Here is a 114912-nt window from a genome sequence, read left to right as displayed (position 1 = left end):
ATCCGAGAGCGCTGGCCACGGGCACTCGCACGAGTAATGCCCTGAAAACAAACAAGGCCGCAAATGCGGCCTTGTTTTCTATATTCACTCTTTACGCAACAACACCCTCGTCACACGACGCTCTTCGACCTCCACCACGGACATGCTCCAGCCCTCCCAATTTAGCTTATCTCCAATGATCGGGAGACGATTCAGCAAGCTCATGACCAACCCCGCGAGCGTCTGATATCTATCACCCCGTGTCCCTCATCACGTTGACGTCGACACAGCCTGGTGTAAATGCACCACGAAGCACACTAGCTGTCGCTTTTGACAATGGACGACTTCTTCCTCGTCCCCCAGGAACAGCAAATGGGGATTGGGATGGCGATGTCCTGCTAGCTCGTCACGGTAAGACACAGAAATCGATGTCCGATTGATAGCAGCGAATATGGACTAGCAGGTACATCGCCGATACCGGCGTCTTTCGGCTTACGGCAGAAATCATTTACCTTGCACCACTCGAACATGCGCATGGCTGATGGCTTTGTAGACGCGAATCAATCTTAAAAGCGGCCACCAGTCATATAGAAAAATCTGCAGCGGTTGCCACATCGCCACCCAGCCAACGATCACTAGGCTTTCGCGTGCCATGCCGACTACAGCGCCAGTGCCAAGTTGGCCGATGACATCCACGACAATCAGGCAAAGGGTAACAAAGGCGATGCCGATCACTAGGCTAATGCGGCCATCTCGAAGGAGGTGTTTTAGCTCACTGCGCGTGAGGCCTGCCTTATGATCAAAGTAATTGTGGATTGCCTCGATCATGATCGCACTTGGATCGCCCTCTGCTGGTAGGTGCTCAAGGTGGATTGTGATACGAAGCCGGCTGTCCGACGAAAATTCCGCCGCCCAAGTCTCAATGAACGCTTCAGCTTCGCGATCGAGATCCTTGTTAAGAAAAGGTGTCGGATCCATCGAGTTAAACAACTGCCCAAGCTCGCGTACTCGAAGTTGAAGGTGATGCTCTGGTCTTTTTCTCATGGCACTTACCGATTGTTATGCATTGGCAGTTTCGAGTTGCGCAACTCGCTTTCGCTGCGCCTTAATCCTTACGCAGCGCTCTGACCGCCGCTGGCATCACCGTCAAACCCTAGCTCCAATTTACCTACAGCGTGTCGATGAACAGCCGACGAGGATGACCTGTGTCCAAGAAAACTAAGTTTAGTTCCGCCGAAATAAACCGACTCCGAGAGATTGCACTCACGGAATCATGACCACAGCAACACCTGCTTGCCGCGAAACAGCCTTACTGTCCAAGCGTACCGAAAACCCACTTACTTGATTGAAGTCAACTCTGCGACGGCCTGGATGTCTACACTGGAACAATTAGGGACTAACAGGCCCGTGGAGCACGTCATGTACTGGTTCCGTCATCACTACCGCAATCTTTTGCGACTCACCCTCGGGGTGTGGGTGTTGGCTGTGATCGTGACGGTGTTTCACGGCTGCCTGGTGCAGCCGCAGCACAGCCTGAGTGCAACGCACGAGACGCCTTCCACGCTGCAACAGATGGATGAACATGCGCTGCATGCCAGCGGCTGCCTTAAGCATTGTGCCGATGCAGCAAAGGCGATCAGTCCCGCATCGCAGATCCCGACACTGGATCTCGCCAGTTTGGCGCTTGCCTTGCTGTTACCTGCGATGCTGCTGCTTATCCCCGCTCAAACATTAACCTTCGCTGCACTCGCACTGAAGCGCCCCGCGCCATCGGGGCCTCCAGCCCGCCTGATATTCGTCCGTTTCAACGATTAATCCAACTTTCAGGGCGGTCACACCGTGGCCGTCCTGCTTCATTGCGCCAATTAGGCGCGGCCTAGTAATTCCTACTTGTCTCTAAAACCCGGAGTTCACCATGCAAACACAATTGAAATTGGTTCTTGCCGCTATTTTAGCCAGCAGCATATTCATGGCTTATGCGGAAGATGAGCATCATCCTGCCGACGCACCTGGCGACGCACCTGCCAGTGCAACGGCTGCCAGCGCACCGTCCGAGTCAGCGATGAGCAAAGCGATGAGCGAGCAAATGCAGAAAATGCAGGCAGCTCATGACAAAGCTGCAGCTGCGAAAACCCCTGCCGAGCGGCAAGCAGCTATGCAAGAGGGCATGAAAACGATGAAGGACAGCTTGACCATGATGAGTAAGCAGCAAGGGGCTGCTGGTTGTACGGGCATGGAGATGGGCTCAGGCATGGGGATGTCTGGCTCCAAGGACGGTATGGGTATGGGCATGGGCATGGGTAAAGGAATGATGGAGATGATGATGAAGATGATGGATCAGCAGTCGTCGATGATGGACATGCCAATGAAGAAGTAACGACCGCTATCCACCCAGGATTGCGGCGCTTGCAATGCAACGGCGGTGTCACCATGGCCAGCATGGCTAGAGCGACACCGCCGTACTACTCGATAGAACTCCCTCAGGAGTACAAAACCATGATGAATTCAGCACATTCAGCTAAAACCTCTCCAGCATTTTGGAGGAGCAAACCCGGCATAGCGCTGGACATGCTGTTGGTGATCGCGCTGTTTTATCTGGCCAGAGAACACTACGGCCATATGCTGGGCTTACTGCCTTATATGATTTTGCTGCTGTGCCCGCTGATGCATTTTTTCGGGCACCACCACGGTGGACACAGTCATCACGGCGAAAGCTCAGACTCAACCAAGGATGCGAACAGGAGTTAGCCCATGCACGCCCCTGAGCTTCGTCAAGACGACCCAATACAAAAGCTTGAACCCACCGGTTCCCATGATCCGGTCTGTGGCATGGCCGTCAGTAGCGAAAGCCAGTTCAGTACGCAATATAAGGGGCAAACCTACCGGTTCTGCAGCCAGAAATGCCAAACGACCTTCAGGGCAGAGCCTGAGCGATATCAAATATCTCCGACTGAAATTGAACACATCCATCAGGCACCAGCAGAACCTTTGACCGTTGACACTGAATACACCTGCCCCATGCATCCGGAGATTCGCCAGATTGGCCCCGGCGTCTGCCCCAAGTGCGGCATGACCTTAGAGCCGGCGATCCCGGAATTGGAGGAAAAAGAGAACCCTGAACTCAAGAACTTCACCCAGCGCTTCTGGTGGACATTGCCACTGACAATAATCGTCACCGTTCTGGCCATGGGCGGCCATGCCTTAGTGCTGTTTCACGGCCCCACGCAAAACTGGATCGAGCTGGGACTGGCCGCACCGGTGGTGCTTTGGGCTGGTTGGCCATTTTATGTACGCGGCGTGCGCTCGGTGATTCAGCGAAGTCCGAACATGTGGACGCTGATCGGCCTTGGCACGGCGGCGGCCTTTCTTTACAGCGTTGTGGCGACCCTGGCCCCCGATGTATTCCCCAGCAACTTCCTGATGGACGGCCGTATCGGCGTCTACTTCGAAGCGGCGGCTGTGATCATCTCACTCACCCTCCTCGGCCAGATGCTTGAACTCAAGGCACGCTCGCAAACCTCGGCCGCCATCAAGTCGCTGCTTGGACTGGCCCCGAAAACTGCCCGACGGATCAATGCCAACGGCACGGAAGAAGACATCCCCCTGACGCACGTACACAGCGGCGACACGTTACGTGTGCGACCAGGCGAAAAAGTGCCTGTCGACGGTCAGGTGATGCAAGGCGAAAGCGCTGTGGATGAATCGATGCTCACTGGCGAACCGATACCGATCATGAAGAGGGCCGGCGACGCGCTGATCGGCGCCACTCTCAACATCCACGGCAGCCTGGTGATGCAGGCGCAGAAGATAGGGTCGGCCACCCTGCTCGCACAAATCGTGCAGATGGTTGTTCAGGCCCAGCGCTCAAAGGCGCCGATGCAACGCCTGGCTGATGTAATCGCCGGTTACTTCGTGATCGTGGTGATTACTATCGCCGCGCTGACTCTACTCGGCTGGGGACTGTGGGGGCCCGAGCCGAGCTGGGTGTTCGGACTGATCAACGCTGTCGCGGTCATGATCATCGCCTGTCCCTGTGCCCTTGGCCTGGCGACACCGATGTCAGTCATGGTCGCCACCGGCAAGGCTGCTGGCAGCGGCGTATTGTTTCGCGATGCCGCCGCCATCGAAAACCTGCGCAAAATAGACACCTTGATAGTCGACAAAACCGGCACCCTCACTGAAGGTCGTCCAGCGTTCCATAGCGTCGGGGCCGTACCCGGATTCACACAGGATGAGGTGCTGCGCCTGGCTGCGAGTCTTGATCAGGGCAGCGAGCACCCGTTGGCCCGCGCCATCGTCGATCAGGCACGCGCCGCAGGTCTGGCACTGAGCCCACCTGAAACCTTCGAGTCGGCTTCCGGTATTGGTGTAAGCGGTCAGGTTGAAGGTCGCCGCCTGCAATTGGGTAATACGGCGCTGATGCAGGAAGCCGGCGTCGCCACTGAGCGCTTGCAAGCGCAGGCCGAGAAGCTACGCGGCGACGGTACGAGCATCATGTACCTGGCAGTCAATGGCGCCCTGGCGGGTTTGCTGGCTGTAGCCGATCCCATCAAACCCACCTCGAAGCTGGCCGTCGAGCGTCTGCAGGCGGATGGCGTCAAGGTCATCATGGCCACTGGCGACGGCCTTACCACTGCGCGCTCGGTAGCTCGCCAATTGGGCATTGAGGAGGTGCATGGCGAGGTCAAACCGCAAGATAAAGAACGTCTGGTTGCATCTCTGCAGCAAGCCGGACACCGCGTGGCGATGGCCGGCGACGGCATTAATGATGCCCCCTCGCTGGCTCGCGCTGATGTCGGTATCGCCATGGGTACTGGCACTGACGTGGCGATGAACAGCGCTCAGATCACCCTGGTCAAAGGCGATCTGCTCGGTATCCTGCGTGCTCGCAGCCTGTCAGTAGCAACGGTGAGAAATATGCACCAGAACCTGACCTTCGCCTTCCTTTACAACGCCATGGGCATCCCGCTGGCAGCCGGCTTGCTCTACCCGCTTACCGGTCACCTTCTGTCACCGTTAATTGCCGCACTGGCCATGAGCGTGAGCTCGGCGTCGGTGGTATTCAACGCGTTACGCCTGCGTCAGGCGTCCATTAATTGAGTGATAAAGACCGCTTGACCTTGCCATGGCAGCAAGGTTGAAGATCAGCCAACGTCACAGAAAAGCCGAATGCCTCAGTCTTTGCATGATGCATTTTGTTATGAGGAATCACCGATGAAAACCCTTGAACTGCAAGTCCAAGGCATGAGCTGTGGCTCATGTATCAAGCACGTCACCGAAGCGTTGCGCCCACTTGAAGGCGTCAGCGACATAGCAGTGGATCTCCAAGCCGGACGGGTGAAGGTCAGCGGCGATTCGGACAGCCATGCGCTGCTTACAGCCCTGCAGGACGCTGGCTATCCAGCACAGCTGGCGACAATGGAAAGCGTAGCGAGTAAGAAAACCTCAGGTTGTGGTGGGAACGGCGGCGGTTGCTGCTGTCGGTAAGCGCTATTTTTAAACGGCAATTGACGACTACGTTAGGGCTGTCCAGACACGGCCTATCAAAACAAGACAAATCTATCGGTGCCGCTCAATCGCAGCCCAGCCAAATTGCCGTTGCCAACCTGACGGAAATGTAATCACGCGCCGCCTGATGATGTGACATCGTGCTCGAAAAATGGCGCCTGGAACCGACTCTCTGTAGCGAGCCATGGCCGTACTATGGCAGCGGTTCCGTATCTGCCTGGACTCAGACTTACTGGATACCCCCCGATGCATTCCAGAACATCAAGACGCACTTTCGTGAAAGCCTTGGCGGCAGGCGGGGTACTCGCAGGCTTTGGGCTGTGGCGCAGCCCGGTGTGGGCAATTACCAGTCAGGGGCAGCCGAATGTGCTCGCTGGCACTCATTTCGATCTGACTATCGGGGAGATGGGGGTGAACTTCACTGGCACGCCCCGCACCGCCATGACCATCAACGGTAGCCTCCCCGGCCCGATATTGCGCTGGCGTGAAGGCGATACGGTGACGTTGCGGGTCAGGAACCGGCTCAAGGAAGACACCTCGATCCATTGGCACGGCATCATTCTGCCGGTGAACATGGACGGTGTACCGGGTCTGAGTTTTCACGGCATCGAACCGGGCGGCCTGTACGTTTATTCGTTCAAGGTCAAACAGAACGGCACCTACTGGTATCACAGTCATTCCGGGTTCCAGGAGCAGGTCGGCGTCTACGGCCCGTTGGTCATCGATGCAAAGGATCCCGAACCCTTCAGCTATGACCGTGACTATGTGGTGATGCTGTCCGACTGGACGGATGAAGACCCCGAGCGGGTCATGAAGAAACTCAAGAAACAATCCAGTTACTACAACCTGCACAAGCGCACCGTCGGCGACTTCATTGATGACGTCGGTAAGAACGGTTGGTCTGCCACCGTCGCGGATCGGAAAATGTGGGCTGAAATGAAAATGAACCCCACCGATCTTGCTGACGTTAGCGGCGCCACCTACACCTACTTGCTTAACGGGCAGGCTCCCGATAGCAACTGGACAGGTATTTTTAGGCCCGGAGAACGGCTACGCCTGAGGTTCATCAACGGCTCGGCGATGAGCTACTTTGACGTGCGTATTCCTGGGCTGAAAATGACTGTCGTCGCCGCAGACGGGCAGTACGTGAAACCGGTGAGCGTTGATGAGTTCCGCATCGCCGTGGCCGAAACCTTTGATGTGATCGTCGAACCCACCGAAAACGCATACACCTTGTTCGCCCAGTCGATGGATCGTACCGGTTTCGCAAGAGGTACTCTGGCTGTACATGAAGGGCTCTCAGCTCCTGTGCCTCCCCTGGATCCACGTCCGTTGATCACGATGAGCGACATGGGCATGGGTGATATGGCCGGCATGGATCATGGCGATATGAAGGGTATGACCCAGGACTCGATGCAAGGCATGGAGGGTATGGATCACAGCCAAATGTCGGCCGGCGACGACAAAGGCATGCAGGGTATGACGGGCATGGACGGTGGATCGATGCAGAGCATGGATCACAGTCAGACGCCCGGCTCGGCAGACACGTCAGGTCACTCGATGTCGGGCATGAGCAGCATGGACTCGATGGAGCCTCACCCGGCCTCGGAAGCGAATAACCCGCTGGTCGACATGCAGGCGATGAGCCCCACACCGAAACTCAACGATCCTGGCATGGGATTGAGAAACAACGGTCGCCGGGTACTGACCTACTCAGACCTGAAGAGCACCTTCGAAGATCCCGATGGCCGCGAACCAAGCCGCACCATCACCCTGCACCTGACCGGACACATGGAAAAATTCTCGTGGTCTTTTGACGGCGTCAAATTTGCGGATGCCGAGCCACTTCATCTCAAATATGGAGAGCGCATCCGAGTAGTTCTAGTCAACGACACCATGATGATGCATCCCATTCATCTGCATGGCATGTGGAGTGATCTGGAGGATGAAAACGGTGACTTCATGGTTCGCAAGCACACCATCGACATGCCGCCTGGCACCAAACGCAGCTACCGCGTGACCGCCGATGCCCTGGGGCGATGGGCGTACCACTGCCACCTGATGTACCACATGGAAATGGGCATGTTTCGCGAAGTCCGTGTGCAAGAGTAGGAGCCAGACATGAACTTCGAAAGAACCGCTAAACCGCTACTCGCCGGCCTTGCCATCCTGGGGATGGGTGTCATGCCCTTTGCATATGGGCAGACCGAGCTGATGCAAGGTATGGACGGCAAGCAGATGCAGGAGATGGATCATTCCCAAATGCAGGGTATGGATCACTCTCAGATGCAGGGCATGGATGACAGCCAGATGCAGGGTATGAAACCCGCAGCGCCCCAGCAAAGCCGTACACCCATTCCGGCACTCACCGATGCAGATCGCGCGGCGGTGTTTGAAAGCCATGCCGGCCACCAGATGCACGACAGCTCGATCAACTCATTTTTCCTGATCGATCAACTCGAATGGCAAGACGCTGACAAGGGCAGTGCATTACGTTGGGAAGCCAACGGCTGGATTGGCGGTGACACGGATCGTCTCTGGCTGCGAACCGAAGGCGAACGAACCAATGGCGTGACAGAAAGCGCTGAGCTTCAGGCACTCTGGGGACACGCCGTGAGTCCCTGGTGGGACGTGGTCAGCGGTGTGCGACAAGACTTCAAACCAGGTGCACCCCAGACATGGGCGGCACTGGGGCTGCAAGGCATGGCGCTTTACGACTTCGAAACTCAAGCTACCGCTTACCTGGGCGAGGCTGGCCAGACCGCGATGCGGCTCAAGGGCGACTACGATATTTTGCTGACCAACCGTTTGATTCTGCAGCCCACTGCTGAAATCAACCTCTATGGCAAAAACGATCCACAACGGGTCACAGGCTCCGGGCTGTCGGACACCGAGGTTGGCCTGAGACTGCGCTATGAAGTACGCCGCGAGTTCGCACCTTACATCGGCGTGACCTGGAACCGCGCCTACGGCAAAACAGCGGACTACCGCCTTGAAGAAGGCGAAGACAAGAGCGATACGCGCTTTGTCGTCGGTGTGCGAATGTGGTTCTAAACCTGATCGATAGATACACCCCACATCCAGTCAATCAAAAACACCCCACCCACGGCCCAAGCCGTCAGGAGCCTTGCATGTCATCTTTTAAAGCCCTCGGTGTTGTCGCTGCACTCAGTATCGGTTTGTTGTTGAGCGCTGCTGCCCAGGCGCATCCAAAACTACTGTCCTCTACCCCGGTCAATGGCACCACCGTGGCTGCACCGGCAAAAATCGAACTGAATTTCTCAGAAAAGCTCACCACCCAGTTTTCCGGCGCGAAACTGATCATGACCGAAATGCCGGGCATGTCCGCCCACTCCCCTATGGGTGTCAAAGCGAGTGTCGCGGGTAGCGCCGATCCGAAAATGATGGTTATCACCCCGGCAGCACCGCTCACACCTGGCACATATCAGGTTGAGTGGAGGGCGGTTTCTTCCGATACCCACCCGATCACAGGCACCGTGACCTTTAAAGTCAAGTGATCCATGGACGACTCAATCTACATTAGCCTTCGCTTCGCGCTCTATATCGACCTGATGCTGCTCTTCGGGCTGGCACTGTTTGGCCTGTACAGTCTCAAAGGAAAGGAACGCGCAGACGGTGCCGTGTTGAATTTTGGGTCGTTACTGGGGGGAACTGCCCTTATCGGCATACTGCTATCGATGGCGGCCATGCTCCACATGGCCAAGACGATGAGCGGTATGTCCAGCGTCATGGAATTGCATCACCACATCCTGCAGATGATGCTGATGGACACTGACGTCGGGTTGACCTGGATGGCCCGAATAGCCTCGTTGACGGTGGCGGTCATCGCCGCGACTCTCAATCGACGAGCCCCGGCATTGAGCCTCTGGCTGGTCACATTGTGCGGGGCCATCGCCCTGGCGACGCTGGCCTGGACAGGGCATGGCGCTATGGATGAAGGCAGTCGACGCTACCTGCACTTCACCAGCGATATTGTCCATCTTCTGGGTGCAGGCAGCTGGTTGGGCGCTCTCGCCGCATTCGCGCTGTTATTGCGCTCAACCAACCTCACAGGCGATCTGCAGATGCGGTTGCTGGCTCGAACGCTGACTGGTTTCGAATCAGCGGGGACGCTTATCGTCGCAACCCTGGCTATCACCGGGATCGTCAACTATCTGATGGTTGTCGGGCCAGCATTCGAGACGCTGACATCCAGCAGGTACGGGGCCCTGCTGTCTTTGAAGGTATTCTTGTTTGCGGGGATGCTGGTATTTGCGGCGGTGAACCGCTTTCACCTGAGCCCGCTGCTTGAGCGATCCATTCAGGCAGATACTCACACCGTCGCCATCAACGCTTTACGGCGGAGCATGATTCTAGAGCTCTCGGTCGCAGTGGTCATTATGGGTCTGGTTGCCTGGCTCGGCACACTCAGCCCAGAGATAGAGATGTCAGCTGAGTAACCCGTGAAGTGAATGCAGGCAGTGCTTCCCAATATTCTATGTTGAGCCTGTGCGTCCGCGCTGAGTCGGCTGTAGAAACTACATCAGCTTGTATTGAGGCATCGGTTTTGGCCGCAAACTGCTGCAATACAAATCGTGGAACCTGCCAATATGAAACTCTTGGTAGCTGAAGATGAACTGAAAACTGGAATTTACCTGCAGAAAGGCCTCACCGAGGCCGGTTTTAGTGTTGACCGCGTCATAAATGGTAACGACGCTCTTCAACTCATTCTGGAAAGATCCTATGACTTGCTCATCTTGGATGTGATGTTGCCTGGTCTCAATGGTTGGGACGTCCTGAGAAAGATCCGTGCCGCAGGCGCAAGCGTGCCAGTGTTGTTCCTCTCAGCTCGGGATGGCGTAGAAGACCGAGTTAAAGGGTTGGATCTGGGTGCTGATGACTACATGGTCAAGCCTTTTGCGTTCTCCGAGCTACTTGCTAGAGTCCGAGTCTTGCTGCGTAGAGCAACCCCTCCTTCCAGTCAGACCCATTTAACAATTGGCGATCTTGAGCTTGATCTACTCAAACATCAGGCGTTTCGCGGAGGGAAACGGATTGACCTAACGGCGAAAGAGTTTTCGTTATTGAAATTTATGCTCCAGCACCGCGGTGAAGTTCTTCCGAAATCACTCATTGCATCACAGGTTTGGAATATCCAGCTTGAGAGTGGTACCAATGTCATCGAGGTTGCCATGCGTAGACTGCGAGCGAAAATTGATGACCGTTTTGAATCCAAATTGATTCACACCTCACGCGGCATGGGTTATGTAATCGACATATCGTAGAATAAATCTCGCGCCTGTTTTTCATTATGACGAAAAGCTTTGGCCCATCCACCTTCGGTGGACTCATCGATTCAATAAAGCCTGCCATGTATAAAAAAAAGACTGGTCACAGAATGTGGCCAAATATTGCTCTGCCCCTTCTGACCTGCACACTACAGCTGCTGACAGCGAGCGCCTGCATCGCACAATCGGCGCGCGAGACGCTGACAATCATGGTCGAAGATGCTGCTATACCATGGTCAAAGAGCGATGGCACAGGTTACGCCAATGACGTGGTTGTAGCTGCCTTCAAAGAGATGGGGATCGAGGTTCGACTAAGAGTAGTGCCGTATTCACGCTGTAAGTACATGGTGCTCAGTGGCCAGGTTGCCGCCTGCTTCAACATGAGCTGGCAACCCGAATTCGAGGGCAAGATCAAGCTGGCTGAACAGCCGATCTTCAAAGTACGTAATGACATCTTCGAACATATCAATGCTCCCCTGCCGAAGCCTCCAGATGGAAAATGTGTTTTGCCGCCCGACACTGTCGTTGGCATTACCAGAGATTACGAATACTCAGCCCAGGTGACGGCACTCCAGACCTCTGGCGTGGTGCTCGAAAATTCACTCTCGGATTTAACAAGCCTGCAAAAACTCGCCGCTCGGCGTTTTCAGGCGGCATTGGTCATGAGTAACGACCTTGAGGCCAGGAACCAGAAAGCCATACAGTCCGGCACAGAAGATGTGGTGCGCTTCGCCTTCAATTGCGGAGTGGAAAACTCGACGTTAGGCTTTAGCCTGGCTCATCCAGACGGATTGCGAGCGCTGGAAATGTATGACGAGGGCTATCGACGCATCAAGACCAACGGCGTCCTCAAGGATATTCACATGCGCTGGTTTCCTTAGCTTCATGATTGCCTTGACTAAGCGACTGCGATGTTCAAGAACAACGTAGCAAGAGTAAGCAGCTCAAGCTTCTGGGGACTCAGACATCGCAACTCCTTTGCGTCCCAGTTGTTTAACGCCATACATGGCCTGATACGCCGCTTTAAGCAGCGCTTCGCCACGCCATGGCGGCAGCCCTTGAAGAGCAGGCGCTCGAACAGTGTTGGCGCCAACACCGAATTGACCTACGTGCCGACGCAAGACTGACCCATCTCCAATCGGCAGAAATCCAGCACAGGAAATGGTTCGCGAGGAATCAGACTGAGTCAGTGGCATCTCGGTAACTGGATCAATTCGGCGCCGGCGCCAACAGGCTAGCGGTTTTTTCGCCCCCCCAAATAGGCCTTTCCATATTTGAAAATCGCCTGTCGCAATTAATCTGAGACTGTCGAACACCCCTAAAGTTTCATTGAAAAAACAGCAGCTTAGAGAATTTTGTCAAGCCGTGTTACTCGTCGGATTTCAATTGTAAGCCCCAGTCCAGAGCCTCAGGATCGCCTCGTCACCCCTTTGAGGCTTTCATAAATGAAGTACTCCTCGATTCTCTTGTTGTCACTTGGCCTGCTAAGCGGTGTTGCGTCGGCAGGCGGCAATACCGAAGCAGGCATAGGCGGCGCATTGGGAGGAGTATTGGGCTCGGTGGTCGGCCAGTCGATCGGCGGCAGCACCGGCTCGGCAATCGGCGCAGGCTTGGGTGGCGCGGCCGGTGGTGCGGTGGGCGCCAACAAACACAGCCGTGGCGAAGCGGCCATTGGCGGCGCACTGGGCGCAGCCGGCGGTAACGTGGTAGGTCGCAAGATGGGCGGCACCTCTGGCAGCCTGATCGGTGCGGCAGCCGGTGGTGGCTTGGGCAGTGCCCTGGGCAACAACATGGGCCGGGAATATGATGATGAAAGTGGTCATCGCTACCGTGATGGTTACTATGACGACGATCGCGGCTGGCGTCGCCACCACCACGACCGTGGCCATCACTATGGCTGGCGCAAACACCACTGGCGCGACGACGACTGATCCCCGCGTAACAGGCCCATTGGAAGGGCTGGCCGCAGCAGTCGCGGCCAGCCAGACTAACACCTCCAGCGCCCTCAGGCTTTCAGAACCATTTCTGCAAGCCTCAGCTTTCCCAAGCATAACAGCGGCGGTCTGGACAATGATCGTCCAAATGAAGCTGACTCCGATGGCCGCCAAGTAAAGCAACTTTCGGTCATGAGGGATTCAACGTGCGGGTTCGTCTATCCAACACTCTGAAAGTTAAGTTCACCGATGTTCCTCGGTTTTCACGGCTGCTCAGATTCGCTTCACCACCAAAGCTTTCCATAATTTGCTTTACCATGATGAACCCAATACCCAGATTACCTTGCTTGGTAGTGTAGAAAGACTTGCAAGCCATCATTTCTTTTTGTCGTGCCAATCCACTTCCGCTGTCGTCGATGGTTAGACAAAGCCACTGACGGGCTTCATCTAGCTTTGCTTGAATAGTTAACGTCCCTCCTGTTGGCATCGCATCTGTGGCATTGGCAACAACGTTATTAAGGATCTGGGGGGAAGTAAAAGCGGATTGCTGATGACCTTAGGTATGGGTTGAGCTTTGAACTCAACCTGAATGTTTGATTGACTGAGTTGCTCCCAGCGCGCCCCTTTAGATTAAACCTATAGCCGAAAGCGTTTAACCAAGCCATGCGACCGACTTAATAACATCGAGCACACCGCCGATTTTGTTGCTTTCCTCTCTCAGATTCCCCATGGCCGCAGTGGAGTTGCCGACTTCGATAGCCAGACGTTCGATTTGGGCCACGGCCTCTCCAACAACCTTGTCACCCTCTCGTGCTTGGTGATCTGAATCGCCCCTGATTTCGCAGATAGGTGTGAACGTCGGCTGGACTGCCCCCGGCACCGTAGACATCTCCAGCCTATGATTTGAGCATAGGAGGAAGTTTATGAGCACCCAACGATTCACGCCGGAATTCAAGGCAGAGGCCGTCAGGCAAGTCATTGAGCGCGGATACTCCGTTGCGGAAACAGCCGAGCGCCTCGGCGTTTCAACCCACAGCCTATACAAATGGGTCAAAGCCGTGACGCCTGACAAAACCGAGAACAGGCCAGCGAGTTGCTCGAAGCCAAAAGTGAGATTTTACGGCTGCGAGCCCAAATGCGACTCTTGGAAGAAGAGCGCGACATATTAAAAAAAGCAGCGCGGTACTTCGCCAGGGAACCCGAGTGAAATACCGCTTCATGAACGAGCACCGACATCAATACGCGATCACTACGCTGTGTCGGGTTTTGCAAGTTGCTCGTGCCGGGTTCTATCAATGGCTACACAAGCCTGTTTCTGATCGCGAAAAAGAGAATGGTCGGCTGTTAGGGCTGATCCGCGACTCCTATGCGGCCAGTCGAGGTGTGTATGGCGCACGGAGGGTGTTTGCTGACTTGCGCGAGGCTGGAGAAAGTTGCGGCAAGCACCGTGTCGCGGCATTGATGCGTACCAATAAAATCAAGGCGCTCAGAGGATATAAAGCCCCGCGCGCAATCAAAGGCAGACCATCGATCATTGCCCCCAATCGACTCAACCGGGCCTTCACTGTCGATGCCCCTAATAAGGCTTGGGTGACCGATATCACTTACATCCGAACGTGGCAGGGATGGCTATATCTGGCTGTCGTACTGGATCTCTACGCTCGCAAGGTGGTCGGCTGGTCAATGAAGCCAACGCTAGGCAAGGAGCTGGCGCTGGACGCGCTGCTCATGGCGGTATGGCGCCGTAAACCCAAAACCAGAGTCATCGTGCATTCGGATCAGGGTAGCCAATATGGTAGCGATGACTGGAAACGTTTTTGTCTGGCCAACCACCTCGAGCCGAGTATGAGCCGCCGAGGAAACTGTTGGGACAATGCGGTGGCGGAGTCTTTTTTCAGCAGCCTGAAAAAAGAGCGTATCCGTAAGCGGATCTACAAAACCCGGGACATGGCCCGGGCCGACGTATTCGATTACATTGAAGCGTTTTACAACCGAACGCGTCGTCACAGCCACCTGGGCGGCGTCAGTCCTGAAGCCTTTGAAAGAGCCTCACTTTGAGGCTGGAAAATGTCTATGGGGGCGGGGGCAGTCCAGGCTTTTGGTCGATTCTGTTGAAAAAGTCGGTTGGCCCAAAATGCTCGAATAAGGATGGGGGAAAACACTCTTCTATACGCGCTACTTAAAATCCGAGACTGGAAGCCTATGCTGAAAGCAAGGATTTGAATCTCAGGCGCGAACTTCTCTTCCGTGGAAACCAAGCCGGACTTTTCCAACAGAATCGGCCGTTCTATGCCGATCTTGGTTACGAAGCGTGCTGATCAAAAGGACTGCAAGCGTGTCGTCAAGTGAACTCCAATTTCGCATCTATGATGCCATCGGCATAGAGGCAGTCGCGTCTTCGCTGGAAGCGACTACCCCCTATAGAAGCTACGGAAAATGTACTTCCCAGATTACCGCCGTCCGTGACGGATACCACGCAATGAGAGACAGCAATCTTCAATTCAGCTCAATAACCGCACAAAAGTTACGAGAATAGCAGAGGCGATGGCACAATGGTCATACGTATGCCTATTGTAGAGAATTAACCTTGCGTGCAACTCAAACGATTACGTCTGTTGAGCAAACTTTTCCTGCCCAGCAGCGCTTGATCTCAGCTACTGATTCCAGCGGTAAAATTACCTACTGCAATGATGAATTCACGAAAATTAGCGGCTACTCCCGCGAGGAGCTAGTCGGAAGTCCACACAATTTGGTACGTCACCCTGACATGCCACCTGCTGTTTTTGGGATGATGTGGAGCTACCTGAAGGCTGGAAAAAGCTGGATGGGGGTCGTAAAAAATCGTTGTAAGAATGGCGACTTTTACTGGGTCAATGCGTACGTCACTCCCATTCTCGAAAATGGCCATCTAGTAGGCTACGAGTCCGTAAGGGTCAAACCGACTCGCGAACAAATTGAGCGTGCACAAACACTGTATCAGCGGCTTCGTGCCGGCAAAATGGCCGTACCGAAAAGGCGCCACTATGCCGCCTTTATGGGCAGGCTTATTTTCCCGGTCATGGCGGCACTGACGGCTATCGGAGTGGTAAACACTCTTCCGATTCTGCTGGCGCAAACAATAATCGCCATGCTCTTTCTAGCCATTGGATTGTGGGCTTATACGCGCGAGGCTAACCAACTCCATCGAATCATTAAAAGCGCTCCTGACGCTTTCAGCGATCCGATCAGCGCCCTCACCTACAGCGATACATACGGCCCTTCAGCGCAACTGGAAATGGTACTGATCAGCGAAGATGCCCGCCTTAAAACCGCCTTAACTCGGCTGAGCGATCTGGCTAACCAGGTGACTGAAGCCGCTGCACACTCCTCGTTGCTCTCTAATCAAACCGAGCATGCCTTACTGGAGCAGCGGGCCGAAACGGACATGACTGCAGCGGCCATGACTGAAATGGCGGCCTCAATCAGTGAGGTGGCGGGGCATGTTCAACAAACCGCAATTGAAGCCCAAACGGCGAATGAACTGGCCGAACAAGGCGACAAAGTCGCCGGCACCACCAGAGAGGCGATTCAGCTTCTGGCTAGCACGGTAACAAACATCAGCACTGCGGTGGATAACCTCGCCAATGAAACGCAGCAAATCATGACTGCTGCCGGGGTGATCCAATCTATCGCGGATCAAACCAACTTGCTGGCCCTCAATGCGGCAATTGAGGCGGCCAGGGCTGGTGAACAGGGCCGTGGTTTTGCTGTGGTTGCTGATGAAGTTCGCGCTTTAGCCAGTAAAACTCGCGTGTCTACCCAACAAATTCAGAGTGTTATTGAAACCCTTAAAAAGGGTGCCGATGAGGCGGTGAGCATCGCAAGACTCGGTATCCGCGAGGCAGATCACGGCGTGCAACAGGTCATAGAGACGCAGGGTGCCCTTCAAGGTATTCGCGAGACGGTTGAACGCATCAGTGGCATGAGTCAGCAAATGGCCGCCGCTTCAGAGGAACAGGCGCATGTCGCCGATGATATTGCTCGGCAGATCAACAACGTCGCAGGGACGGTTGATAGAACAGCTAAAAATGCTAATGCAGCAGTCGCTCGTGGCAGTGAGCTTGAAACTACTTCTCGTGGTTTACGGGCTCTGGTTGAACGCTTCAACAGGTAACTAGAGCTAAAGGAGAGGGTCGTTTTGATTATAAGTCTAATTAACGGAGCGACTTTGCTTTTGGCTTTGTGCTGGCTACACGCGTTTATTACGCGTCGCTGGGACAGACACAACACGGCCATACAATTGGTTTTGGGACTGCTATTCGGCGCTATTTGTGTGATTGCCATGTTAAATCCCATCTCGCCAGAGCCCGGAATATTCTTCGATGGCCGCAGCGTAGTTCTGAGCATGGCCGCGCTATTTAACGGGCCACTCGTGGCCGGCGTTGCTGGCCTAATCGCCGGTTTTTACCGAATATGGATAGGCGGCAGCGGTATGGCGTTTGGCCTGGTGGAGATCGGCCTATCCATAATGTTTGGCCTGCTTTACCGGCATTACTCCTTAATCGGTAAGCTTACTATCGGCCCTTGGCAGCTTTGGTTTTTAGGCCTGTTAATGCAGGTTTTGGATATGCTGTTGTTACCCGCAGCACAAGCAGCATCCAGCCAGGAACAGGCAGCTGTACCCTTACTGCTGGTCATGCCAGTTGCGACGGTCGTACTAGGTTTGATGCTCAAAGAGATCGAGCAACGCAAACGAACAGAGCTCGCCCTGCAACTGAGGAAGTCGCGCCTACGCGCAATCACCGAGGCGATTCCTGACACCCTATTGGTGTTGGATGAAGATGGACTCTATCTAGAGGTGACCCCTTCCAAGAAGGAGGCACACAGTGATGCCCTGAACGCACGTATTGGCCAAAGCGTGCACGATGTGTTGTCTCAAAGTGAAGCCGAGCGTTTTATGGACTTCATACGGAAGACCTTAGCCAGCGATAAACCGCAACTCATCGAATACACCCGGCAGAGTACAGACGGCATAAAGATACTTGAGGGTCATGCCCAACGTTTGGACATTCAACTCAATGGTAAGCAAGCGGTGGTCGTACTCGCCCGCGATGTAACCCAGCGGATCGATGACGAACATGAGTTGCGCATCGCAGCTGCCGCGTTTGAAACGCAGCAAGGCATGATTATCACCGACGAGCTCAACCGCATCCTGAGAGTCAATCAGGCCTTCAGCACCATCACCGGGTATAGCAGTGAGGAAGCTGTTGGTCAGCGAACTAGCATGCTTAGCTCTGGACGCCAGAGCCTGGCGTTTTATCAAAGCATGTGGCAACAGCTCAAGGCGGTAGATCGCTGGCAAGGCGAAATCTGGAATCGGCGTAAAAACGGAGAGATTTTTCCCCAATGGCTGTCGATCAGCGCGGTGCGAAACACCCAGGGCAAGGTTATCAATTACGTCGCATCGATTGACGACACCTCCGAGCGGAAGGCGGCCGAGGAGCGTATCCAGCGCCTTGCCTTTTTTGATGGACTGACCGACCTACCCAATCGAAGCCTTCTCCTCGATCGCCTTCAGCACGTGTTGGATGGTTGCGTGAGTAGCGGCGAATACGCAGCGCTGATGTTTCTCGACCTCGACGGATTCAAGAACATCAACGATCTGCATGGGCATCATATTGGTGACAAAGTCTTGTGTCTGGCTGCTGCGCGGCTCAATGGCGCAGTGCGGGTCAGTGACACAGTGGCACGACTTGGCGGCGATGAGTTCGTAGTGTTGCTTGAGCATCTCAACAAACAACCAGAACAGGCCGCCATGCAGGTCGAGCATGTCACCACATTACTGCTAGCGAAGCTGGCCGAAACTTACCAAATTGACGGACTAGAACTGCACAGCAGTGCGAGTATCGGCGTAACACTATTTAACGACGAGTCTTGCTCAATAGATGAACTCATGCAGCGCGCTGACCTGTCGATGTACGAAGCAAAAGCTGCGGGTAAGCATACTGTGCGGTTCTTCGATCCGCGCATGCAAGAAGCTGTTAGCGAACGCTTAAATCTAGAACAGGATATCCGCCGGGGGCTGATGTCTGAAGAGTTCATCCCCTACCTGCAGCCACAGCTTGACGACAAAGGTTGCCTGGTTGGCGCTGAAGTATTGGCACGCTGGCAACACCCTCAGCGTGGTCTACTGAGTCCAGCGGCCTTTGTTGAGGTGGCTGAGCTCGCCGGCTTGATTGAAACGCTGGATATGCAAATGCTGCAGAAGGCTTGCCATCAGCTAGCATTGTGGAGCCGCCAATCGGCGACGGCATCGCTCAGCTTATCCGTCAATCTAAGTGCACGCCTCCTCTATCAGCCAAACTTTGTCGAGCGAGTGTTCCAGACTTTGGAGCGAAGTGGCGCAGCCCCCCACAGACTAAAATTAGAGCTTACCGAGACGCTGCTGCTTGACGACTTACCAGGTGCGATTGCTCGCATATGTGAACTCAAGGCGCATGGCATTCGCTTCTCGATCGACGACTTTGGCACTGGTTACTCGTCGCTCGCCTACTTGCAGCAATTATCGCTAGATCAGTTGAAGATCGACCAGTCCTTTGTTCGCGAGCTGCCAGGCGATACAAACAGTCTTGCAATCATCAGTGCCATCTGTGCATTGGCCAGTAGTCTGCAGCTAGAGGTGATTGCCGAAGGGGTGGAGACTCATGAGCAATACATCGCTCTGCTGGAGCTCGGCTGCCGAAGTTTCCAGGGTTTCCTTTTTGGTCGACCAATGCCGCTGATCGAGTTCGAGCGCCAAATGCTTACAAATACTGAGAAAGTCGACAAGGAGGGCTCTGTGTTTTTAACCAAGCCAAACGCGATGGCCGCAGCCGAGGAAATCGCAAACACATTGATTACAAATGATGGTCAGAACATATTCTCAAATTAAAACATTTTCTATTGCTACCCGTGGCTGCTCGATGCGGGATGCGACACATTCTCTGAGCAAAGGCCCTGCTCTCCTTGGCCTCCAATCTTTTCTTCGTAGCTCAATTTTTTGGCGAGCCGATTTTCACCAACCGGCCAATCCCTCCATTCGATTACTTAGTACCTGGTTTACCAATAGGAGTAACAAATTGCTGACCCGCCCCGACAAAGACGCGTTACGTGCAATGCTCGAAACCCGAGTGCAAGAAAAGCTACGGCACGACCGTGACTCGGTAGTGACTTATGCAGCCAAGCCGGCACCAGACCGAAAACCCTACACCAGCAAACTCACGGTTCAGGACAAGGCTTTTCAAAAAGAACTTGAGCAAATGCGAGCATATGCTGAGGCCGTAGTGATACATACGCATAAGCACGAGCCGCACGATGCGGGGGCTCTTAACCTTAGGCTTGATGATTTTGCAGATCTGTAAAACCTGCCGCCGTGAGGCCACAGGTATTGGACAGCTTGCAGAATCTATCGAGACCACACGTGAGAAAGCCACCTATGAAAATCACCATCGAAGAGTGGGATGGTGACGGTGCAATCCGGATTCCCGATGAGGCACTGCAAGAGCTGGAGTTGGATGTCGGCGACGCTGTTTATCTGATTGAAGATTTTTTCGGCAACACGCGATGCCTAGTCCTATCAAAAACGCCTCAAATTGCTGATCGAATAGACGAGCTCACTGTAGCCTGGGATAGCGGATGGCTTGGTGACGCCCCGGGAAAATGAGGCAGCTGCAACACGCTTCTCGAATCAATCGTGGCAGGCTAACTGCGGAGTGACTCGCTCAGGTCATATGAAGACTTTGGGTCGAGCCGGGCTTAAGCCCGAATGAGCGATAGCCGATGTAGCTATAGCTCCGCAGCCCAGAAAATCGCCAATTGAATCAGAGATCAGAAATTTGCGGGCCGAAAATTATGTAAAGGCCTGGTTAAGCGGTAGCGGTACCCAAGGCGAGCATTTATCGTCCATAAAGCGCTCAAATCACGTAAGGCTCGAACAGCCTCCGAACATTCACCCGCGCCTTAAGCTTCGCGGCCAACAGGTACAAACCTCCCACCTTGCGATGCAGAAACAGTACATCCATAGGTGGCGTGTGCCAGAAGTCGCGGTCGGCACCTAGTTCCCAGCCGGTATCACGCAGGCGTACGGCCAGGTCTGACGTAGCAAAGTCATAGGCGCCTTGATGCCTAAGGGGCTCGCAGGCATGTGTAATAAGATCAGTGAGCACCTCTCGGTGTTTGGGCAGCGTTTCAGGCTGAAAGTAGCCGACGTCCAGCGCGGCATTGGTGATGGCGGCACGGTCTTCATGCAGGCCTGCAATCAGCAAGCGGCGATAAGCCTCGGTAGTGTTGCGGTCATAAAGTCGCGTGGCGCCGAAGTCCAACAACACCATCCGGCCGGAGCCTTGCTGATAACGGTAATTGGCAAAGTTAGGGTCGGTCTGCACGCACTGGAACTCGAACACCTCGCGCAGAAACAGGCCGAATAGCAACATGATGATCCGGTCGCGCTCTGCCTGGGGCGCGTGCTCTAGTGACTCCACCGCTACTCCGTCAACGAAGGACATCACCAAAATATTCGGTGTGCTGAACTGGACATACGCACGAGGAACCAGAAAGTCAGGACTGTCGGCCAACAGTTGATCAAAGCGCCGTAAGTGCTCGGTTTCTTTCATGTAGTCCGCTTCATCCTGCAGCTGACGCTTGGCATCTTGGAGCAATGGGCCGATGTCCATGCCCTTAGGCAGCATCCCGGACATGCGCAGCAAGGTAGCTACGTTATCCACATCGCTCGAAATACTCTCGCGCACGCCAGGGTATTGCACCTTGATCGCCAGACGCTGGCCGTCCTTTCCTTTCGCAACATGAACCTGGCCGATGGACGCTGCCGCCAATGGCGTGAAGGAAAACCGTTCGAAGCGCCCTTCCCAGCCCTTGCCCCAGCTTTCGTTGAGGACTGCCACCAACTGGCTCATGGGCATAGAATGAGCGTCACAACGCAGACGAGAAAGGATTTCGCTGAACTCGCGCGGCAACAAATCACCTACATCCATCGATAACAACTGCCCAACCTTCATGGCGGCGCCACGCAGTTGCGACAGTTGCTCGACCACCCGATGCACATTACCCGAGGTCAACAGCAGTTCGCTGAGCGCCGGACGTTTCCCCTGAACCCACTGCCGAGCGCCTTCGGCTAGCATGCCGCCCGCGACGCCCGAGGCCAAACTGCCAAAACGCATCAACCGCGAAAAGCGGCTGCCAGGCACGGGCAACGAGCCGGGCACACGAGGCTTCATGAATGAAGCGCCTCAACGATCGCGGCAAGCAACAAGCAGACGCTCGCCACGAGGGTAAGCCGTAATCGCATCGGCAGGTACCAGGCGGGCAAGCTCGTAACCCGCAACAGCTGCCTGTCCTGCCGGAGGTGGACAACTAAGCCGATGACCAACAGCAAGCAACCCAATGGCATTGGCAGTAACGTGGCAATCCAAGCAATAAGCGCAGGAATGACACTCCAAATGAACCGGTCGCTGCCCTGTTCGGCGCTCAAGTCTTGCACGGTCATGGCGAAGCCCCAGTGTAAGGCGCCGACGAAGCTCAGGATGACTGCGCCATAGTTAACAAGCGCAATCGCAAACAACGGCCGAAAGTCGAGAGAGAACGGGATCAGCAGCGCCAGAAAAATAAACGGCAACAGACCGCCATAACCCAGCAGGCTGACGTGCTTTGGCAGAGAGGTTGAAGGCAACGCGTTCATTTGTATTCCTTGCAGTGAGCGACACTCAAGACTGTAGGCCCAAAAGTCCCGCGTGGGCGAGATTGATGGCGATCCGAAGCTGAAGTCAGCGTAATGAGTCGCTTTGTAGAATTAGGTCATTGCCCATTCCTTTTCGGGCAAGCAGGCGACTGCATATCCGCTGAATTTGAACACTGCCTGCCGCGAGTGGTTCATTTCACGGTAAAGGAATGACCGTGATTGTCAGGTCGTTTTTTTGGGTCTATCTTATACAAATCTTATACAAGGCAATCACCAATGTACAACAAAGAGCCTTGGTCACTGACGCTGTACTTTGACGGCAACTGTCCGTTGTGTGCGCGTGAAATCACGATCCTGCGCCGACACGCTGCAGAGGCCCGACTGCTGTTTGTTGACATAGACAGTCCTGAGTTCGACGCCAAAGCACTTGGTTTCACGCTCGAGCAAATGCAAGCGACGCTTCATGCCTGTTTTGCCGATGGCCGCTGGGTTAAGGGCCTGGACGCCACCCTATGGAGCTGGCGTGCAGCCGGCGTGGCTGTGGTTATTGAGGCAAAGCACATGTGCATGATGATGCGAGGCGTGGAGAAGCAAAACGGTGATGCTGGGCGCCTTTCGCGATTCGTCTGCTACGCGTCACGAGTTAATACAACTGATAGGGCGACTCGCTTAGCGCCAATAGATCACGTCTGTCTGCAGAGAGGCTAAATGAACAGTTCCTTCAGGATGAACTCCCTTGGCGAGGGCTACCGTGCATTGGTGATAGGCGCCAGTGGAGCGCTCGGTGCGGCGTTTTGTGAGTTGCTCAACGAAGATCCAAGATGCTCGGTTGTTCGTGAGCTGGGGCGCAACAGTGCTCCAGGATTGGATCTGGAAAAGCCCGACAGTATAGCCAGGGCGGCCGCCGAATTAACTGAAGAAGCCCCGTACCAGTTGATTTTACATGCTGCCGGCCTGCTTCATCGCGAAGACATCAAGCCTGAAAAAAGTTACACCTCTATTGAAGCGGATGCGCTTCAGGCGATATTCCAAGTCAACACACTCGGGCCTGCACTGGTTTTGCGCCACTTCCTGCCCTTGCTTGACCCTCGTGGTGCAATGGCAGTGCTCTCCGCCAAGGTGGGCAGCATCGGTGATAACCGTTTGGGCGGCTGGTATGCCTATCGCGCCTCCAAGGCAGCGTTGAACATGTTGATTAAAACGGCTGCGATCGAACTAGCACGAACACGTCCTCAGACCCGCTTGCTGACTCTTCATCCAGGTACGGTCATCTCGGGCCTGTCCCAGCCCTTTAAAGGCGCTTCTGCCGCCAGGCCCGCAAGCCTCGCTGCCCGCGAATTGTTATCACTGATTGACCGTTTGGCGCATGCCGACAGCGGCAATTTCTTTGCTTATAACGGAGAGCGCCTACCGTGGTAGGCAGGGAGTGAACCTTGAATCTGCCAGCGTTGACCGAACGGGCCGCGAATGGCGAAGTACGAGAGTTGGAGCTGCTGTCTCTGGAAGGCGGTTTATATCTGGCACGAGTCGGGCTGGATCAAGACCAGTTCACACTGATGGACGACGAAGCGAAGCCTATACGCCTTCGCTCCATCAATCACCTGCATGACTTGTTGCAGTTTGTCCCGCCATTCCCCAGCGTGCTTGTGCAGCAGTGCGTCCATGACGAGATGTGCGGTTCACGTGATGGGCCCATTGGGTCGTTACGCATTCCTTTCTCGCTGACTGCGCCTTGGTGAGTAACCTTCCGTTGGACTCCGTCGAATGAATAAGGCTCACCGACTATGCCTGGTCTTGGGCGACCAGTTGTCTTTTGACCTGGCCTCATTGAAGGGGTTGAACAGCGAGCGCGATACGGTTTTACCTGGGCTGCAAGCCTGCGCCAGTGGCCAATATATAAAGCGCATGTCTGACTACTGCCGTCATTGCGCGTACAAAGTCAGCGAAAGCACGACCGACGACGCCTGCCCTTTCAATTCGCTTTACTGGCATTTCCTGATGCGTCACGTTGACCTATTGCGCAGCAATCAGCGCATGGGCATGGTCTACAAGAACCTCATCGGATGACTGAAGCCAAGCAGGAGGCGCTCTGGAAACGGGGCCAAAAACTGCTCGCCAAACTCGATGCAGGGGAGTCGTTTTGAAAAAGAGTGAACTGCCCGTAAAGGCGTGTGCGGTCTGCGGATTGCCTTTCGCCTGGCGCAAGAAATGGGCGCGCTGCTGGGCTGACGTGCGCTACTGCTCGGAGCGTTGCCAACGGCGCAGAAGCAGTGGATGCCATGTCATCCCCTCCCCAACTGCCGGACGTACTCGAAACCCTTCACGAAAACCAGCTCGCGCTTGCCGGCGCTATTTAGTCGATAGCAATGTGGATTGATCAGAGGGGATCCACTGGCGTTTCCAGTACCGCCCTTGGCGCTATAGCCACGCTCGACTTGAATGCCGAGTCCGACACTGTCCCCATTTCTCAAAGTCGCCAATTCGCCAGGAGGCAGCCGACTAGCGGCCGCCACCTTTTTTGATTTACTCCTGCGAGCCAGCAGAGGCTTGGTCGCGGGTTTTCCACAGCGACAGCAGCACACCGCCCAGCAGCAGACCCAAGGTCACGCTCAGTGAAATGACCGCCGGAATCTTGCCGATGATGCCGACCAGGAAGATCTTGCCCCCGATAAACACCAGCACCAGCGCCAGCGCGTACTTGAGGTAGGCGAAGCGGTGAATCATCGCCGCCAGGGCGAAATACAACGCACGCAGACCAAGGATGGCGAAGATGTTCGAGGTGTAGACGATGAAGGGGTCTTGGGTGATGGCGAAGATCGCCGGCACGCTGTCCACGGCGAACACCAGGTCGGCACACTCGATCAGCACCAAGGCTAAGAACAACGGCGTTGCCCAGACCACGGACTTGCCGCTGGCGTCTGCCTGACGGACAAAGAAGTGCCCTTCATGCAGTCGCTCGGTCACCCGCATGTGTTTGCGCAGGAACTTCACCAGCAGATTTTCGCTAAGGTTTGGATGGGCATCAACCTTGCTGAACAGCATCTTCACTCCGGTTAACAGCAGGATGAATCGCCCCGGGTTTCGTAGACACCTCTTTGCCTTAAACTGAGGTCAATTAGGAGGTGCCATGAGCAACCCGCGTTATCCCGAAGAATTCAAAATCCAAGCAGTCAATCAAGTGACCGAAAAGAAGCTGCCTGTCGCTGATGTAGCGGCGCGTCTCGGCGTATCGACGCATAGCCTCTATGCCTGGATAAAGCGCTACAGCAAACCTCAAGAAGAACGGCAGCAGGATGATGATCAGCACGCTGAACTGCGTCGTCTGCGAGCGGAACTCAAGCGCGTCACTGAAGAGCGAGACATATTAAAAAAGGCCGCCGCGTACTTTGCCAAGGAGTGCGGTTGAGGTACGCCTTTATCAAGCAGCGAGCCGGCGACTATTCCATTCGACGGCTATGCTTGACGCTGAAAGTCCATCCCAGCGGTTATTACGCTTGGTTGTCTGAGCCGCAATCTGCACGCGCTAAAGACGACCAGCGACTGCTGGGTTTGATCAAGCACTCATGGTTGGAGAGCGGAGGCGTTTATGGCTATCGTAAAATCCATGACGATCTGCGCGAGGTCGGTGAGGATTGTGGTCGTCATCGTGTGGCGAGGCTGATGCGTCTTGAAGGTCTCCGTTCTCAGACAGGTTATAGACGCCGCCCTGGAAAGTACGGCGGTAAGCCAGCGGTCGCCTCACCCAATTTGCTGAAGCGCCAGTTCGATGTCGTGGAACCCAACAAGGTTTGGGTCACCGACATCACCTACATTCGTACGTATGAAGGCTGGTTGTATTTGGCGGTGGTGCTAGATCTGTTTTCTCGTCAGGTCGTTGGCTGGTCAATGAAGTCGCAAATGACCAGTGATTTGGCCATTGATGCGTTATTGATGGCGGTTTGGAGGCGTAAACCGAAGCAAGAGGTGATGGTTCATTCCGACCAAGGCAGCCAGTACAGCAGCTCCGATTGGCGCAGCTTTTTGAAAGCGAACAATTTGGTTGCCAGTATGAGTCGCCGAGGCAACTGCCATGATAACGCCGTGGCCGAGAGCTTTTTCCAACTTCTGAAACGGGAACGGATCAAGCGAAAAATATATACCGTGCGGGAAGATGCTCGTAGTGATGTGTTCGATTACATCGAGATGTTCTACAACGTAAAACGCCGCCATGGTTTCAACAATCAGCTGTCACCGGTAGAGTTTGAAAAGCGTTACGCAATGAGCTTGCAAGGTGTCTAGAGAATCCGGGGCGATTCATACAGAATCCAGCTGAACTCGGCGATCAGCGCCGCCCCCAGGCCAATCATGATCGCGCGCAGCACGATTACACCGAGAATGCCCCAGAACAGCACCTCGTGCTGATACCTGCGCGGGATTGAGAGGAAGCTGAAGATCATCGCCATCAGGAACACGTTGTCCATCGACAACGATTTTTCGATCAGAAAACCGGTGTAGAAATCCATCCCGGCGTCACCGCCCTTGACCTGCCAGACCCAGAGGCCGAACAGCAAACCAGCAGTGATATAGCCAGCAGACAGCAGTAGACTTTCACTAACGCCGATCTCTCGATGCTCACGGTGTAGCACCCCGAGGTCGAAGACCAACAGGCACATCACGATGCTTATAAAGACTAGCCACAACCAAGTGGCGGTGCCGAGAAGCTCGGCCAAGAAGAACGGTTCTAGGGCAGTCATGAGCCCCTCCTCTCAGTGTCGAAGTTATAAAAACTGCAACTCCGACATGGCAGCGATTAGCTGTCAGAGGGGCCCGGCATTGCGAAATTAAATCTAGAGAGACGCGTGGGATTTCTCAATCACGCAAGGGTTGCAAGGTATTTCAAGCTGGTAGGCCGCATCGAAAGTCGGAATACCGATGTGCAGAAATAATATCTGCATCCAGAGAATCTTTAACAGAACCTGGGCTGGCTCCCCGGTTTTTTGTTGCCGAACTTAGCGATTAAATGAGCCTGAACATCCTAAACGTAAGACCGGTACCGAAGAAAGACCGCGAAAGGCAAAGCTCCTCTAAGTTAATAACGCAAAAGCGCAAAAAAACGGACACCTTGTCGGGCGCCCGTTTTGTTTAGGGGGGGCGTGCTGCGAGTTTAGATATGACGAAGGCTATCGCCGCATCGAGGCCAACGGCGCCCTCAGGGATATTCGCTGATTGGCCAAATCCTACGATTTACTGCCGCGTCGGCATGGTGCCGCCTGTGTCGTAGCTGCCATGATTCAGGTCGTATTTGGATGCACCCCAATCTTACCGGTCAGTATAGTCAACTCCGTCCCGATGCCGGAGTGCCTTAAATTGGACAATACCCGTGAGCGCTTGATTGACTCAGCGCTGAAGCTGTTTCTGTCACAAGGTATAAACATTACTGGTGTGATGGCCATCGCCGCGATGGCGGGTGTTACCAAGATGACGCTCTACAGCTATTTCCCCTCCAAGGATGCGCTGATAGTGGCTTGCCTTGAGGAGCGTGACCGACGCTGGCGTGAAGAGGTAGCGCGCACCTTGGCAGGGCATCCAGACCCGGTCAGTGGCATGCTTGCGTTTTTCGATTTGTATCAACGCTTTCTTTTGCAAGATAGCGGGCGCGGGTGCCTGTTCGTCAACAGTGCGGCTGAATTTCCACAGTTTAGCCACCCTGTGTATTTGGCAGTGAGCAGGCATAAGCAAGGGATACGCGAAAATCTTACTGCATTAGCCATTAGCGCCGGTATAAGCGACCCAGGCGTAGTTGCTGAGGGGCTGTTTATCTTGCTGGAGGGCAGCTTTGTCAGCGGCGCCATGGGCCAGAACGTGCGGGTATTCGACACTGCCCGACACGTGGCTCATTGCTGGATCCGGAAGCAGGGCCAGCAGGAGCAGAGCGTATGACCCTAGGCTTATTAGCGGCCATTGCTGCCACGTTTTTATGGTCGCTGCTCTACATCTTTCCGGGTTTGGTCGGCGATTACAGCCTATTTGATCTGGCTGTGGTGAGCTATGCCTTTGCCGGTTTAGGTAGCCTGCTCGTGCTGTTTTTTTACCGTAGCGAAGTGCGGCAATTGCGACTGAGCGACTGGGCCTGCGCCGCACTGCTGGGCTTCTTAGGATACATCGGCTACTTCTTCCTGATCACCACTGCGGTCTTGGCAGCTGGGCCGGTGATCCCTCCGGTGATGATGGGGTCAGTACCGATCGTGCTCGCGATTGCCGGCAACTTGCGAAGCTCCAGCGTTCCCTGGCGCGCTATTGCCGGGCCACTGTTGGTAGCGGCATTGGGCATAAGTTTGGTCAACCTGAGCGTGTTTGATTTTAGCAGCGCAACGGTGGGGCTCCCGACCGATTCGATGCTGCTTGGGCTGCTCGCATCGTTAATGGCAATTGGATTTTGGACTGGTTTTGGATTGTTAAATGAAAGTGCTTTAGCTCAACGCCCAAGCATTTCCCCCATGTTGTGGTCAGCCATGCTGATCTTCATGTGCAGCGTCGAAATGCTGGCCTTCATCCCCGCTGGTCTGCACTTGAACCTGTCCCACTTCGCTAGCCAGCCGAGCGGGTTAGCAGGTACTCAGGCGCTAATAGTTTGTGGGTTAATTCAGGGGTTAGGGGCCACCCTTGCAGGTGCCTGGGCATGGTCAATCGCAACTCGGCGTCTACCTCTGGCGCTCAGCGGGCAATTGATCGCCAGCGGTACCATTTATGCAACTACGATGGGCCTGCTCATCAACCACCGCTGGCCCTCTCCTATGGAAGCGATTGGGACAGGGTTGCTATTCGTTGGGGTGGTATGGGCAATTCATGCCTTTTATCGCAGGCAAACACGTATCGAGAGCATGGCTGGATAACTGGTCTTAGCCAAAATTGCCGGCATGGGCATTTCAGGTGTCCACCTTGGATTGATCTGACCCTTGAAAAGTTGGACACCTTCGCCCTTATCGCTGAGATCGGGTAGGTGACTTTGGCAGACGGTTACCAATTTCCGCCAGCTGCAGTTTGCCCAGCAAATTTGGCCATCCCGATCAAGCGCTTCTGCAGTCAGCGAAGGTCTGGACGGGATCACGACAACCCTATCGACCTGTTAAGTACCTCGGAGCGTGCACAACTCAAGCGTTGCTCCCTGCGCTCTGAGTCTTTACGCAAAAGCACGTTACCATCGCCCACTCAGAATCATTGGAGCCCGGCGCCCTGGCTGCCCTACTCCGACCAATGCATCATCGCAGCCTTCTTCCGCTAAGCGTTCCACTAGCTCGTCCAGGTCGCTCTCGCCAGACGTCAGTTCGTAATTGAGGGTGAAGGTAAACCATCTCGAACACTCCGCTTCAGCAAGGCTCTACCCGAAGATGCGATAGCCGGGCCCTGCTGGCCCGAAGCATCGACTGTAGGAAAATGGCTCAACACAGCACCTACTGCCGAATCGTGCTTCATGCAATGTGAGGCATGATGCACCGTCATAAATTGTCTCAGCCTAAGCTCACCCCGTTCTTGAAATCGTCTCCTTTTGCCGGTACTTGTAGAGCACCAATCTCATGCACGGAAAGCACATGCACCCAAGATTCAGAGTGATCGAGACCGCCACACTGGACGATGGCAGCAAGCGATATAGGGTCGTTGATCTTGTAGAGGGAGGATCAGCTAGCAAGCATGGAGTCTTCAAAGTCAGGACAGAGGCAGAGACTGTTTGCTCGACATTAATTGCTGAACATCCGACTCAGTTGGTGCATAAAGCGCGAAGTACCAGCTAAGCCGCTGCTAAATCTCACGCAGAAAGCGCGAAGTCGAATTTCCCCTCGCTCATTTCATCATTGATCCGAACCCTCTTGCCCCCCTTCACAGAGATAGGAGTCAATTCCCTCAATCACCACCTGAAGCTTCTGCCTGAGCGTCGGTAGTTCGGATGCAGTCAGTGCATGCGGCCTGTCGGCCATGCCAAGAAACGCTGCCAGCGCCAGATCTGAGTGTTTGATCAATGCCACCAGATGTTCACCTCGCGGGCCGCTACTTCCCGCCATCCAGTTCTTGACTGTCCTCTCATTTGCGTTCGTCCAGCGCATCAGCGTTTTGGTGGCTTGGTGTGTGTCTCCGAGTTCTAAATGCAGTGCTCGTGAGATGCCGGCTGCGTACTGTTTTTGAGCCAGAAAAGAATTGCCCGTTTTCGTGAACATTTTTCCCTCCCCGATCTTCTACCTTCTTTAGAGCTATATCAAAAAACGCGGTATCCGATGACGGCTCTGACGACCCCTTGGTGGGCGCAAGAAAGTTGAGGATGTTGTCGATGCAAAATCTCATTGGTGTGGGTAATACACTCAATGAACCGAGCACGGCCTTGGCAGCGGCGTACGTCCGGATGTCCACTGAGCATCAGCAATACTCGACCGAGAATCAGCTCGATACCATTCGCCTTTACGCAGTTACCCACGATCTTGAGATCAACAAGATTTATACCGACGCAGGTAAAAGCGGCCTTCGCTTAGAAGGCCGTGATGCCCTGAAGCAACTGTTCTTCGATGTGGAAAGCGGTCGTGCTGAGTACTCCACCATTCTGGTCTATGACGTCAGCCGCTGGGGACGTTTTCAGGATCCTGACGTGAGCGCGAGCTATGAGGTTCGATGCCGTCAAGCCGGGGTCTCCGTTCAATACTGTGCAGAGCAATTCACCAACGACGGATCGCCTGTCTCCAACATCGTTAAGAGCGTGAAGCGGATGATGGCAGGCGAGTACAGCCGTGAACTGTCAGTGAAAGTTTTTGCAGGGCAGTCGCGACTTATCGAATTGGGATACCGCCAAGGTGGCCCAGCAGGGTTTGGCCTCCGGCGGCAGTTGGTAGATAGTCACGGCTCACCCAAAAATGAACTGCAGATAGGCGAACACAAAAGCATCCAGACAGACCGGGTGATTCTGGTGCCCGGCCCGCCGGGCGAAGTTGAAATGGTGCAACACATCTATCGATTGTTCGTCGAGGAAGGCAGAAGTGAACGTGAAATTGCCGACTGGTTGAATGCCCAGGGAGTACTCAACGACCGCGCAAGAGCGTGGTCTCGGGGCACTGTGCATCAAGTGTTGATCAACGAAAAATATGTTGGCAATAACGTCTGGAACCATAGTTCTTTCAAGCTAAAACAGGAGCGTGTAGAGAACTCACCTGAAGAGTGGATTCGGGCGAATGGAGCCTTCCGCCCTATCGTGAATTCGATTTTATTCAAGGCCGCGCAGTCGATTATCGAAACGCGCTCCTATCGGATGCCCGATGACGAAATGCTGCAAGTACTCAAGACCATCTACCAACGCAGCGGATACCTATCGGGTCTGGTGATTGACGAAGCTGAAGGTTGCCCCTCTAGCAGTGCCTTCCAGCATAGGTTTGGAAGCCTGCTTCGCTGTTACTCCCTCATTGGGTACATGCCTGCACGCGACTACCAATACATCGAAGCCAACAAGCGCCTACGGCAGATGCACCCGCTGCTCCTTCAGCAAACCACGTCAAAAATAGCCGAGGTCGGTGGAAAGGTTTCGATCGACCCTCGCACTGATTTAATGCTGGTCAACGAAGAGGTAACCATCTCTCTCGTACTAAGCCGATGCCAGGTATCTCCAGCGGGCACCAAGCGCTGGAACATCCGCTTTGATTTCGGCTTAAGCCCCGACATAACCGTAGCGGTGCGGATGAAGGAGCAAGAAGAAGCAGCCCTGGACTACTACATCCTGCCGGCTATCGACATTGAGACCCCACGGCTTCGCCTTGCCGAAAGCAATCAGGCCAGCCTCGAAATCTATCGGTTTGAAACGCTTGACATCCTTTCTGAGCTGTCGCGACGCAGTGATTACAGGAGGGTGGCATGACCGCGATTCAAACCCACCGAAGAACTCTGATGCATATTGCGGAAGAGACGATAATTCAGCTCATTCCACTTGAAGATATTCGGGTGCTCAATCCACGTGCGCGCAATAAACAAGTATTTGCCAGGCTGGTGGAGAACATATCAGCGCTAGGTCTCAAGCGTCCCATTACCGTTGCACCGACGATTAGCGGCACCGAACCCTATGAAATTGTTTGTGGCCAGGGTCGCTTCGAAGCGTTTCAAGCGTTAGGGGAGAAAAAAATTCCCTGCATAGTGGTCAGCGCCAGCGAAGCAGATCGATACCTCATCGGCTTGGTTGAAAACTTAGCACGTCGGAAACATTCCAACCGTGAGCTTTTGACATCAATTCAAATCCTTTCCGATCGGGGATATACCTGCCCGCAGATAGCTGAAAAAACCTGTTTGGACTCAGGCTACATACACGGAATTCTTCTGCTATTGCGCCAAGGAGAAGAGCGTCTAATCGCTGCGGTCGAGAAGGGTTGGCTATCCATAAAATTGGCGATGGAAATTGCTCGATCTAAGGATGTTGATCTCCAAAAGGCCATGATGGAAGCCTACGAAAACGGAGTACTCAAAGGCGAGCAGTTAATGCGGGTTCGTCGTCTTATTGATAAAAGGAAAACCTTTGGCAAGCGCTACGGACAGCAAGCGCCACGCACCGAAAAGCCGACACCTCAAAAGCTTCTGCATGCCTATCAGGTAGAAGTTCGACGCCAAAAAGTGATGATCAAAAAGTCGGATATTAATGAGCAACGGCTGCTAATCATTGTCACGACAATGCGCAAACTGCTGGCCGATGATTACTTCAGGACGCTGCTTCGTAACGAAGAAATGCCGGACATGCCCAAACCGCTGGCTGACCGGATTATCGGAGAAACGCAGTGATGGCAGAGATCAAGCAGGCATTCGAGCAGCGTGTCGTTGCGATTCCTCTAGAGCGAATCCTTCCCTCGCGTAAAGTCGAGCAACTGATACCCGGAAGTAAAAAGTACGCCAGCATTTTGAGCTCAATAAGGGAGCTCGGAGTCGTTGAGCCCTTGGTCGTTCACCCCAAACCGATCATCGCGGATGGAATATCTTCGTTCATGCTTTTGGATGGACATTTTCGCCTAGAGGCGCTCAAGGAGTTGGGAGCGATTGAGGCGCTCTGCCTGATCTCTACCGACGATGAGGGCTTCACCTACAATCGGCAAATCAACCGACTGACACCGATTCAAGAACACAAAATGATCATTTCCGCTCTGAAAAAGGGTATTGAAGCCGCGCGCATTGCTGCGGTTCTTGGGATGAATGTGGAAAAAGTTCATGAGAGAGAAAACTTACTGAAAGGCATTGCTCCGGAGGTTGCGGAGATGCTCAAGGTGCGCATGGTGTCGCAGGATGTGTTTCGTGCCCTTCGACTGATGAAGCCTCTCCGACAGATAGAAACTGTTGAGATGATGATCTCAGCCAACTGTTTTACGCGTAATTACGCGCGGATGGTCTTGGCGGCGTCACGGCCAGAGATGCTGGTCGAAGTTAAGAAAAAGCCAAGTGATGTCAGTGCGGTCGACATTGCCCGAATGGAACGAGAGATGGAGAATCTGCAACACGATTACAAGCAGGTCGAAGACACGCTGGGCGAGACGATGTTGGTCTTGGTCGTGGCTAAGGGGTATCTCGTACGCATGCTCCGCAATGAAGCTATTGCCGGCTATCTCAGTCGCTACTATGCGGAACTGCTTGAGGAGCTGGTGTCCATCATGGAAGCAGTGACCTCCGATGCCAGGCAGCTCGAACGGGAATAGCAACCGCCTGCTACGCTGAGTTCTTTTCACGGAGGAAATAAGATGTCGAACGCAGACCTGCTCCCTTCCCTACTCTTCAAGATCAATCAAAATCAATTGGCTCTCGAAGCCGCGATCATGGAGCTTACTCTCTGGGTCGAGCAACGAGGATCGGCGGAGGTCGCCGGAAGCGTTCGCGGTGCACTGGCAGCTATCGATAGAAACGAAGAGTTCATCAACATGACGCTCGCGGTGCTCATGACGCCGGAGTGAGTAGCTCGATAAGAGTCGTTGAAATGCTCGATCAGGCTTCATACGTCCCTGAGCATTTGATCCACTTGTCTCGAAACGCCAAGCATTTGATACCTTCTAGAGAGGGGAAATGCCCTTTAGCGCAGTCATGGTTCCTTGATCCGTAAGTACGTTTTGAAGGCGCTCTGGGTTCAGTTGCTGACACTCAACCTCGGCGTTTTCTCGGGCCTGATAGGTAGTCGTCAGACGTAGCTTCTCTTCGTTGTCATAAATGTTGAATTCTATGGGCGCAGTCTCACAGTGGAAACGCGCTCCTGTAGTGGTCAACTAATCCCGGACACGACGTTAAGTTTTTTCTCGGCCTGAGCTGGGGCCAATCCGTTATTGAATTGGTGCGGTCTAATCCAGTTGTATCGATGCATCAGGTAATGACTGATGTCGCGGTGCGCTTCTTGAGCTGTCATGTAGCCCACGGTCGGTATCCATTCAGTTTTCAAGCTGCGAAACACACGCTCCATCGGCGCATTATCCCAACAGTTTCCACGACGGCTCATGCTTTGGCGCATGCGGTAACGCCAGAGCCGTTGGCGAAACAGGCGACTGCCATATTGCGAGCCCTGATCTGAGTGAAACAGCAACCCTTGAGGCCTGCCACGCTGTTCGTAAGCCATGTCCAACGCCTTGATGACCAGATCCGCATCCGGCTTGTTTGACAGCGCCCAACCCACAATTCGGCGTGCATAGAGATCCAGAACGACAGCCAGATAATGCCATTTCCCTTGAGCCCAGATGTAGGTGATGTCGCCACACCAGACTTGATTCGGCGCCGGCACATCAAACTCTCGATTCAAGATGTTCGGAATGTCAGGCCGCTCAACCGTCGCTTGTTTGTAGGCATGTGATCCAGGTTGTTTGCTAACCAACTCCAGTTCCCGCATCAGGCCACGCACCTTGAACCGCCCGATTTGCTCACCGTCTTCCTGCATCATCGACACGATGCTGCGGCTAGCCGAGCTCTCGCATCCCAACGTGGCCGCTATCGCTTTGGCGAACAAAACTGTACGCATGGCTCGCACGATGCTACGCATCGGTACTGATTACTCACCGGATTGGGCAGCGGCCTGACCTATTCATCACGAGAGAAGTCCCACACACCACGATTGAGAAGCAACCCGAGCAATGGTAGCTGGATGCGTTTTTTTGATTTCAAACCCTTGCGAAAGGAAACAGATCGCTTATTGAACAATTCGGAAAAAAGCGTAACATTGTTGACCATGATACTCGAACAGCTCAAAGCCTTGGGCAATGACACTCGCATGCAAATGATGGAGTGGCTCAAAGACCCAATCAGTAATTTCCCACCTCAGGATCACGGCGATCCTGCGATAGGAGTGTGCGTAACCCATTTGCAGCACAAGGCAGGGCTTTCACCTTCTACCGCGTCTGCACACTTAGCTATCTTACAGCGCGCAGGCTTCGTGCTAACCACCCGTATCGGCAAATGGACTTACTACCGGCGAAACGAGCAGGCGATTGATGACTTTGCGGCCAGGTTGATCATCGAGTTGTAATTTTTAAATATTCATTTCGTTATTTCGCGTAATTAGAAAACATAAGGATCCTCCTATGAGCAGCAAGACTATCTTCGTCCTACCCGGTGGCGGCTATGAAAAGGTTGTGGTTGGCAGCAGCGAAGTCCGAGCCGCAGCGCGTGGCGAAATCACCGTACGCCTTCACGCCAACTCGCTCAACTACCACGACTTCGCGGTGGTCAGCGGTATGTGGGGCCCAAGCGAAAAACGCACTCCCATGGCCGATGGAGCAGGTGAAGTCATTGCCGTCGGCCCAGATGTCACTGAATTCAAGGTGGGTGACTCGGTCGTCAGCACCTTCTTCCCGGAGTGGATCAACGGTGTGCCACTGGTTGAAGGTTTTGTTAGCGTGCCAGGTGATGGCATTGACGGCTACGCTCGTGAGCACGTGACAGCCAAAGCCACATCGTTCACCCTAGCGCCTACTGGATACAGCCATGCTGAAGCGTCGACGCTTACCACCGCCGGCCTTACCGCATGGCGCGCCCTGATGGCCGATGACTCACTGAAGCCGGGTGACACAGTGCTCATCCAAGGCACTGGTGGCGTTTCAATTTTCGCCCTGCAGTTCGCTAAAATGGCCGGTGCTACCGTCATTGCTACCTCTTCAAGCGACGAAAAACTTGAACGTCTTAAAGCGCTCGGCGCGGATCATGTGATCAATTACCGCAAAGACGTTAACTGGGGCGAAACTGCACGCGCTCTAACGGGCGGCCGTGGCGTTGATCACATCATAGAAGTCGGCGGCCCTGCGACACTTGAGCAATCGATAATTGCAATTCGGGTTGCTGGTCACATCTCAATCATCGGGATATTGAGTGGCGTAAGCGGTGCAATGAATTTTGTACCGGCACTGATCAAGCAAGTGCGTCTGCAGGGTGTATTGGTGGGTAGCCGCAGCCAGCAGCAAGACATGATCCGAGCCATCAATGCTAATGGCATGCGCCCGGTTATTGATCGTCATTTCCCTTTGAGCGAGATTGTCGAAGCGTTCAAGTATCAGGAAACCAACCAGCATTTCGGCAAAATTTGTCTGGATATCTAATCGCGCATGAATGGGCATGAGCAAACGCTAAATTTCGCCATTCGCTTTGTGCCCGTCGGGCGGCCTCAATATCCTGCTGGCCATACCGATAGACTTTTCATGATCCAAAAGGCGGTTTCCCATGTTCAATACTAAAATCAAGAACCAGCTTCAATCTCAGGCAGCCGAGCTATCGGAGCTACGCCAACTACGCGATGGGCTGAACCGTGAAATGCTAACGTTGATTATCGATTCGACGTTTAAAATTACCGCATGCAACGAAAATTTTGCAGAGACTTTGGGCTATACCCAGGATCGGCTCCTAGGTCTTGCCATGGCCGATATTGTTCCGCAGTACGTATCCAAGCTTCCGTGCTTTCACAACTTTCGAGCAGCTGTCGCCGCAGGCAAGTCCATCACTGACGAGTACAGGTACCTGCATTCTGACGGTTCATTGGTGTGGCTTCATGCACATTGGCAGCCCATAGCGGATGCGACTGGCCGGTTGAGTCATATCACCTGCTATGCGACGAATATTACCTCTCGAGTGGAGAAAGCATCGGAAAACGCCTCCTTCATTGACGCATTACTTCGTTCGACGGCGGTGATCGAATTCGATCTCAACGGGCATGTACTCATGGCTAATGACCAATTTTTAAAAGCGATGGGCTACAGTTTGGGCCAAGCTAAAGGCAGTCATCACCGTATTTTCTGCAAGCCAGAGGAAACCTCAACTCAAAAATACAAAGATTTTTGGTCAACTTTGAACAAGGGTGAGTTTGTTGCTGGCCGATTTGAGCGTATTGATAGTCGCGGTCAGGTGGTATGGCTGGAGGCGACGTACAACCCGGTTTATGACACCGAAGGAGCGCTCTGCAAGGTCGTTAAATTTGCGACGGTTGTCACCGACCAGGTTGCCCGTGAGCAAGAGATCAGTAAAGCCGCGCAAACTGCATTTGAAATTTCCCAGCAGACGGATGTTAGTGCTCAGCGCGGAGCACTCGTAGTCAACGACACCATGCATACCATGCGTAAAATTGCTGTTGATATGCAGACTGCCTCTGGCGGGGTCGAAGCGCTCGGTAAGCAGTCGTTGTTGATCAGCTCCATCATTCAGACGATTAGTAGTATTGCCCAACAAACCAATTTGTTGGCATTGAATGCTGCGATTGAAGCTGCTCGCGCAGGTGAGCAGGGTCGAGGCTTTGCGGTCGTGGCTGATGAGGTTCGACAATTGGCTGGGCGCACCAGCACTGCTACTGAAGAAATCGCATCGGTTGTCTTGCAGAACCAGAAGCTGGTGGATGAGACCGTTGCTGAGATGGCAAACAGCAAGTTCCAAGCAGAGCAAGGCCTTGAACTTGCCACGCAGGCAGGCCAGGTGATTGTTGAGATTCAGGATGGCGCCAAGAGAGTAGTCGACGCGGTCGGCAGGTTTGCGACTCAGGTGGCTTAGAAAATGCAGTCACACCGCGACAGCGTTTCCGATAGCCCGAATGATCGATTTGAGAAAATGTGTAATGGTTCTCTCACCGGCTCGGGCATTAGTCCTGAGACTGTTGGGGCTGATTGAAAATATCGCCTAACACAGCAGGGGTATGATTTTCTAGAACATGCCCAGACGCGTTAAGTTGCTTTAAGATGAAATGTCACTCACTGGGGCTCTGAAAATGATCGACGCAGAACTGCTGAAACTGGTTGTTGAAGCATCCAACGATGGCATCGTGGTAGCAGAGCAGGAAGGCGACGAAAACATCCTGATCTATGCCAACCCCGCCTTCCAGCGCCTGACGGGGTACAGCGTTGATGACATCCTGTACCAGGACTGCCGTTTCCTGCAGGGTGATGACCGCGACCAAGCCGGCTTGACAGTAATCCGCGAGGCGATAAGGAACCTTCTTCCCTGCCGACAAGTCGTTCGCAACTATCGCAAGGACGGCAGCGCCTTCTGGAACGAGCTGTCGATTACCCCGGTGTTCAATGACAACGATCAACTCACCTACTTCATCGGTATCCAGAAGGACGTCAGCGTAGAAGTTGAGGCTAAGGTGCGAGTGCGTGAACTGGAAGCTGAAGTCGCCCAGCTGAAAATCCAACTGGCTCAATTGCAATCTAAAGCCTAGTTAGATCCGCACCTGATGGGTTAAGGATCCAGTGTCCACTCGTAAAAACGTCCCTGTTTCTGTAGTGGTCAACTAATCCCGGACACAACGTTAAGTTTTCCTCGGCCCGAGGTGGCGCCAGCCCACCGTTGAATTGGTGAGGCCGAATCCAGTTGTACCGATGCATCAAAAAATGGCTGATGTCGCGCTGTGCTTCCTGCGCAGTTCTGTAGCCTAAGGTCGGTATACATTCAGTTTTCAAACGCCGGAACATTCGCTCCATCGGTGCATTGTCCCAGCAATTTCCCCGGCGACTCATACTCTGGCGTATGCGGTATCGCCACAACCGTTAGCGAAATAAGCGAGCGACTAGCGTGCTCGGAGCCCACCAGTTGATGGTATTAATGGGCTGAAAGGTATTTGCTCAGCACAAAAAAAACGCCACCGAGCATGTCGGGGCGTTTGTTGGCGCCTTCGCTAGAGTGTTTTCACACAGTCTTCGAAGGCCGCTCTTGTACTCAAAACAAACTCACTTGGCCAGCCAAGACTCGACTTTGTCGGAGCCGTATTTCGATTTCCACTCTTTCAGGGTTTTGTGGTTGCCGCCTTTGGTTTCGACGACTTCGCCAGATTCCGGATTTTTGTAGACCTTCATCTGGCGCGGCTTGCGAGTACCGGCTTTGGACTCGACGGCTGGAGCGCGACGACGAGCCTGAGGATCCAGCAAGTTGATCACGTTCGGCAGGCTGTAACCATACTCAGCGAGCAAAGCGCGTAGCTTGGTCTCGAATTCGATTTCTTTCTTAAGGCCGGCATCGCCTTTCAGGGCCTCTAAAGCTTGGAGCTGTTCGGCGAGGTGTTTTTCGAGCTGACGGAACTCTGCAAGCTTGGACATGACAAATCTCTTTTCGATAGTTAACTAATAGCATATTACAAATCGCCGATCGCAATAGCATCTGTATTACGGCCCCGGAAATCGTTTAGCTGATATCTAAGCCTCAACTACCTCTACCCTATTGCGTCCAGATGACTTGCCCTCGTAGAGCGCGAAATCGGCTCGTGCAATAGCGTCGCTGAGCACCTCCTCAGCGCGATATTGAGTGACGCCGATGGACAGCGTAACGCTGACCTTTTTGCCATTACTGTAAATCTCCAGTGCCTGGACTGCCTTGCGTATACGCTCTGCGCTATCAGTTGCCTGGCTAAAATCCGTGTCCGGCAATATGGAAAGAAATTCTTCGCCACCCCAGCGGCCGATAAAGTCTTGTTCCCGCATTGAACATTGTAGTAATTGACTCACCGCTTCGAGAACACGATCGCCGGTATCGTGACCGTACAGATCATTGACCTGCTTGAAGTGATCTATATCCATCAACATTAAGGTGAGATTGCAAGGCCGTCTATTATGTCGTGCCAAAATTTTCTCGGTCAGCTCAATCATGTGCCGACGGTTGAATAGGCCGGTTAATGAGTCAGTCGTTGCCATACGTGCCAGATTCTTGTGCGCGCGGGTTACCGTGACCACATAGAACAGCGCAAGATAGCTGAACATGCAGAACACCACTGTGAGGTTGAACACATGCACAGCCAACAGGGAACTGGAGGAGATGGGTTGCAGAGGGTTTATGAACCACATCAGTACATCCAGGCCTACGTAGTAAACCCACAGCCAACCGGCATATATCCAAGCGCTACGGGCGCGCATGCTAACGAACAGTGCCGGAATAAACATTAGTAAGAAATAGTGAAAACCACTTCCCCAACCGATTAGAATTGTCCCCAGCCCGGCGTGCACGAGTACTTCAATGCGTATTAGGAGAACGGCCAACTGATTTCGTCGCTGCTTAAACGCGAGATAAGCATAGACATACATGGCCACACTGACCACGTTTATCCATGCCAAAATGGGAGAGCCAAGAATGAGAAAAATAAAAAAGAAGGCGATATCTACGCTGCCTGCCAACTGGCAGCAACGCATGGAAAGCTGCCAAAATTCTGGCCGAGCGTCGTACCTGGCGGGGCTTTTTAAATGTGTCCCTTGCATCGAACCAGCCACCTCAATATCCAGGTATAAGTCCGGTTTGTTTTTAGGTTGACTACCTCAAACCAGAAAATGAGGCGTAAAAATATTTCGTAGGGCGTTGTTCTGAAGGTACGAGGCTACGCATCAGTTGTCTAGTGGCAATTAGCCGCTTTTTTTGGCTGTTATATTACAGAGGGTGGTAAATCAGAGTTTCTATAGCCTGAATCGCCCCTGGTTCCGTAAACAGGTGTGAACGTCGGCCTTTGGCCGACTCTGTTAAAAACACATGCCGGGGGGGCTTCGGGCCTTCGTTAACATCGTCCGCGAGAGGATGTCTACGTAAATTATTTATCCAGTTTTTCTATTCCTCAGCACCTTCACCCCATGCAGATATCGGTGTCTGCCGCAAACGCGTCCCGTAAGTAATCGGTGAAAGCCCTGACTCTTGCAGACTGTTTTCGATCTGGAGGAGAGACGGCGTGGATTGGTAAGGGAGCAGGTGGGTGGCTCTCAAGAAGAACCATTACGCGCCCTTCCAGAAGGTCTTGGCGAAATAACCATAACGGAGAAAGCGAAATCCCTAACCCGTCTAACACCATCTGCCTCACCGCCTCACTGTTATTGCTACGCACATTGCCACTGACCTGCACGCTTTCCCATTTGCCTTTATGTTCAAATCGCCAACTCGCAAAATGTTCCAGCTGGTTAAAAACAAGACAATTATGATTGGCCAAATCCTTCGGCTTGGAAGGTGATCCAAATCGCTCTAGGTAGGTTGGAGCAGCGAACACTCTGCGCCTGGTCAGTCCAATCTGCCTTGCAATCAAACTACTGTCTTTGAGCTCACCAATGCGTATTGCAACGTCAACCCCTGAGCTTACTAAATCGACATTTTCATCGTTCAGTTGCAAATCGACGGACACTTCGGGGTAAAGCTCTAAAAAACCACGCAGCCTCGACGCAATTTGGATGCGACCGAAGCTGCCCGATGATGCAACCCGCAATGATCCGGCAATACGCTCTTGACCGCTCTGAAAAGTGTGCTCAGCATTCTCTACAGCTCCCAGAATTTCTCGACATTGCTGGTAGTAACGCTGCCCTTCATCCGTCATGGACAATTGACGCGTGCTGCGAGCGAACAAACGACCACCTAGTCGTTTCTCCAAGGAGCTGATCTGTTTACTGATAGTAGGCTGGCTTAATCCGATTTCCCGGGCAACAGCAGAAAAGCTGCCTCGCTCCACTACTCGGACAAAAATCGCCATTGATTCAAGGATGTCCATGTCACTCCGATTTAGTCGCTTTTTGGAATCATCACTATAGGGATTTGCCTACTTATCGGAAATCCTCCGCTAGGTGAAACTGTATTCAACGTCGGATGCCGGCTTGGATCATTTCAAGAGGAAGACCTATGAACAACATCAACATGCGTGCCGCTGTCGCGGTAAACCCAGAATCCCCACTGCAGATCCAGAGTCTAGCTCTACCTGTGCCTCAGGCAGGCCAAGTCCTGGTGAAAGTCATTGCCAGCGGAGTCAACCCCTTGGACACGAAGATCAGCCAAGGTAAGGGGGCACACGCTCGCCAACCATTCCCTGCGGTTTTGGGGATGGATTTGGCAGGTGAAGTGGTAGCAGTCGGCGAAGGCGTTAGCGCCTTCCAGCCTGGAGATGAAGTTTATGGCATGGCCGGTGGGATCGGCGGACAGCAGGGCTCACTGGCGGAGTATATCGCTGTAGACGCCGACTTGATTTCACGCAAGCCAAACAATCTGAGCATGCGAGAAGCAGCAGCACTGCCGCTGGTATTCATCACAGCCTGGGAAGGTCTGGTAGACCGCGCGAACGTTCACGCGGGTCAAAAAGTGCTGGTTCAAGGCGGTGCAGGTGGCGTGGGTCATATCGCTGTACAGATCGCAAAAGCGCGCGGTGCCCAGGTTTACGCAACTGGCAGCGCAAAGAGCCGTGAAGCGATCGAAAGCTTCGGCGCCACTGCCATTGACTACAACGAACAAGTGCCTACGGAGTACATGACTCAACATACCGATGGAGAAGGATTCGACATCGTTTATGACACAGTCGGCGGCGCTTCCCTGGACGCGTCTTTTGCAGTGACAAAGGTGTACTCGGGTCACGTGGTCAGTTGCCTGGGCTGGGGTGAGCATAAGCTCGCTCCCCTGTCCTTCCGGGGTGCCACCTATTCCGGCGTATTTACACTTCTGCCACTGTTGACTGGCAAAGGACGTAAGCATCACGGGGAGATATTGGCAGAAGCCACTCGTCTGGCTGAGTCCGGGCAGTTGCGAGTATTGCTTGATGACCGCAAATTCACCCTCGACAACGTCAACGAAGCTTACGCCATTGTGTCCGGCGGCACAGCCAAGGGCAAAATTGTCGTGGACATCTGATACAGATTCAAAAACGAGCAAAGCTACATAGAATCTGGGAAAAAACTAACCTTTAGGGAATAAGCAATGACTTCCCAAACGTACGTCGCTCTTCCAGATCTTGATGGGCTAGCGCCGCGTCTTCCAACGGATATCGTTGACCAATCTGAACGGAGATAAGCCCTACCCATCTCGGCCTACGCTAGAGCGTTCGAAAGTAGGCCGACGATGGGCAACCTCACCACGACCATGAACTAAAAGTCGCTCATCTCAGTTTGTCCTGGCTCACTAGCACACGGGTAAATAGCGTACATTACACACGAAATCATGATTGATCATCTGTTTTGCGTTTCTACAGTGACACGTCGCTTGGATCGTTCAGATATGCAAACAACCATCTCTTGATCTGAGGGGCGTCACGATGGCTACAGTTGGGCAAAAAGAGCTTTGGTTACCTACCGATAACGGGCAAGTCTACATTCGCACATGGGTGCATGATCAAAACTCTGCACAGCATGCTTCACCTATTGTTTTATTCCATGACTCGCTTGGGTGCGTGGGACTCTGGCGCGATTTCCCCGCGCAACTCGCTGCTGCAACCCGCAGAGATGTTATTGCCTACGATCGCCAAGGCTTCGGGCTTTCTTCGCCATACTCCGAAACCATTTCCTCCGATTTTATTCGTGAAGAGGCCAAGTTTTTCGCTACTTTGACTGATCATCTTGGTATAGAAACATTTATCGCATTTGGCCACAGCGTAGGCGGCGCAATGGCCTTGAACTGCGCTGCGCGTTTTCCTGAGCAGTGTTTAGCCGTGGTATCAGTGTCAGCGCAAGCGTTTGTAGAAGACCAGACATTGCTTGGGATAAAGACCGCGAAGGCGCAGTTCGAGCAGGCCCGCCATTTTGAACGACTTCAGAAATACCACGGGGAGAAATCTCAATGGGTATTGAATGCTTGGACGCAAACCTGGCTGTCAGAATCCTTTGCTGATTGGACGATCGAACGAGGGTTAGGCCAAATTCTGTGCCCCGTATTGGTCATCCATGGCGTAGAGGATGAATACGGATCTGCAGCCCATCCCGAACGAATAGCCCAACTGTCAGTTAACCGTAGCGAGATCCTGATGCTGAACAATTGCCATCACGTTCCACATCGGGAGATGCCCGAGGTCGTAATTAACGCAATACAGCGCTTCGTTTCTTCATTAAGCCGCTAGCTGCTGACTTTCAATGAATTGTGCCACGGTACAGCCAAAGTCGCGGGGGGGGCTGCGGGCGGGGTATTCCCTAACGGCCCCCCCAAGAAGCACGTCAACTCCAGTTGCTCGGCATTGCGCCCGGCGATGACAATATCCATCCCCTGCCCCTTGGCATGCTCGGCAGCCATGCGACCGGTGTACCCCGTCGCGCCGTAAATCATTAATGTGCCCATGGGCGGTGCTGCCAGTTTTTTTAGACGAATTCGAGACTGTAACCGTCGGGGTCGAGGACATTGGCCGCGTAATAGTCGGGGTCGTACTGCAGGCGCGCGCCCGGCGCACCGTTGTCGACGGCACCATTTCGCAGCGCCGCCGCGTAGGCCGCGTCGACTTCGGCCTTGCTTTTCGCCACAAAGCCGACATGCACCGCGCCTTCGCGCAACCAGAAAAACATACGTCAATTGGCACCGAACCCCTTCAGATCCAGATGCCCAGGCGGCCCGTCCTTGCCGTCGTAATCAAGCCTTGCGGTGATGCTCAGCGGGGTCAGTGCCGCTGTGTAGAAATCAACGGAACGATCAATGTCACTGACCGACAAAAAATGTGATCAAGCATAGCGAAACCTCGCACTTGGATTCCGATTCAAATGAAATATCCGCCCGCCACTTCGACGGATTGGGCGTTGATCCAGCTCCCTTCTTCGGACAGCAGCATGGCGATGACGCGGGCAACATCCTCAGGCTCTCCTACTCTTCCGAGCGCCGTCTGCGCAGCGAGCAAGGCTTCGAACTCGTCATTCAGCCCGCCGCCCAATTCGGTGCGAATCGCGCCCGGCGAGACCGCATTGGCCCGTATGCGCCGATCACCGAACTCCTTGGCCATGTAACGGGTCAGCACTTCCAGTCCACCCTTGAATGCCGCATAGGGCGCCACACCGGAGGTGGCAACACGGGTCGTGGCGCTGGTCAGATTGACGATACTGGCACCCTCGCCCAGCAAGGACAGCAAGGTTTGTGTCAGAAAAAACGGCCCCTTGAGGTGGACACCCAAAAGATCATCAAACTGCGCTTCGGTGACCGACGCCAGGGGTGTGAACTGGCCGTGGCCCGCGTTGTTCACCAGCCCCGCCAGGGTTGCCACACCCCAGGTTGACTGGAGGGTCTGCTGCACGCTTTCACGGAAATCGCCGAATTGGCTGACATCTGCCACATCCAGTTCAAGCGCAACGGCTTTACCGCCCGAGGCCTGGATACGCTGGACGACGGTGGTTGCCGCCTCGGCATTGCTTTTGTAGGTGAGAATGACACCCATGCCGCGCCGGGCGCAGTGCTCGGCCGTACTGGCGCCGATGCCACGACTTCCGCCGGTAATAACGATAACGCTCATGCGCTGCTCCAATGTAACTGGGGTGAGTCACCACAGTAGCCCCGTGCATCGTGGACAGCGCAGCCGTTCCTGCTCGACACCTGCCTGTTTCTGCTTTTTGCTTGCGTGTACGTATCTGCGTGAGTTCAGATGAACGCCATGAAAACCCAACTGACAGAACTTCGTGCCCTGACACGCCGCGCCGAAAATCGCCGTACTGATACGGGTATCCCGCGTGTTGCCATGGTTCAGGGTGAAATTCCCGAACACCTGCTGGCCGCCGTCTACGAACCGATGATCAACCTGATTCTGCAAGGCAGTAAATCAATGACCATCGCCGACCGTACCCTTCGATATGACCCGGCGACTTACTTCGTCATGTCCATCGACCTGCCGGCGGTCGGCCAGGTTCACCCTTCTGCAAGCGGCGAACCTTATCTGGCGGTCAGCCTGACACTCAATCCGGTTGTCTTGGCGACACTGCTCGCCGACTTGCCCAAACCACTCGGACAGCATGAACAGGAAACAGGCTTTTCGGTGGCCGCCGTCACACCCGAGCTGATGGACGCCTGGGTACGTCTGCTGCGTTTGATGGACAAGCCAGAGGACATCGCCGCCCTTGCACCGGTCTACGAGCGAGAGATTCTGTACCGCGTTCTGCAAGGCCCCCATGGCTGGATGCTGCGTGATATCGCGGCACCCGACAGCGCGATGGCGCGCGTCAATCTGGCCATTGCGCACATTCGCCAAAACTTTGCCGAATCCATCCGAGTGGACGCATTGGCGCAGCTGGCGTCAATGAGCGTGTCAGCCTTCCACCGACACTTCAAAGCCGTCACAGCGCTCAGTCCATTGCAGTATCAAAAGCGGGTTCGCCTGCTACAGGCTCGGACGCTGATGGTGGCCCATGCCAAAAGTGTCACGGGCGCTGCGTTTGAAGTCGGGTATGAAAGCGCTACGCAATTCAGTCGCGACTATGCGCGGGTGTTTGGCTTGCCGCCTTCGAGGGATGCGGCGCGGATGCTTGGGGAGATCCGAAGCAGTGGTGGTTTGGGTTGAGTCTGTTTACGGCTTTCCATTTGCGTGCATTCTAGAAACTATCGAGGAGTGCCCGCTTTGGTTGAAACCCGCTGTTCATGACTGGGTGCAGTTGACCCATTGCTGCCCTTCGCAAAGGGCAAAATTCGGCCAATAGTAGCCGCCCAAATTGGTGGCGTTTACCGATTCAGTGAGCGCGAAGTAAAAGGGCCAGCCTCTTCAGTCCGGCCCTTTCGGTGCACTAAAGAAGCAGATCAGCGATCGTTCTTAGAGGACGAATCAGCCGCTTTGTCCAGGCCCTTGGTATTGTGGGTGCCCGGCGTGGTGTCGGAGATCGCCGTTGCCTTGGATAGGCCGCGAGTGTCCTTCGAATGGGCCACGGACGAGGTCGTCGCGCCATGTCCCTTGCTATCGTTCTTGGTGCTGCCGGTGTGATTGCCGCTCACACCGCGGTCGCGAGTGGACTTGCCAGCGTGTTCGACGCCTTCGACCTTGCCATTGCGCTTCGCACCGTGGATGCCAGTGCTACCGTCGGACGGGTCACTCGTATGGCCAAGAGCGCCTTTGCCGTTGCCGTTGCCGTGACCATTTCCATCGCCATCACCGCCGCTATTGCTACCGCTGTGGCCAGCACTGTTGCCACCACCATGACCACTGCCATTGCCGCCACCGTTTCCACCGCCGTGGCCACCACCATTTCCGCCACCGCCACCGCCACCACCGCCATGACCACCGCCGCCTTCTTTTGCAGCAGCCGAGTTGATGATCGAAAGATCAGCGGGAAGAAGTGGAGCTGCGGCCAGCATTAGGGCGCAGGACATGACAGCAACGAGACTCTTGTTTTTTAAAAGCATGATTGCTTCCGTAAGGGGTTTAAATCGCATGGTTTAAGACTCGCCCGCCGACCCACGGTTCAAGTCTGGCGACGGGCGGAAGCCATGCTTCCCACACAGGGCAATCAATCTGATTTACAGCTAATCAAACACACCATTCAGCACTTCATAAATAAGCCCGGTCGCCAGCGCCACTAGAATCAAATCCGTCCCAACTTGCTGCCACTCGTACCCGTCATAGTGCGGTAACCTGCCCACCAATCGACCATCGAGCTTCTTCGCGATACCAGGCGGTAGCGGCTTGCCGCGAGCGAGGTTCTTCTGAATCCCTGGCGGCAACGCATGCCCCGGACTCCAATAATCCCGGTAACCATCGACAACCCCCAGGACGCTCGCATGATTGATACTCGGGCCATCGTGCCAATCACCCTCACCTGACTTTTTGCCTTTGCCGCCATGATCCTGGTTATGTGACTGGTTCCCTTTGGCATTTCCCTGGCCCTTGCCATTGCCGGGATCAGCCATTGCAGGCAGAGATCCACAGATCAGGGCGAAGCAGGTAGTGCCGGCGGTGATTGAGCGGAAAATGGGCATGGGAGCGTTCCTTCGTGTGGGGGTACATTGTCAAATCTAGACGATTGCTCAATGCCCAGTGCAAATGAAACGACATACACGGCCCTAGACGGTTCACAAGGGTGATTCGACGCTCAACACAGTATTGGGCGCTATGCGCGCCGTTGGCATTGTGCTTTGGGCGAATGATAGGACGCTTGCTGTAACAGAAAAACTGTCGCGGCTTATATGGGTAGAGTTAGTTGCATTGGGCGGTTGGATTTCAGCTTGAACATCATATTGTTGAACGACTGCTTCGGGTCGAACTCTGCCGGTCACTCATCTACCTGCAGCGTCAGATTTGATGCAAAAAACTGGTCAGAATGGGTGTAACTCGGCGTGCGCCCCAGTGCAATTATCCTGCAGTAATGAGGTCGTTTCTTCGCGTAAGCGGCTAGCCGTGCAGGGCTGGAATTTTGCAATCAGGAACGGTCTTTCTGGAAATATAAAATGGGGTGCTTGCTTAAGAATGAGCCTGATTATCGCAGTTGAGGAGACAGCGCAATGCAGAATCAGGACGAAATTCATTTGGAGCAGGAGCAGGACGAAGCAGTGCGAGCAATGGCTGGCAGAAAACAGCGAAGCCATTAATGCCTGTAACGAACACGTGGAAGCCCACGGCGTTTTCAGCGATTCCGTACGGAGCTTCTGACGCCTATGCCAGCAACGCTTACTTGACCAGCTCAAAGTCTGGCAATTTGAAGGCCTTGTTGTTCATTTCCTCAGTCGGCCCATAGAACCACATTGCCGGCAAAGGACGTTTCCCAGCCGTTGGAATCCAGTTTGACTCCAGACCTGCTGATGACTTCGGCCATCGATCACCCGACTGTCAAAATGCCCATAAAGGCGCTATCACTCCACCTGAGGTCAATTTAGAACTAGACCCAAAGAGGAAATCCGCCATGACCGCAATCGATCGCCTCAGGTATTTACGCGTCGTTCTGGTTTTGTCTGGCCTCGCGTGCCTTGCTCTCTACCCACTTATGCTGTTCTGGCCGTCCGGCTGGGCCTGGCACGTCGGTCACTCGGACTACCCGATGATGATCGTTGGCATCTACGCCACACTTGGCGTGTTCTTGATCCTGGCCGCTCGTGATCCATTAGCCAATCTGAGCCTAATCTGGTTCACCGTGTGGTCTAGCGCCGTACACGGAGGGATAATGGCCGTCCAAGCGGCCACCCAGCCGGAGCAAATGGGGCACTTGGTAGGTGACGTGCCGGCGCTCTTCATCGTGGCGGTTGCCTTGGCCATCTTGACGCCCCGCTCGCAATTGGCCGCTAGGCCCCGGACACGCAATGGGGCCTAAGAGCACATTTTACGTAGCAACGCAGTCTTCAAGACTGAGCCCGCTTTTTTCACAGCTTGGGACGTTTTCTGCGTGTCACGACTGACAGGTTTGGATCGATTCTGTTGAAAAAGTCGGCCCAGATTTCCACGGTAGAAAAGTACGCGCTTGAGACTGAAATCTTTACATTGAGCAGAGGATTCCGGGCTCAGATTTCGCGTAGCAGCGCGCAAATAACGCATCTTCAGCGGTCAGTAGTGGGCAGTCTGGAAGAACCGACTTTTTCAACAGAATCGATCGACTGCTGCCCGTCGCGGCTGGCGGAAATCGGCGGATGTCCAGAGCTGCGGTATTTTAGGGTGACGATCTGTGCTGTGCTTAAGCAGGATCAGAAGGAGCAAATGCTTTAGCCGCAGCAACTGTGTCCAATGACTCGCGAAGCAACTGGATCTTGCCGCCCTTGGCCACCAGGCGACCTGCATACATCTACCGATAAATTCGTCCGGTAGCAGGCACCAAAGCTTCGATGCTGTATTCCGCGAACGCTTGGTCGGGTGTATCAATCAGGAACCGCACATTGCGAAACTTGAAGTCTGGAACCTTGGCCAGCAGAGAACCGATGAAAGATTCGATGGCTTCATTACCCTGGACACTGCTGGTGATCCCCAGGGATTCGAGGTAAGGAAGCTCCAGCACTCCATCTGCGGCGAAGAGCGAAGCGGCGGTGCCCGGGGATTGGATGGATTCCAAATACATTTGGAGCAGTTCTACGGCGTTTTTCATGCATTTTGCTCCCGAAACGGATGATGGGTTGGCTCGGTCTCCCGAGCCTGCCAGCCAACGTTATGAGATTCGGTAGCCTGCGAGAATAGAAACTATAGAAATACATCATTTCACTTTTGTGATACCAAGAACCACCTCGTCATGGCCACCGCCATTGTGGTTCTGCCAGACATCTGGCGAAGAAATCAGACAGCGCCTTGATCTTCACGGGGCGCGTACGGGCCGACGGTGTCACGAAATAAAGCCCGCCACGCATCATGTGCCACTCCGGCAACAAGGCGACCAGCCGCCCATCCGCCAGATATTCGCTGGCAATGAACTCGGGAAGTTCGGCAATGGCCACCCCATCCAGCAAGGCGGGTAACAGGGCGTCAGCGTTGGTCACCCGTAGCGGGCCGTTGGGGACGACGTCTTCTTCAGTGCCGTCGTCATGGGTAAAGCGCCAAACCTGGCTGCGTGACCGATACGCATAGCTGAGGCAACTGCGGGCTGCCAGCTCACGAGGATGGATGGGATGTCCGTGCTCCTCCAGATAGCCAGGAGAAGCAACAAGGTATTGGGTGACCGCGCATATCCGGCGAGCCACCAGCGACGAGTCAGGCAATACTGCGATCCGCAATGCCGCGTCGAAGCCTTCTGCAATAAGGTCGACCGAGGCATCGGACAAGTGAAGGTCTATCGACAACTCGGGATATTGACGCATCAATTGCGGCATCAGCGGCGCGACCCAACGCAGGCCGAAAGACATCGGCACCGCCAGGCGCACCTGGCCCCGGGGTTCTACGGATAACTCCTGAGCTTCGCTCTCCACCTCTTCGGCTTGCCGATAGATCTCACCCGCCTTGGCGACCATGCTCGCGCCAAACTCGGTCAGCGCCAGTTGCCTGGAGGTTCGGTTGAACAGTCGGCCACCCAAGCGCTCTTCGAGTCGAGAGACTGCACGAGACACGGTGGGCACAGAGACCCCCATGACCCGCGCAGCAGCAGCGAACGAACCTTCTTCTGCAACCTTGGCAAACATCGCCAACCCTTCGAAATCCGGAAGTCTGTTCATTTCATTTCTGCAACGATGAATTGCGGACAATTCTATTTTGAAAACAATCTGCCGTCGATAAGCTTCTCCCACACCGCAACTCAATCACTCGCAACACTTCAATCGAAACCGGGAGAAACGTCATGGCTAACAAACTCGAAGGCAAAATCGCACTGGTCACCGGCGGTACCACTGGCATCGGCCTGGCCACCGCCAAACGCTTCGCCGAGGAAGGTGCTCATGTCTACATCACTGGCCGACGCCAGGCTGAACTCGACGCGGCCGTAGCAACAGTCGGCAACGCCACCGGCGTTCGGGTCGACTCCACAAAGCTTGACCAGCTGGACGAACTGTATAGCCAGATCGGCGCTGCCCACGGTCGCATCGACGTGCTCTTCGCCAACGCCGGTGGCGGCTCAATGGTTGCGCTAGGGGAAATTAGCGAACAGCACTACGACGACACCTTCGACCGCAACGTCAAAGGCGTGCTGTTCACCGTACAAAAAGCCCTGCCGCTGTTGGCTAAAAAGGCTTCAGTGATCCTCACGGGCTCCACTGCCGGCAGTGCAGGCACCGCGGCTTTCAGTGTCTATGCCGCTTCCAAGGCCGCCGTGCGCTCGTTTGCTCGTAACTGGATTCTCGATCTGAAGGATCGTCAGGTGCGGATCAACACCATCAGCCCCGGTGCAACCCGCACCCCAGGTCTGGTCGATCTGGCCGGCCCGGATGCCGCCCAGCAACAAGGGCTGCTGGACTACCTGGCCTCGCTCATCCCCATGGGCCGCGTCGGCGAAGCCGAGGAAATCGCCAGCGCCGCACTGTTCCTCGCATCGGATGACGCCAGCTTCGTCAACGGCATCGAACTCTTCGTCGATGGTGGCCAGCAGCAGATCTGAATGCTCAGGTGGGCGGCGTCTCGAGCCGCCCTCCTACCTGCTGTCGAATGATTATGCTGAGACGGTTATCTGGCAGGTGAATTGACCTCGCACGCCCTATTCACCTACGCGCAAGTGTTCCAGTAAGAATCGTCGCGCAGCACGAGAAGATGCGCTAATACTGCTCGGGTGCTGGATTCGAAAGCATTGAATGCGCTGGTGCAACTTGAATCGCCACAATTGGTTACGCGGAATCCCTTGCTCGCAGAAGTCGCCCAGCTCACTACAGACACTCATTTCACCCTTATGGGGAAAATAACCTTGGCGAATCTTCGCACTGCTAGCGCCGTTAGCGAAGATAATGATGTCGGGCTGCAGAAGTTTTACTTGGGCTTTGAGCAATTGCTCCGAGATGTCTACTAATTTTGAAAAGTGCTCCCAGCGCATGGGAGATTTTTTGTTCCAGGCGAAACAGAACAGGTTTGCCCAAGCAATACCGTGCGTACCGTGTCCGTCTGCCAAGTCACGAAGCAGATTGAAGAAGCTTTCTCCTCGATCCTTGGGCTTAACGATGAATCTGGTGAGGTGATCCTGCTGTGTAGCCATCGCTTTATCGATGTAGGTTTCTAGGCTCTCGAATTTTTCATCGCCTTTCAACACATCCCAGCGGCGGGTTTCACGCCCTACCACCAGAATCCTTCGCGGAGCGGAATAGTATGCAGGCGAGGTGCCTGGGAGAAAAAGGCCAGAGAGCTTGGCGTACTCTGCTTCGTGGGATCGGCTTCTGTCGAGCCAGTGCTGCGGCAAGCCTGAGAGTATATCGCGGTAGGCATCGGCCAAGGATTGTTGCGGGCTATCCATTGCGCAGCTTCCTGAGTGAGGCCGCCTTGATAGCAAAAAAGAAAAATGCATTCAACTTATGTTCACGACCAAACCCCCAGGCCAACGCTATGCCCCAGCATCTCGTTGACCATTGAAGGTAGCTACATTCCGTCAACTGGAGCGATGTCAGTCGTTCACACTAACGATCTATCAAGCTAGTTTTTTCTAGCCTCAATCTACTGGGTGCGGTCAGCTTCTGGAGTCCTAACTCTCTTGCCATTGCATGCAGCAAAGCCTCCCCTGCTTTGCCTTTAGCACGAAGTTCTCGAGCGAGTGATGCCAGCTCATCGCCACAAATCTCATCAACCGGCCGGATGCTTGCCTCATCTTCTGGGCGTCTGCAAACAACGTTAGAGGAGTCAGTAATGTGGCTCGGCCAGTAGAAATCCCCGATATCGTCAATCGTCATACGATGCGTACTCTGAGCCATCGCCGACACTCTTTCCCGAATTTTGGAGCCAGTACGAACCCAGCCATGAGCCCTGGCAATTCGGCGAGCAAGAATCACATCGAGAATAGGCCCTTCTTGGCTAACCACATACTCGATAAGTGCGCTTAAAACGCCGGAGTAACTCGACTCAAAAAACGCATCCGGATCTACTCCCTGAACAACAGACGCAGGATCGGACTCCCGGTAGTAAACAACCTCCGTGGGTATGTAATGCGAATGCGAGCCTCCCTCCGGCGGAGGTGCCAGGGCGAATGTTGCATATTGCTGACTCTGAGGGGCATCCGTTTCGTCATTGGAGCTCTCGGATATCAACGGCTCGGACAGACCTGTGACCTCCTCGATCACTTCAATTACCTCCACTACTGCGGTTTCGGCCTGCAATCGGGCGGCTTCCTCCCGGGCTTCATGCTCGGCGCGCTGAGCTCTACTCAACAGGAGCAAAGCGGTTAGCCGTTCATGGATAAGATCAGCGGTGCCAACGGCATTGATCCACCAGTCAGTAGACCAGATTCGTAGTATTTCCCAACCAAGTCCGCGCAAGACGTGCTCGCGCAACTTGTCTCTATCTCGTGCCGTAGCGCTGCGATGATAGGTAGCCCCGTCACACTCCACACCAGCCAGGTAACGACCTGGCGCATCAGGGTCGACCACGCCTAAATCAATTCTGAATGCAGACACTCCAACTTGAGTGTGCACCTGCCACCCGCGGCTAGTGAGTGCCTTCGCGACCGCTTCCTCGAAGGGGCTATCAAAGCCGCCAACGCTGCCAGTGACCGCTTCAGCGAGTGCTCGCGGCCCTCGCTGCGCAAACTCAAGGAAGTGCTTCAGATCACGCACACCAATTGACTGGGTTCGCGTGAGATCTATTTGTTCAGGTTGCAAGCTAGCAAAGACGCATAGCTCGTGCCGGGCCCTCGTAATTGCGACGTTTAAACGACGCTCGCCACCAGGGCGGTTAATAGGGCCGAAATTCATTGCCAAGGCCCCAGCGGCATCACGGCCATAGGTTGTCGAGAAGTAGATGATGTCTCGCTCATCGCCCTGAACGCTCTCAAGGTTTTTCACGAATAGAGGCTCAAGTTCGGTGTCCGCAAAATAAGCTTCTAGCGAAGGTTCTTTACGACGAGCTTCGTCCAACAAATCCTCAATAAGCTTCTGCTGTTCACCGTTGAATGTAACCACCCCAATGGTCAGCTTGCTTTCCCGGAAACCAGGTGAGCGCAGACGCGAAACCACATCGGAGACGACTGCACGTGCTTCGATCAGATTGGTTCTTGAGCCACCTTTGGAATAGACACCCGCGATCTCATGCAGCTTGACGGCACGGTCATTCGTCACGGGGGATGGGAACGTCACGAGTTTGGACTCGTAATAACGTTGGTTCGAGAAAGCAATCAGGCTTTCATGACGACTACGGTAGTGCCAGTTAAGGTGACGAATCGGGAGGTTCGCACTGATGCACTCATCCAAAATGCTCTCAAGATCAGCTTCAACGTCTTCATCATCAGCCGTCGACTCTGCGCGATCAAAGAAAGACGTTGGAGGCAACTGTTTAGGGTCACCGACCATAACAACTTGCCGACCACGCGCCATCGCCCCTACTGCGTCCCACACCGGAATCTGCGAGGCTTCGTCGAAAATGACGAGGTCAAATGCACTCGCCCCAGGAGTGAGGTACTGGGCAATCGACAGTGGGCTCATCAGCATGCACGGCGTCAATTTCGTCAACGCATCTGGAATCTTTGACATCAACTCACGAAGAGGCAAATGGCGAGTTTTCTTACCCATTTCGTACCTGAGGACACCCCACTCTGAGGAGCGAGTGACAGTCTCCGGATTAGGTAGATCTGCACAGAGGCGCGCTCGCAGCCAATCCCGGGTCAACGCAGTGAAACGATCGTCTAGGGCTCTGAAATCCCGAATTCGTTGTTCATGCTCAACGCTGACAAAACCGCGAATGACTGGTTCGTTATCGACGACCGCGTTCAGCCACCAACGCGCGTAGTTGGTTTCGAATGAGTGGCGGACTTCGCCGGCTTTAACAAGGTTACCCTCCATAGCCTGAACAAGGCTCGAGAGCCCCGCACCGACCGCCTCTTCACGCACTTTGCGCCATGCACACCAAGCACGAACACCGGGTTCAGATCGAACCATGGACTCGCAATGCTGGAGTTGCGCGTCCAGCGTAAATTGCTGAATGTTGGCTTGCCCTGACTCTGTAAAGAGTCCCGCTGCTGCAAGTACATCCACACGCTGACGGAGTAACTCAAAGCACTGACGCAATTCAGCGCCTGATTGGCAAACCATGCCCTCGGGTTCAAGCAGTGAATTGGCGTCGCCCAGCAGCATCTGTATTGCACTGCGATAAGCAGATACAAGTTCAGGTGTCGTACCGAGCTGAGCGAGTGCGGATGCTAATTTGCCTTGGAACGCGACCGCGGCCGAGACCTTGTCTACCTTGGTTTTAAGGCCCGTCCACAGCCCTGAGCTAACGGCACCCAGATCTTCAAATTCCGACAGTGCTTTCTCAACGAGAAGTCGTTGCTTAAGTAGAGCAAGATCCGCCTGCATGGTTTTGCCGCATTGACCCGCTGCCACTTGGTCATGATCCCCCTCAAGCCCACCCTGCTCGACCACTTGACGACGCGAGGTTTGAAACGCGATGGCAGCGAACAGCAGTTCCGAGTCGGTGTTAAGCCCTTTCCATAATCCTTCTGTGATGTCTCCCAATTGAAAATAGGGCGCAAGCTCATGGTCAAGCAGGACAATAGACCGCATATGCGCGAGGTCTGATTTCAACTGCTCGCCACAATGACCTTCAGCGACCACCTCAAAACCGATATCTGTCCAAGGTTCATCCACAGTGACGCAGAGCGTTGCCTGCCGTAATTGAATGACAGCCTTAAGATGCTGCGCGACCGATAATGAACCGTCCCAAAATTGCTTGCAGTGTTCACCCAGTTCCATTGCGTCGAGCTTCTCGCGCAGGTCTCGGATCTGAATCCACACGAGCAGGTCTTTCGCTACATCGGGTTCTGCATCACCGGAGACGGCTGTTGAGAGAGTCTTTGTAACTTTGCGCGTCCCAATCAGTGACTTGGGCCAGAACGACTGCTCAGCGTGCTGCCAATCTCCGAGTAACTCGCGTACATCAAGTGTTTCGACGATATCTGTGTACGTCACGGAGAGCTCTTGTTTGAGCTCCGCAATACAGTCGAGCATTTCTATTGCTTGGCTCAATGTCTCAAACGTCTGCACTGGCCAGGCTGGGTTAAGTTGCGAAAGCAACGCACGGCGCCTTCCCAAAAGGCCGAGGGCTTTTTCGGCAGCATTGACTGTCGAGATTGGCCACACCGGTGCAAGTTGCCGGCTGAGCAAGCGATGCTTTTCTACCAGCTCACTACCCTCAGACAGTCGTTGCGCAATCATGCGGCCATCTGGACGCAGCACAAATCGCCAATCATGACCGGCCGCAAGCGGCAGCGTTGAGGAAAGGAGCGAAAGGCCATTGCAAACGGAAGGCACCAAAGTGGCGATAGGCAAACTCGCGGCGGTGCTGAGTTTTTCCGCGGCTCGAATAGCAGCTTGCGCGGCTGGAAGTACGTCTCGCGCGGCTTGAATTAGCTGTTGCTGCCAGGAAGGTGACCACTCTCCTTGCCCAACCAAGCCCAATGGATGGGTCGAAAGTGCTCCATATCCGATGGCCTGGGCATTCACCTCCAGACGATCAGACAGCTCCCTCAGTGCGGTCATATCTTCACGGGTATGAGCATGAGGCGATGACCACGACATATTCATGGGTGCAATGGAGACGCCGCCACACACAACGCCTATCGCGTGGTAAATGCTGTATCCATTCGTGTAACGTTTGTGCAGTCGATCAACGTATGTGTTCAAACCCTCGCGCAAAGCCTGAAGACGATCAGCTTCGGCATGCCAAGTCGCGGAATCCACGACCCCCTTTGCATCCCAGGCCGACTGCAGTTGAGCAAGCACGTCGGTTTTCCGCGCTTTGCTGGAATGGACTTCCAAGCAGAACTCACCCAGGCCAACCTCACGTAGACGCCGGTAAACTACATCCAACGCTGCGATTTTTTCGGAGACAAAAAGCACGCGTCGGCCCTGAGCCACCGATTGTGCAATGAGGTTGGCAATGGTCTGGCTTTTACCGGTTCCTGGTGGGCCAATTAGAACGAAGTCTTTTCCCTTCGAAGCCGCCATCACCGCGGACAACTGCGATGAGTCAGATGGCAGTGGGCAGAACACTTCTCGGGGGTTGAAGTCGACGTCCAGGCGCCGATCTTCGGGGAACATAATCTCGGAAGGGAAAGCGTCCCGCGGAGTATCCAGCAGGTGCCGCACGACCGGACTTTCCCGAAGCGCATCGGCATTCTCAGCGAGGTCTTTCCACATCAAGTATTTTGCGAAGGAGAACATAGACAGAACAACGTCTTCCACGACCTCCCAGCCCGCGATGTCCTTAACCGCACGCCCTACTGCTTTCCAGATAGCATCAATATCCAGGCCCGAGTCATCCCGAGGAAGCTCGGTTTCAAGCGACCCTAGATTCAGTTCAAAGTCTTGGCGAAGCATCTCGATGAGCGTCGGGTTGAACCTAGGCTCATCGTCATGCAGCACCATGGAAAAACCGGAACGCGCGCTTTTGCGTTCAAGTGTCACAGGGATCAGGACAAGCGTGCTCGGTACTTCAGTCCACCCTTATCCGCTCGCTCCCAGCTCAAAAAGCCCAGTGCAAGGTAGAGGGTGTTGGAGCCCCCTTCTTGCAAAGCTGTTCGTGCGCCACGATAGAGTTCGATCAGCCGCGCTTCCATTTCCGTGCTGGAAAGGCCGACAAATACCTCATTCCGTTTCAATGCATCCAACGCATGGAGACGACGAACATCTTCTCGCTCACGTAGTTCGTAAAGCGCCTGGTCACGCGGATCAGCCCCATCCATCAGGTCGGGACGTGTCAGCAATTTCAGTTTTTTACCGCTCGCCAGGAGATCTTCCAGAGCCGCAGGATCGGGTGACTCAAGCTTCAACGACTTTTTCCCAGCCTTGAAGTTGAGCAAGTTATTGCGAAGCGACAAGTCCAGTAGCTTGCGTTGCCAGCGCCCCAGACGATCTTTTGGATCAAGCAGACGCTCATCCAGCTCGACCGTAACCGCCTCATCTGGTAATGCTGGTGCAACACCGACTAATAGCTCCGAACCACCGGCGATATCATCGTCCGTCGGCAACTTCGAAACCTGCGCGTCAGCACTGGCCAATGGCTTAATTCGCTGCAGGCGCGCTCTACGCACATCCAACAATAGTTCGAAGTTCTCATCCTGCCCTTCCGCAAGCAACTGCTCGCCACGATCGGTCGCATACGTAAAATGTGGCACAGGATGCTGAGTAGCGAACGTGGTCTCGAACAGCATTAGTTCTTTGAGCTTCAAACGCTTTCGAACAGCCGTGATGTCGTCGATCACGGTTGTAGAAAATTCTTCAGCTTTGAGCCACACGCCGGCAAATGCGTGCCCCTTTGTGAACACCAGAACAGGATTGAGACCTGCCTGCTCGATCGCAGCACAGAAGAACAAAGAGAGATCAAAGCACGTCGCTAAGCCATGTTCCGTGAGGTGACTGGGGCTACGTACTTTTTGTCCGGTTTGCTCAAAGCTGGCCGGAGGCAGCGCGTAATCCAGCTTCATACGCGCAACAGCAGCCCAAATGGCTGACGTCAGTTCCCAAGCTCGTTTTGCGCCTCCGGCATACCCATCAAGAGCAGAGTTTTTATCGCTCTGACGCAACACTTCTGCCGTCTGCTTCAGCAAACGCTCAACAGCAAGGTCATTCGGCTGAACGAATGCAGCTGTCATATCAGGAAGATGAGAGAGTCCGCCCCAGTGATTGCGCGGCAGCAACTCCAATGCCAATTCCAGACGAGCAATTTCCGCCCGACCAGAGTCAGCAGACGCGTCGGCCGCGGTCAGCGTATAGGTAAGCGTGGCGTTTTCAGCTTCGGTCAACCGACCTAGTAGGGCACCATCCAAAACGAGGTCGTGACCAGGGATAGGCATGAACGCGTTTGGAGTTAGAGAATCAATACGCCAGATCTTGGGCTTGAAGACTTCAGGATAGGCCGTCAGCGTCAGTACTAATTCGTTGTATTTGATCGCTGTTTCATTGATGACTCGCAGTTCCCGAATAACAGGAACGGCGTTCTGATAATCCGCGAGATTTAGCTTTGCAACGACGGTACTGTGAATGCTTACAACTTTGACTGGCTCTACTTCAGGCTCAACCGTGATTTCTGCGGCCTCGTCCATGCGCTTCCCCTATCCTACGTGGTGGCGCACATGAACGCGGAGCAAGGTTAGTGGGCTCAACGCGGCAAGTAGACGCCAGAAATGACCACTATCTTATAACGGGATCCAAAGGCGAGTCCGCTGTATTTGCCAGTGCAAAAGCGGTTCACCTATACCGTTTATCTGTTAGGCGCTGGTGGCGAACTGACGAGCATCCAATGCCTTAACTGGTTGAAAGCCGGCTGTCTTTTTGAAAGATGCGTTGTGCACAAAATTCTTCATCGAGTCGGACGGATCTATCGAGTCCATGTTCAATGACTCCAAGGTGCGCCGGGACACTGCGACACTCAAAATAGGTAACTCTTCGATGTGTCCGGTCGCGGAATTGAGGACGTCGTCGACGGCCGTCACGATCACAAGGTCATCAGGGAGCATCGACAAAAGCTCGCGCCCTACCCTCAAAACACAGCTGCACACATAGTCCTGCAAAAGCTCGTTGTATTTCCCTGCCGGCATCTTCTTCGTTGAAAGCTTTCCGCTCTGCAGCAAAGATTTCACCTCAGCAGGAATAACCCGAACGCCATGAACGCTAAGGTTCGCTTCTACGAGCCCCGTGTCCCCTATGGTGAATTTGATCGATGTGCCGAGATGAGATATGTCTGTAAAAGGGTCGACTAGCTTGATCGCTTCAAGCTTCGCCTTCCCTTCACCATTCAGAACGCCCTGCGCGATCGTGAATTCCTGCCGCCAAGAGTCATGCTCGACTCGCCACTTCGCGACAGCGGCTTCATGATCTTTGCCATCGTGAAGGCGACCCGCCTCAATGGCGGTGGCCAGGCTCTTACGCTGGCGCGTTTCGAGCTTGAACAGTCGAACGAAAAATCCAGGAGCGTAGCTTTGCTCGCGAGATTTCGCATGCGCTTCACGTGTACCTGCGAAAGAAGGTTTTACTGGCTCAGCCCTATCTACGAACGACTGCCAGTCAATCTCCTCTCCACATTCTTTGTGCACCGAAAGCAGAACATCGATCTGGTTTTCGTAGACTTCGACCTCGTAAGCCGCCTGCTCCAAGGCTTCCATCTTGGCGTACTCCTTCTGGCGAGCCTGGAGCTCACGCTGCCTGCGCTGGGCATTACGATCAGCTTTACGCGAAGCTGCTTGCATCGAACGCAACGTTCCTTTCCAGCCCATATCTCATTCCTTTGAAGTGTTGGCTAAGCGGAGTCAGTCCACTGACAGCCTTGGAGGATGATGGCATCTTAGCACCAAGGCACAGTTTGGAAAGGAGATGAGCCTGATGAAGACTACGCGAGCTTTGTTGGGCGATACGACGAATCAGTAGAGCAGCTTCGTAAGCGCGCCATGAACCCCACATTTTAGAGGTGGGGATCTATGCCTATCCTGGAATTTGCGGCGTGCAGTTCCACGGTAGCAGGGCCTCGAAGTCTTCTACGCTCGAAGCTTGTGGCAGGCGCTCAAGTGCGTGGCGCAGCCACGCATAAGGCTCTTGGCCGTTGGCTTTAGCCGTCTCGACCAAACTGTAAAGTTGAGCGCTGGCCGTCGCGCCTTTGGGCGTGTCGCTGAACAGCCAGTTCTTGCGCCCGATAACGAAGGGCCTGATCGCACGCTCTGCCACATTGTTGTCGATCGGCAAGTAACTGGTTTCGGTGTAGCGCACCAACTTGATCCAGTTGCTGGTCAGGTAGCTGATGGCTTTGCCCAGTGCATTTTGCGTCGTCACTTGTGGCTGGGTTTTCTCCAGCCATGTTTGCAACTGCGCCAACACCGGCAGGCTGCTTTGCTGTAGGCTTTCGTGGCGATGTTCATCGCCGACTTCTTTTAAATCTCACTCGATACCGTACAGCTTGTTAATCAGATTCAGGGCGATATCGGCACGCCCGGTTTTGCCTTTAGGCTGCACCTTTTGCGCCTCGACGAACTTGCGTCGAGCGTGTGCCCAACAGCCTAAACGTTCGACACCGGATTGCGCGCCCAAGGCGTTATAACCAGCGTAATCATCGGTCATCAGGTAGCCGCGATAACCTTCGAGCGGGCGCGACGGAACCTCTTGCGCCCGGCTGGTCGAGTAGTCAAAAAGGATCACAGGCTGATTCGGCGGCCCGCCGGTTTGCACCCACATCTAGGATTGGCTGCTCGGTTCTCGATCAGGTTCCTTCAGCACTTGCACACGCGTTTCGTCACAGTGGATGACGCGGCTTTCCAGTAGCCGATCCCGCATCAAATTTAGCAACGGCTGCAAGTGTTCGCCGCACTGGATAACCCATCGAGCCAACGTCTGGCGTGGGATATCGATACCGTGGCGGCCCAGCACCTTTTCGAAGCGGTGAAGCGGTAAGCCGTCGACGTATTTGGTCGTCAGCAGCATCGCCAGGACACTAGGGCTGGCCATGCTTTTTTCAATTAGTTGAGCCGGTTTGTCCGCTGTAACCGGTGCGGTTTCACAGCCACGGCAGGCGTAGACCTTGCGCACATGTTTGATCACGCGGATTTGCATCGGCACGATCTCGAGCTGCTCGATATCCATCATATTCATCTCAATGGGCTGCTCCAACACCCTTTTCTGTGGCGTTGGAGGTGGCGGTAGCAGCTTACTTTCTGAACATAGATTTCTGCGAGCCTCTGTTTTCGGCTCTCGGCTTTTTCGTGCCCTGGACATGATTCTCCACGAACGAGCCTACCCAATTGGTTGCACCATGCTGACCGTGCTCACTTGGAGCAAACAGTCCATACCCAATTACACACCCATTCACACCCATTTAAGTAGTCGACGCGGGTCAATCATCGACAGACAAAAGCGGTGCATCGAGATCGGCATCAACACCGAGCACTAAGGACTGGATGCGGGCCACCAGCTGTGCGTCCACGGCCCTCAACTTCTCCGGATTGTGTTCGATATCGGCAGCCAGGCGTTGGAGGACTAAAGAGACAGAATGGTCATCTCCCGCCTTTTCAGCGAGTGAGTGCAAGCCGTCATCAGTGCCTTTTATAAGGGTGCGAGAGTCTTTCACGGTGAATACCTCAGCTGTCGAAAACGCAATGACCGAACTCGGTGATTACCTGCAATACCCTGTCGAAAGGTGATCCCCCCCGAGTCGTGAAATTCTGTCTCTCGTACACCAGTGACATTCGTGTAATCCTCAGTGCGCGACGACCATTCAGTAGTCAATTTAGCCGTGCATGATTGCATCAGCCTGGATCTGAGTCCTTCGACTTTGGCGTGAAAACTATCACGCCATTGATCACTTCAAGAGTAAAAACGTCACCGACACTCAGCCCTAAACTAGCGATTAAACCTGGGGGTAAGTCGACGATAAGGTCGCCACTACCATCCCCGGGATCTTGGCATATTGCTGTCCAGCGTTTCGCATCGTTATCCACTTAGCCTCCTGTTGCATTCCACTTGACCAATCATTAGTGAAGGATTTGAACAGAACGCTTCGCGGTTACGAGAGACAGGGCCCCTCGGGCTCACCGGGACGATCGACCAGGTACTAATCGCATTAGGTCTAGCCGTGACATTATCAGCGCGTAATCCTCGTACCACTGCGAGAAGTTATGCAAATCTCTGTCCCCAAAAGCTGCCAGCACTTTCTGCTGATAGACGAAGCCCGTCATCACAGGCATGTGTCGAATCACTGGCGTATCTGACTTCCCGGTATAATAGACAGCATTTTCAAAGGACAAAGCGTTGTTGGGAGTCGACCTCTTGCGATGCAGTGACGCGAGGATGGTGGCATCAATGACCACCCCATTCTCAAGCGTGATCCAAGCATGTGCGTGCTTACTGGCAGGTAGGTTGTCCACGGAATCGAGTTTGTCGCCGTCAGTAACATCCTTCACGAGCTTTTCAACACTCAGCCCCAGATAGAGACCATCAGATAGTTCTACGTCTCCGATCGTGATGGTGTGCCTGATTCCGAGATTCAAAAAAATATAGGAGAGCTCTCGTGATATTTGAAAGCAATTTCCTGGCAACACCTCGGTGTGCGGTAGGAAGTCCGAGAACGCTTTTGCAATCTCGGCAACGACCAACCCCAAATCGATGTCGAAGGTTGGATCAATTTTCAAAGGGTAGTTCGACATTCCCCCCGCTAGAGCGTCAGTCCGCTCCGCAGCTTCTCGGAAAGGCTCTATGTAATTTTCCAACAGCATTTTTTCTAGTCACCCAATGTTGAACGATGGTAACCGCTCCCACCTTCATGTCTCCGGTGGCGACATCATTAGCTCAGTGAACGGTTGTCCTTACAGGCTTGGCACCGTTCTCGTGTAACCAGTGGCAAATCACATACCGACTCCCGTTGCTCGTTTCACAAAGCTGGTAACCCGCGAGCTCAAACACTCTTTGGACACTTGATGTCCGGATACTTCTGCCATCTTCAAAGCGACCTCGTGTTTCAAAAAAAACGATACCGGTCATGCATGGAGGCTGAATTTCGGCACAGCAGAGATACCCTGTGATCCGGACACCGAAATCAATTTCCCTTGCCTCTAACACGCTATTAGGGAATCCCTACTCTCGACCCTCTTGGCATTCGATACCGACTTCAGTGAATTCGATCAAACCGGTTTAACGCGCCATTGTCATAAAGCCAGTGGGCTACGACATACTTACCGCCATCGGCTGCAATCACGATTTCATAGCCATCACGCTTGTATCGATCAGCAATGGATTGCGTATGGATTGGCAACCCTTCCGGAAAGGCCCTGGCGTGATCGCAAAAAAGAAGCCCAGTCATGCGCGGGGGACGCTCCAATGCGCATAGCAAATAGCCAACAACGTCAGGATCATTGATAGCTGCGCGTGCTTGCACTATGACCGTCGGCAGCTTGTACAACCGGAAGTCAGACAGCTCTGCTCCATATGTTTTGATCCAGTGCATCTAGTCTCCCCCTCCTCAGCGATCAGATTTCTGTAGTCAAATCGGGAGTAAACCCCGTCTCTTCTTCAGGATAACCACGGGAGTTCGAAATGATTCGGCATCCATCCAGCTCGGTATCGAGAGCTTGGTGCGTGTGACCAAAAATCCAAACGTCTGTCAGCGGCAGAAGAGCGTGCCAGCTGTTGAAATATGCCGCACTAAGATGATCGTAGTACTTTTCTCGGCCCGCTTCGGGGACAGGGCAATGATGCGTAACGACAATGGTTTTGCCGTCAAATGGCTCGCTGAGCTCGCGCTTCAGAAAGTCAAAAGCCACGCGATTTCGCTCGATCACATCTGCTGGGCGCAGTCGGCGAAAACTCTCCGTCGCGTGGATCAGCCTGAAATCATTCATCAAAGCTGCACACGTCATTGAAGCCGCGATCTTGTCGCCAGTAGATGTGAAATCCGTCCAAGCCGTCGTGACCAAAAATCGTACTCCGTTTTGAATCCACACCTGGTTTTCCAGGACATGGACATGGGCTGCGGCGGCGTCTCGCATTTTTCGAAGGGTGTGATCGATATGGCCCCCATAAAATTCATGGTTCCCACAGACATAAATAACCCGGCACGTGAAGGTCTCATTTGCCCACTCCACGCCACGACATTTTGTGTCGATGTCTCCCGCCAAAATCACGAGATCTGCGTTGGTCGTAGGTGGCACGAATTTAGAAAACTCGAGGTGTAGATCCGAGAGCACGTGAACCTTCATTGGTGGATCCTCAAGCTGATTTGTCAGGTGTTCTAGAAAAATGTGAACCCGCGGCACGGGATCAGGATGCGCGGCTACGATTGAGTCGCCCCTTCGCGTAAGCGCCTAGCTTTGCCAGATCACCTAAAGGCAGCGAATGAGTGCCGGGCCTATCAGTGCTTGGTGGGTTCACCCGCGCCCCAGGTCGGTGGGTTTTCGACACTTTTAATCGACATCTTGAGCTCGAGCTGCATGTGCTGAAATACCAAATCAAGGTTTGGATGTGTTCCGGACTCGCGCAATACCGTGACCAGGCTCAACAGCTCTCGACCCTCACCTAACGGCATCTGGACATTGCAAAAAACGGTGTCGTCATCACCCCTTCCCATTTCCAATCTCCATCATTTTTTGAAGGGAGGTACTGCGTATCCCCCTGGCGTGAAACCGATATGAAATACGGCGCAACGCAGAGAGTTTCGATTATAAATCGACTGTACAAATGAACACTAAAACCCATCGACTCTAACTACAGAAGTTTATACTCGCTGCAAAGCGATTTATTTTTGAGCCCATATCTTGATAACAATTGTCATGTTGGGGAACAATTAACCGCGCCCTACTCCTCTCGACATCAAGGCATAAATTGAAGCTCTTAATTGACTACATGATCGTTAATATCTTGCGGATCGATTTTTCTTGGGATAATGCTGCAATTAGCAATGTCCGACATGAAATCATTGATACGCATGAATTGGCTTATTCAGAGTGCGAAAACATCAGGGAGGTCGAGGCTAAATTCGAGCAACTGCGAAATTACCCCACGGACTCGGATGCCCTCGCTCAACCGGATTCGAAAGCCAAGGTACTGAGGGTTCAGTACCTGTCCTGAACAAGGCGCATCGATCAGTGGATGGCTGGCGATGGCACATCCACCTCCCCCACGGCTGAGCGTAGAAGGTTGTGAAAGCTTGGTCGGCCGTCCCCCCTCTTGAACGAGGCAATGACGTAGCGCGAATTCATGGTCGTCAGTACCCAGAACGGCCCTACTTTCGCGGCGAAACGAATGTGGGAGGTACGCATGATATGCCCATCAGCGAACCGACCCAACTCGTCAACCCGTTGATGCCCATAAGTAACTCCAACCGCTGTACCGTCGGCTATGAAAACATCGCTCAAATAAGCTGTGATGGAGGCATCATGCATATACCTCTGAGCCCGAATTATCCGCTTGATGTGAAAATCCGAAAGCCGTTTGGAGTGCCATTCCGTGTTGATATCTTTGTGCATGATGCCTCCGCAGCGACCGTTGATCAGTAGATCTTTTTGACGTTGGTTAAAGATTGGGCGTCGAACGAACTATCGTGAGCGTCCGTGTAAACCACGCCGCTCTCTACCTCAAGCAAGCAGATAACAACGCTGTTAGGGTCGTAACCGATAGACACTGCATTCAACTTTTCCATACGCCAGCTCTGGCCGCCATTCATCCAGGGTGGAGTTTGGACTTGCACTTCAGTAATAACGAAATCCTCGTTTTGCGATGAAATGAGCTCATGCAACCTGGTCTCATCGTTCAAAAATTCGACCGTGTCTGCAAAGCGGTCTTCATGTCTTGTTTTTACCGCCACGTGATACCAGTGCGTGTTCAACACTCGCGACACGCTATGCCAGTGAGCCAGGCCATCCCCAAACATACCCGGGAAACCTGCAATTTCAGTGTCTACTGTTCTGAACATATTGACTCTTACGGGAGGTCATTGCCGGGGCAACGCATCACTTAGAAAAAAGAAAAAATTGTCTTGAGAGTTACCAACTTTTCGTGGCCATTCCCCATTAGCACGTAAACGGTATTCCGCGTTTCGAAGAGAAACCCTTCTTCAAAGGAAACCGCAAAAGTGCTGCGCATCCAATCGCCGACATCAAAACGACGCTGACTGTCGAAGCGCACGTTGTGAGCAAACAAAACCAACGGTAGCTGCCCGGCCGACTGAATTTTCTGTAGTTCCTCATCGGTGACATCGGCTCGTAAAATCGTCCAGTCGTCCACCAGGCAATGCGGCTTACGCGGATAGAGCGCTTTCACCAGCTCTATCAAATTCTCATCTGAGTCGAGGGATCCGTAACGGGGCTCTCCGGGGCCGCCCAGTAGCTCGTCACTTCCTTCGTTTTGATCTGTGCTCAACTTCAAAATCTCCGTTAACTCATCTGCTGCGTTCAAAGCCGGATCTCTTCATAGGCTGTGAGGCCGGTCTCCGGAACCTCTTGCTAGCGAACGGGGCTGGATGATCACAATCCGCGCTTTCGCTCGCTGGATCTCGTGTAATGGAGCGCTCTGCTGAACCTCTCAAGTTGGCGTGCTCCCCAAGGGCTCAGCCTGAACGACCCTGCCGAGAGGTGCTGGCGATGACCTGTCGCTCGCTCTCGATCACTGTGCGCCATGCCTCGAAGCGCTCGAATGTACGGATAATACACTATATTGACGTTTATTCGTAAAGCTCAGTTATGGCTATATCCTGACTTTTGAGCAAAGTCATGGAACTGAGAAGCGCATTTGCAGGCGTACTTCGGGCGCTCCGTCTCGTCCGGCGCGCCAGGTACGCTGACGTCTCGGATGCGACCCACCGACGTAAAGTCAGTGCCCTCGAGAACGCGCAGACCAGCATCACCGTCGAGCAATTTGACGAGCTTGCGCAATCACTCGGCCTAGATCCGATCGCGATGCTTGCCCTCTCCATTGCACAACGCCAGGGTGAGCAACCGCTGACTGTAATTGGCCGTGCATTGACCGACGTGGCTGCTTTCGAAGCTGAGGGGGGGATGAAGGTGCTCGCTGACCAGTTCGATGCAGACGGTAGTCTCATAAAACGAGGCCGCGGCAAACCGCTGAACGTGGATAACGAGAGAGCTGTGCTGGCGCTTAAGGCGGAAGGTGCGACGCAACAACAGGTAGCGACGCAGTTGGGGCTGGCGTTGACGTCGGTGAGGGAGTATTGGAGGAAGTCCTAGCTACTTCACCCACGGTGATCGAGGCTATAAGCGCCCCTTGAGAGGCCACGATTAAGTGCTCACGTTGGTCTAGCCTATCCGCGTGTAGAGACGCTAGCCATGCTAGCCATATAGCAAGGCGTTAACCCCAACCGCAGAGCAAGCGGAGCGAGCAGGTCGAATGGCCAAAGGCGTGCGGATGGACGCCCGACAGGGTCGAGACGCAAAGCGGCTCGATTTACGACAGCCGTTCCCGAAGGGCACGCAAAAACTGTGGTGCCCCTCTCCTTGCTTCCAAGGTAACCCGGCATTGTGCTCACACTTACACGACGGTCATTGAGAGAGCCTTGAACACCCAGATTTCAGGGTGTCTCGACCCAATTTTGAAAAGTGTAAACAGACGGGTATATTTCGGTGCCATTTTTACGTTTACAGCGTAAATTCGTCCAGTTAGCAATGGCGACCACCTGCAAGCCTCGCCATAAGGCCACTTCATGGCTCAAATTGTTTTTACACAGTCGTTGACAGCGCGAAATGTATAGGCGTATTGAATGGTCGAGATCGATACGTTCAGGCGCTGGGCCAGTTGACGCAACGATGGCAGGCGAACGCGCGCATCAGTAGCATGCTCGCTGATCAGGCTGGTCAGATAGCGGTACACCGCCTGATAAGCAAAATCCGTTTCCCGCGGCCCTTTCATGGGAGATGGCCGATGATGAGGCGTCTGAAGCTCACTTTCACCGACCCGCCGACCGTTCACTCGTCACGGGAGCGGCATTTTCGCTGCCCTCAATGTGCGACGGCGTATCGGCACCTGCTGACTCGCCCGCCCAGCCCTCATGGGCGGATACCGATCTCATGTGGTACAGCTTGCCGATCAGGCTGACCGGCAAGCCGCTGACATCAACCATCCATTGCATGACCTGCTCGGCGACCGGTTGCCCCTGCATGGCCCGGTGCAGGTCGGGCATGGCCACGAGCATGCCGGGGTGGCACTGACGCAGGAAGCGCTCAAGGTTTGCGCCACTGTCGACGAAAGGCGCAAACAGCAGACACAGCAGCTGTGCCTCGCTCAAGCCAAGATTGCGCTGGATCTCGGCCGCCGTACGTGCGCGTTGCTCAGCCAGTGTCGCCGGGTTGCCGAAGGCTTCCACCGCCTGCTCGCACAGGCGCTCCGGCAGTTGTTTGCGGCGCATCATCACCAAGGTGCGCTGCAGGTATCGGGCGACGCCCTCCTCATAGGTTTGCCCCTGCACGAAGCAGGCTTGCAGCCCTCGAACGTGCGCCAGAACATCAAGACTCACGTATTCATTGTCGCTGAGCTGAGTCGACAACTCGTCCGCCTGGAAACCGAGAAACTCGGTCAACAATGGCCAACGGTCTTCCAGATTATTGACCAGAATGTCGTGAATATTGATGAACGCGGTACGCCGACAGGTTTCAAACTGATCGGCCGGACGCCAGGGTGCCTGGCCGTGCTCGCCATATAACGCGCGGAAGCAGTCGCCTCCCAATTCGTCCAGCAAAGCGAACAGGCCGTCGTAACCCGGCTGGACATGGCTCAATGGCTCAAGTCCGGCTTTCGCGATGGCACGTCTCAACCCTTCGATAAATTGCTTCTGTTGGCGAAGCGCGTCGCCGCTGACCAGAGCATCGACGCCGTGGTTCCAGCGGGCAATTTGCCCATAGAACTCGCCGGTGGCCAGATAGCCGTCATCCCAAAGATCAAGCGGCTGATCCCATACACGACGATGGCCAATCATCAACTGGTTCATTCGATGGGACTCGCGCCCGGCCCTGGACGTCGGTGCCACGTGATCGAACGGCAGGACTTCCCTGTTATCGACCATCAGCACTTCGACCCGTGGATCGTCAAAGACGAACAACGCGCTGCACGTCCGATGAATGTTTTCCAGCGCCGTCGTGCTGGTGCTGTTCAAGCGCAAGGTGGCCACTCGCAGCTGGAATGTCGCCGGGGACCGGGTGGCGATCGTCAATTGCGCGGCGCGCAGCATCGCCAGGGTGTAGCAACTGTCACGGGAACCGGACTGGATCGCCAGCACCTTGAAGTCCGCTATTTGATCCATACCGCCAGCCGCCACTGCCAGGCGCTGGATCAACAACTGCAACGCAGTTCGTTCGGCACGGGAAAAAAAACCCAGCAGGCGCTGCAACACTTGTTGATAGACATAGTTCATCGCTTGATCATGGATGCTGGTCATTTTTATTTACCTGATGCTCATAAGTTCGATATCGCGCAACAACTGCATGCACAGCGCAAGGAATTGTCTGGAGATGATTTAGTTACGGAACATGATTGCCAAATGTTAGCACTTAAGTTTTCTGGCCAAGATTTGAACGGTTTGGACGTTACCAACGTGTTGAATAGCGTCTGCGCTGAGGAAACGCCCGGCTGGCAAGGTTTCTTCCGTTTGCGCTCGACGTCCTAGGAAGTTTCCGACAGAGCCCCACAGACGCGTAATACAAAAAATAAAGAAAGAAGTTGCCCGCGATTGTTCGGTAACGGCGTAACAGCCCACTCTTTTTTGGATATGTATTAGTGCTGCATAGCGAAAAGTATCGATCTGATACCTGACCATGACTCATTCCTTGAGATGAAAGTAATCATTCAATTATCAGGGCTTAGATGCTGATTAGAAGCTACAGATCGAGAGCAAAAACCAGTTCAGTTGCTGAACCGGCCCGTCGGCAGGCCGATGGGGTGTCTCATGGCACAAGGTGCCGACAGTAAAAAGTCCGTGCAAGCACGGACTTTTTGGGGGGATCAGGCCGGTTCGACCTGTAGCGCAACCCGCTCGCGGCATGGGCATTCGTCCATGTAGCGGTGTGCTTCGACAAACTCGGAAAACGGGAAGACCCGAGTCTTGAGTGGCAATACCACGCGGTCAGCGGTCAGCTGGTTAATGTCGCGCAAGGCACGGTGCAATGCCACCTGATCCTGGATGATGCCCAGTTCCGGCTTGCCGGTGAAGTTGCCGATGCAGTGCACAAAGAACTGAATATTCTTCTGGAACGCTGCGCAGGCCGGGAATGGCGTCTGGTTGCCCCCTTGCAGGCCATACAGGACCAGGCTGCCCCGAGGCGCCAGTACATCGCCAAGCAGCGACATCTGCGGCCCACCCAAGCCATCGAAAACCACATCCACACCACGGTTGTCGGTGATCTTGTTGATCCGCATCAGCAGATCTTCTTCCTCGGTGACGATCACTTTCTCGGCACCCAGCGACAGCAGGTATTCACGTTCATCCGCAGTTTTGGTCGCCGCGATCACCCGTACGCCCAGGGCTTTGCCCAGTTGTACAAACGATGGGCCGGCGCAGTGACTGGCGTCGGTAACCAGCGCAAATTGCCCGGGTTTGACCCGCGCCAGATCGACATAAGCGAAATAGGCGATCAGCAGCGGAGTGTAGTGCACACTCGCTTCAATCGGGCTGAGTACGTCGGGATAGCGGGTCAGTGATGTGCGCGGCAGCACGATCAGCTCGCCGTAGACAGGGTAGTCGTTGGGGCTTTCGGCCGGAAAACTGGCGACCTTGTCACCGACTGCCAAGTCATCGACACCTTCACCGACAGCGGTGACGATACCCGCCATTTCCTGGCCAAGGCCGGACGGCAGACGTGCGTGGGACGGTGCCAGGTTCTGGCGCCACAGCGTGTCGTACCAACTGATCCCAATGGCTTCGACGCGCACCTGCACTTCACCCGGTGCAGGCAGAGACGCCGCATGCTCTTCGCATTTGAGCACCTCGGCTGGACCAAACTTGTGAAAACGGATCGTGCGGGACATCGCAAACCTCGCCAGTTAAACCTCTAATGCCCTGAACTCTAGCTGGGCTTTTAGCCCAAGACTATCAGTGGCTATTAATAGTCGACATGCCTGTCATTGATTCCGCCGCAGCGCCAACATTCTCAAATGTCGTAGGAAACCGAAGCCATCCTTGTAGGAAAACTGAATTACTCGGTGCAGAGTACCAGCCTTTCCCCGTAATATTCTCGCTGGCCATTGTTCTCATATGGCTGCACACGTCAAGTTTGCTGACTCTGCCAGGACTCCAGATGAATCGTAATGACCTGCGTCGTGTCGACCTGAACCTGTTAATCGTATTCGAAACATTGATGCACGAGCGCAGCGTGACTCGCGCTGCCGAGAAACTGTTCCTCGGCCAACCTGCCATCAGCGCGGCGCTTTCGCGCCTGCGCGGGCTGTTTGATGATCCGCTGTTTGTGCGCACCGGCCGCAGCATGGAGCCGTCCGCCCGGGCCGTGGAGATCTTCGCCCTGCTCTCGCCAGCGCTGGATTCAATTTCCACCGCAGTCAGCCGTGCGGCCGAGTTCGATCCGGCCACCAGTACCGCTGTGTTTCGCATCGGGCTGTCGGACGACGTTGAATTTGCCTTGCTGCCCATGTTGCTCAAGCGGCTGCGCGCCGAATCCCCGGGGATCGTCCTAGTGGTGCGACGGGTCAACTACATCCTGATGCCGGGCCTGTTGGCATCCGGCGAAATTTCCATCGGTGTCAGCTACACCACCGATTTGCCGGCGAACGCCAAACGCAAAGTACTGCGCCGCAGCCAGCCCAAGCTGCTGCGGGCCGACACTGTGCCGGGGCCTTTGAGCCTGGATGATTACTGCGCGCGGCCCCATGCGCTGGTGTCATTCGCGGGCGATCTCAGCGGCTTCATTGATGAAGAACTGGAAAAGCTCGGGCGCAAACGTCACGTGGTACTGGCCGTCCCGCAGTTCAACGGCTTGAGCACCCTCCTCTCCGGCACCGACATTGTGGCGACCGTGCCGGACTATACAGCCGACGCGCTGACCGCCGCAGGCGGTGTGCGGGCCGAAGATCCGCCGCTGCCAGTGCGCAGCTTCGAATTGCACATGGCATGGCGTGGGTCGCAGGACAACGATCCGGGCGAGCGCTGGTTGCGGTCGCGGATTCAGATGTTTTTCGGGGATCCCGATAGTCTCTAGGGGTCGTCTAACAGGTTGTTCAGCTGATCATTTTTGCCTTTCCACAAACCATGGAGCTCCAATCACTTCCAGTGGATTGCTACACCGGGGGCACATCTGAGGTCAAGCAGGCTATTGATGAGGATGGGGGCACTGAGCGAGATATAAGACCCCTAACTATCACGACGTGCGGACTGGAGAATATGTGCACGCGTTGGAGGCTTGAGACATTAGTGGATGAGTCAAGGTCGCATCAGTGGCTCTCCACCGATCCATTTTTTACAGGGTTATAGAAGAGCTTGAGCGGCGGAATCTGCATCTTCCAGCCCTGAACCTCCAAAACCCAAAAAACAGCCGATGCAGATATCAGATGGCGTGCGATGTCACGTCCGACCCTAGGTCACTTCCTGACGCGGGGCGCGGCCCAGCGACCAACCAAAATTCATGCCCGCCGCCGCCAGCAGGATCGCGCTCGCGCCAAGCACTTGCAGGGCGCTGAGCGGATGGGCGAAGGCAACCCAGTCGACCAGAATGGCGACGATCGGATAGATGAACGACAGTGCGCCGACCAACGCCGTGGGGATTTTCTGGATGGCGCTGTACAGCAGGGTCGACATGAGCCCGGTATGGACCACGCCGATAATGATCAGATATGTCCAGGCGCCCTCGGCTGTATCGACCCTGCTGAAATCCACGAACGGGGCCAGGACCAGCACGCCTACCACCATCTGGATCAGCACGATCAGGTGCGCGGGCAAGTCCTTGAGGCGCTTGGTGATCGCCGCCGCCACGGCGTAGAAAAAGGCCGAAGCCAGGGCCAGGCAGACGCCGAGCACGTAGTCGGCGCCGGTGGCCTGGCCACTGCCCTTGGCGGACACGATCAACATCAGCCCAGCGAAGGCCAACAGCAGCCAGCCAACCTTGGCGGCGCTGAGGCGTTCAGCGAAAAACAGCACACCCAGACCGACCAGCATGAACGGCTGAACGTGGTAGACCACCGTGGCAATGGCGATAGAGGAATGTTTGTAGGCACTGAATAGCAGCACCCAGTTAAGGATCAGCGCCACCCCGCCCAGGCACACCAGAATGAACTGCCGGGCGGTGATCAGGGAGCGGCGCAGCACCCCAAGCACCAGGCATGTGACCAGCATCGCGATGGCGCCGAACAAGCAACGCCAGAACACCACGGCCTCCGGGCTCTGCCCCGACATGATGACAAACCAGCCCACCGTGCCGGAGATGACCATGGCCGAAATCATTTCGAGCGTCCCACGGGTTTGCGACTTCATCACTCACTGCTTCCTTGCCGTCGACATTGCCGTAACCTAAGCCGCCGTTCGCAGGGATTGGTTCGGCAAAACGAACTTTATAATGAACTAATGACCACTATAATGAACAGGACACCTAAGAGCGTCAACCACTTAAGGATGATATATAAAACAAATGACCGATATAACGAACGCCCTGCCAAAAAGTCATCCGAGCCGAATCGATCTGCTGGCGCTTTCAATCAAACGCGAACGCTTGGCCGCCGGGCTTTCCTTGACCGAGCTGGCGAAGCGCGCCGGGGTGGCAAAGTCGACCTTGTCTCAATTAGAGTCGGGAATCGGTAACCCCAGCATCGAAACCTTGTGGTCGCTAGCGATGGCAATGGGTTTGCAAGTCACCCGGTTCTTCGAGCAACCCCAACAGCCGTTACGGGTGATTCGCGCCAACGAGGGCATGACCACCTATGCCGAGACTGCCAATTACGCAGCGACACTGCTTGCCGATTGCCCGGCGGGAGTAAAGCGCGACATCTACCGGCTCAAGGTGCAGCCCGGTGAAGTTCGGCTGTCTCAGCCTCACCCACCGGGAACCGTAGAGCACGTGGTGTTGTGCAGTGGCAGCGCCCGTATTGGCCCGGCGAGCGGACCTGTGTTGCTGAACGCAGGCGACTACATCAGCTACCTGGCGAATGTGCCTCACGTGTTCGAAGCACTCGAGGCGGACACTACTGCGGTGATGGTGATAGAGCATTCCTAAGATAGGCACCATGGACACGCCAAATGTTGAATCGCCCTGCATTCCTGGACGCGCTGACAGCGACTGGCGATGCCCCTGACTCCAATGTGGAGTTAACAGTAACCATTAGAACCCTAATGGACTTCTGCCAGCTCTCGCCGTTTTCGTTCGTGTATCACGAGCGACTTGGGGGTAAAAGTGGGGGGCAATATTGGTGGCATATTTGACGTTTTTCTGCCTGAAAATATTGTTCTAGAGCCTGGTCAAAATGTTCTTCGCGGATCCGGACAGTCTGGCTTGAGTGCCTTGTGAAGGCATTCGGCGCCATCGCTGCTAGCCAGCGATGGTCGCGACCAGGTTGCCCACCAGACCATTGCGTAGGCGGCAACACACAAATGCCATCAACCGGGTTGATCCAGTCTGGATATAAGGCGCAGGCTAGAGAGCTCGCCGGGCCTCTCCCATCATTCCGAATGATAGTTATCTTCGCCCCGTTCGATTCGTCCGCTCCAACCCTGCCGCGCATCATTCGCCAATCTCAATACATTGGCGGATGCATCCATGGAACAATCACTCAAACATTTGCGCTTCCCGTTGGCCGTGTTGGCCGTAGTGGTGATGAGCGCCTGCGGCAAAGCTCCACAAACCGCAGCCACGATGCCGGCGGCCAAGGTCAGCGTGGCCAAGGTGCTGGAGCAACCGGTCAACGAGTGGGACGAATTCACCGGGCGCCTTGAAGCCCCGGAAACCGTAGAAATTCGTCCACGGGTCTCCGGCCAGATCGATGACGTGGCCTTTACCGAGGGCGCCCTGGTCAAGAAAGGCGACCTGCTGTTCCAGATCGATCCCCGTCCGTTCCAGGCCGAGGTCCGCCGCCTCGAAGCGCTGGTCGCCCAGGCTCGCGCCAACGCCACCCGCAGCGAAAACGAAGCCCAGCGCGGTGAACGCCTGCGCACCAGCAATGCCATCTCCGCTGAACTGGCCGATTCGCGTACCAGCGCCGCTCAAGAATCCCGCGCCGCCGTCGGCGCGCTTCAGGCGCAACTGGACCTGGCCAAACTGAACCTGAGTTTCACCCGCGTCACCGCGCCCATCAGCGGTCGCGTCAGCCGCGCGGAAATCACCGCCGGCAACCTGGTGACCGCCGATACCACCGCGCTGACCAGCGTGGTTTCCACCGACAAGGTCTACGCCTACTTCGACGCTGACGAGCGTGTGTTCCTCAAGTACACCCAGCTCGCCCGCCAGGGCAAACGTGGCGCCGCCACCCCGGTTTACATGGGCCTGTCCAACGAAGACGGCAACCCGCACCTGGGCCAGATGAACTTCGTCGACAACCAGGTCAACCCGAAAACCGGCACCATCCGTGGTCGCGCCGTGTTCGACAACAGCGACGGCAGCTACACCCCGGGCCTCTATGCGCGCCTGAAACTGGTCGGCAGCGGCACCTACAACGCCATGCTGATCAACGATGAAGCCGTCGGCACTGACCTGGGCAAGAAGTTCGTGCTGGTGATGGATGCCGACAATAAAACCGCCTACCGCGCGGTCGAGCTGGGCCCGAAAATCGAAGGCTTGCGCATCGTGCGCAACGGTTTGAACAAGGACGACACCATCATCGTCAAGGGTCTGCAACGGGTACGTCCCGGCTCGCCAGTCACCCCTGAAGTGATCCCGATGGCCAGCGAGCAAACCCTCGCGGCCCTGGCACAACAACGTCAAGCGCTGGAAGCCAGCAACCTGCCCCAAGTCGCACCTGTCAAGGTCGCGCCGGGTACGGCTGTGAAGCTGGCTGCTGCGACTCCACGCGGTTAAGGGATAACGACTCCGATGAATTTTTCCCAATTCTTCATTTCACGGCCGATCTTCGCAGCGGTGCTGTCGCTGCTGATCCTGATCGCCGGCGCGATCTCGCTGTTCCAGCTGCCGATCAGCGAATACCCGGAAGTGGTGCCACCGACCGTCGTGGTCCGCGCCAACTTCCCCGGTGCCAACCCCAAAGTCATCGGTGAAACCGTGGCCGCTCCACTGGAGCAAGCCATCACCGGCGTCGAGAACATGCTGTACATGTCCTCGCAGTCGACCGCCGACGGCAAGATCACCCTGACCATCACCTTCGCCCTGGGTACCGACCTGGACAACGCGCAGGTGCAGGTCCAGAACCGCGTGACCCGGACCGAGCCCAAACTTCCCGAAGAAGTGACGCGCATCGGTATCACCGTGGACAAGGCGTCGCCCGACCTGACCATGGTCGTGCACTTGACCTCGCCGGACAAACGCTACGACATGCTGTACCTGTCCAACTATGCCTTGCTCAACATCAAGGATGAGCTGGCGCGCCTGGGCGGTGTCGGTGATGTGCAATTGTTCGGCATGGGCGATTACTCGCTGCGGGTCTGGCTCGATCCGAACAAGACCGCCTCGCGCAACCTGACCGCAACCGACGTGGTCACTGCGATCCGCGAACAGAACCGTCAGGTCGCCGCCGGTGCACTGGGTGCGCCGCCTGCACCGAACGCCACCGCGTTCCAGCTGTCGGTCAACACCCAGGGTCGCCTGGTGTCCGAAGAAGAGTTCGAGAACATCATCATTCGCTCCGGCGACAACGGTGAAATCACGCGCCTGAAAGACATTGCGCGCGTCGAGCTGGGCTCCAGTCAGTACGCCCTGCGTTCGCAACTCAACAACCAGCCGGCGGTAGCGATCCCGATCTTCCAGCGTCCAGGCTCCAATGCCATCGAGATCTCCAACGAAGTACGCGACAAGATGGCGGAGCTGAAGAAGAGCTTCCCCGAAGGCATGGATTTCAGCATCGTCTATGACCCGACGATCTTCGTGCGCGGCTCCATCGAGGCGGTGGTTCACACCCTCTTCGAAGCGCTGATCCTCGTGGTGCTGGTGGTGATCCTGTTCCTGCAAACCTGGCGCGCCTCGATCATTCCGTTGGTGGCGGTGCCGGTGTCGCTGATCGGTACGTTTGCCGTGATGCACTTGTTCGGCTTCTCGTTGAACGCCCTGTCATTGTTCGGCCTGGTACTGGCGATCGGTATCGTGGTGGACGACGCGATCGTGGTGGTGGAGAACGTCGAACGCAATATCGAACTGGGCCTCAATCCGGTCGAAGCGACCAAGCGTGCCATGCGTGAAGTGACCGGGCCGATCATTGCCACGGCACTGGTGCTGTGTGCGGTGTTTATCCCGGCGGCCTTCATTTCCGGGTTGACTGGCCAGTTCTACAAGCAGTTCGCCCTGACCATCGCGATTTCCACGGTGATCTCGGCCTTCAACTCCCTGACCCTGTCGCCCGCCCTGGCTGCGGTCCTGTTGAAAGGCCATGATGCGCCGAAAGACCGCTTCTCCAAACTCCTGGACAAGGTATTCGGTGGCTGGCTGTTCCGTCCCTTCAACCGTTTCTTTGAAAAGGCCAGCCATGGCTATGTCGGCACCGTTGGCCGTGTGATCCGCAGCAGCGGCATCGCCCTGTTGCTGTACGCGGGCCTGATGGTCCTGACGTTCTTCGGTTTCTCCAGCACCCCGACCGGTTTCGTCCCGGCGCAGGACAAGCAATACCTGGTGGCGTTTGCCCAGTTGCCGGACGCTGCAAGCCTGGATCGCACCGATGAAGTGATCCAGCAGATGTCCGAGATTGCCCTCAAGCAACCTGGCGTCGCCAACTCGGTGGCCTTCCCCGGCCTGTCGATCAACGGTTTCACCAACAGCCCCAACGCCGGCATCGTGTTCACCCCGCTCAAGCCGTTTGACGAGCGCAAGGACCCAAGCGAATCGGCGGGTGCCATTGCGGCCGCGCTGAACGCCAAGTTCGCCGACATCCAGGGTGCCTACATTGCGATCTTCCCGCCGCCGCCGGTACAGGGCCTGGGCACGATCGGTGGTTTCCGCCTGCAAATCGAAGACCGGGGCAACCTGGGCTACGACGAGCTGTATAAGCAAACCATGAACATCATTGCCAAGAGCCACAGCGTTCCGGAACTGGCCAACCTGTTCACCAGCTACACCGTGAACGTGCCGCAGGTCGATGCCGCCATCGACCGGGAAAAAGCCAAGACCCACGGCGTGGCCGTCAGCGACATCTTCGACACCCTGCAGATTTACCTGGGTTCGCTGTATGCCAACGACTTCAACCGCTTTGGTCGCACCTATCAGGTCAACGTTCAGGCCGAGCAGCAGTTCCGTCTTGAACCGGACCAGATCGGTCAGCTGAAAGTACGCAACAACAAGGGCGAGATGATCCCGCTGGCGACCTTCATCAAGGTCAGCGACACCTCGGGCCCGGACCGCGTGATGCACTACAACGGCTTCATCACCGCTGAAATCAACGGTGCCGCAGCCCCCGGCTACAGCTCCGGCCAGGCCGAAAAAGCCATCGAGAAACTGCTCAAGGAAGAACTTCCGAACGGCATGACCTACGAATGGACCGACCTGACCTACCAGCAGATTCTGTCCGGCAACACCGCGCTGTTCGTGTTCCCGCTCTGCGTACTGCTGGCGTTCCTGGTGCTCGCGGCGCAGTACGAAAGCTGGAGCCTGCCACTGGCGGTGATCCTGATCGTACCGATGACCCTGCTGTCGGCCATTACCGGGGTGATTGTGTCCGGTGGCGACAACAACATCTTCACCCAGATCGGCCTGATCGTACTGGTGGGTCTGGCCTGTAAGAACGCGATCCTGATCGTCGAGTTCGCCAAGGATAAACAGCTGGAAGGTCTCAACCCGCTGGCCGCGGTACTGGAAGCCTGCCGCCTGCGTCTGCGGCCGATCCTGATGACCTCCTTCGCGTTCATCATGGGTGTGGTGCCACTGGTGTTCTCCAGCGGTGCCGGTGCCGAAATGCGTCATGCCATGGGTGTGGCGGTGTTCTCCGGGATGCTCGGGGTGACCTTCTTCGGTCTGCTGCTGACGCCGGTGTTCTACGTACTGATTCGCAACTTTGTCGAGCGCGGTGAGGCACGAAAAGCCGCCAAGGCGCTGAAACTGGAAAAGCCGCTGGAGTCGCATTCATGAGTTTGAAAGCCTTCCTGCCGAGTCTCCTGGTACTGGCGCTGAGCGCCTGTGCCGTGGGCCCGGACTACAAGACCCCGGCCACTGAGGCGGCCCATATCACCACCGCCACCGATGGCGCGGCCGGTCAGAAGAACTTCGACCGCTCCCGTTTCGAAGGCATCTGGTGGCAGCAATTCGAGGACCCGACCCTTAACCAGTTGGTGACCGAGTCCCTGAAGGGCAACCGCGACTTGCGCGTCGCCTTCGCCCGCTGGAAAGCGGCGCGGGCGATACGCGATGACGTCAGCAATGACGCCATGCCGACCATTACCAGCCGGGTCAGCAGTGACCTGGCCAAGGGCCAGATTCCCGGCCAGACCACAAACCGGGTCAACAGCGAACGCTATGACCTGGGCCTGGACATGGCCTGGGAGATCGACCTGTTTGGCCGCATCCAGCGCAACCTGGAATCGGCCAACGCCGAGCAACAAGCGGTCGAGGCCGATCTGTATCAACTGCAAGTCACCATGATTGCCGAACTGGTGGATTCCTACGGCCAGCTGCGCGGCGCGCAGCTGCGGGAGAAAATCGCCCTGGCCAACCTGGAGAACCAGCAGGAGTCGCGCAAGATCACCATCAGCCTGCGCGATGCCGGCGTCGGCGATCAGCTCGACGTGGAACGCGCCGACGCTCGACTGGCGTCGGTCGAAGCCAGCGTGCCGCAATTGCAGGCCGAACAGGTTCGGCAGAAAAACCGCATTGCCACCCTGCTCGGTCAACGCCCGGACAAGTTGAGCGTCGACTTGAGCCCGAAAAACTTGCCGGCCATTGCCAAGGCGTTGCCCATTGGTGATCCGGGTGAACTGCTGCAACGTCGCCCGGACATTCGTAGCGCAGAACGCAAACTCGCCTCGGCCACGGCGCGCATCGGCGTGGCCAAGGCTGATCTGTTCCCGCAGGTCAGCCTCAGCGGCTTCCTTGGCTTCACCGCCGGACGGGGTTCGCAGATCGGTTCCTCGGCGGCCAACGCCTGGGCGCTTGGCCCGAGCATCACCTGGGCAGCGTTCGATCTGGGCAGCGTCAAGGCTCGCTTGCGCGGTGCCGACGCCGACGCGGAAGGCGCCTTGGCGAGCTACGAGCAGCAAGTCTTGCTGGCCCTGGAAGAATCGGAAAACGCCTTCAGCGACTACGGCAAACGCCAACAACGGTTGATCTCGCTGATTCGCCAGAGCGAATCGAGCCGCTCCGCTGCCGACCTCGCCGAGATCCGCTACCGCGAAGGCACCGCCGATTTCCTGGTGTTGCTCGATGCCCAGCGTGAGCGCCTGGCGGCCGAAGACACCCAGGCCCAGGCCGAAGTCGACCTGTATCGCGGCATCGTCGCGATCTACAAGGCGCTCGGCGGTGGCTGGCAGCCGGAAACGGTCGCCAGCAACTAAACTTTTTCAAGCGCTCCTTTGGTTGGCCGCAACCAACCAATTCCTTTGCCCTGCGTCTCATTCGGTCGCGGGGCTTTTTTTTGCTTTTCAGGCAATCCCGGGAAACGCCGATAACGCACCACCTGCAAGCGCCTGCCCCACAGGGTCCAGTGGGGTTCGCAAGGGCAGCGTTAGTCTTGAGATTTGGGGTTTTCCTCGACGGTGACGGTGGCCGTGGTTCCCGCTCGCAGTTTGTCTTTACCGGCGTAACCCTCGTCAATCCTGATCCGCACCGGCACCCTTTGCGCCAGCTTGACCCAGGTGTAGCTGGGGTTGATGTTGGCCAGTAGCCGGCCACCGGGCAGGTTTTCCCGGTCGGCGATGGCGAAGGCAATGCTTTGCACCGTGCCGCCGAATTTTTCGCCGCTCATCAATTCAATGTCGACCCGGTCGCCCTCGCCGATTCGCGGCAACTTGGTTTCTTCGAAGTAGCCGCTGACATAAAAGCTGTCGCTGTCCACCAGCGCCAACAGTGGACCACCCACCGTTGCATAGTCTCCCTGGCGGGTCAGCAGGTTGGTGACGTAGCCACTGACTGGCGATTCTACGCGCGTGCGCTGCAGATCCAGTTCGGCCTGGGTCAATGCCGCGATCGCCAGTTGCACGTTGGCCTGGGCCAATCCCAGATTGGCCAGGTTTCGCAGCAAATCAGCCTGGGCCACCGAGACTTCGGTGTTGGATTTTTCCCATTCCTCGCCCGAGATGGCGGAGCGTTCCTTAAGTGTGCGCCGGCGCCGCTCTTCGCTCTGGCGCTGGCGTAACAGCGCCTGGCTGGAGACGATGGTCGCTTCAGACTGCCCCAGCGACGCTTTCGCCACCTCCACGGAGCGTCTGGCATGTTCAACCGCCAGGGCATAGCGCGCCGGATCGATCTCCAGCAGCAACTGGCCTTTGTCCACGTGCTGGTTATCCTGCACGCCGAGGCTGACGATGCGCCCCGAAACATCGGCGGACAGGGTCACCACATCGGCACGCACCCGGGCGTCGCGGGTCCAGGGGGCGCGGGTGTAATGCTCCCAGGCAAACCAGCCAAGGACGAACGCCAGCACGACCACGGCCACGGTCGTCAGGTGCGAAAGGATCTTCTTCAAGGCATCAGGCTCCCATCAGCAAAATCAGCGTCGCACACACACAGGCGTACAACGCGCCCTCGAACAACGCTTCATGCCAGACGAAACGCAGCACGCCCAGGCGCCGCAGCACCCAGTCCAGCGCCAGGAAAATCGGCAGGCCCAGCAGCAGCGCCTGGGCGATGGGCGGGAGGTAGACACCGCCTATTTCCAGATCAATGGGCAAGCGCAGGTACTCCTTCTGGGGCGAGCGGTTCAAAGTGATGGCGATGGCGCTCCAGGAATGACACCACGATCAACAGCGCCACGCGCATGCGAAAGACCGACCACAGATGTTCATGAACGCTGGAATGCAGGGCGTCCAGTTCATCGCCCAAGGCATGCAGGCTGTCGATCACGTGATCCACCTGAATGCCGGGGCGGCCAGCGACCAGCCGCCCGGTTTCACGGACCGCGGCGAACACCTGGCTTTGCACAGCGGGCGTCAACAACGCGTTGCCCTGTCCCTGTTGCCGCAGCTGGTTCAAGGCGATACCCAGGGCCATGCAACCGAGACTGACTTCAAACACATCCCGCGATCCCTGGTCCTGGGTCGCCGGCAGCAATCCCAGCATCATGGTCAGGCGATCGACCATGCGGCTCTCGAAGGCAAACTGGTTTTCATCGGTGGCCGGGACTTTCAGCAAGGCGTACACCTGCTCGCAGTTCTCCTTGAACAGCCGGCGTATGCGCAATACCGGTCTGAACGGAAAGATCAGCGCGTAGACACTCAAGCCCAGCACCGTTGCGCAGGTGTAGGCACCGGCAAACTCGAACCACTGGATGGCAGTGTTTTGTCCCAGGCCCACATTCAACGGGCCCAGCATCAGAAAGGTTGTCAGCCCCAAACCGATACCGGTGCCGGTGGTTGGCGGGCTGGACAGCCCCACGGCGACGGCGTAAAGCAAGGGCACCAGCACCAAGGCGAGCATCTCGAAGTTACTGATCATGGGAACGAACATGAACTCCAGCAGCGCCGACGCCAGCAAGGCCAGGCCAAACCCCCGGGCATAACTCTGAACGACCAGCAGCGGCCGTGGAAACGTCGACATCAGCGAACAAAGAATCCCCAGCAGCACCATGCCGCCCCGCGCCCCGTCCCAGCCGGTTTCGATCCAGATCAGGCCAGCCACCAATATCGCGGAGAATGCGCGGATGGCGTTCATGGTCGCCAGGGTGAAATCCAGGTGCAGCGGGTTTTCCTGGCCGCGAAAGACATTGCTGGCGGGCCGCCCGCTCTGGATGGCGTCGCTCAGTTCCAGTATCTGTTCGAGTTGTTGCAGCAGGCGAGCCTGTTCCCAGCGCAGCGACCAGGCCAGCGAGCGCAAGGTGGCCGGCATGGCCTCGGTCAATTGCTCGGCCCTGTAGGCCAGTTCGTCGAAGCGTTGGCGCAACGAGGTGAAATGGTGGCGCTTTTCGCTCGACAGCGAGCGGCCCTGTTGCGCCAGTTCATCGAGAAAGGCCAGCTCTTCAGCGCGCAGACGCTGTATTTCCTCGGGCAAGGCCCCTTCCCAGCGCTCCGTCAGCAATAGCCGCTGATGACGCAGGGCGGTGAGCCTTGCGGTCAGCAGCACCAGCTGATTGCCCAGCAGTTGCACCAGACCGTTGGCGCTGCGCAAGCGAGGTGCATCGAAGTACAAATGCCGACGTACGCCCTCCAGGGCGCTGATCTGACCCAGCAGTTGCATTTGCCGGCGTTGGAAATCCGCCTCGCTTTCCTCGGTGCGCAGGACGGCACTGGCATGGGTCGCCAGCAGTTTGGTGATTTGATCGATTTTGGCGAAATAGTCCCGGGCGACGGCTTCGGGGCGCGCGGTGAGCAGGCTGACCACGCACACACAGGCGACGGCTAACAAAGTCTCGGTGACTCGGGTTACCGCCAGCAGGAATGTGCCGTCCGGGTCGGGAATCGCCAGTAGCGCAATGACCACGGCGGTGTAGCCACTGAGGACGAACGCCTGGGAACTCGTGTAGCGCAACAAGGTGCCACCGGCCGTACACAGAGCGAGCCACAAGGCCAGGGTGGTAATGAAAGGCAGGGGCGCCTGGGGAAAGACCGCCATGATGGCTACCGCCACGACCGCGCCCATGGTGGTGCCGATGACCTGGCCGAAACTGCGGGCCAGCACCATGCCGCCCAGTGGCTGACTGATGATGACTACGGCCATGATCGACCACTTGGGCTGGTCGAGGTCGAACAGGAAGGCCAGGTAAAGCGTCAACAGCCCGGCCGCAATGGTTCTCAAGGCAAACAGCAACACCCCGGGACCGGGGTGGAGAATCGCCTTGAAGTACTGCAACAGTGCTTGCATGGGTGTGCTCGTTGGCGCTTATCCAGCAAGCGTAGTCACAGCTTCCGCGTCTCGACAGCGCGTCGACGCAACATGGAGGTAAAGCCGTCGATCCCGCCCCCCCCTCAGCAGGCATTCAGATGAGCCAGGGTTTGACTCAGCGCTCCGCCTGACCGAAGCTGCTGACTTTGCAAAAGCTTGCCAGCTTCCGGATTCTGCATGCCCCAGTCCCGCCGTTATCTGCTTATCAGTCTCTGTGCCTTGCTTGTCATCGGCCTCGCCTGGGTGTACCTGCGCAGCACGACGCCAGTGGTGCCCGAAGCGATCAAGCGCGGCTACAGTGAGGCGCTGGCCCAGGCCCGCGCCGGCCAGCCCGGCGCCGCGCGGGTGCTGTACCAGCAATTGGGCCGCCCCGATCTATCGCCCAAGCGGCGCATCTGGCTGCACGCCGAACTGCCTAACTACCCGAGTTCGGTGGCCCTGAAACTGGCAGACGCCGATTTGCAACATGAGTCGCCCGAGGTACGTATCGCGGCGATCAAAAGCATCAGCGGGCTCGTGCCCAACGGCCAGCGCAGCTTATTGCTCGGGCCGTTGCTCGATGACAGAGACCAGAATGTGCGGTTGGCCGCCGTCAACGCCTTGCTGGGCTTGTCACCGGACGACCTCGGCTTGTATTTCGGGCCACTGGAACAAGCCATCGATGCCTGGGAGCAGGTACTCAAAAGCGCGCCGGAGAGTGCCGAGAATCACTATCAGCTGGCTCGACTGCATTTGCACAACGCCGAATTCAAGGAGGCCCAGCAGGCGCTTGAAAACACCCTGCGCCTGGCCCCCGACAACCTCCCGGCGCTGGTCATGCAGATTGAGGTGCTGGACAAGCTGGGACAAAGCGATGCCGCCCGGCAGTTGTTGGCCAGGCAATTGAAAGCACAGCCCGACTCCGCCTATTTGCAGCATGCCCTGGGGCTTTGGCTGCTCAATCATGGCCAGAGTGAATTCGCCCTGCTGGGGCTGTCCAAAGCCGTGGAGCTTGAGCCGAACAACAAGGACTATCGCTATGACCTGGCCACCACCCTGCACGGTGAACAGGAGCTGGAAGCGGCGCAGAAGCAATTGCAGGAGATCGTCCAGCGCCACCCGAACGATCGCAGGGCGCGAGTACTGTTGATCAATTATTGGAAGGAAAGCGGACAACTGCAGAATGTGCAGATCCTGTCGGCGCAACTCGAACAGATGAATCCAGACGACCCGGCCCTGCAGCAAGGTCTCTGATATCCCTGCGTAAATTTTCTTGAACGCTCGTCTCGACCAAAGGTCAAGTGAACAGGCAGACCTTGTGGCACTCAGCGCCCACTGCCTCGTTCCCCTAGTCAAGAGAGGGCATTTTTTGTCTATATCCAACGAGTTGATCAGTGTAAAAGCCGCCACCGGTATCGAAGGGCTGGATGACATCCTCGATGGCGGACTCTCTCGCGGCCACGTGTTTCTACTGGAGGGCGAACCGGGCACCGGCAAGACCACCGTTGCCCTGCACTTTCTGTTGGCTGGCGCCCAGGCCGGCGAACGCTCGTTGTACATCACCCTGTCCGAAACCGAGCGCGAACTGCGCCAGGGCGCCCGGTCCCACGGTTGGGAACTGGGCGAAAACGTGCATATTTTCGAACTGACGCCGCCGGAAAGCCTGCTCAATGCCCAGCACCAGCAGTCGCTGCTGTACTCCTCTGACCTGGAATTGGGTGAGGCCACCAAGCAGATCTTCGAAGTGGTCGAGCGCTTCAAGCCAACCCGCGTGGTGCTCGACAGCCTGTCCGAGATCCGTCTGCTGGCGCAAAGCTCATTGCGCTACCGCCGGCAGATCCTCGCGATCAAGCATTACTTCGTGCGTTACGACGCCACCGTGCTGCTGCTTGACGACCTGACTACCGAGTCCCTCGACAAAACCGTGCACAGCGTGGCCCACGGCGTGATCCGCCTGGAGGAACTGACCCCCAATTACGGCGCCGAACGGCGGCGTATCCGGGTGGTGAAGTACCGGGGTCAGAAATACCGTGGCGGCTTTCACGACTTCACCATCATGGGCGATGGCGTGCATGTGTTTCCACGCCTGGTGGCCGCCGAACACCGAGGGCGCTATCTGCGCCAGCAATTGACCAGCGGCATCGCGGAAATGGACGCGCTGCTCGGCGGCGGTATTGAAACCGGCTCCAGCACGTTGATTCTCGGTCCGGCCGGTACCGGCAAATCCCTCATTTCCATGATCTTCGCAGCCGCCGCCGTCGCCAGGGGTGAAAAAGCCGCCTTGTTCATTTTCGACGAAGAACTGGGCCTGCTGTTCGAGCGCATGAAAAACATCGGTATCGATTTGCAGGGACTGCAGCACAGCGGCAACTTGCTGATCGAACAGGTGGATGCCGCTGAATTGTCCCCCGGCGAGTTCTCCCACCGGGTTCGTCGCTGCGTCGACGAGCGCAACATCAAGACCGTGGTAATCGACAGCATCAACGGCTACCAGGCGGCCATGCCCGAAGAGAACGCCCTGGTCCTGCACATGCACGAGCTGCTGCTGTACCTCAACCGCCAGGGCGCCGCGACCTTCATGACCGTCGCCCAGCATGGACTGGTCGGCGATATGCAGGCCCCGGTGGACATCACTTATCTGGCGGACACGGTGATTCTGCTGCGCTACTTCGAAGCCGTGGGCAAGGTGCGCCGGGCGATTTCGGTGATCAAGAAACGCACCGGCAGCCATGAATCCACCATTCGCGAGTACCGCATCAGCAACCATGGCATGACCATCGGTGAGCCGTTGGAATCATTCCAGGGCGTTTTACGCGGCGTACCCACTTATATGGGCGCCAGCAACCCGTTGCTCGGGGATGAAGCCCCGTGACGGCGATCGAAGCCACGTCCGAGCGCGCGATCATCCTCGCGCCGCTGGGACGTGACGGCCAGATCGCCTTGATGTTGCTCCGAGAAGCAGGATTCGACGGGATTGTCTGCGCAGGTCTGGTCGAGCTCTGCAGGGAACTGGAACAAGGTGCGGGGTTGCTGCTGATTTCCGCCGAGGCCTTGTTGGGCGTTGATCTGGACCCGTTGCTGGGCCTGATCGAGCAGCAGCCGGCCTGGTCGGACCTGCCGATTGTATTGTTGACCCATCATGGCGGCCCGGAACAAAACCCCGCCTCACGTTTTGGCCCGCAGCTGGGCAATGTCACCTTCCTTGAGCGGCCCTTTCATCCGGAGACATTGATCAGCCTGGTGACCACTGCGCTGCGCGGACGTCGACGACAGTACGAGGCCCGGGACCGGCTGATCGACTTGAGCCAAAGCGAACTGCGCTTGCAGAACACCCTCGAAACCCTTGAGCAGCAAGTCGAAGAACGCACCGCACAGCTGCGTCACAACGAAGAAGTGTTGCGCCAGTCGCAGAAAATGGAGGCAGTCGGCCAACTGACTGGCGGTATCGCCCATGACTTCAACAACATGCTGACGGGCATCATCGGTAGCCTGGAGTTGCTGCGCCGGCGTCTGGCCCGTGGCCGCACCGAGGATCTGGACAGCCTGATCGACCTTGGCGTGACCTCGGCCAATCGCGCGGCGGGCCTGACTCACCGTCTGTTGGCGTTCTCCCGTCGCCAGTCGCTGGATTCCAAACCGGTGGAGATGAACAACCTGGTGATTTCCATGGGCGAGTTGCTGCAACGCAGCATCAACGAAAGCATCCGTCTGGAAATGCAGCTGAGCGAGCACCTGTGGGTGGCCGAAGCCGATCCCAATCAACTGGAAAGTGCCCTGCTCAACCTGGTCATCAACGCCCGCGACGCCATGCCCGATGGCGGCAAACTGGTGGTGCGGACCGCGAACCAGCAACTGGACGCCCGCTTCACCGAAGCCCACAGCAACCTCAAACCGGGTGACTACGTGGTACTCAGTGTCACCGACAATGGCTGCGGCATGCCGCAAAGCACCATCAGCCGCGCTTTCGACCCGTTCTTCACCACCAAGCCTATCGGTCAGGGCACCGGCCTGGGGTTGTCGATGATCTATGGGTTCAGCAAACAATCCCGGGGCCATGTCGCCATTCAAAGCGAAGTGGACCAAGGCACGACAGTGAGCCTGTTCCTGCCGCGCTTCGGTGGCGACCTGCCCCGGGACAATCCGGTCGATCGCCAGCATCCTCTGTTCGCGCAGAATGGCGAAACGGTACTGATCGTCGAGGATGACCCGGCGGTCCGGGTGTTGGTGAGTACCGTGTTGAGCGAGCTGGGCTATGCCTTCGTCGAGGCTGGCGATGCGGCCGCCGCGTTGCCGATTCTCGATTCGGGGCAGCGTATCGACCTGATGATCAGCGACGTCGGCCTGCCCGGCATGAACGGCCGGCAACTGGCGGAAATCGGCAGGCAGTACCGGCCCGGGCTCAAGGTCTTGTTCATCACCGGCTATGCCGAGCACGCGGCGGTGCGCGGCGGGTTCCTCGACCCTGGCATGCAGATGATCACCAAGCCGTTCACCTTCGACCTGTTGACGGCGAAGGTGCGGGAGATGATCAGCGTCTGAAGCACCCGACCCAGCAGGCGTTGCCGAAGGCAGCTCCTGCTGCCCTCAGGACAGCATGTCCTGCATCATTTCCTGCAACACATCCAGGTCGAACGGTTTGGCGAGGATAGGCGCCGTGCGCGTGATCGGGCTGTCGGTTTCACGGATTTCCTGCGGATAGCCGCTGATGAATATCACCTTCAGCTCCGGTCGCAACTTGATCGCGGGCTCGGCGATCTGCACACCGGAGATTCCGCCCGGCAGGCGGAAGTCGGTGATCATCATGTCCAGGTGGGGCTTGCTGGCAAGGATTTCGAAGGCCTGCTCGCCGTTTTCGGCCTGCAGTACCCGGTAGCCCTCCCCCGACAGATAGGCCGACAGCACCATCAGAATCGAGGGGTCATCTTCGACGATCAATACGACATCTTGTGCATCTTCACTCATGGGAAGCCTTTGTTCGGTCAATAGCTGCTGATACGACCGTGAGGTCGATCAGAGGTTGCGTTTATCAGACTGTTTTCCTACAGCGGCAGACAAACGCGAAACAGGGCGCCTTCGCCAATCCGGCTTTCGACGGTAATGGTACCGCCATGGGCGGTCACTATCTGTTCAGAAATAAACAATCCCAACCCAAGCCCGGCGACGGCGTGTTTGGCCGTGACGCGCTCGAACTGCTGGAAAATCCTGTGCTGGTTCTCTTCACTGATGCCGATCCCGAAGTCACGCACTTCCACCCGTGCTTCACCACGCTCACTGTACACCTTCACGGTGATCGGACTCTTGGCCCCGTAACGCAGGGCGTTGGTCAGCAGATTGGAAATGACCTGCTCGATACGAAACTCATCCCATTGGCCGACCACCGGTTGCTCGGCCACCAGGGTCACCGACGACTCGGCGGCCTCGATCTGTGCGGCGAAGTTCTGCAACAGGTTGCGAACCCGTTCCGACAGATCGAAGCGTGTCGGTCGAATCGACAGCTTGCCGGTGCGAATACGCGACACATCGAGCATGTCTTCGATCAGGCGGATCAGGCTTTTGATCTGCCGCTCATCGCGATCGACCATGGCCTGCATCTTGTCGAGGGTAAACGCCGCAGCGTTATCCCGGGCAAGGTGCATCTTGCGCAACTGGGTCTCGAGGATCAGGCCATTGAGCGGCGTGCGCACTTCGTGGGCGACGATCGACATGAAGTCATCGCGCATCCGCACGGCCTGCTCCAACTCCAGCTGGGTACTCTGCAAGCGCTTGAGCAACGCCTCCTGCTCGCGCCGGCTCTGCTCCAGCGCCTCGACCTGTTGCTTCATGGCCTTGCTCTGACGAAACAGCTCGACGAACACATTGACCTTGCTCTTGACCGCATGAATGTCCAGCGGTTTGTGCAGGAAGTCCACAGCGCCGCTTTCATAGCCCTTGAACGCGTAATTCAGCTCGCGACCGGCGGCACTGACGAACACGATCGGAATGTTTTTGGTCTTTTCCGTGCCACGCATCAACTCGGCCAGTTCAAAACCATTCATGCCGGGCATCTGCACATCGAGAATGGCCATGGCGAATTCGTGCTGCAACAACAGCGACAAGGCTTCATCGGCGCAAAGCGCCTTGTAGACGATGCGATCCTCGCGCTTGATCAGCGCTTCGAGCGCCAGCAGGTTTTCCGGCAGATCGTCGACGATCAGCAGTTTGGCCTGGAAATTACTTAGCATGCGATTTGTTCCAGCTCGACAAGCAAACGGCCAATGCCGCGGATAGTGAGAATGTGGTCAGGCTGGTGAATATCCAGCGCCGCCTGGGGCATGGTCGCGACCTGCGCCTCGTCCGGGTCCTGCACGACCGTCAGTCCGCCACGTCGCTTGACCTGCGCCAGGCCGTGGGCGCCATCGCGGTTGGCGCCGGTCAGCAGCACGGCAGCCAGTTTCGGCCCATAGGCATCGGCAGCCGATTCGAACAGGTAGTCGATGGCGGGTCGCGAATAATGCACGCGGTCTTCAAGGCTCAAGGAAAAGCTGCGGTCCTGCTCCACTGACAAGTGATAACCGGGCGCGGCGAAATACAGGGTTCCGGCTTCGATGCGACTTTTGTCGCTGGCCTCCAGAACCGGCAGGGCCACCCGTCGGGCAAATACTTCCGCCAGGTGGCTGCGCCGCTCATCCGGCAGGTGCAGCACCACAACGATCGGCAACCCAAAGCCTTCGCGCAGCGGGGTAAGGATATTGAGCAGCGCTTCAACCCCGCCCGCCGACGCGCCGATCACGATTGCTTCTATAGAAGGCAAGCCCATGGCGTCGTTCATGATTTACGGTAGATCCGTTCCTGTTTGGCCAAGGACTCGAATTGATTGCCATAGGCCGAAAAATCCGGGGTTTCCTTGCTCCCCAGCACCAGAAATCCACGGTGGCACAGTGACTCGTGAAACAAACCGAACGCGCGATCCTGCAATTTTTTATTAAAATAAATCAATACGTTACGACAAGAAATTAATTGAGTCTCTGAAAATACACTGTCGGTCGCCAGGCTGTGATCGGCGAACGTCACGTTCTCGCACAGTGACTTGTCGAAAATCGCGTAGCCATAGGCTGCCGTGTAGTAATCGGCGAAGGAGCGCTGGCCTCCGGCGTGCTGGTAATTAGACGTATAGGCCCGGACATTCTCCATCGAAAAAATGCCTTGCTTGGCTTTTTCCAGCGAGCGCGGGTTGATGTCGGTGGCATAGATGATGGTGCGATCGAGCAGGCCTTCTTCGCGCAGCAAAATCGCCATCGAATAGACCTCTTCGCCCGTGCTGCAGCCGGCGATCCAGATCTTGATCGACGGGTAAGTCTTGAGCAGCGGCACCACTTCCTTGCGTATGGCCAGAAAGTGCGAGGGATCACGGAACATTTCACTGACTGGAATCGTCAGCAGCTGCAGCAATTGCATGAATGCCTTCGGATCGTGCAGAACCTTCTCCTGCAGGGCCGAAATGGTGCCGCACTCGAACTGGCTCAGCGCGTACGTCACCCGGCGCTTGATCGAAGCGCCGGAATAATCGCGAAAATCATAGCTGTACTTGAGGTAGATCGCCTCGATCAACAAGCGCAACTCGATTTCGCTGTTTCGCTCACCTGAGTAGTTGCGCTCCACTAGATACGTTCCATCTTCGGCAACCACACACGAATCAGCGAAAACAGGCGATCCAGGTCGATGGGCTTGGCCAGGTAATCGTTGGCGCCTGCCTGCAAGCAGCGCTCCTGATCGTCCTTCATGGCCTTGGCCGTTACCGCAATGATTGGCAGTTTGCGCCAGCGCGGGTCCTTGCGGATTTCGGTGGTGGCTTCGAAGCCATCCATCTCCGGCATCATCACATCCATCAACACCAGATCGATGTCCTCGACTTCATTCAATCGATCAATCGCCTCAAGGCCATTACGCCCGATGATCACGACTGCGCCCTTTTGCTCCAGTGCGCTGGTGAGGGCGAAGATGTTGCGTACGTCGTCGTCCACCAGCAGCACTTTGCGCCCCTCGAACACCTTGTCGCGGCTGCGGGCGGTCTTGAGCATGGTCTGTCGTTCATGGGACAGCCGGGATTCGACTTTGTGCAGAAAAAGTGTGACCTCATCCAGCAAGCGCTCGGGCGAACGCGCGCCCTTGATGATGATCGAGCGCGAATACTTGCGCAGTTCGGTTTCTTCGTCCCGGGTCAGATTGCGCCCGGTGTAGACGATCACCGGCGGAAACGAGCAGATGTCCTCGGTCGACATGCGTTTGAGCAGGTCATTGCCGAGCATGTCCGGCAGTTTCAGGTCGATGATCATGCAATCGAAGATCGTGGTACGCAGCAGGTCCAGTGCGTCCTGGGCCAGGCCGACGGCGGTGATTTCGATGTCATCGTCGCCGATCAGGCGGGAAATGCTGTCGCGCTGCAGGTCATCGTCTTCCACCAGCAGCACGCGTTTGACTTTCTGGGTCAGCTTGGCTTCAAGGCGCGCAAAGACGTCCTTGAGCTCTTCGCGAGTGGTGGGCTTGACCGCATAACCGATGGCGCCCATGTGCATCGCCGCCTCGACCCGGTCTTCGACGGAAATCACGTGCACCGGTATGTGTCGGGTTTGCGCGTGCTCCTTGAGGCGTTGCAGGACGGTCAACCCGGAATGATCGGGCAGGCGCATGTCCAGCAGGATCGCGTCGGGGCTGAACTCACGGGCCAGGTCGTAGCCTTCATCGGCACCGTGGGCCACCAGGCACTGATAACCCAGCTCATGGGCGAGATCGTAGAGAATGTGCGCAAAGTTCGGCTCGTCCTCGACCACCAGAATGCAGCGGGTGCCGAACGGCGCCCGGTTGCGGTCATCGTCGAAGCGCGGAATGTCTTCGACAATCAGCGGTGCCGAGATGGCCGGCGCCACGGGCGGGGCTGCCGCTACCGCCACTGTTCGCATCGGTTCGACAGGGTCGTCCCCCGGTTCGACATATTGTTGCGGCAACACCAGGGTGAACACGCTGCCCTCTCCCGGTGTGCTGCTGACGCTGATGGAGCCGCCCAGCAAAGCGGCCAGGTCGCGGGAGATCGACAGACCCAGCCCGGTGCCGCCGTACCGGCGATTGGTGGTGCCATCGGCCTGGCGAAAGGCTTCGAAAATGCTTTCCTGCTGATCCTCGGCAATGCCGATCCCTGTGTCGCGCACCGTAAAGGCAATGCCGTGGTTGGGCGCCGAGGCAACGCTGAGGCTGACGCTGCCCTTTTCGGTGAACTTCACCGCGTTCGACAGCAGGTTCTTGATCACCTGCTCCAGGCGCTGGCGGTCGGTAAAGATCAACGAAGGAGCGCTGTCTTCCAGCGTGGCGTGGAACGCCAGTTGCTTGTCCGTGGCCAATGCCTGGAACATCCCGCGCAAGCCATCCACCAGACGCGCAACGCTGGTGTTTTCCGGGCGGATCTCGAGTTTTCCGGCCTCGACCTTGGAAATATCGAGAATGTCGTTGATCAGGTTGAGCAAGTCATTACCGGCGCTATAGATCGATTCGGCGAACTTGACCTGTTCGGCGCTGAGGTTCTCCTGAGGGTTTTCCGCCAGCAACTTGGCCAGGATCAACGAACTGTTCAGCGGCGTGCGCAGTTCGTGGGACATGTTGGCGAGAAATTCCGACTTGTACTTGCTGGAACGCTGCAGCTCTTCGGCGCGCTCTTCGAGTTGACGCTGGGCCTGATTGAGCTCGGTGTTCTTCAGGTCCATGGCGTCGCGCTGCTCGGCCAGAATCGTTGCTTGTTCGGCGAGTTGTTCGTTGGTCTGCTCCAGCTCCACCTGCTGGGTTTCCAGGTGTGCCTGGGACTCCTTGAGGATTCGCGACTGTTCTTCAAGTTCCTCGTTGGCGGTCTTGAGCTCTTCTTGTTGCACCTGCAGCTCTTCGTTGAGTTGCTGGGTTTCGGCCAGCACTTCCTGCAAGCGCTGACGATAACGCGCGGCCTCGATGGAGGTGCCGATGTTGGCCGCAATCAGCTCAAGCAGCTCGATGTCGCGATCAATCAGTGGGCGCAGGAAACCCAGTTCGATGACGCCATTGACCTGATCATCGTCGCTGGTCGGTACCACCAGCACACTGTGTGGCAAGCCCTGGCCGAGGCCGGAGGTGACTTTGAAATAGTCGCTCGGCACGTTGTCCAGGCGGATCAGGCGTGCCTGTTGCGCCACTTGGCCGACAATGCCTTCGTCACTGTAGATCTGCTGATCGATGGCTTCCTGCTCACGGGAAAAGCCGTAGGACGCTACGCGCCTGAGGCCGCCGTGCTCTTCGCGGACATACAGCGCAGCCACGGCGCTGCCCAGGTACTGCGCGCAGAACTGCAGGATGTTGCGTCCAAGCACATTCAGGCTCAGTTGCCCCAGTACCTGCTCAGCGAGCTGGGTCTGACCATTGCGCAGCCAGGCTTGCTGCTCCAGGCGATGGGCGCTGGCCTGCTGCGCGGCAAGGTTAGCGCTGTAACTGTTGGACAGATTGAGCAGGTCGCGACGGCCGATGTAAGCCAGCAAGCCACTGATGCCAGCGATGAACAACAGGTAGAGACCGATGCTCCAGACCGTCGTGCGCCGCACCTCATCGTTGCGGGTGGTGCGCAGTTGCTGCTCCATGTCGATCACGTCTTCGAACTGCTTGCGGATCTCATCGGTCAAGCGCTTACCTTTTCCAGCCCTCACCGCGCCGCGATAATCGCCGCTGGATCGCTGCAGATCGATCATGCTTTTCGCATAATCGGCCCATTCCTGTTGCAACGCCTGCAGGCGGTGCAGACGGTCGGTCTGGGCCGGGTTGTCGCCTGTCAATTCGAGCAAGGTTTTGAGCACGACCTCGATTCTCGGCTTCGCCGTTTCATAGGGTTCGAGAAATTTTTCGTCACTGCTGAGCAGGAAGCCGCGCATGCCGGTTTCCAGATCGACCGTCAGCTTGAGCGCTTCATTGGCGTTATTGATCACGCGATCCGTGTGCTCGACCCACTGGATCGTCGACAGCAGGTACATGATCAACGAAACGAAGAACACCGCACTGACAACGCCGACACCCAGCGGGAGCCTGATATTGCGGCTCAGGAGTTTGCGGAACCGTTGCTCATCAACTGAAGACTCAGAGGTCATAGTCAAGCCTTGTCCAACCGATCAAAACCAAGGAGTTTGCCCCAAAACCGGCGCATTGATCCAATTTCTGATGCGTTTTTGTGCGATTTCCTACATTCAGCTGATTTGATGCCACAGGAGCGGTTATCCTTCCATGTACTGTGTCACTACTCTTTTTATAGCCTGTCGGGAACTTGTCGGCAGTCGCCATTTACTCATGCAAGACGCCGGCGATTTACATCGACTGGCAACCCTCACCAATTTTCGAGATGCCCACCATGTCCGCCAACGCTCCCATCATTCTGGTCGTCGAAGACGATGCCATCGTGCGCATGTTGATTGTCGATGTGCTGGAGGAGCTTGAGTTCAAAGTTCTTGAAGCCGATGGCTGCGAGCAGGCGCTGGAGTTCCTCAATGACGAAGACCAGCACATCGACTTGATGATGACCGATGTCGGCCTGCCGGTGATGGATGGTCGGGAACTGGCCGAGCAGGCGCGCATGCTGCGCCATGAACTGCCGGTGCTGTTTGCCAGCGGTTATGCCGAAAGCATCGAAGCGCCCGAAGGCATGCATGTGATTGGCAAACCCTTCTCCATCGATCAGTTGCGGGACAAGGTCAAGAGCATTCTCGAGTGATCCGGCTACCCGCCATGGTGTAATACCGCCCCTCTTTTACTTGCCTGCCCCCTGCACGCTTCAAGGAACCCCCGTACATGAGTCAACCTCGCGCAACCAGCGTCCTGGTCATTGGTTACGTCTGGCCCGAGCCCCGCTCCTCCGCAGCCGGTGGCCACATGATGCAAATCCTTGAGACTTTCCTGCAGCAGGGTTGGGATATCACCTTCAGCAGCCCGGCCGGCAGCGGTGAGCACCGGGCCGACCTCACGGCGCTGGGCATTCGCGAAGTGCCGATCGAGTTGAACAACAGCAGTTTTGACACGTTCATCCACGAACTGGCGCCGGATGTGGTGTTGTTCGATCGCTTCATGATGGAAGAACAGTTCGGCTGGCGCGTGGAGAAACATTGTCCTGCCGCGCTGCGCGTGCTTGAAACCTCTGACCTGCAAAGCCTGCGCGATGCCCGGCATCAGCGACTCAAGGCGCGGCTGAAGGCCAGTGACGACGTCAATGATTTCACGGACTTGTTCGCGCCTGCATTGCGTGAAGAGTTCGAGTTCATGGCCGATACCGATCTGGCCAAACGGGAAATCGCAGCGATTTATCGTTGTGATTTGAACCTGATGACCTCCGAAGTGGAAATCGAGTTGTTGGTTGAGCAATTCAAACTTGCGCGAGATCTGCTGCACTGGTGCCCACTGATGGTTGATCTGCCAAACCAACCGCCGGCATCGTTCGAAGATCGCGCGCATTTCCTGCACATTGGCAACTTCCGGCATGCGCCTAACTGGGATGCGGTGCTCTGGCTGAAAACCGTCATCTGGCCAATGATCCGTGAGCAAATACCTGACGCGCAGTTGCACATCTATGGCGCTTACACGCCGCCCAAGGCGACCGCGCTGCACAATGCCGCCCAGGGCTTTCACGTGATGAACTGGGCGGAAGACGCGTTGCAAGTCATGTCAGCGGCACGGGTGTGCCTGGCGCCGCTGCGTTTTGGTGCGGGAATCAAAGGCAAAATCGTCGATGCGATGCTCTGCGGCACGCCCAATGTCACCACCCCGATGGGGGCGGAAGCCATGCACGGCGAGCAAGCGTGGCCCGGCGCCGTGACCCGGTCCGCTCGCGACTTCGCCGACAACGCTGTGCGGCTGTATACCGACAAGGTTCTGTGGCAGCGTACGCAGGGTCAAGCGCAGGCTCTGCTAGCCAGCCGTTACCAGCAATCCATTCACGGGCCCGCCCTGATTGAAAGACTGGTTCATTGCCAACGGCATTTGGCGCAAATCCGCCGGGACAACTTTACCGGCAGCATGTTGCGTCACCATCATCACAAGAGCACTCAGTACATGGCGCAATGGATCGAGGCAAAGAATCGCATTCCCGAAAAGTCTATTGCGCTTCAAATAACGTGAAGCCTATTTTTGACGCTGGCTGAAGCTTCGTATCGCGGCAAACTGGCGTTTTTCACTGCGTAAAGGGCATGATCACAGCGCGATAACAAGAAAAGTGTGCCGCCATGACACGTACCGCCAGAGTGACCGACCCGTCCTACGAACTGATGGACGACCACAATGGGTTGTCCATCATCTACCGCCAGCACGGATTTCCCTGCCCGCTGGTACGTTGGCATTTCCACAAGGAATACGAGTTGCACCTGATCGTCGCCAGCTCCGGCAAGGTATTCATCGGCGACTACATCGGCAATTTCTACCCTGAAAGCCTGTTCCTCACCGGCCCCAACCTGCCCCACAACTGGATCAGCCAGGTGGCCGAAGATGAAGTGGTGCCCAAGCGCGACATGCTGGTCAACTTCACGGATGAGTTGTTCGACAGCGGCTATCAGGTGTTCGCCGAACTCAAGACCCTGGCCCCGCTGCTGGAGCGGGCGCAGTACGGCATCGAGTTTCGCTGCAAGCAGACCATCCGCCAGGCGATGGACCTGATGCAGCGCATTGCCGATACCCAGGGCGTCACGCGCCTCGGGCATTTTTTCATCCTGCTGGAGTTGCTCGCTGCCACTGACGACTATCAGTTGTTGTCCGGCGCCACGACGCCGCAACTGGCTGACGAACACAACATCGATCGCACCAACCGGGCGGTGGATTACATCTTCGCCCACTATGCGCGGGAGTTGCCTCTGGAAGAAGTCGCCGAGCACCTGGGCATGAAACCAACCTATTTCAGTCGCGTGTTCAAACAGGCCACCGGGCGCAATTTCATCGAATTCGTCAATCGCCTGCGCATCAGTAAATCCTGTGAACTGCTGGCCGACGGCGACAAACCCGTGACCGATGTCTGTTTCGAGTCGGGTTTCAACAATATTTCCAATTTCAATCGGCGCTTTCAACAGCTAAAGGGCATGACGCCGTCCCATTACCGGCGGTTGGTAGTGCAGCGGTTGACCGAGCAAAACCACGGCTGACATCACCCGTCCCTGTGGGAGTTGGCTTGCCAGCGATGAGGCCCGCGCAACCAACATCTCTATCGACTGATCCACCGCCATCGCTGGCAAGCCAGCTCCCACAGGTCTGCCTGGTGTCGAAAACCTGTACGGATTCGACATCACCTCACCGCAGAAAAGCCCTTCCCTGCGTCTACCGCTCTAAACCCGAGTGCAAAAAAGTATCGATTCAAGTGCGACGGATGATTTGTTTCGCCGTGAATTGAAGGCTGTAATCAGTGCAGATTCTTCCTACAAGCGGAAGACACAAAAACAATAACCGTCCTTCTGTCCCCCTCGGGTGCAGAAAAGGAGTGCACGATGCAACCGTCTGTAAAAGCTCTGCTTGCCCTCACCTGCATGACCCTCAGCAGCGTCAGCCTTGGCGCCCAGACCCTGACCATCGCCACCGTCAACAACAGCGACATGATTCGTATGCAGAAGCTCTCGAAAACCTTTGAGGCCGAGCATCCGGACATCAAGCTCAATTGGGTGGTGCTGGAAGAAAACGTCCTGCGTCAGCGCCTGACCACCGACATCGCCACCCAGGGCGGGCAGTTCGACGTGTTGACCATCGGCATGTACGAAGCGGCACTGTGGGGCGCCAAGGGTTGGCTGGAGCCGATGAAGGACCTGCCTGCAAGCTACGCCCTGGACGATGTGTTCCCGTCGGTGCGTGAAGGCTTGTCGGTAAAGGGTTCGTTGTATGCACTGCCGTTCTATGCCGAAAGCTCGATCACCTATTACCGCACCGACCTGTTCAAGGACGCCGGCCTGACCATGCCCGAGCGCCCGACCTGGGAACAGATCGCCGAGTTCGCCGGCAAACTCACCAACAAGGATAAAGAGCAGTACGGCATCTGCTTGCGCGGCAAGGCTGGTTGGGGCGAGAACATGGCGTTGATCACCACCGTCGCCAACGCCTATGGCGCGCGCTGGTTCGATGAGAAATGGCAACCGGAATTCACCGGCCCCGAATGGAAAAACGCGCTGAACTTCTACGTCGACACCATGAAGAAATCCGGCCCGCCGGGCGCGTCGAGCAATGGTTTCAACGAAAACCTGGCTCTGTTCAACAGCGGCAAATGCGCGATCTGGGTCGACGCCAGCGTCGCCGGCTCGTTCGTCACCGACAAGACCCAAAGCAAAGTGGCTGATCACGTCGGTTTCACCTACGCGCCGCATCAGGTCACTGACAAAGGTTCGGCATGGCTGTACGCCTGGGCACTGGCGATCCCGACCAGTTCCAAGGCCAAGGACGCGGCGAAAACCTTCAGCGCCTGGGCGACCTCCAGGGAATACAGTGCGCTGGTTGCAGAAAAAGACGGCATCGCCAACGTGCCGCCAGGCACCCGGGCCTCGACCTACAGCGAGGCGTACATGAGTGCCGCGCCGTTTGCCAAGGTGACGCTCGAGTCACTGAAAGCCGCGGACCCGAGCAAGCCGACGCTGAAACCGGTGCCCTATATCGGCATTCAGTTGGTGACCATCCCCGAGTTCCAGGGCATCGGCACCCAGGTCGGCAAGTCGTTCTCGGCGGCGCTGATCGGCCAGATGACGGTCGACCAGGCGCTGGCGGCGGCGCAGCAAACCACTGAGCGAGAGATGAAGCGCGCCGGTTATCCCAAGTAACCGCCACTTAACCTGTGGGAGCTGGCTTGCCAGCGATGAGGCCGGCACATTCAACATGGATGTCGACTGCTCAATCGCCATCGCGGGCAAGCCCGCTCCCACAGGGTTCGCGTCTATGTCAGGAATGTTGTTCTTTCCTGAACATGTATCTGCACCCAAACGGTCGTGATCACCATGAATACTTCAACTGCCAAAGCGCACATGGAAATCCCTCAACCGCTGCGTAAAAGCCGGTTGAGCAACCCCGGCTGGTTTCTGGTCAGCCCCTCGGTGGCGTTGTTGCTGCTCTGGATGATCGTGCCGCTGGGCATGACGCTGTACTTCTCGATGATTCGCTACAACCTGCTAAACCCGGGTGAAAACGAGTTCGTCGGGCTGGAGAACTTCACCTACTTCCTGACGGACTCGGGCTTCCTGCCCGGTGCCACCAACACCCTGTTATTGGTGGGCAGCGTGCTGCTGATCAGCGTGGTGTTCGGTGTGCTGATCAGCGCCTTGCTGGAGGCCAGCGAATTTCTCGGTCGCGGCATCGTGCGAGTCATGTTGATCTCGCCGTTCTTCATCATGCCCACGGTCGGCGCACTGATCTGGAAAAACCTGATCTTCCACCCGGTGTCGGGGATGCTCGCCTACGTCTGGAAACTGTTCGGCGCGCAACCGGTGGACTGGCTGGCGCATTACCCGCTGCTGTCGATCATCATCATAGTCTCGTGGCAATGGCTGCCCTTCGCGATCCTGATCCTGATGACCGCCATGCAGTCCCTCGATCAGGAACAGAAGGAAGCCGCGCGCCTGGACGGTGCCGGCCCCGTCGCGATTTTCTGGCACCTGACCCTGCCGCACCTGGCCCGCCCCATTGCCGTGGTGGTGATGATCGAAACCATCTTCCTGCTCTCGGTGTTCGCCGAAATCTTCACCACCACCAATGGCGGCCCCGGCTACGCCTCGACCAACCTCGCCTACCTGATCTACAACCAGGCGCTGGTGCAGTTCGACGTGGGCATGGCCTCCGCTGGCGGCTTGATCGCGGTGGTGATCGCCAACATCGCGGCCATCGTGCTGGTGCGGATGATCGGCAAAAACCTGACAGACAAAGCCTGAGGCCCGCGCCATGACCCTTCAACAATCCCGCCGCCTGCAAAGCCTGCTGCTCGGCACCCTGGCCTGGGCCATCGCAATCCTGATCTTCTTCCCGATTTTCTGGATGGTGCTGACCAGTTTCAAAACCGAAATCGACGCGTTCGCCACGCCGCCGCAGTTCATCTTCACCCCGACCCTGGAGAACTACCTGCACATCAACGAACGCAGTGATTACTTCAGCTTCGCCTGGAACTCGGTGGTGATTTCATTCAGCGCCACCGCGCTGTGTCTGCTGATCGCGGTGCCGGCGGCCTACTCGATGGCGTTTTACGAAACCCAACGCACCAAAGGCACACTGTTGTGGATGCTCTCGACCAAGATGCTGCCACCGGTGGGGGTCTTGATGCCGATCTACCTGCTGGCCAAGAGCTTCGGCCTGCTCGATACGCGCATCGCGCTGATCGTGATCTACACCCTGATCAACCTGCCGATCGTGGTCTGGATGATTTACACCTACTTCAAGGACATTCCGAAAGACATCCTCGAAGCCGCGCGGCTGGATGGCGCGACCCTGTGGCAGGAGATGGTCCGCGTGCTGCTGCCGATCGCCAAGGGCGGGCTGGCCTCGACCGTGCTGCTGTCGCTGATCCTGTGCTGGAACGAGGCGTTCTGGTCGCTGAACCTGACCTCATCGAAAGCCGCGCCACTGACCGCCTTGATCGCCTCGTACTCCAGCCCCGAAGGGTTGTTCTGGGCCAAGTTGTCGGCGGTGTCGACCCTGGCCTGTGCGCCGATCCTGATTTTCGGCTGGATCAGCCAGAAACAACTGGTGCGCGGCCTGTCGTTTGGCGCAGTGAAATAAAGATCGCCCCGATCCCTGTAGGAGCGAGCCTGCTCGCGATGAACGTAAACGATAACGCGTTCTTCCAGGAGGAACGCGTCGCCTGCGAGTCCATCGCGAGCAGGCACGCTCCTACAGGTTCAACCCAATCACCCACAGTGGAGGCCCACCACCATGGCCAACCTGAAAATCAAGAATCTGCAGAAAGGCTTCGAGGGCTTTTCCATCATCAAAGGCATCGACCTGGAAGTGAACGACAAGGAATTCGTGGTGTTCGTCGGCCCGTCGGGTTGCGGCAAATCCACCCTGCTGCGCCTGATCGCCGGGCTGGAAGAAGTCAGCGGCGGCACCATCGAGCTTGATGGCCGCGACATCACCGAAGTCAGCCCGGCCAAGCGCGACCTGGCGATGGTGTTCCAGACCTACGCCCTTTATCCGCACATGAGCGTGCGCAAAAACATGTCGTTTGCCCTCGATCTGGCCGGCGTGCCCAAGGCGGAAGTGGAAAAGAAAGTCGGCGAAGCCGCGCGCATCCTCGAACTGGGGCCGATGCTGGAGCGCAAGCCGAAGCAGTTGTCCGGTGGTCAGCGTCAGCGTGTAGCCATCGGCCGGGCCATCGTGCGCAACCCGAAGATTTTCCTGTTCGACGAACCACTGTCCAACCTCGACGCGGCACTGCGGGTGCAGATGCGCCTGGAACTGTTGCGCCTGCACAAAGACCTGCAAGCGACGATGATCTACGTCACCCATGACCAGGTCGAAGCCATGACCATGGCCGACAAGGTGGTGGTACTCAACGGCGGCAAGATCGAACAAGTCGGCTCGCCCCTGGACCTCTATCACCAACCGGCCAACCTGTTTGTCGCCGGCTTTCTCGGCACGCCGAAAATGGGTTTTCTCAAGGGCAACGTCAGCCGTATCGACCGCCAGGGTTGCGAAGTACAGCTGGACGCTGGCACCCGCATCACCCTGCCGCTCAGCGGTGCCAACCTGAGCGTGGGTGGTGCGGTGACCCTGGGCATACGTCCGGAACACCTGGAACTGGCCAAGCCTGGCGACTGCATCCTTCAAGTCACGGCCGACGTCAGCGAACGCCTGGGCAGTGACACCTTCTGTCACGTCGTGACTGCTTCCGGAGAGGCCCTGACCCTGCGTGTGCGCGGCGACCTCGCCAGTCGTTATGGCGAAACACTGAGCCTGCACCTGGACGCCGGGCACTGCCATTTATTCGATGCCAACGGCGTGGCGCTGACCCGACCGCTGCGCGTTGCCGCCTGATTTCAGAGAGCCTGCGATGAAACTCAATAAACACAACCTCAACCGCCTCTCTGCCGAGGTGGCCCTGCCCGCCTACGCCCTGAGCGACACCCGCCAAGGCATCGCCCACATCGGCGTCGGTGGTTTCCACCGCGCCCACCAGGCGTATTACACCGACGCCCTGATGAATACCGGCGAAGACCTGGACTGGGCGATCTGCGGCGTCGGCCTGCGCGCCGAAGACCGGCGCGCCCGGGACGATCTGAACGCACAGGACTACCTGTTCACCCTGTTCGAACTGGGTGATCGCGACGACACTGAAGTGCGGGTCATCGGCGCCATTCGCGACATGTTGCTGGCCGAAGACGGTGCCCAGGCGCTGATCGATAAGCTGGCCAGCCCCGAGATACGCATCGTCTCGTTGACCATCACCGAAGGCGGCTACTGCATCGACGACAGCAATGGCGAGTTCATGGCTCATCTGCCGCAAATCCAGCACGACCTGGCGAACCCGGACGCACCGAAAACCGTGTTCGGTTTCCTCTGTGCCGCACTGGCCAAACGCCGGGCGGCGGGCACACCGGCGTTCACCTTGATGTCCTGCGATAACCTGCCGCACAACGGGGCGGTCACCCGCAAGGCGTTGCTGGCTTTCGCGGCATTGCGCGACGCTGATTTGTGCGACTGGATCGACCGCAACGTGAGTTTCCCCAATGCCATGGTCGACCGCATCACGCCGATGACCAGCACCGCGCATCGCCTGCAACTGGCCGACAAACATGGGGTGGACGACGCCTGGCCCGTGGTCTGCGAACCCTTTGTGCAGTGGGTGCTGGAAGACAAATTCGTCAATGGTCGCCCGGCCTGGGAAAAGGTCGGCGTGCAGTTCACCGACGACGTCACGCCCTATGAAGAAATGAAGATCAAACTGCTCAATGGCAGTCATCTGGCCCTGACTTATCTGGGCTTTTTGAAGGGTTACCGCTTTGTCCACGAAACCATGAGCGACCCATTGTTCGTGCGCTACATGCGCGCCTACATGGACCTGGACGTGACCCCGCAGTTGTCAGCGGTACCGGGCATTGACCTGACCGAGTACAAAAACACGCTGGTGGCACGTTTTTCCAATCAGGCGATTGCCGATCAGCTGGAGCGCGTGTGCTCGGACGGTTCGTCGAAGTTTCCGAAATTCACCGTACCGACCATCAACCGCCTGATCGCCGACGGCCGGGATACCAAACGGGCGGCGCTGGTTGTGGCCGCCTGGGCCTTGTACCTCAAAGGCGTGGACGAAAACGGTGACACCTACGCCATCCCGGACCCTCGGGCGGCGTTCTGTCAGGCGCTGGTGGTCGATGATGCATTGATCACCCAACGGATGCTGGGCGTCGAGGAGATCTTTGGCACGGTGATCCCGCGCTCGGCGGAGTTTGTCGCGGCGTTTGAGTGGTGCTGCAACAGCTTGCGCGATGTTGGGGTGACGCGGACGCTGGAGCGGATTCTGGCATAAGTCCTGTGTTGAAGCTGCTGCCGTCATCGCGGGCAAGCCCGCTCCCACAGTAGTCCGTGGTGAAACAGATATTTGTGAACGGCATTGATACCTGTGGGAGCGGGCTTGCCCGCGATGACGACCTGACAGACAACGCAGATGCTCAATGGTCACCAAGATCGACCTGACAAACAGGACCCGCCATGACAAACCATCAACTCTTCCTCGGCATCGACTGCGGCACCCAGGGCACCAAAGCCATCATTCTCGACGCCGTCAGCGGACAGGTGCTGGGCCAGGGCGCTGCTGCGCACAAGCTGATCAGTGGTGCCAATGGCCGCCGTGAACAGGACCCGGCGCAGTGGCTGGACGCGTTGACCCTCGCCACCCGACGCGCCTTGCTGGCAGCCGATGTCGACGGCCAGGCCATTCTCGGCATAGGCGTTTCCGGCCAGCAACACGGCTTGGTGCTGCTCGACCATCAGGGTAAGGTGCTGCGCCCGGCCAAACTCTGGTGCGACACCGAAACCACCGAAGAGAACGACCGACTGCTCACGCATCTGGGCGGCGATAAAGGCTCGCTGGAACGCCTGGGCGTGGTCATTGCCCCGGGCTACACCGTGTCCAAACTGTTATGGACCCGAGAGCAGCATCCCGAGATTTTCTCCCGCATTGCTCATGTGATGCTGCCCCACGATTACCTTAACTACTGGCTCACCGGGCGCAGCTGCAGCGAGTACGGCGACGCCTCCGGCACCGGCTACTTCAATGTGCGCACCCGCCAATGGGATTTGCAGTTGTTGCGTGACATCGACCCCAGTGGGCGCTTGCAAGCGGCGTTGCCGGAACTGATCGATGCTCACGCCGCCGTCGGCACCCTGCTGCCGGGCATCGCCGATCACCTGGGCATCAACCCGCGCGCGCGGGTGTCCAGCGGCGGCGGCGACAACATGATGGGCGCCATCGGCACGGGCAACATCAAACCCGGCGCGATCACCATGAGTCTCGGCTCGTCCGGGACGGTGTACGCCTATGCCGATCAGCCGAAGGTCAGCCCGAACGCTGCGGTGGCGACTTTTTGCTCCTCCAGCGGCGGCTGGCTGCCGTTGATTTGCACCATGAACCTGACCAACGCCACGGGGGTGATTCGCGAGCTGTTCGATCTGGATATCGAGTGTTTCAACGCACTCGTGGCCCAGGCCCCCATCGGCGCCGACGGCGTGTGCATGCTGCCGTTCCTCAACGGCGAACGCGTGCCCGCCCTGCCCCATGCCACCGGCAGCGTGCTGGGCCTGACCATGAGCAACCTGACCCAAGCCAATCTGTGCCGTGCCGTGGTCGAAGGCACCACCTTCGGTTTGCGATATGGACTGGACCTGTTGCGCCACAATGGCTTACAAAGCCGCAGCATCTGCCTGATCGGCGGCGGCTCGAACAGTCAGGTGTGGCGACAACTAGTCGCCGACACCATGAACACGCCAGTGATCTGCACCGAACAAAGCGAAGCCGCCGCCCTGGGCGCGGCGATTCAGGCGGCGTGGTGTACATCCTGGGCCAACGGGCACGAAGACAGCCTCGAGGACCTGTGCGAACGTTGCGTGAAACTCGACCTGGCCAGTGAAACCTTACCGATCGCAGACAACGTGGCAGCCTACCAGCAAGCCTACGAACGCTATCGACAGCATGTCGCAACCCTTTAAAGAGCGAACAACTATGTATCTGGTGTGTGGCGAAGCGCTGTTCGATTTCTTCAGTGAAAACGACGCCAGCGGCCTGGCTTCAAAAGTGAATTTCAAGGCGATTGCCGGCGGTTCGCCGTTCAACGTTGCAGTGGGATTGCGCCGCTTGGGCGTGGACGTGGCGCTGTTTGCCGGGTTGTCGACCGACTACCTGGGGCGGCGCTTGTTGCAAGTGTTGCAGGACGAAGGCGTAGGCACCGACTATCTGGTGGATTTCGCGGCGCCGACTACCCTGGCCATGGTCGCGGTCGGGGCCAATGGCTCGCCGCACTACAGCTTCCGTGGTGAAGGCTGCGCCGACCGCCAACTGAAACCGCAACATCTGCCAGAACTGGGGCCGCAGGTGCGCGGGTTGCACATCGGTTCATTTTCGCTGGTGGTGCAGCCAGTGGCCGACACACTGCTGGAACTGGTGCGTCGCGAAAGTGGCCGGCGCCTGATCAGCCTCGACCCGAACGTGCGGCTTAATCCCGAGCCGGATATCGAGCTGTGGCGCTCACGGATGGCCACGCTGGTCGAGCACGCCGACCTGATCAAAGTCAGCGACGAAGATTTGAGCCTGCTGTATCCCGGACAAGACCCTGCGCGAGTGATCGATGGCTGGTTGCAACACCGTTGCCAGTTGGTGTTTTTGACCCGGGGTGGCGAGGGCGCAACCGTATTCAGTCGAGCTCATGGTTCATGGTCGACTTCTGCCTGCCCGGTCAATATCGCCGACACCGTCGGTGCCGGCGATACCTTCCAGGCGGCATTGATTACCTGGTTGACCGAGCACCAGCTGGATTCGGTCGAAGGCGTGGGACAACTGAGTCGCGAGCAGATCGATGCAATGCTCAGGTTTGCGGTGCAGGCCGCCGCGCTGACGTGCAGCAAGACCGGACCGGACTTACCGTATCGCCATCAGTTGGACCTTCGCTGAACCGGAAGGCCCTATCGCGAGCAAGCTCGCTCCTACGATTCCTGGTCATGCACAGCGACCGGTGTGGGAGCGAGCTGGCTCGCGATGACGATCCTTCAGGCGCTGAAACAGCCGTGCTTACAACACCGAGAAGTTGTAGCTGACAATCAACCGTGTCTCATCCACATCCCGGGCGAATTTTTCGTAGTTGGTTCGGTACGTCGCGTTACGCAAGCGCAAGCTCACATCCTTGAACGTGCCGCTCTGCACCACGTACTTGAGCTCGCTGTCGCGCTCCCATTCCTTACCTTCCACGTCGCTGCCAGGCACCTTGATGTGATCGCCGTTCACATAGCGGGTCAGGAATGTCAGGCCATCCAGGCCGATGCCCTTGAAGTCATAGTCGTAGCGCAACTGCCATGAACGCTCCTGCGCGGCCGCGAAATCGTTGACTTGCACATAGTTGACCAGGTACGGGTTGGAGCCATCCAGATACGGCATCGAATTGTCGCCGTTCATGCGCTGCCACCCTGCGCTGAACGTATGGCTGTTGATGGCGTAGGCAAGCATTGCGCTCAGGGCGCGGTTGTCGATGGACCCGGCGCGGGCGGCACCGCTGTCGGCACTGTCGATCACGCGCATATCGGCCTTGAGCACACCGCTGCCCAACGGTTGGTTGCCCAGCAAGCCCACGAACTGCTGGCGGTAAATGTCTTCGAGCTCCGAGTAGTGATACTGGGCTGTCAGGCGATCGTTGATCGTGTAATCGACGCCGTACATATCGAAGTGATCAGCGGTGACGTTGCAGGCATAGCGCTTGTTCTTGCAATTCACGCGGATGTCCTGGGCATCGGTGGAGTCCCGGGCGGTGTACTTGTCCAGTCGCGCCGCCATGAGGGTCAGATTGTTCACCTCTTTGGAGGTCAGCATGGCGCCGTTGAACATCGTCGGCAGCAAACGCCCGTCGTTGTATTTGAGCAGTGGCAAATCGGGCCGCAATGCGCCGTATTTCAGCACGCTTTTCGAAACCCGCACTTTGGCCGTCAGGCCGAGCTTGGCGTATTGGTCTGCCGAACCGCGCGGGTTTTCCCCACTGGATGGCAGCAGGCCGCTATTGCTGCTGTCGGGACTGGAGTCAAGCTTGAAGCCGGCCATGCCCAAGGCGTCGATACCAAACCCGACTGTGCCCTCGGTGTACCCTGACTGCAGGTTGAGAATAAAACCCTGGGCCGACTCGTCACGCTTTGAGGCGCCTTGTTCGGTGGAAGTGTGCCCATCACGGAAATCACGATTGAAATACATCGTGCGCGATTCGATGTTCGCCGTGGTGTCGTCGATAAAACCGCTCGCTTGGCTCGATCCGGTAAAACCGGCGCACAGGACCAGAGCGCCGAAGCCGAATGACTGGCGCACGGTGATAAAGGTAAAGGGGGAACGCATTTAAAACTCCAACAGTGCCGCTTGCGCCAAAGCGCAAGCAGCCAAAAATAGCCTTCATCCAGGCCAATGGCTGGCCTGAAGAAGTGAAAACGCAGGGGGGTGATCGGCAATGATGGCAGAGGGCTTTCTTTACAAGCATACGACCTTAGTCTGAAAGACTCCGCCAAACGGTAGTGACCAGGCGACAGGTGGCATTCAGGCGAGTTAACCAATGCTTAATCACGCAGTCAAACACTCTACTGGACCGCACGCCCTCAGAGCCCTCTGACGCCCAGTGCGGCAGGTTCGACGAAACGTCGAACTGACTTCCGTCTGCACTGGAGATCGCCCCATGAACTCGCGCACCCTGCTCGTTTCCGCCGCCCTGGCCTGTGTCTCATTGACAGGTATGGCTCAGGCCAATGACACCTCCACCACTCAGGCCGTGCCTTCCTATCATTACGGCATGCCGCTGCACGTAGGCAAAGTCATCGCGCTGACTGAACCTGACACCCTGGATTGCAAGGTGATCAACGCGCACATGAAATACATCGATGAGCAGACAGGCAAACCCGCAGAAATCGCCTACAGAAAACTGTCTGATGCCTGTAGTTATCAGAACTGACTGAAAAGTCTGAAATAACACCTTGCGGTATTCGTGAAAGGATTCAGGCGCTATGCTCTAGCGCCTTCCCCCACTGCCGCAAGGATTCGCCATGCAGTTATCGTTTCGCACATTGTCGATATTCACCGCCGCATTATGTCTGCTACTGGCGCTGGTCTGGGGTGTGATGCCCAAGTGGTTGCTGGCGACCTGGGACATCGAATATTCACTGACGGCGGGACTGATGGCACGGCGCATCGCCGTACTGTTTGCGGCGCTGTGCGTGATTTTTTATCGAGTCCGCAATGAAGAGCCTTCCCCCATACGTCAAGCGCTGAGCTATGGCTTTATGGTCGGCTGCTGGGGACTGGCAGCACTGGGTTTCGGCGAATGGCTCAATGGCCATGCCGGTCCGGGCATATTGCTGGCGGTCGGATTCGAACTGGCGCTGGGCCTAGCGTTTTTCCAGACCCAGCGCGTGTCGGCGGAGCTTGAAACAGCGGGCTAACCGACCTTGCCAACCACGTGGCGGTGCTCGCTTTCTGTATGGTGAAGCTGCAGGTCGGAACGCAGTTCGGCGATCAGATCATTGATTTCCCGGCAACCATTCAGACGTTTTGCGTTTATACCCGTCTTCAATAGATCCAGCTGATCGGTTGCACCGTCCGCATAGACTTTCACCGTCATCGATAACTCCGGCGACAGCGAGCATTCACACCGCTTCGGTAGAAAACTGCTTTCAATGATGTTGCGTAGTTCCAAGGCAGATAAAAACATAGTGACCCTCTCCTTCGTGAGACTGCCAATCAACTATCGGCACTGACTCATGTGAAATCCTGGCCAGCTTGAGAACTACTCCAGCATAAAACATGCCTTGAATTTCGCCGTGCAGTTCATCGGTAAATCAATCAGTTATTCAAACGCACTGATTTTTGACCATGCAATTTGCAAAAAACACATTCAGAAGCCCTGCAATTTGCACACTTCGCTGGCGGGTTTGCATTAGCCATCGATGCCGTCAAAAATAGAGACATGTTTATTAAGTATCCGCTGACAGCGCACAGAGGCAAGGAGGCAACATGGGTTACTGGACCATTAACACCACCGTTGGGCTGATAGTTGCCGCGCTATCCAGCGCCGCGCACGCCGCAAAACTTGAAGAAGTCGCGCCCTTCCCCAAACCTGAGAGCGGCTTTGCCCGCCAGGTTATCCACCTCACCCCGCAAGCCCGTGAAGATGATTATCAGGTCGAGATCCTTGCCGGAAAGACCTTGAATGTCGACTGCAATCGGCAACGCCTGGGCGGCATTCTCGAAGAGAAAAACCTTGAGGGTTGGGGCTATCCGTTCTACCGCCTGGAAAAAGTCATCGGCCCGATGAGCACCCTCATGGCGTGCCCGGATGGCAAGAGCCACCAGGATTTCGTGCCGGTGGTCGGGGACGGATTCATGCTGCGCTATAACAGCAAGCTGCCGATCGTACTGTACGTGCCCAAGGACGTTGAGGTGCGTTATCGAATCTGGTCCGCCTCCAGCAAGGTCGATAAAGCCGTCGAAGAGTAGCCGTGAAGCGGACGGACGGCGTCCACTTGCCGACTGACTCGCTTCACGCCGGGGCGTCGCATAATGCGGCGCGCTCGGCCACATGCCGCAAACTGTCGAAATTGATGTTCGCACCCGAGTCGATGGCCACGAAGGTCTGGCCGCGGGCTGCACTTTTTGCCACGTACTTCTTGATGCCAGCCACCGCCAATGCGCCAGAAGGTTCGGTGATCGAGCGGGTATCGTCATAGATATTCTTGATGGCGGCGCAGAGTTCGTCATTGCTCACGGTCAGTACCTCATCGACGCAAAACCGGCACACCTCGAAACCATGGGCGCCGATCTGTGCGACGGCCACGCCATCGGCGAACGTGCCGACGCGCGGCAGAACGACGCGCTGATCCACCTGTAATGCTGCCTGCAAGCAAGCGGAATGTTCCGACTCGACGCCGATGATGCGTATTTCCGGGCGAAGGTATTTGATGTACGCCGCGATTCCGGCGATCAAGCCGCCACCGCCCACCGGTACGAAAATCGCGTCCAGCGGACCTTGATGCTGACGCAGGATCTCCATGGCCACGGTGCCCTGCCCCGCGATCACATCCGGGTCGTCGAAGGGCGAAACAAAAGTCTTCCCGGTTGTTTGCGCCAGGTCCAGCGCAAAGGCCAGGGCAAATGGAAAGCTCTCGCCATGCAACAACGCTTGTGCGCCACGGCTGCGCACCCCGAGCACCTTCAGTTCCGGTGTGGTGGCGGGCATCACGATCGTTGCGTCGATCCCCAGCTCACGCGCAGCCAGTGCCACGCCCTGGGCGTGATTTCCCGCCGACGCCGTCACCACGCCCCGCGCCTTTTGCTCAGGGCTCAGTTGGACCAGTTTGTTGTAGGCGCCTCGGATCTTGAAGGAAAAGGTCGGTTGCAAGTCTTCGCGCTTGAGCAGGATTTGATTGCCCAATGCCGCGGACAACGCCGGCGCCGCTTGTAACGGCGTGCGCACCGCCAGCTCGTAGACTGGCGCAGCAAGGATCTTTTTGACGTAATGCTCAAGCAGGGATTGTTGGGCGGGCACGCGGGTCATGATCGTCTCCTGACATTGATCAGAGCCCCGAGACAGAAAATGAAAACCCGCCTCTAGGGCGGGTTGGGTGCTGCAGTCGTGAGCTAGCCCGCCAAATGAGGAATGGCGGTAATAATGCTTGGCTGGCAGCGCAATACGGTGGAAGTCATGCCCGAAAAATAGCCGGGCGCTGATGGCAAGTCAATGGCCAATTTTCACTCGGCGCGGTAGTTGTTTCGCTAAAGGCTCAATTCGGAATTAGCGTCGTTGTCGAGATAGCTATCGCGGGCAAGCCCTCCCACAGTATTTTTGTCGCCGACAGATTCCGCATACAGCCACCGACCCTGTGGGAGCGGGCTTGCCCGCGAAGGGGTCATCAAATTCAACATCACTGGCGAGTGAAAAACCGCCTTCGCTGGCAAGCCAGCTCCCACCATTTATTTGGTCGTTCACCGATTCCGCATACATCCAATGACTCGGGGGCGGGTTTACCCGCGATGGCAATCTGAACGTTGCCACATTCACTTCGCCAAACGCTTCAACCACAGCACCATCCCACCTGCCCCGAACATCATTGCCAGCAAAAACAACGGATAAGAAAGCCACCACGGGGTCCCTGCCGTCATCATGCTGAACTCGGACATGCCGCCGATACTCGCGATCAGGTTCAGTGGCAAAAACACCACGTTGATCAATGTCAGTTTGCGCAACAGGTTGTTCATGCTGTTGTTCATCAGGTTGCCCCGGGCGTCGATGAGCCCGGAGAACACCGTCGAGTAGATTTCCGCCTGCTTGTAGCACTGGTTGTTTTCGATGATCAGGTCGTCGATCAGGCCAATGGCATGGGCGCCGAAGTGCTCCTTTTCCGCATGATTGCGCAACCGGGTCAGCACCGCGCCGTTACTGTGAATGGCGTTGATGTAATAGATCAGGCTTTCGCTGAGATTGAACATCTGGATCAAGTGCTGGTTCTGCATCGACGCGTTGAATTTCTGCTGCAACTCGCGGGCAACCATCTTGATCACCTTGAGGTGCCCCAGATAGTGATGGATGTTGTTGAACAGCAGTTCGAGCAGCACATCCAGTGGCGTGTTCAGCGGCTGGCGCTTGCCGAGCCCGCTGAGGGGCGCCTCGTCGGTGGCGATCACCAGCAAGCGATCCGGGCAAAACAGCAGGCCGCAGGACGACACTTCGAAGGCCAGGCTGTCGGCGCCTGAGTAATTGTCCGGTCGCTTCCAGATCAAGAAGAGGTTGTCCGGATGAAACTCGATGCGCGACACCTCGTCCGGGTCGAGCGCCGAGGCCAGGGCATGATCATCCAGCTTGAAATGACTGTGCAGCAGGTCCCGTTCGGCGGCGTCGGGATTGCTGAACAACATCACCTCGGCGTCCAGTCTTTCGACCGCGTGCAGCGTGCCGTGGGTCAATTGATAACTTTTGATCATGGGCCGCTCACCAGGCCTGGCCGCGACGCTTTAGCTCCAGGCGCCTGACGAACTCTTCCAGCACCAGTGAATACAGATCGTCCTGCAAATAGGCGTCTTCGATACCGGCGTCCATGTTCGGGTTGTCGTTGACCTCTATCACTAC

101 protein-coding genes and 14 pseudogenes (1 of these 115 running past the window's edge) are annotated in these 114912 nt (G+C 56.2%); 64 read left to right on the top strand and 51 right to left on the bottom strand.

What is annotated here, in order from left to right; genetic code table 11:
- Positions 1 to 84: 84 nt before the first annotated feature.
- Positions 85 to 228: pseudogene (locus GQ39_RS31340) on the bottom strand (transporter associated domain-containing protein); the annotation flags it as partial.
- A gap of 255 nt (positions 229 to 483) precedes the next feature.
- Complete coding sequence (locus GQ39_RS08230) at positions 484 to 1023, bottom strand: hypothetical protein (protein ID WP_047528752.1); 540 nt, start codon at positions 1021 to 1023, stop codon at positions 484 to 486.
- 375 nt (positions 1024 to 1398) lie between these two features.
- Between GQ39_RS08230 and GQ39_RS08225 the strand changes: the two genes are divergently transcribed.
- The 12 genes from GQ39_RS08225 to GQ39_RS08170 all read left to right on the top strand — a co-directional run bounded on the left by GQ39_RS08225 (position 1399) and on the right by GQ39_RS08170 (position 12706).
- Positions 1399 to 1794 carry a hypothetical protein gene (locus GQ39_RS08225; protein WP_047528751.1) on the top strand — a complete coding sequence of 132 codons (396 nt, stop codon included), beginning with the start codon at positions 1399 to 1401 and terminating at the stop codon, positions 1792 to 1794.
- A gap of 100 nt (positions 1795 to 1894) precedes the next feature.
- Positions 1895 to 2356 (top strand): hypothetical protein, encoded by a 462-nt coding sequence (locus GQ39_RS08220; protein ID WP_047528750.1) that lies wholly within the window; start codon positions 1895 to 1897, stop codon positions 2354 to 2356.
- A 119-nt stretch (positions 2357 to 2475) separates the two neighbouring features.
- Complete coding sequence (locus GQ39_RS33230; protein ID WP_047538605.1) at positions 2476 to 2727, top strand: DUF2933 domain-containing protein; 252 nt, start codon at positions 2476 to 2478, stop codon at positions 2725 to 2727.
- 3 nt (positions 2728 to 2730) lie between these two features.
- Positions 2731 to 5079, top strand: a complete 2349-nt coding sequence (locus GQ39_RS08210; RefSeq protein WP_269082046.1) for a heavy metal translocating P-type ATPase — start codon at positions 2731 to 2733, stop codon at positions 5077 to 5079.
- A 114-nt stretch (positions 5080 to 5193) separates the two neighbouring features.
- Entirely contained in the window at positions 5194 to 5466 is a 273-nt protein-coding gene (locus GQ39_RS08205; protein WP_047528749.1) for a heavy-metal-associated domain-containing protein, read from the top strand.
- Positions 5467 to 5733: 267 nt separating this feature from the next.
- Positions 5734 to 7599, top strand: coding sequence for a copper resistance system multicopper oxidase (locus GQ39_RS08200; RefSeq protein ID WP_047528748.1), 1866 nt, complete (start codon positions 5734 to 5736; stop codon positions 7597 to 7599).
- A 72-nt stretch (positions 7600 to 7671) separates the two neighbouring features.
- Entirely contained in the window at positions 7672 to 8541 is an 870-nt protein-coding gene (locus tag GQ39_RS08195; RefSeq protein WP_442961744.1) for a copper resistance protein B, read from the top strand.
- 77 nt (positions 8542 to 8618) lie between these two features.
- Positions 8619 to 9005 (top strand): copper homeostasis periplasmic binding protein CopC, encoded by a 387-nt coding sequence (gene copC, locus GQ39_RS08190; protein WP_047528746.1) that lies wholly within the window; start codon positions 8619 to 8621, stop codon positions 9003 to 9005.
- A 3-nt stretch (positions 9006 to 9008) separates the two neighbouring features.
- Positions 9009 to 9947 (top strand): copper homeostasis membrane protein CopD, encoded by a 939-nt coding sequence (gene copD / locus GQ39_RS08185; RefSeq protein ID WP_047528745.1) that lies wholly within the window; start codon positions 9009 to 9011, stop codon positions 9945 to 9947.
- Between the two features lie 150 nt (positions 9948 to 10097).
- Complete coding sequence (locus GQ39_RS08180; RefSeq protein WP_047528744.1) at positions 10098 to 10772, top strand: heavy metal response regulator transcription factor; 675 nt, start codon at positions 10098 to 10100, stop codon at positions 10770 to 10772.
- An 86-nt stretch (positions 10773 to 10858) separates the two neighbouring features.
- The gene (locus GQ39_RS08175; RefSeq protein WP_152613978.1) at positions 10859 to 11656 is read left to right on the top strand and encodes a substrate-binding periplasmic protein; all 798 of its coding nucleotides are present in this window, start codon (positions 10859 to 10861) and stop codon (positions 11654 to 11656) included.
- 564 nt (positions 11657 to 12220) lie between these two features.
- The gene (locus tag GQ39_RS08170) at positions 12221 to 12706 is read left to right on the top strand and encodes a glycine zipper domain-containing protein (protein ID WP_047528741.1); all 486 of its coding nucleotides are present in this window, start codon (positions 12221 to 12223) and stop codon (positions 12704 to 12706) included.
- A gap of 193 nt (positions 12707 to 12899) precedes the next feature.
- On the opposite strand, the gene GQ39_RS31335 is transcribed toward GQ39_RS08170, so the two are convergent.
- The gene (locus GQ39_RS31335) at positions 12900 to 13196 is read right to left on the bottom strand and encodes an ATP-binding protein (protein WP_236693085.1); all 297 of its coding nucleotides are present in this window, start codon (positions 13194 to 13196) and stop codon (positions 12900 to 12902) included.
- Positions 13197 to 13361: 165 nt separating this feature from the next.
- Positions 13362 to 13490 (bottom strand): hypothetical protein, encoded by a 129-nt coding sequence (locus GQ39_RS33490; RefSeq protein ID WP_269082074.1) that lies wholly within the window; start codon positions 13488 to 13490, stop codon positions 13362 to 13364.
- Between the two features lie 142 nt (positions 13491 to 13632).
- Here GQ39_RS33490 and GQ39_RS08155 point away from each other — a divergent pair.
- The 6 genes and pseudogenes from GQ39_RS08155 (at position 13633) to GQ39_RS08135 (ending at position 20390) form a co-directional block, all read left to right on the top strand.
- Positions 13633 to 14767, top strand: a pseudogene (locus GQ39_RS08155) (IS3 family transposase).
- A 529-nt stretch (positions 14768 to 15296) separates the two neighbouring features.
- Positions 15297 to 15578: pseudogene (locus GQ39_RS33735) on the top strand (PAS domain-containing protein); the annotation flags it as partial.
- A 129-nt stretch (positions 15579 to 15707) separates the two neighbouring features.
- On the top strand, positions 15708 to 16862 hold the full coding sequence (locus tag GQ39_RS08150) for a methyl-accepting chemotaxis protein (protein ID WP_442961743.1): 1155 nt from the start codon (positions 15708 to 15710) through the stop codon (positions 16860 to 16862).
- Positions 16863 to 16901: 39 nt separating this feature from the next.
- The gene (locus GQ39_RS08145) at positions 16902 to 19619 is read left to right on the top strand and encodes an EAL domain-containing protein (protein WP_081998009.1); all 2718 of its coding nucleotides are present in this window, start codon (positions 16902 to 16904) and stop codon (positions 19617 to 19619) included.
- Between the two features lie 187 nt (positions 19620 to 19806).
- Positions 19807 to 20088 (top strand): hypothetical protein, encoded by a 282-nt coding sequence (locus tag GQ39_RS08140; RefSeq protein WP_052193503.1) that lies wholly within the window; start codon positions 19807 to 19809, stop codon positions 20086 to 20088.
- Between the two features lie 74 nt (positions 20089 to 20162).
- Complete coding sequence (locus tag GQ39_RS08135; RefSeq protein ID WP_442961638.1) at positions 20163 to 20390, top strand: AbrB/MazE/SpoVT family DNA-binding domain-containing protein; 228 nt, start codon at positions 20163 to 20165, stop codon at positions 20388 to 20390.
- Positions 20391 to 20640: 250 nt separating this feature from the next.
- On the opposite strand, the gene GQ39_RS08130 is transcribed toward GQ39_RS08135, so the two are convergent.
- A complete protein-coding gene (locus GQ39_RS08130; RefSeq protein WP_047528737.1) occupies positions 20641 to 21960 on the bottom strand; it encodes an ABC1 kinase family protein in 1320 nt (439 codons plus the stop codon).
- Positions 21957 to 22421 carry a DUF3429 domain-containing protein gene (locus GQ39_RS08125; RefSeq protein ID WP_047528736.1) on the bottom strand — a complete coding sequence of 155 codons (465 nt, stop codon included), beginning with the start codon at positions 22419 to 22421 and terminating at the stop codon, positions 21957 to 21959. The genes GQ39_RS08130 and GQ39_RS08125 overlap by 4 nt, the downstream gene beginning before the upstream one ends.
- Positions 22422 to 22697: 276 nt before the next feature.
- Here GQ39_RS08125 and GQ39_RS31330 point away from each other — a divergent pair.
- The 5 genes and pseudogenes from GQ39_RS31330 to GQ39_RS33225 all read left to right on the top strand — a co-directional run.
- Positions 22698 to 23094: pseudogene (locus tag GQ39_RS31330) on the top strand (DCC1-like thiol-disulfide oxidoreductase family protein).
- A 35-nt stretch (positions 23095 to 23129) separates the two neighbouring features.
- Positions 23130 to 23840 (top strand): SDR family NAD(P)-dependent oxidoreductase, encoded by a 711-nt coding sequence (locus GQ39_RS08115; protein WP_047528735.1) that lies wholly within the window; start codon positions 23130 to 23132, stop codon positions 23838 to 23840.
- Between the two features lie 14 nt (positions 23841 to 23854).
- Positions 23855 to 24160 (top strand): DUF6482 family protein, encoded by a 306-nt coding sequence (locus GQ39_RS08110; protein ID WP_047528733.1) that lies wholly within the window; start codon positions 23855 to 23857, stop codon positions 24158 to 24160.
- A 139-nt stretch (positions 24161 to 24299) separates the two neighbouring features.
- A pseudogene (locus tag GQ39_RS08105) lies at positions 24300 to 24565 on the top strand (cryptochrome/photolyase family protein); the annotation flags it as partial.
- Positions 24562 to 24693, top strand: a pseudogene (locus tag GQ39_RS33225) (DUF2256 domain-containing protein); the annotation flags it as partial. The pseudogenes GQ39_RS08105 and GQ39_RS33225, both read left to right, overlap by 4 nt.
- Positions 24694 to 24944: 251 nt before the next feature.
- Here GQ39_RS33225 and GQ39_RS08100 read toward each other — a convergent pair.
- Positions 24945 to 25484 (bottom strand): annotated as a pseudogene (locus GQ39_RS08100) (TerC family protein); the annotation flags it as partial.
- A 64-nt stretch (positions 25485 to 25548) separates the two neighbouring features.
- Between GQ39_RS08100 and GQ39_RS08090 the strand changes: the two are divergent.
- Positions 25549 to 26699 (top strand): IS3 family transposase gene (locus GQ39_RS08090; RefSeq protein WP_134939429.1). Its coding sequence is split into 2 segments (ribosomal slippage): positions 25549 to 25786 and positions 25786 to 26699, totalling 1152 coding nucleotides; the frame shifts between segments, so codons are not numbered across the junction.
- A gap of 17 nt (positions 26700 to 26716) precedes the next feature.
- On the opposite strand, the pseudogene GQ39_RS08085 reads toward GQ39_RS08090, so the two are convergent.
- Positions 26717 to 27154: pseudogene (locus GQ39_RS08085) on the bottom strand (TerC family protein); the annotation flags it as partial.
- A gap of 613 nt (positions 27155 to 27767) precedes the next feature.
- Here GQ39_RS08085 and GQ39_RS08080 point away from each other — a divergent pair.
- Together GQ39_RS08080 and GQ39_RS08075 are read left to right on the top strand one after the other, a co-directional pair.
- On the top strand, positions 27768 to 28340 hold the full coding sequence (locus GQ39_RS08080) for a TetR/AcrR family transcriptional regulator (protein WP_047538579.1): 573 nt from the start codon (positions 27768 to 27770) through the stop codon (positions 28338 to 28340).
- Positions 28337 to 29293 carry a DMT family transporter gene (locus GQ39_RS08075; RefSeq protein ID WP_047528730.1) on the top strand — a complete coding sequence of 319 codons (957 nt, stop codon included), beginning with the start codon at positions 28337 to 28339 and terminating at the stop codon, positions 29291 to 29293. The genes GQ39_RS08080 and GQ39_RS08075 overlap by 4 nt, the downstream gene beginning before the upstream one ends.
- Positions 29294 to 30247: 954 nt before the next feature.
- Here GQ39_RS08075 and GQ39_RS08070 read toward each other — a convergent pair.
- Complete coding sequence (locus GQ39_RS08070; protein WP_047528729.1) at positions 30248 to 30610, bottom strand: hypothetical protein; 363 nt, start codon at positions 30608 to 30610, stop codon at positions 30248 to 30250.
- Between the two features lie 110 nt (positions 30611 to 30720).
- Here GQ39_RS08070 and GQ39_RS08065 point away from each other — a divergent pair, with 110 nt between their 5' ends.
- Genes GQ39_RS08065 through GQ39_RS08050 form a run of 4 tightly spaced genes read left to right on the top strand, consistent with a single transcriptional unit; the run spans position 30721 to position 34348 of the window.
- Positions 30721 to 32286: a recombinase family protein gene (locus GQ39_RS08065; protein WP_081998008.1), complete on the top strand. Its 1566-nt coding sequence runs from the start codon at positions 30721 to 30723 to the stop codon at positions 32284 to 32286.
- Complete coding sequence (locus GQ39_RS08060; protein WP_047528727.1) at positions 32283 to 33194, top strand: ParB/RepB/Spo0J family partition protein; 912 nt, start codon at positions 32283 to 32285, stop codon at positions 33192 to 33194. The genes GQ39_RS08065 and GQ39_RS08060 overlap by 4 nt, the downstream gene beginning before the upstream one ends.
- Positions 33194 to 34096: a plasmid partitioning protein RepB C-terminal domain-containing protein gene (locus GQ39_RS08055; protein WP_047528725.1), complete on the top strand. Its 903-nt coding sequence runs from the start codon at positions 33194 to 33196 to the stop codon at positions 34094 to 34096. The genes GQ39_RS08060 and GQ39_RS08055 overlap by 1 nt, the downstream gene beginning before the upstream one ends.
- A gap of 42 nt (positions 34097 to 34138) precedes the next feature.
- Complete coding sequence (locus GQ39_RS08050; protein WP_047528723.1) at positions 34139 to 34348, top strand: hypothetical protein; 210 nt, start codon at positions 34139 to 34141, stop codon at positions 34346 to 34348.
- A gap of 302 nt (positions 34349 to 34650) precedes the next feature.
- Here the strand turns inward: GQ39_RS08050 and GQ39_RS08045 are convergent.
- A pseudogene (locus GQ39_RS08045) lies at positions 34651 to 35343 on the bottom strand (IS3 family transposase); the annotation flags it as partial.
- Between the two features lie 258 nt (positions 35344 to 35601).
- Between GQ39_RS08045 and GQ39_RS08040 the strand changes: the two are divergent.
- The 5 genes and pseudogenes from GQ39_RS08040 (at position 35602) to GQ39_RS08025 (ending at position 39066) form a co-directional block, all read left to right on the top strand.
- Positions 35602 to 35898 carry an ArsR/SmtB family transcription factor gene (locus tag GQ39_RS08040; RefSeq protein ID WP_047538571.1) on the top strand — a complete coding sequence of 99 codons (297 nt, stop codon included), beginning with the start codon at positions 35602 to 35604 and terminating at the stop codon, positions 35896 to 35898.
- 55 nt (positions 35899 to 35953) lie between these two features.
- A complete protein-coding gene (locus GQ39_RS08035; RefSeq protein ID WP_047528722.1) occupies positions 35954 to 36964 on the top strand; it encodes a zinc-dependent alcohol dehydrogenase family protein in 1011 nt (336 codons plus the stop codon).
- A 121-nt stretch (positions 36965 to 37085) separates the two neighbouring features.
- Positions 37086 to 37862: pseudogene (locus GQ39_RS33730) on the top strand (PAS domain-containing protein); the annotation flags it as partial.
- Positions 37863 to 37961: 99 nt separating this feature from the next.
- Complete coding sequence (locus GQ39_RS33725; protein ID WP_242070527.1) at positions 37962 to 38399, top strand: methyl-accepting chemotaxis protein; 438 nt, start codon at positions 37962 to 37964, stop codon at positions 38397 to 38399.
- 214 nt (positions 38400 to 38613) lie between these two features.
- Complete coding sequence (locus GQ39_RS08025; protein ID WP_047528720.1) at positions 38614 to 39066, top strand: PAS domain-containing protein; 453 nt, start codon at positions 38614 to 38616, stop codon at positions 39064 to 39066.
- 68 nt (positions 39067 to 39134) lie between these two features.
- Here GQ39_RS08025 and GQ39_RS31310 read toward each other — a convergent pair.
- The 4 genes and pseudogenes from GQ39_RS31310 to GQ39_RS08010 all read right to left on the bottom strand — a co-directional run.
- Positions 39135 to 39394: pseudogene (locus tag GQ39_RS31310) on the bottom strand (integrase core domain-containing protein); the annotation flags it as partial.
- Positions 39395 to 39574: 180 nt separating this feature from the next.
- Complete coding sequence (locus GQ39_RS08020) at positions 39575 to 39940, bottom strand: histone-like nucleoid-structuring protein, MvaT/MvaU family (RefSeq protein WP_047528719.1); 366 nt, start codon at positions 39938 to 39940, stop codon at positions 39575 to 39577.
- A gap of 96 nt (positions 39941 to 40036) precedes the next feature.
- On the bottom strand, positions 40037 to 41089 hold the full coding sequence (locus GQ39_RS08015; RefSeq protein WP_047528717.1) for a GGDEF domain-containing protein: 1053 nt from the start codon (positions 41087 to 41089) through the stop codon (positions 40037 to 40039).
- 356 nt (positions 41090 to 41445) lie between these two features.
- Entirely contained in the window at positions 41446 to 42351 is a 906-nt protein-coding gene (locus GQ39_RS08010) for a LysR family transcriptional regulator (RefSeq protein WP_047528716.1), read from the bottom strand.
- A gap of 128 nt (positions 42352 to 42479) precedes the next feature.
- Here GQ39_RS08010 and GQ39_RS08005 point away from each other — a divergent pair, with 128 nt between their 5' ends.
- Positions 42480 to 43475, top strand: coding sequence for a zinc-dependent alcohol dehydrogenase family protein (locus tag GQ39_RS08005; protein WP_047528714.1), 996 nt, complete (start codon positions 42480 to 42482; stop codon positions 43473 to 43475).
- A 52-nt stretch (positions 43476 to 43527) separates the two neighbouring features.
- Here GQ39_RS08005 and GQ39_RS33720 read toward each other — a convergent pair whose 3' ends face one another.
- Complete coding sequence (locus tag GQ39_RS33720; protein WP_081998007.1) at positions 43528 to 43632, bottom strand: zinc-binding dehydrogenase; 105 nt, start codon at positions 43630 to 43632, stop codon at positions 43528 to 43530.
- A gap of 243 nt (positions 43633 to 43875) precedes the next feature.
- Between GQ39_RS33720 and GQ39_RS08000 the strand changes: the two genes are divergently transcribed.
- Positions 43876 to 44673 carry an alpha/beta fold hydrolase gene (locus GQ39_RS08000; protein ID WP_047528713.1) on the top strand — a complete coding sequence of 266 codons (798 nt, stop codon included), beginning with the start codon at positions 43876 to 43878 and terminating at the stop codon, positions 44671 to 44673.
- A 235-nt stretch (positions 44674 to 44908) separates the two neighbouring features.
- On the opposite strand, the pseudogene GQ39_RS07990 reads toward GQ39_RS08000, so the two are convergent.
- A pseudogene (locus tag GQ39_RS07990) lies at positions 44909 to 45270 on the bottom strand (VOC family protein).
- 27 nt (positions 45271 to 45297) lie between these two features.
- Positions 45298 to 46041 (bottom strand): SDR family NAD(P)-dependent oxidoreductase, encoded by a 744-nt coding sequence (locus GQ39_RS07985; protein WP_047528711.1) that lies wholly within the window; start codon positions 46039 to 46041, stop codon positions 45298 to 45300.
- A gap of 138 nt (positions 46042 to 46179) precedes the next feature.
- Between GQ39_RS07985 and GQ39_RS07980 the strand changes: the two genes are divergently transcribed.
- Complete coding sequence (locus tag GQ39_RS07980) at positions 46180 to 47079, top strand: AraC family transcriptional regulator (RefSeq protein ID WP_052193713.1); 900 nt, start codon at positions 46180 to 46182, stop codon at positions 47077 to 47079.
- A 233-nt stretch (positions 47080 to 47312) separates the two neighbouring features.
- On the opposite strand, the gene GQ39_RS33210 is transcribed toward GQ39_RS07980, so the two are convergent.
- The gene (locus GQ39_RS33210) at positions 47313 to 47912 is read right to left on the bottom strand and encodes a hypothetical protein (protein ID WP_081997866.1); all 600 of its coding nucleotides are present in this window, start codon (positions 47910 to 47912) and stop codon (positions 47313 to 47315) included.
- A 120-nt stretch (positions 47913 to 48032) separates the two neighbouring features.
- On the bottom strand, positions 48033 to 48485 hold the full coding sequence (locus tag GQ39_RS07970; RefSeq protein ID WP_047528709.1) for an anti-virulence regulator CigR family protein: 453 nt from the start codon (positions 48483 to 48485) through the stop codon (positions 48033 to 48035).
- Positions 48486 to 48807: 322 nt separating this feature from the next.
- Here GQ39_RS07970 and GQ39_RS33585 point away from each other — a divergent pair, with 322 nt between their 5' ends.
- Complete coding sequence (locus tag GQ39_RS33585; protein WP_330218067.1) at positions 48808 to 49155, top strand: type II toxin-antitoxin system CcdA family antitoxin; 348 nt, start codon at positions 48808 to 48810, stop codon at positions 49153 to 49155.
- Positions 49156 to 49405: 250 nt separating this feature from the next.
- On the top strand, positions 49406 to 49810 hold the full coding sequence (locus tag GQ39_RS07960) for a DUF6632 domain-containing protein (protein ID WP_047528705.1): 405 nt from the start codon (positions 49406 to 49408) through the stop codon (positions 49808 to 49810).
- 465 nt (positions 49811 to 50275) lie between these two features.
- Here GQ39_RS07960 and GQ39_RS07955 read toward each other — a convergent pair whose 3' ends face one another.
- Entirely contained in the window at positions 50276 to 50572 is a 297-nt protein-coding gene (locus GQ39_RS07955; RefSeq protein WP_236693083.1) for a nuclear transport factor 2 family protein, read from the bottom strand.
- Between the two features lie 139 nt (positions 50573 to 50711).
- On the bottom strand, positions 50712 to 51626 hold the full coding sequence (locus GQ39_RS07950; protein ID WP_047528702.1) for a LysR family transcriptional regulator: 915 nt from the start codon (positions 51624 to 51626) through the stop codon (positions 50712 to 50714).
- 122 nt (positions 51627 to 51748) lie between these two features.
- Between GQ39_RS07950 and GQ39_RS07945 the strand changes: the two genes are divergently transcribed.
- Positions 51749 to 52501 (top strand): SDR family NAD(P)-dependent oxidoreductase, encoded by a 753-nt coding sequence (locus GQ39_RS07945; protein ID WP_047528701.1) that lies wholly within the window; start codon positions 51749 to 51751, stop codon positions 52499 to 52501.
- 96 nt (positions 52502 to 52597) lie between these two features.
- On the opposite strand, the gene GQ39_RS07940 is transcribed toward GQ39_RS07945, so the two are convergent.
- From GQ39_RS07940 to GQ39_RS07875, 13 genes and pseudogenes are all read right to left on the bottom strand, one after another.
- Positions 52598 to 53341: a hypothetical protein gene (locus GQ39_RS07940; RefSeq protein ID WP_047528700.1), complete on the bottom strand. Its 744-nt coding sequence runs from the start codon at positions 53339 to 53341 to the stop codon at positions 52598 to 52600.
- A 160-nt stretch (positions 53342 to 53501) separates the two neighbouring features.
- Positions 53502 to 58493 (bottom strand): DUF3320 domain-containing protein, encoded by a 4992-nt coding sequence (locus tag GQ39_RS07935; RefSeq protein ID WP_330218066.1) that lies wholly within the window; start codon positions 58491 to 58493, stop codon positions 53502 to 53504.
- A gap of 5 nt (positions 58494 to 58498) precedes the next feature.
- Entirely contained in the window at positions 58499 to 60130 is a 1632-nt protein-coding gene (locus GQ39_RS33580; protein WP_330218065.1) for a DUF4011 domain-containing protein, read from the bottom strand.
- A 165-nt stretch (positions 60131 to 60295) separates the two neighbouring features.
- Positions 60296 to 61300, bottom strand: coding sequence for a hypothetical protein (locus GQ39_RS07930; protein WP_047528698.1), 1005 nt, complete (start codon positions 61298 to 61300; stop codon positions 60296 to 60298).
- A gap of 205 nt (positions 61301 to 61505) precedes the next feature.
- Positions 61506 to 62645: pseudogene (gene tnpC / locus GQ39_RS07925) on the bottom strand (IS66 family transposase); the annotation flags it as partial.
- A 259-nt stretch (positions 62646 to 62904) separates the two neighbouring features.
- The gene (locus GQ39_RS07920) at positions 62905 to 63138 is read right to left on the bottom strand and encodes a type II toxin-antitoxin system PrlF family antitoxin (RefSeq protein WP_052193502.1); all 234 of its coding nucleotides are present in this window, start codon (positions 63136 to 63138) and stop codon (positions 62905 to 62907) included.
- 460 nt (positions 63139 to 63598) lie between these two features.
- Entirely contained in the window at positions 63599 to 64213 is a 615-nt protein-coding gene (locus GQ39_RS07915) for a hypothetical protein (RefSeq protein WP_152613974.1), read from the bottom strand.
- A 461-nt stretch (positions 64214 to 64674) separates the two neighbouring features.
- A complete protein-coding gene (locus tag GQ39_RS07905; RefSeq protein ID WP_047528695.1) occupies positions 64675 to 65010 on the bottom strand; it encodes a hypothetical protein in 336 nt (111 codons plus the stop codon).
- Positions 65011 to 65032: 22 nt separating this feature from the next.
- Positions 65033 to 65761: a metallophosphoesterase family protein gene (locus GQ39_RS07900; protein WP_047528694.1), complete on the bottom strand. Its 729-nt coding sequence runs from the start codon at positions 65759 to 65761 to the stop codon at positions 65033 to 65035.
- Between the two features lie 152 nt (positions 65762 to 65913).
- Positions 65914 to 66129, bottom strand: a complete 216-nt coding sequence (locus tag GQ39_RS07895) for a hypothetical protein (RefSeq protein ID WP_047528693.1) — start codon at positions 66127 to 66129, stop codon at positions 65914 to 65916.
- A gap of 514 nt (positions 66130 to 66643) precedes the next feature.
- On the bottom strand, positions 66644 to 67027 hold the full coding sequence (locus tag GQ39_RS07885; RefSeq protein ID WP_047528691.1) for a hypothetical protein: 384 nt from the start codon (positions 67025 to 67027) through the stop codon (positions 66644 to 66646).
- Positions 67028 to 67050: 23 nt separating this feature from the next.
- Positions 67051 to 67473, bottom strand: coding sequence for a hypothetical protein (locus GQ39_RS07880; protein ID WP_047528690.1), 423 nt, complete (start codon positions 67471 to 67473; stop codon positions 67051 to 67053).
- A 41-nt stretch (positions 67474 to 67514) separates the two neighbouring features.
- On the bottom strand, positions 67515 to 67955 hold the full coding sequence (locus GQ39_RS07875) for a DUF6957 family protein (protein WP_081997864.1): 441 nt from the start codon (positions 67953 to 67955) through the stop codon (positions 67515 to 67517).
- 314 nt (positions 67956 to 68269) lie between these two features.
- Here GQ39_RS07875 and GQ39_RS07870 point away from each other — a divergent pair, with 314 nt between their 5' ends.
- Positions 68270 to 68743 (top strand): hypothetical protein, encoded by a 474-nt coding sequence (locus GQ39_RS07870; RefSeq protein ID WP_047528689.1) that lies wholly within the window; start codon positions 68270 to 68272, stop codon positions 68741 to 68743.
- Between the two features lie 514 nt (positions 68744 to 69257).
- On the opposite strand, the pseudogene GQ39_RS07865 reads toward GQ39_RS07870, so the two are convergent.
- Positions 69258 to 69422: pseudogene (locus GQ39_RS07865) on the bottom strand (GntR family transcriptional regulator); the annotation flags it as partial.
- A 37-nt stretch (positions 69423 to 69459) separates the two neighbouring features.
- Positions 69460 to 70944, bottom strand: a complete 1485-nt coding sequence (locus GQ39_RS07860) for a hypothetical protein (protein WP_047528687.1) — start codon at positions 70942 to 70944, stop codon at positions 69460 to 69462.
- On the opposite strand from GQ39_RS07860, the gene GQ39_RS32275 reads away from it, so the two are divergent.
- Positions 70930 to 71172, top strand: a complete 243-nt coding sequence (locus GQ39_RS32275) for a hypothetical protein (RefSeq protein WP_139213666.1) — start codon at positions 70930 to 70932, stop codon at positions 71170 to 71172. The two genes, GQ39_RS07860 and GQ39_RS32275, sit on opposite strands and share 15 nt — an antisense overlap.
- 335 nt (positions 71173 to 71507) lie before the next feature.
- Here GQ39_RS32275 and GQ39_RS07850 read toward each other — a convergent pair whose 3' ends face one another.
- Positions 71508 to 72530, bottom strand: coding sequence for a zinc-dependent alcohol dehydrogenase family protein (locus GQ39_RS07850; protein ID WP_047528683.1), 1023 nt, complete (start codon positions 72528 to 72530; stop codon positions 71508 to 71510).
- 269 nt (positions 72531 to 72799) lie between these two features.
- Here GQ39_RS07850 and GQ39_RS07845 point away from each other — a divergent pair, with 269 nt between their 5' ends.
- Positions 72800 to 73714 (top strand): LysR family transcriptional regulator, encoded by a 915-nt coding sequence (locus GQ39_RS07845; RefSeq protein ID WP_047528682.1) that lies wholly within the window; start codon positions 72800 to 72802, stop codon positions 73712 to 73714.
- Between the two features lie 374 nt (positions 73715 to 74088).
- Here GQ39_RS07845 and GQ39_RS07840 read toward each other — a convergent pair whose 3' ends face one another.
- Positions 74089 to 74982, bottom strand: coding sequence for a DMT family transporter (locus tag GQ39_RS07840; RefSeq protein ID WP_047528681.1), 894 nt, complete (start codon positions 74980 to 74982; stop codon positions 74089 to 74091).
- Positions 74983 to 75136: 154 nt separating this feature from the next.
- Between GQ39_RS07840 and GQ39_RS07835 the strand changes: the two genes are divergently transcribed.
- The 4 genes from GQ39_RS07835 to GQ39_RS07820 all read left to right on the top strand — a co-directional run bounded on the left by GQ39_RS07835 (position 75137) and on the right by GQ39_RS07820 (position 82137).
- Complete coding sequence (locus GQ39_RS07835) at positions 75137 to 75718, top strand: helix-turn-helix domain-containing protein (protein WP_047528680.1); 582 nt, start codon at positions 75137 to 75139, stop codon at positions 75716 to 75718.
- 540 nt (positions 75719 to 76258) lie between these two features.
- Positions 76259 to 77512: a multidrug efflux RND transporter periplasmic adaptor subunit MexE gene (mexE, locus tag GQ39_RS07830; protein WP_047528679.1), complete on the top strand. Its 1254-nt coding sequence runs from the start codon at positions 76259 to 76261 to the stop codon at positions 77510 to 77512.
- Between the two features lie 15 nt (positions 77513 to 77527).
- Positions 77528 to 80719 (top strand): efflux RND transporter permease subunit, encoded by a 3192-nt coding sequence (locus tag GQ39_RS07825; protein ID WP_047528678.1) that lies wholly within the window; start codon positions 77528 to 77530, stop codon positions 80717 to 80719.
- Entirely contained in the window at positions 80716 to 82137 is a 1422-nt protein-coding gene (locus GQ39_RS07820) for an efflux transporter outer membrane subunit (protein ID WP_047528677.1), read from the top strand. The genes GQ39_RS07825 and GQ39_RS07820 overlap by 4 nt, the downstream gene beginning before the upstream one ends.
- A 170-nt stretch (positions 82138 to 82307) precedes the next feature.
- On the opposite strand, the gene GQ39_RS07815 is transcribed toward GQ39_RS07820, so the two are convergent.
- Genes GQ39_RS07815 through GQ39_RS07805 form a run of 3 tightly spaced genes read right to left on the bottom strand, consistent with a single transcriptional unit; the run spans position 82308 to position 85597 of the window.
- Entirely contained in the window at positions 82308 to 83267 is a 960-nt protein-coding gene (locus GQ39_RS07815; protein ID WP_047528675.1) for an HlyD family secretion protein, read from the bottom strand.
- 4 nt (positions 83268 to 83271) lie between these two features.
- Positions 83272 to 83472: a DUF1656 domain-containing protein gene (locus GQ39_RS07810; protein ID WP_047528674.1), complete on the bottom strand. Its 201-nt coding sequence runs from the start codon at positions 83470 to 83472 to the stop codon at positions 83272 to 83274.
- On the bottom strand, positions 83462 to 85597 hold the full coding sequence (locus GQ39_RS07805; RefSeq protein ID WP_047528673.1) for an FUSC family protein: 2136 nt from the start codon (positions 85595 to 85597) through the stop codon (positions 83462 to 83464). The genes GQ39_RS07810 and GQ39_RS07805 overlap by 11 nt, the downstream gene beginning before the upstream one ends.
- A 198-nt stretch (positions 85598 to 85795) precedes the next feature.
- Between GQ39_RS07805 and GQ39_RS07800 the strand changes: the two genes are divergently transcribed.
- From GQ39_RS07800 to GQ39_RS07790, 3 genes are all read left to right on the top strand, one after another.
- Positions 85796 to 86851: a HEAT repeat domain-containing protein gene (locus tag GQ39_RS07800; protein WP_047528671.1), complete on the top strand. Its 1056-nt coding sequence runs from the start codon at positions 85796 to 85798 to the stop codon at positions 86849 to 86851.
- A 115-nt stretch (positions 86852 to 86966) separates the two neighbouring features.
- Positions 86967 to 88469 (top strand): ATPase domain-containing protein, encoded by a 1503-nt coding sequence (locus tag GQ39_RS07795; protein WP_047528669.1) that lies wholly within the window; start codon positions 86967 to 86969, stop codon positions 88467 to 88469.
- Positions 88466 to 90136, top strand: a complete 1671-nt coding sequence (locus tag GQ39_RS07790) for a response regulator (protein WP_047528668.1) — start codon at positions 88466 to 88468, stop codon at positions 90134 to 90136. Before GQ39_RS07795 ends, GQ39_RS07790 begins: the two co-directional genes overlap by 4 nt.
- 45 nt (positions 90137 to 90181) lie before the next feature.
- On the opposite strand, the gene GQ39_RS07785 is transcribed toward GQ39_RS07790, so the two are convergent.
- The 5 genes from GQ39_RS07785 to GQ39_RS07765 all read right to left on the bottom strand — a co-directional run bounded on the left by GQ39_RS07785 (position 90182) and on the right by GQ39_RS07765 (position 96723).
- On the bottom strand, positions 90182 to 90559 hold the full coding sequence (locus tag GQ39_RS07785; RefSeq protein ID WP_047528667.1) for a response regulator: 378 nt from the start codon (positions 90557 to 90559) through the stop codon (positions 90182 to 90184).
- 77 nt (positions 90560 to 90636) lie between these two features.
- Positions 90637 to 91818 carry a hybrid sensor histidine kinase/response regulator gene (locus GQ39_RS07780; protein WP_047528666.1) on the bottom strand — a complete coding sequence of 394 codons (1182 nt, stop codon included), beginning with the start codon at positions 91816 to 91818 and terminating at the stop codon, positions 90637 to 90639.
- Positions 91812 to 92405: a chemotaxis protein CheB gene (locus GQ39_RS07775; protein WP_047528665.1), complete on the bottom strand. Its 594-nt coding sequence runs from the start codon at positions 92403 to 92405 to the stop codon at positions 91812 to 91814. The genes GQ39_RS07780 and GQ39_RS07775 overlap by 7 nt, the downstream gene beginning before the upstream one ends.
- Positions 92402 to 93235 (bottom strand): CheR family methyltransferase, encoded by an 834-nt coding sequence (locus GQ39_RS07770; RefSeq protein ID WP_047528664.1) that lies wholly within the window; start codon positions 93233 to 93235, stop codon positions 92402 to 92404. Before GQ39_RS07770 ends, GQ39_RS07775 begins: the two co-directional genes overlap by 4 nt.
- Positions 93235 to 96723: a response regulator gene (locus tag GQ39_RS07765; protein ID WP_047528663.1), complete on the bottom strand. Its 3489-nt coding sequence runs from the start codon at positions 96721 to 96723 to the stop codon at positions 93235 to 93237. Before GQ39_RS07765 ends, GQ39_RS07770 begins: the two co-directional genes overlap by 1 nt.
- Positions 96724 to 96980: 257 nt before the next feature.
- Here GQ39_RS07765 and GQ39_RS07760 point away from each other — a divergent pair, with 257 nt between their 5' ends.
- From GQ39_RS07760 to GQ39_RS07715, 10 genes are all read left to right on the top strand, one after another.
- Positions 96981 to 97340, top strand: coding sequence for a response regulator (locus GQ39_RS07760; protein WP_047538564.1), 360 nt, complete (start codon positions 96981 to 96983; stop codon positions 97338 to 97340).
- A 77-nt stretch (positions 97341 to 97417) separates the two neighbouring features.
- The gene (locus GQ39_RS07755) at positions 97418 to 98737 is read left to right on the top strand and encodes a glycosyltransferase (RefSeq protein WP_047528661.1); all 1320 of its coding nucleotides are present in this window, start codon (positions 97418 to 97420) and stop codon (positions 98735 to 98737) included.
- Between the two features lie 104 nt (positions 98738 to 98841).
- Complete coding sequence (locus GQ39_RS07750; protein ID WP_047528660.1) at positions 98842 to 99747, top strand: AraC family transcriptional regulator; 906 nt, start codon at positions 98842 to 98844, stop codon at positions 99745 to 99747.
- A gap of 339 nt (positions 99748 to 100086) precedes the next feature.
- The gene (locus GQ39_RS07745; RefSeq protein ID WP_047528659.1) at positions 100087 to 101397 is read left to right on the top strand and encodes an ABC transporter substrate-binding protein; all 1311 of its coding nucleotides are present in this window, start codon (positions 100087 to 100089) and stop codon (positions 101395 to 101397) included.
- A 201-nt stretch (positions 101398 to 101598) separates the two neighbouring features.
- Positions 101599 to 102498 carry a carbohydrate ABC transporter permease gene (locus GQ39_RS07740; RefSeq protein ID WP_236693137.1) on the top strand — a complete coding sequence of 300 codons (900 nt, stop codon included), beginning with the start codon at positions 101599 to 101601 and terminating at the stop codon, positions 102496 to 102498.
- Positions 102499 to 102508: 10 nt separating this feature from the next.
- A complete protein-coding gene (locus GQ39_RS07735; protein WP_007936731.1) occupies positions 102509 to 103339 on the top strand; it encodes a carbohydrate ABC transporter permease in 831 nt (276 codons plus the stop codon).
- Between the two features lie 153 nt (positions 103340 to 103492).
- Positions 103493 to 104596 carry an ABC transporter ATP-binding protein gene (locus GQ39_RS07730; protein ID WP_047528656.1) on the top strand — a complete coding sequence of 368 codons (1104 nt, stop codon included), beginning with the start codon at positions 103493 to 103495 and terminating at the stop codon, positions 104594 to 104596.
- Between the two features lie 16 nt (positions 104597 to 104612).
- On the top strand, positions 104613 to 106085 hold the full coding sequence (locus GQ39_RS07725) for a mannitol dehydrogenase family protein (RefSeq protein WP_047528655.1): 1473 nt from the start codon (positions 104613 to 104615) through the stop codon (positions 106083 to 106085).
- Between the two features lie 182 nt (positions 106086 to 106267).
- Positions 106268 to 107764, top strand: coding sequence for a xylulokinase (gene xylB / locus GQ39_RS07720; protein WP_047528654.1), 1497 nt, complete (start codon positions 106268 to 106270; stop codon positions 107762 to 107764).
- Between the two features lie 13 nt (positions 107765 to 107777).
- Positions 107778 to 108722 (top strand): carbohydrate kinase family protein, encoded by a 945-nt coding sequence (locus tag GQ39_RS07715; protein ID WP_047528653.1) that lies wholly within the window; start codon positions 107778 to 107780, stop codon positions 108720 to 108722.
- A gap of 117 nt (positions 108723 to 108839) precedes the next feature.
- Here the strand turns inward: GQ39_RS07715 and GQ39_RS07710 are convergent, their stop codons facing one another.
- Positions 108840 to 110141, bottom strand: a complete 1302-nt coding sequence (locus tag GQ39_RS07710) for an OprD family porin (protein WP_047528652.1) — start codon at positions 110139 to 110141, stop codon at positions 108840 to 108842.
- Positions 110142 to 110472: 331 nt separating this feature from the next.
- On the opposite strand from GQ39_RS07710, the gene GQ39_RS07705 reads away from it, so the two are divergent.
- Together GQ39_RS07705 and GQ39_RS07700 are read left to right on the top strand one after the other, a co-directional pair.
- Complete coding sequence (locus GQ39_RS07705; RefSeq protein ID WP_047528651.1) at positions 110473 to 110745, top strand: DUF2790 domain-containing protein; 273 nt, start codon at positions 110473 to 110475, stop codon at positions 110743 to 110745.
- Positions 110746 to 110836: 91 nt separating this feature from the next.
- Entirely contained in the window at positions 110837 to 111232 is a 396-nt protein-coding gene (locus tag GQ39_RS07700; RefSeq protein WP_047528650.1) for a hypothetical protein, read from the top strand.
- On the opposite strand, the gene GQ39_RS07695 is transcribed toward GQ39_RS07700, so the two are convergent.
- Complete coding sequence (locus GQ39_RS07695) at positions 111229 to 111501, bottom strand: DUF1652 domain-containing protein (RefSeq protein ID WP_047528649.1); 273 nt, start codon at positions 111499 to 111501, stop codon at positions 111229 to 111231. The two genes, GQ39_RS07700 and GQ39_RS07695, sit on opposite strands and share 4 nt — an antisense overlap.
- A gap of 302 nt (positions 111502 to 111803) precedes the next feature.
- Between GQ39_RS07695 and eco the strand changes: the two genes are divergently transcribed.
- Positions 111804 to 112286 carry a serine protease inhibitor ecotin gene (eco, locus tag GQ39_RS07690; protein ID WP_047528648.1) on the top strand — a complete coding sequence of 161 codons (483 nt, stop codon included), beginning with the start codon at positions 111804 to 111806 and terminating at the stop codon, positions 112284 to 112286.
- 43 nt (positions 112287 to 112329) lie between these two features.
- Here the strand turns inward: eco and ilvA are convergent, their stop codons facing one another.
- The 3 genes from ilvA to GQ39_RS07675 all read right to left on the bottom strand — a co-directional run.
- The gene (ilvA, locus tag GQ39_RS07685; RefSeq protein ID WP_081997863.1) at positions 112330 to 113343 is read right to left on the bottom strand and encodes a threonine ammonia-lyase, biosynthetic; all 1014 of its coding nucleotides are present in this window, start codon (positions 113341 to 113343) and stop codon (positions 112330 to 112332) included.
- A gap of 500 nt (positions 113344 to 113843) precedes the next feature.
- A complete protein-coding gene (locus GQ39_RS07680; RefSeq protein WP_047528647.1) occupies positions 113844 to 114767 on the bottom strand; it encodes a magnesium transporter CorA family protein in 924 nt (307 codons plus the stop codon).
- Between the two features lie 7 nt (positions 114768 to 114774).
- Positions 114775 to 114912, bottom strand: partial view of a RimK family protein gene (locus GQ39_RS07675; RefSeq protein ID WP_047528646.1) — the 3' portion only. Its footprint extends 1449 nt past the window's final position; 138 of the gene's 1587 nt are visible here — the last part of the coding sequence; the start codon falls outside the window, past its right edge — the gene reads right to left on this strand; the stop codon is at positions 114775 to 114777.

The sequence above is a fragment of the Pseudomonas sp. 11/12A genome (assembly GCF_000800055.1).
Classification (GTDB): domain Bacteria; phylum Pseudomonadota; class Gammaproteobacteria; order Pseudomonadales; family Pseudomonadaceae; genus Aquipseudomonas; species Aquipseudomonas mohnii.
The sequence above is the reverse complement of the archived record's forward strand: the minus strand, read 5'-3'. Positions and strand labels throughout refer to the sequence as shown.

Excerpts from the sequence above, each read along its gene's own strand:
- GQ39_RS08210 (WP_269082046.1), top strand. The coding sequence starts at position 2,731 with ATGCACGCCCCTGAGCTTCGTCAAGACGACCCAATACAAAAGCTTGAA.
- GQ39_RS07950 (WP_047528702.1), bottom strand. The coding sequence starts at position 51,626 with ATGAACAGACTTCCGGATTTCGAAGGGTTGGCGATGTTTGCCAAGGTT.
- GQ39_RS07850 (WP_047528683.1), bottom strand. The coding sequence starts at position 72,530 with ATGTCCCGCACGATCCGTTTTCACAAGTTTGGTCCAGCCGAGGTGCTC.
- GQ39_RS07800 (WP_047528671.1), top strand. The coding sequence starts at position 85,796 with ATGCCCCAGTCCCGCCGTTATCTGCTTATCAGTCTCTGTGCCTTGCTT.
- GQ39_RS33580 (WP_330218065.1), bottom strand. The coding sequence starts at position 60,130 with ATGGACGAGGCCGCAGAAATCACGGTTGAGCCTGAAGTAGAGCCAGTC.
- GQ39_RS08025 (WP_047528720.1), top strand. The coding sequence starts at position 38,614 with ATGATCGACGCAGAACTGCTGAAACTGGTTGTTGAAGCATCCAACGAT.
- GQ39_RS08065 (WP_081998008.1), top strand. The coding sequence starts at position 30,721 with ATGCAAAATCTCATTGGTGTGGGTAATACACTCAATGAACCGAGCACG.
- GQ39_RS08015 (WP_047528717.1), bottom strand. The coding sequence starts at position 41,089 with ATGCAAGGGACACATTTAAAAAGCCCCGCCAGGTACGACGCTCGGCCA.
- GQ39_RS08040 (WP_047538571.1), top strand. The coding sequence starts at position 35,602 with ATGATACTCGAACAGCTCAAAGCCTTGGGCAATGACACTCGCATGCAA.
- GQ39_RS08075 (WP_047528730.1), top strand. The coding sequence starts at position 28,337 with ATGACCCTAGGCTTATTAGCGGCCATTGCTGCCACGTTTTTATGGTCG.
- GQ39_RS07785 (WP_047528667.1), bottom strand. The coding sequence starts at position 90,559 with ATGAGTGAAGATGCACAAGATGTCGTATTGATCGTCGAAGATGACCCC.
- GQ39_RS07725 (WP_047528655.1), top strand. The coding sequence starts at position 104,613 with ATGAAACTCAATAAACACAACCTCAACCGCCTCTCTGCCGAGGTGGCC.
- GQ39_RS07680 (WP_047528647.1), bottom strand. The coding sequence starts at position 114,767 with ATGATCAAAAGTTATCAATTGACCCACGGCACGCTGCACGCGGTCGAA.
- GQ39_RS08200 (WP_047528748.1), top strand. The coding sequence starts at position 5,734 with ATGCATTCCAGAACATCAAGACGCACTTTCGTGAAAGCCTTGGCGGCA.
- GQ39_RS08195 (WP_442961744.1), top strand. The coding sequence starts at position 7,672 with ATGCCCTTTGCATATGGGCAGACCGAGCTGATGCAAGGTATGGACGGC.
- GQ39_RS33725 (WP_242070527.1), top strand. The coding sequence starts at position 37,962 with ATGCATACCATGCGTAAAATTGCTGTTGATATGCAGACTGCCTCTGGC.
- GQ39_RS07765 (WP_047528663.1), bottom strand. The coding sequence starts at position 96,723 with ATGACCTCTGAGTCTTCAGTTGATGAGCAACGGTTCCGCAAACTCCTG.
- GQ39_RS33585 (WP_330218067.1), top strand. The coding sequence starts at position 48,808 with ATGCAAAAAACTGGTCAGAATGGGTGTAACTCGGCGTGCGCCCCAGTG.
- GQ39_RS07775 (WP_047528665.1), bottom strand. The coding sequence starts at position 92,405 with ATGAACGACGCCATGGGCTTGCCTTCTATAGAAGCAATCGTGATCGGC.
- GQ39_RS07745 (WP_047528659.1), top strand. The coding sequence starts at position 100,087 with ATGCAACCGTCTGTAAAAGCTCTGCTTGCCCTCACCTGCATGACCCTC.
- GQ39_RS07945 (WP_047528701.1), top strand. The coding sequence starts at position 51,749 with ATGGCTAACAAACTCGAAGGCAAAATCGCACTGGTCACCGGCGGTACC.
- GQ39_RS07895 (WP_047528693.1), bottom strand. The coding sequence starts at position 66,129 with ATGGGAAGGGGTGATGACGACACCGTTTTTTGCAATGTCCAGATGCCG.
- GQ39_RS07820 (WP_047528677.1), top strand. The coding sequence starts at position 80,716 with ATGAGTTTGAAAGCCTTCCTGCCGAGTCTCCTGGTACTGGCGCTGAGC.
- GQ39_RS07715 (WP_047528653.1), top strand. The coding sequence starts at position 107,778 with ATGTATCTGGTGTGTGGCGAAGCGCTGTTCGATTTCTTCAGTGAAAAC.
- GQ39_RS07930 (WP_047528698.1), bottom strand. The coding sequence starts at position 61,300 with ATGGGCTGGAAAGGAACGTTGCGTTCGATGCAAGCAGCTTCGCGTAAA.
- GQ39_RS08175 (WP_152613978.1), top strand. The coding sequence starts at position 10,859 with ATGTATAAAAAAAAGACTGGTCACAGAATGTGGCCAAATATTGCTCTG.
- GQ39_RS08055 (WP_047528725.1), top strand. The coding sequence starts at position 33,194 with ATGGCAGAGATCAAGCAGGCATTCGAGCAGCGTGTCGTTGCGATTCCT.
- GQ39_RS07825 (WP_047528678.1), top strand. The coding sequence starts at position 77,528 with ATGAATTTTTCCCAATTCTTCATTTCACGGCCGATCTTCGCAGCGGTG.
- copC (WP_047528746.1), top strand. The coding sequence starts at position 8,619 with ATGTCATCTTTTAAAGCCCTCGGTGTTGTCGCTGCACTCAGTATCGGT.
- GQ39_RS08150 (WP_442961743.1), top strand. The coding sequence starts at position 15,708 with ATGGCCGTACCGAAAAGGCGCCACTATGCCGCCTTTATGGGCAGGCTT.
- GQ39_RS08035 (WP_047528722.1), top strand. The coding sequence starts at position 35,954 with ATGAGCAGCAAGACTATCTTCGTCCTACCCGGTGGCGGCTATGAAAAG.
- GQ39_RS08115 (WP_047528735.1), top strand. The coding sequence starts at position 23,130 with ATGAACAGTTCCTTCAGGATGAACTCCCTTGGCGAGGGCTACCGTGCA.
- GQ39_RS07905 (WP_047528695.1), bottom strand. The coding sequence starts at position 65,010 with ATGCACTGGATCAAAACATATGGAGCAGAGCTGTCTGACTTCCGGTTG.
- GQ39_RS07870 (WP_047528689.1), top strand. The coding sequence starts at position 68,270 with ATGGAACTGAGAAGCGCATTTGCAGGCGTACTTCGGGCGCTCCGTCTC.
- GQ39_RS07740 (WP_236693137.1), top strand. The coding sequence starts at position 101,599 with ATGGAAATCCCTCAACCGCTGCGTAAAAGCCGGTTGAGCAACCCCGGC.
- GQ39_RS07985 (WP_047528711.1), bottom strand. The coding sequence starts at position 46,041 with ATGAGCGTTATCGTTATTACCGGCGGAAGTCGTGGCATCGGCGCCAGT.
- GQ39_RS07695 (WP_047528649.1), bottom strand. The coding sequence starts at position 111,501 with ATGTTTTTATCTGCCTTGGAACTACGCAACATCATTGAAAGCAGTTTT.
- GQ39_RS07915 (WP_152613974.1), bottom strand. The coding sequence starts at position 64,213 with ATGTCGAACTACCCTTTGAAAATTGATCCAACCTTCGACATCGATTTG.
- GQ39_RS33210 (WP_081997866.1), bottom strand. The coding sequence starts at position 47,912 with ATGCTTTTAAAAAACAAGAGTCTCGTTGCTGTCATGTCCTGCGCCCTA.
- GQ39_RS08050 (WP_047528723.1), top strand. The coding sequence starts at position 34,139 with ATGTCGAACGCAGACCTGCTCCCTTCCCTACTCTTCAAGATCAATCAA.
- GQ39_RS07860 (WP_047528687.1), bottom strand. The coding sequence starts at position 70,944 with ATGACCAGCATCCATGATCAAGCGATGAACTATGTCTATCAACAAGTG.
- GQ39_RS07940 (WP_047528700.1), bottom strand. The coding sequence starts at position 53,341 with ATGGATAGCCCGCAACAATCCTTGGCCGATGCCTACCGCGATATACTC.
- GQ39_RS07735 (WP_007936731.1), top strand. The coding sequence starts at position 102,509 with ATGACCCTTCAACAATCCCGCCGCCTGCAAAGCCTGCTGCTCGGCACC.
- GQ39_RS08005 (WP_047528714.1), top strand. The coding sequence starts at position 42,480 with ATGAACAACATCAACATGCGTGCCGCTGTCGCGGTAAACCCAGAATCC.
- mexE (WP_047528679.1), top strand. The coding sequence starts at position 76,259 with ATGGAACAATCACTCAAACATTTGCGCTTCCCGTTGGCCGTGTTGGCC.
- GQ39_RS07730 (WP_047528656.1), top strand. The coding sequence starts at position 103,493 with ATGGCCAACCTGAAAATCAAGAATCTGCAGAAAGGCTTCGAGGGCTTT.
- eco (WP_047528648.1), top strand. The coding sequence starts at position 111,804 with ATGGGTTACTGGACCATTAACACCACCGTTGGGCTGATAGTTGCCGCG.
- GQ39_RS08220 (WP_047528750.1), top strand. The coding sequence starts at position 1,895 with ATGCAAACACAATTGAAATTGGTTCTTGCCGCTATTTTAGCCAGCAGC.
- GQ39_RS08170 (WP_047528741.1), top strand. The coding sequence starts at position 12,221 with ATGAAGTACTCCTCGATTCTCTTGTTGTCACTTGGCCTGCTAAGCGGT.
- GQ39_RS08060 (WP_047528727.1), top strand. The coding sequence starts at position 32,283 with ATGACCGCGATTCAAACCCACCGAAGAACTCTGATGCATATTGCGGAA.
- GQ39_RS07955 (WP_236693083.1), bottom strand. The coding sequence starts at position 50,572 with ATGAAAAACGCCGTAGAACTGCTCCAAATGTATTTGGAATCCATCCAA.
- GQ39_RS08205 (WP_047528749.1), top strand. The coding sequence starts at position 5,194 with ATGAAAACCCTTGAACTGCAAGTCCAAGGCATGAGCTGTGGCTCATGT.
- GQ39_RS07755 (WP_047528661.1), top strand. The coding sequence starts at position 97,418 with ATGAGTCAACCTCGCGCAACCAGCGTCCTGGTCATTGGTTACGTCTGG.
- copD (WP_047528745.1), top strand. The coding sequence starts at position 9,009 with ATGGACGACTCAATCTACATTAGCCTTCGCTTCGCGCTCTATATCGAC.
- GQ39_RS08020 (WP_047528719.1), bottom strand. The coding sequence starts at position 39,940 with ATGTCCAAGCTTGCAGAGTTCCGTCAGCTCGAAAAACACCTCGCCGAA.
- GQ39_RS33230 (WP_047538605.1), top strand. The coding sequence starts at position 2,476 with ATGATGAATTCAGCACATTCAGCTAAAACCTCTCCAGCATTTTGGAGG.
- GQ39_RS07805 (WP_047528673.1), bottom strand. The coding sequence starts at position 85,597 with ATGCAAGCACTGTTGCAGTACTTCAAGGCGATTCTCCACCCCGGTCCC.
- GQ39_RS08010 (WP_047528716.1), bottom strand. The coding sequence starts at position 42,351 with ATGGACATCCTTGAATCAATGGCGATTTTTGTCCGAGTAGTGGAGCGA.
- GQ39_RS07705 (WP_047528651.1), top strand. The coding sequence starts at position 110,473 with ATGAACTCGCGCACCCTGCTCGTTTCCGCCGCCCTGGCCTGTGTCTCA.
- GQ39_RS32275 (WP_139213666.1), top strand. The coding sequence starts at position 70,930 with ATGGATGCTGGTCATTTTTATTTACCTGATGCTCATAAGTTCGATATC.
- GQ39_RS07980 (WP_052193713.1), top strand. The coding sequence starts at position 46,180 with ATGAAAACCCAACTGACAGAACTTCGTGCCCTGACACGCCGCGCCGAA.
- GQ39_RS07970 (WP_047528709.1), bottom strand. The coding sequence starts at position 48,485 with ATGCCCATTTTCCGCTCAATCACCGCCGGCACTACCTGCTTCGCCCTG.
- GQ39_RS08130 (WP_047528737.1), bottom strand. The coding sequence starts at position 21,960 with ATGAAGCCTCGTGTGCCCGGCTCGTTGCCCGTGCCTGGCAGCCGCTTT.
- GQ39_RS08125 (WP_047528736.1), bottom strand. The coding sequence starts at position 22,421 with ATGAACGCGTTGCCTTCAACCTCTCTGCCAAAGCACGTCAGCCTGCTG.
- GQ39_RS08000 (WP_047528713.1), top strand. The coding sequence starts at position 43,876 with ATGGCTACAGTTGGGCAAAAAGAGCTTTGGTTACCTACCGATAACGGG.
- GQ39_RS07780 (WP_047528666.1), bottom strand. The coding sequence starts at position 91,818 with ATGCTAAGTAATTTCCAGGCCAAACTGCTGATCGTCGACGATCTGCCG.
- xylB (WP_047528654.1), top strand. The coding sequence starts at position 106,268 with ATGACAAACCATCAACTCTTCCTCGGCATCGACTGCGGCACCCAGGGC.
- GQ39_RS08135 (WP_442961638.1), top strand. The coding sequence starts at position 20,163 with ATGAAAATCACCATCGAAGAGTGGGATGGTGACGGTGCAATCCGGATT.
- GQ39_RS07960 (WP_047528705.1), top strand. The coding sequence starts at position 49,406 with ATGACCGCAATCGATCGCCTCAGGTATTTACGCGTCGTTCTGGTTTTG.
- GQ39_RS07710 (WP_047528652.1), bottom strand. The coding sequence starts at position 110,141 with ATGCGTTCCCCCTTTACCTTTATCACCGTGCGCCAGTCATTCGGCTTC.
- GQ39_RS07845 (WP_047528682.1), top strand. The coding sequence starts at position 72,800 with ATGAATCGTAATGACCTGCGTCGTGTCGACCTGAACCTGTTAATCGTA.
- GQ39_RS07885 (WP_047528691.1), bottom strand. The coding sequence starts at position 67,027 with ATGCACAAAGATATCAACACGGAATGGCACTCCAAACGGCTTTCGGAT.
- GQ39_RS07880 (WP_047528690.1), bottom strand. The coding sequence starts at position 67,473 with ATGTTCAGAACAGTAGACACTGAAATTGCAGGTTTCCCGGGTATGTTT.
- GQ39_RS07700 (WP_047528650.1), top strand. The coding sequence starts at position 110,837 with ATGCAGTTATCGTTTCGCACATTGTCGATATTCACCGCCGCATTATGT.
- GQ39_RS07900 (WP_047528694.1), bottom strand. The coding sequence starts at position 65,761 with ATGAAGGTTCACGTGCTCTCGGATCTACACCTCGAGTTTTCTAAATTC.
- GQ39_RS07840 (WP_047528681.1), bottom strand. The coding sequence starts at position 74,982 with ATGAAGTCGCAAACCCGTGGGACGCTCGAAATGATTTCGGCCATGGTC.
- GQ39_RS07750 (WP_047528660.1), top strand. The coding sequence starts at position 98,842 with ATGACACGTACCGCCAGAGTGACCGACCCGTCCTACGAACTGATGGAC.
- GQ39_RS07835 (WP_047528680.1), top strand. The coding sequence starts at position 75,137 with ATGACCGATATAACGAACGCCCTGCCAAAAAGTCATCCGAGCCGAATC.
- GQ39_RS08070 (WP_047528729.1), bottom strand. The coding sequence starts at position 30,610 with ATGTTCACGAAAACGGGCAATTCTTTTCTGGCTCAAAAACAGTACGCA.
- GQ39_RS08230 (WP_047528752.1), bottom strand. The coding sequence starts at position 1,023 with ATGAGAAAAAGACCAGAGCATCACCTTCAACTTCGAGTACGCGAGCTT.
- GQ39_RS08180 (WP_047528744.1), top strand. The coding sequence starts at position 10,098 with ATGAAACTCTTGGTAGCTGAAGATGAACTGAAAACTGGAATTTACCTG.
- GQ39_RS07760 (WP_047538564.1), top strand. The coding sequence starts at position 96,981 with ATGTCCGCCAACGCTCCCATCATTCTGGTCGTCGAAGACGATGCCATC.
- ilvA (WP_081997863.1), bottom strand. The coding sequence starts at position 113,343 with ATGACCCGCGTGCCCGCCCAACAATCCCTGCTTGAGCATTACGTCAAA.
- GQ39_RS08225 (WP_047528751.1), top strand. The coding sequence starts at position 1,399 with ATGTACTGGTTCCGTCATCACTACCGCAATCTTTTGCGACTCACCCTC.
- GQ39_RS31335 (WP_236693085.1), bottom strand. The coding sequence starts at position 13,196 with ATGCCAACAGGAGGGACGTTAACTATTCAAGCAAAGCTAGATGAAGCC.